This is a genomic window from Sphingobacterium yanglingense (assembly GCF_004363245.1).
Classification (GTDB): domain Bacteria; phylum Bacteroidota; class Bacteroidia; order Sphingobacteriales; family Sphingobacteriaceae; genus Sphingobacterium; species Sphingobacterium yanglingense.
The window spans coordinates 230687-314881 of the sequence record NZ_SNYV01000018.1 but is presented as its reverse complement, the minus strand read 5'-3'; the positions used below and the strand labels follow the sequence as shown (position 1 = coordinate 314881).

At 38.8% G+C, this 84195-nt stretch carries 87 protein-coding genes and 1 tRNA gene (1 of these 88 running past the window's edge); 43 read left to right on the top strand and 45 right to left on the bottom strand.

From position 1 onward, the window contains the following. Positions 1 to 616 precede the first annotated feature (616 nt). Positions 617 to 1300 (bottom strand): hypothetical protein, encoded by a 684-nt coding sequence (locus CLV99_RS21130; RefSeq protein ID WP_133586498.1) that lies wholly within the window; start codon positions 1298 to 1300, stop codon positions 617 to 619. A gap of 371 nt (positions 1301 to 1671) precedes the next feature. On the opposite strand from CLV99_RS21130, the gene CLV99_RS21125 reads away from it, so the two are divergent. The 3 genes from CLV99_RS21125 (at position 1672) to CLV99_RS21115 (ending at position 4405) form a co-directional block, all read left to right on the top strand. Continuing rightward, positions 1672 to 2256: a hypothetical protein gene (locus CLV99_RS21125; protein WP_133586497.1), complete on the top strand. Its 585-nt coding sequence runs from the start codon at positions 1672 to 1674 to the stop codon at positions 2254 to 2256. A 288-nt stretch (positions 2257 to 2544) separates the two neighbouring features. Next, the gene (locus tag CLV99_RS21120; protein WP_133586496.1) at positions 2545 to 3651 is read left to right on the top strand and encodes a serine hydrolase domain-containing protein; all 1107 of its coding nucleotides are present in this window, start codon (positions 2545 to 2547) and stop codon (positions 3649 to 3651) included. Positions 3652 to 3838: 187 nt separating this feature from the next. Then, a complete protein-coding gene (locus tag CLV99_RS21115) occupies positions 3839 to 4405 on the top strand; it encodes a hypothetical protein (RefSeq protein WP_133586495.1) in 567 nt (188 codons plus the stop codon). A 33-nt stretch (positions 4406 to 4438) separates the two neighbouring features. Here CLV99_RS21115 and CLV99_RS21110 read toward each other — a convergent pair whose 3' ends face one another. Next, entirely contained in the window at positions 4439 to 4747 is a 309-nt protein-coding gene (locus CLV99_RS21110; protein ID WP_133586494.1) for a DUF1493 family protein, read from the bottom strand. A gap of 412 nt (positions 4748 to 5159) precedes the next feature. Next, positions 5160 to 5393 carry a hypothetical protein gene (locus tag CLV99_RS21105; RefSeq protein ID WP_133586493.1) on the bottom strand — a complete coding sequence of 78 codons (234 nt, stop codon included), beginning with the start codon at positions 5391 to 5393 and terminating at the stop codon, positions 5160 to 5162. A 318-nt stretch (positions 5394 to 5711) separates the two neighbouring features. Between CLV99_RS21105 and CLV99_RS21100 the strand changes: the two genes are divergently transcribed. The 3 genes from CLV99_RS21100 to CLV99_RS21095 all read left to right on the top strand — a co-directional run bounded on the left by CLV99_RS21100 (position 5712) and on the right by CLV99_RS21095 (position 8105). After that, positions 5712 to 6656: a hypothetical protein gene (locus CLV99_RS21100; RefSeq protein WP_133586492.1), complete on the top strand. Its 945-nt coding sequence runs from the start codon at positions 5712 to 5714 to the stop codon at positions 6654 to 6656. 281 nt (positions 6657 to 6937) lie between these two features. Continuing rightward, the gene (locus CLV99_RS23495; RefSeq protein WP_262708323.1) at positions 6938 to 7072 is read left to right on the top strand and encodes a hypothetical protein; all 135 of its coding nucleotides are present in this window, start codon (positions 6938 to 6940) and stop codon (positions 7070 to 7072) included. A gap of 115 nt (positions 7073 to 7187) precedes the next feature. After that, complete coding sequence (locus tag CLV99_RS21095; protein ID WP_133586491.1) at positions 7188 to 8105, top strand: hypothetical protein; 918 nt, start codon at positions 7188 to 7190, stop codon at positions 8103 to 8105. Between the two features lie 123 nt (positions 8106 to 8228). Here CLV99_RS21095 and CLV99_RS21090 read toward each other — a convergent pair whose 3' ends face one another. Continuing rightward, complete coding sequence (locus CLV99_RS21090; protein WP_133586490.1) at positions 8229 to 8903, bottom strand: MBL fold metallo-hydrolase; 675 nt, start codon at positions 8901 to 8903, stop codon at positions 8229 to 8231. A gap of 51 nt (positions 8904 to 8954) precedes the next feature. Continuing rightward, complete coding sequence (locus tag CLV99_RS21085) at positions 8955 to 9596, bottom strand: Crp/Fnr family transcriptional regulator (protein WP_211348603.1); 642 nt, start codon at positions 9594 to 9596, stop codon at positions 8955 to 8957. Between the two features lie 326 nt (positions 9597 to 9922). Here CLV99_RS21085 and CLV99_RS21080 point away from each other — a divergent pair, with 326 nt between their 5' ends. Beyond that, entirely contained in the window at positions 9923 to 10369 is a 447-nt protein-coding gene (locus CLV99_RS21080) for a DinB family protein (protein WP_133586489.1), read from the top strand. 67 nt (positions 10370 to 10436) lie between these two features. Further along, positions 10437 to 11129 carry a 3-keto-disaccharide hydrolase gene (locus CLV99_RS21075; RefSeq protein ID WP_133586488.1) on the top strand — a complete coding sequence of 231 codons (693 nt, stop codon included), beginning with the start codon at positions 10437 to 10439 and terminating at the stop codon, positions 11127 to 11129. Between the two features lie 230 nt (positions 11130 to 11359). On the opposite strand, the gene CLV99_RS21070 is transcribed toward CLV99_RS21075, so the two are convergent. The 4 genes from CLV99_RS21070 to CLV99_RS21055 form a co-directional block, all read right to left on the bottom strand. Then, positions 11360 to 13849 carry a tetratricopeptide repeat protein gene (locus CLV99_RS21070; protein ID WP_133586487.1) on the bottom strand — a complete coding sequence of 830 codons (2490 nt, stop codon included), beginning with the start codon at positions 13847 to 13849 and terminating at the stop codon, positions 11360 to 11362. 324 nt (positions 13850 to 14173) lie between these two features. Then, entirely contained in the window at positions 14174 to 14632 is a 459-nt protein-coding gene (locus CLV99_RS21065; RefSeq protein ID WP_133586486.1) for a hypothetical protein, read from the bottom strand. A 6-nt stretch (positions 14633 to 14638) separates the two neighbouring features. Further along, positions 14639 to 15091 carry a lipocalin-like domain-containing protein gene (locus tag CLV99_RS21060; protein WP_133586485.1) on the bottom strand — a complete coding sequence of 151 codons (453 nt, stop codon included), beginning with the start codon at positions 15089 to 15091 and terminating at the stop codon, positions 14639 to 14641. Between the two features lie 94 nt (positions 15092 to 15185). Next, positions 15186 to 15581: a protease inhibitor I42 family protein gene (locus CLV99_RS21055; protein ID WP_133586484.1), complete on the bottom strand. Its 396-nt coding sequence runs from the start codon at positions 15579 to 15581 to the stop codon at positions 15186 to 15188. A 327-nt stretch (positions 15582 to 15908) separates the two neighbouring features. Between CLV99_RS21055 and CLV99_RS21050 the strand changes: the two genes are divergently transcribed. Together CLV99_RS21050 and CLV99_RS21045 are read left to right on the top strand one after the other, a co-directional pair. After that, on the top strand, positions 15909 to 16250 hold the full coding sequence (locus tag CLV99_RS21050) for a hypothetical protein (protein WP_133586483.1): 342 nt from the start codon (positions 15909 to 15911) through the stop codon (positions 16248 to 16250). Between the two features lie 125 nt (positions 16251 to 16375). Then, positions 16376 to 17146, top strand: coding sequence for a hypothetical protein (locus tag CLV99_RS21045; RefSeq protein ID WP_133586482.1), 771 nt, complete (start codon positions 16376 to 16378; stop codon positions 17144 to 17146). A 135-nt stretch (positions 17147 to 17281) separates the two neighbouring features. Here the strand turns inward: CLV99_RS21045 and CLV99_RS21040 are convergent, their stop codons facing one another. From CLV99_RS21040 to CLV99_RS21030, 3 genes are read right to left on the bottom strand one after another with little or no spacing between them, the layout of a single operon-like run. Then, positions 17282 to 17836 carry a DinB family protein gene (locus CLV99_RS21040; protein WP_133586481.1) on the bottom strand — a complete coding sequence of 185 codons (555 nt, stop codon included), beginning with the start codon at positions 17834 to 17836 and terminating at the stop codon, positions 17282 to 17284. Between the two features lie 55 nt (positions 17837 to 17891). After that, a complete protein-coding gene (locus CLV99_RS21035) occupies positions 17892 to 18428 on the bottom strand; it encodes a Crp/Fnr family transcriptional regulator (protein ID WP_133586510.1) in 537 nt (178 codons plus the stop codon). A 60-nt stretch (positions 18429 to 18488) separates the two neighbouring features. Beyond that, the gene (locus tag CLV99_RS21030) at positions 18489 to 18959 is read right to left on the bottom strand and encodes a GNAT family N-acetyltransferase (protein ID WP_133586480.1); all 471 of its coding nucleotides are present in this window, start codon (positions 18957 to 18959) and stop codon (positions 18489 to 18491) included. A 239-nt stretch (positions 18960 to 19198) separates the two neighbouring features. Between CLV99_RS21030 and CLV99_RS21025 the strand changes: the two genes are divergently transcribed. After that, positions 19199 to 19627, top strand: coding sequence for a hypothetical protein (locus tag CLV99_RS21025; RefSeq protein ID WP_133586479.1), 429 nt, complete (start codon positions 19199 to 19201; stop codon positions 19625 to 19627). 79 nt (positions 19628 to 19706) lie between these two features. Here the strand turns inward: CLV99_RS21025 and CLV99_RS21020 are convergent, their stop codons facing one another. The 3 genes from CLV99_RS21020 to CLV99_RS21010 all read right to left on the bottom strand — a co-directional run bounded on the left by CLV99_RS21020 (position 19707) and on the right by CLV99_RS21010 (position 22034). Continuing rightward, on the bottom strand, positions 19707 to 20255 hold the full coding sequence (locus CLV99_RS21020) for a YbhB/YbcL family Raf kinase inhibitor-like protein (protein ID WP_133586478.1): 549 nt from the start codon (positions 20253 to 20255) through the stop codon (positions 19707 to 19709). An 86-nt stretch (positions 20256 to 20341) separates the two neighbouring features. Then, entirely contained in the window at positions 20342 to 21178 is an 837-nt protein-coding gene (locus CLV99_RS21015; protein WP_133586477.1) for a helix-turn-helix domain-containing protein, read from the bottom strand. A 58-nt stretch (positions 21179 to 21236) separates the two neighbouring features. Then, complete coding sequence (locus CLV99_RS21010) at positions 21237 to 22034, bottom strand: ankyrin repeat domain-containing protein (protein ID WP_133586476.1); 798 nt, start codon at positions 22032 to 22034, stop codon at positions 21237 to 21239. Between the two features lie 462 nt (positions 22035 to 22496). Here CLV99_RS21010 and CLV99_RS21005 point away from each other — a divergent pair, with 462 nt between their 5' ends. From CLV99_RS21005 to CLV99_RS20960, 10 genes are all read left to right on the top strand, one after another. Next, positions 22497 to 23003 carry a hypothetical protein gene (locus tag CLV99_RS21005; protein ID WP_133586475.1) on the top strand — a complete coding sequence of 169 codons (507 nt, stop codon included), beginning with the start codon at positions 22497 to 22499 and terminating at the stop codon, positions 23001 to 23003. A 26-nt stretch (positions 23004 to 23029) separates the two neighbouring features. Continuing rightward, a complete protein-coding gene (locus tag CLV99_RS21000) occupies positions 23030 to 23461 on the top strand; it encodes a hypothetical protein (RefSeq protein WP_133586474.1) in 432 nt (143 codons plus the stop codon). A gap of 117 nt (positions 23462 to 23578) precedes the next feature. After that, positions 23579 to 23947 carry a nuclear transport factor 2 family protein gene (locus CLV99_RS20995; RefSeq protein ID WP_133586473.1) on the top strand — a complete coding sequence of 123 codons (369 nt, stop codon included), beginning with the start codon at positions 23579 to 23581 and terminating at the stop codon, positions 23945 to 23947. A gap of 291 nt (positions 23948 to 24238) precedes the next feature. Next, a complete protein-coding gene (locus CLV99_RS20990; protein ID WP_133586472.1) occupies positions 24239 to 25201 on the top strand; it encodes a hypothetical protein in 963 nt (320 codons plus the stop codon). Between the two features lie 145 nt (positions 25202 to 25346). Beyond that, the gene (locus CLV99_RS20985) at positions 25347 to 25799 is read left to right on the top strand and encodes a hypothetical protein (RefSeq protein ID WP_133586471.1); all 453 of its coding nucleotides are present in this window, start codon (positions 25347 to 25349) and stop codon (positions 25797 to 25799) included. A 52-nt stretch (positions 25800 to 25851) separates the two neighbouring features. Then, positions 25852 to 26646, top strand: a complete 795-nt coding sequence (locus CLV99_RS20980; protein ID WP_133586470.1) for an AraC family transcriptional regulator — start codon at positions 25852 to 25854, stop codon at positions 26644 to 26646. 94 nt (positions 26647 to 26740) lie between these two features. Then, positions 26741 to 27148, top strand: a complete 408-nt coding sequence (locus CLV99_RS20975) for a RidA family protein (RefSeq protein WP_133586469.1) — start codon at positions 26741 to 26743, stop codon at positions 27146 to 27148. A gap of 217 nt (positions 27149 to 27365) precedes the next feature. Continuing rightward, positions 27366 to 27824 carry a hypothetical protein gene (locus CLV99_RS20970; RefSeq protein WP_246032821.1) on the top strand — a complete coding sequence of 153 codons (459 nt, stop codon included), beginning with the start codon at positions 27366 to 27368 and terminating at the stop codon, positions 27822 to 27824. Between the two features lie 33 nt (positions 27825 to 27857). Beyond that, positions 27858 to 29114, top strand: a complete 1257-nt coding sequence (locus CLV99_RS20965; protein WP_133586467.1) for a hypothetical protein — start codon at positions 27858 to 27860, stop codon at positions 29112 to 29114. Between the two features lie 159 nt (positions 29115 to 29273). After that, positions 29274 to 29954: a hypothetical protein gene (locus CLV99_RS20960; protein WP_133586466.1), complete on the top strand. Its 681-nt coding sequence runs from the start codon at positions 29274 to 29276 to the stop codon at positions 29952 to 29954. Between the two features lie 662 nt (positions 29955 to 30616). Here CLV99_RS20960 and CLV99_RS20955 read toward each other — a convergent pair. Next, a complete protein-coding gene (locus CLV99_RS20955) occupies positions 30617 to 31105 on the bottom strand; it encodes an SMI1/KNR4 family protein (RefSeq protein ID WP_133586465.1) in 489 nt (162 codons plus the stop codon). A gap of 231 nt (positions 31106 to 31336) precedes the next feature. Here CLV99_RS20955 and CLV99_RS20950 point away from each other — a divergent pair, with 231 nt between their 5' ends. The 3 genes from CLV99_RS20950 to CLV99_RS20940 are packed head-to-tail and all read left to right on the top strand — an operon-like array spanning position 31337 to position 33744. Continuing rightward, entirely contained in the window at positions 31337 to 32767 is a 1431-nt protein-coding gene (locus CLV99_RS20950; protein WP_133586464.1) for an SMI1/KNR4 family protein, read from the top strand. Between the two features lie 7 nt (positions 32768 to 32774). Then, a complete protein-coding gene (locus CLV99_RS20945; protein ID WP_211348601.1) occupies positions 32775 to 33494 on the top strand; it encodes an SMI1/KNR4 family protein in 720 nt (239 codons plus the stop codon). Between the two features lies 1 nt (position 33495). After that, positions 33496 to 33744 carry a hypothetical protein gene (locus tag CLV99_RS20940; RefSeq protein WP_133586463.1) on the top strand — a complete coding sequence of 83 codons (249 nt, stop codon included), beginning with the start codon at positions 33496 to 33498 and terminating at the stop codon, positions 33742 to 33744. 44 nt (positions 33745 to 33788) lie between these two features. Here CLV99_RS20940 and CLV99_RS20935 read toward each other — a convergent pair whose 3' ends face one another. Then, positions 33789 to 35522, bottom strand: coding sequence for a RagB/SusD family nutrient uptake outer membrane protein (locus CLV99_RS20935; RefSeq protein WP_133586462.1), 1734 nt, complete (start codon positions 35520 to 35522; stop codon positions 33789 to 33791). A gap of 8 nt (positions 35523 to 35530) precedes the next feature. After that, positions 35531 to 38707, bottom strand: coding sequence for a SusC/RagA family TonB-linked outer membrane protein (locus CLV99_RS20930; protein WP_211348599.1), 3177 nt, complete (start codon positions 38705 to 38707; stop codon positions 35531 to 35533). A gap of 566 nt (positions 38708 to 39273) precedes the next feature. Here CLV99_RS20930 and CLV99_RS20925 point away from each other — a divergent pair. Continuing rightward, on the top strand, positions 39274 to 40131 hold the full coding sequence (locus CLV99_RS20925; RefSeq protein WP_133586461.1) for an AadS family aminoglycoside 6-adenylyltransferase: 858 nt from the start codon (positions 39274 to 39276) through the stop codon (positions 40129 to 40131). Positions 40132 to 40237: 106 nt separating this feature from the next. Next, on the top strand, positions 40238 to 41284 hold the full coding sequence (locus tag CLV99_RS20920) for a DKNYY domain-containing protein (protein ID WP_133586460.1): 1047 nt from the start codon (positions 40238 to 40240) through the stop codon (positions 41282 to 41284). 113 nt (positions 41285 to 41397) lie between these two features. On the opposite strand, the gene CLV99_RS20915 is transcribed toward CLV99_RS20920, so the two are convergent. Together CLV99_RS20915 and CLV99_RS20910 are read right to left on the bottom strand one after the other, a co-directional pair. Further along, positions 41398 to 42693: a DUF3472 domain-containing protein gene (locus CLV99_RS20915; RefSeq protein ID WP_133586459.1), complete on the bottom strand. Its 1296-nt coding sequence runs from the start codon at positions 42691 to 42693 to the stop codon at positions 41398 to 41400. 80 nt (positions 42694 to 42773) lie between these two features. Then, positions 42774 to 43151: a winged helix-turn-helix transcriptional regulator gene (locus tag CLV99_RS20910; RefSeq protein WP_133586458.1), complete on the bottom strand. Its 378-nt coding sequence runs from the start codon at positions 43149 to 43151 to the stop codon at positions 42774 to 42776. A 161-nt stretch (positions 43152 to 43312) separates the two neighbouring features. On the opposite strand from CLV99_RS20910, the gene CLV99_RS20905 reads away from it, so the two are divergent. Both CLV99_RS20905 and CLV99_RS20900 read left to right on the top strand, forming a co-directional pair. Then, positions 43313 to 43990 carry a YceI family protein gene (locus tag CLV99_RS20905; RefSeq protein ID WP_133586457.1) on the top strand — a complete coding sequence of 226 codons (678 nt, stop codon included), beginning with the start codon at positions 43313 to 43315 and terminating at the stop codon, positions 43988 to 43990. A 404-nt stretch (positions 43991 to 44394) separates the two neighbouring features. After that, the gene (locus CLV99_RS20900; protein ID WP_133586456.1) at positions 44395 to 45042 is read left to right on the top strand and encodes a YiiX/YebB-like N1pC/P60 family cysteine hydrolase; all 648 of its coding nucleotides are present in this window, start codon (positions 44395 to 44397) and stop codon (positions 45040 to 45042) included. A gap of 57 nt (positions 45043 to 45099) precedes the next feature. On the opposite strand, the gene CLV99_RS20895 is transcribed toward CLV99_RS20900, so the two are convergent. The 3 genes from CLV99_RS20895 to CLV99_RS20885 form a co-directional block, all read right to left on the bottom strand. Beyond that, on the bottom strand, positions 45100 to 46434 hold the full coding sequence (locus CLV99_RS20895) for an SWIM zinc finger family protein (RefSeq protein ID WP_211348597.1): 1335 nt from the start codon (positions 46432 to 46434) through the stop codon (positions 45100 to 45102). Between the two features lie 4 nt (positions 46435 to 46438). Continuing rightward, positions 46439 to 49552: a DUF6493 family protein gene (locus CLV99_RS20890; protein WP_133586455.1), complete on the bottom strand. Its 3114-nt coding sequence runs from the start codon at positions 49550 to 49552 to the stop codon at positions 46439 to 46441. A 273-nt stretch (positions 49553 to 49825) separates the two neighbouring features. Continuing rightward, the gene (locus CLV99_RS20885) at positions 49826 to 50860 is read right to left on the bottom strand and encodes a tyrosine-protein phosphatase (RefSeq protein WP_133586454.1); all 1035 of its coding nucleotides are present in this window, start codon (positions 50858 to 50860) and stop codon (positions 49826 to 49828) included. Positions 50861 to 51076: 216 nt separating this feature from the next. On the opposite strand from CLV99_RS20885, the gene xpt reads away from it, so the two are divergent. After that, positions 51077 to 51646: a xanthine phosphoribosyltransferase gene (xpt, locus tag CLV99_RS20880; RefSeq protein ID WP_133586453.1), complete on the top strand. Its 570-nt coding sequence runs from the start codon at positions 51077 to 51079 to the stop codon at positions 51644 to 51646. 277 nt (positions 51647 to 51923) lie between these two features. On the opposite strand, the gene CLV99_RS20875 is transcribed toward xpt, so the two are convergent. Beyond that, a complete protein-coding gene (locus tag CLV99_RS20875) occupies positions 51924 to 52571 on the bottom strand; it encodes a carbonic anhydrase (RefSeq protein ID WP_133586452.1) in 648 nt (215 codons plus the stop codon). 398 nt (positions 52572 to 52969) lie between these two features. On the opposite strand from CLV99_RS20875, the gene CLV99_RS20870 reads away from it, so the two are divergent. From CLV99_RS20870 to CLV99_RS20855, 4 genes are all read left to right on the top strand, one after another. Next, on the top strand, positions 52970 to 53218 hold the full coding sequence (locus CLV99_RS20870) for a FeoA family protein (RefSeq protein ID WP_133586451.1): 249 nt from the start codon (positions 52970 to 52972) through the stop codon (positions 53216 to 53218). Beyond that, positions 53205 to 55385, top strand: coding sequence for a ferrous iron transport protein B (gene feoB / locus CLV99_RS20865; protein ID WP_211348596.1), 2181 nt, complete (start codon positions 53205 to 53207; stop codon positions 55383 to 55385). Before CLV99_RS20870 ends, feoB begins: the two co-directional genes overlap by 14 nt. Positions 55386 to 55502: 117 nt before the next feature. Continuing rightward, complete coding sequence (gene gltS / locus CLV99_RS20860) at positions 55503 to 56705, top strand: sodium/glutamate symporter (protein ID WP_133586449.1); 1203 nt, start codon at positions 55503 to 55505, stop codon at positions 56703 to 56705. 62 nt (positions 56706 to 56767) lie between these two features. Continuing rightward, on the top strand, positions 56768 to 57190 hold the full coding sequence (locus CLV99_RS20855; protein ID WP_133586448.1) for a GNAT family N-acetyltransferase: 423 nt from the start codon (positions 56768 to 56770) through the stop codon (positions 57188 to 57190). A 35-nt stretch (positions 57191 to 57225) separates the two neighbouring features. On the opposite strand, the gene CLV99_RS20850 is transcribed toward CLV99_RS20855, so the two are convergent. After that, positions 57226 to 57672 (bottom strand): GNAT family N-acetyltransferase, encoded by a 447-nt coding sequence (locus tag CLV99_RS20850; RefSeq protein WP_133586447.1) that lies wholly within the window; start codon positions 57670 to 57672, stop codon positions 57226 to 57228. 121 nt (positions 57673 to 57793) lie between these two features. Continuing rightward, entirely contained in the window at positions 57794 to 58219 is a 426-nt protein-coding gene (locus CLV99_RS20845) for a GNAT family N-acetyltransferase (protein WP_133586446.1), read from the bottom strand. A 164-nt stretch (positions 58220 to 58383) separates the two neighbouring features. Between CLV99_RS20845 and CLV99_RS20840 the strand changes: the two genes are divergently transcribed. After that, positions 58384 to 59259 carry a helix-turn-helix transcriptional regulator gene (locus tag CLV99_RS20840; protein ID WP_133586445.1) on the top strand — a complete coding sequence of 292 codons (876 nt, stop codon included), beginning with the start codon at positions 58384 to 58386 and terminating at the stop codon, positions 59257 to 59259. 44 nt (positions 59260 to 59303) lie between these two features. Next, the gene (locus tag CLV99_RS20835) at positions 59304 to 59768 is read left to right on the top strand and encodes an OsmC family protein (protein ID WP_211348595.1); all 465 of its coding nucleotides are present in this window, start codon (positions 59304 to 59306) and stop codon (positions 59766 to 59768) included. A gap of 31 nt (positions 59769 to 59799) precedes the next feature. On the opposite strand, the gene CLV99_RS20830 is transcribed toward CLV99_RS20835, so the two are convergent. From CLV99_RS20830 to CLV99_RS20805, 6 genes are all read right to left on the bottom strand, one after another. After that, positions 59800 to 60021, bottom strand: coding sequence for a hypothetical protein (locus CLV99_RS20830; protein WP_133586444.1), 222 nt, complete (start codon positions 60019 to 60021; stop codon positions 59800 to 59802). An 81-nt stretch (positions 60022 to 60102) separates the two neighbouring features. After that, positions 60103 to 60780 (bottom strand): head GIN domain-containing protein, encoded by a 678-nt coding sequence (locus CLV99_RS20825; protein ID WP_133586443.1) that lies wholly within the window; start codon positions 60778 to 60780, stop codon positions 60103 to 60105. A gap of 5 nt (positions 60781 to 60785) precedes the next feature. Beyond that, entirely contained in the window at positions 60786 to 61286 is a 501-nt protein-coding gene (locus CLV99_RS20820; RefSeq protein ID WP_133586442.1) for a hypothetical protein, read from the bottom strand. A gap of 183 nt (positions 61287 to 61469) precedes the next feature. Beyond that, a complete protein-coding gene (locus tag CLV99_RS20815; RefSeq protein WP_133586441.1) occupies positions 61470 to 62600 on the bottom strand; it encodes a serine hydrolase domain-containing protein in 1131 nt (376 codons plus the stop codon). Between the two features lie 32 nt (positions 62601 to 62632). Continuing rightward, a complete protein-coding gene (locus CLV99_RS20810) occupies positions 62633 to 63364 on the bottom strand; it encodes a DUF3307 domain-containing protein (protein ID WP_133586440.1) in 732 nt (243 codons plus the stop codon). Continuing rightward, complete coding sequence (locus tag CLV99_RS20805; RefSeq protein WP_133586439.1) at positions 63358 to 63960, bottom strand: hypothetical protein; 603 nt, start codon at positions 63958 to 63960, stop codon at positions 63358 to 63360. Before CLV99_RS20805 ends, CLV99_RS20810 begins: the two co-directional genes overlap by 7 nt. Before the next feature lie 175 nt (positions 63961 to 64135). Between CLV99_RS20805 and CLV99_RS20800 the strand changes: the two genes are divergently transcribed. The 4 genes from CLV99_RS20800 to CLV99_RS20785 all read left to right on the top strand — a co-directional run bounded on the left by CLV99_RS20800 (position 64136) and on the right by CLV99_RS20785 (position 68488). Next, complete coding sequence (locus CLV99_RS20800; protein WP_133586438.1) at positions 64136 to 65011, top strand: PPK2 family polyphosphate kinase; 876 nt, start codon at positions 64136 to 64138, stop codon at positions 65009 to 65011. A gap of 173 nt (positions 65012 to 65184) precedes the next feature. Continuing rightward, positions 65185 to 66390 carry a pyridoxal phosphate-dependent aminotransferase gene (locus CLV99_RS20795; RefSeq protein ID WP_246032820.1) on the top strand — a complete coding sequence of 402 codons (1206 nt, stop codon included), beginning with the start codon at positions 65185 to 65187 and terminating at the stop codon, positions 66388 to 66390. Positions 66391 to 66632: 242 nt separating this feature from the next. Then, positions 66633 to 67682: a tRNA preQ1(34) S-adenosylmethionine ribosyltransferase-isomerase QueA gene (gene queA / locus CLV99_RS20790; RefSeq protein ID WP_133586437.1), complete on the top strand. Its 1050-nt coding sequence runs from the start codon at positions 66633 to 66635 to the stop codon at positions 67680 to 67682. Positions 67683 to 67798: 116 nt separating this feature from the next. Next, positions 67799 to 68488: an IspD/TarI family cytidylyltransferase gene (locus CLV99_RS20785; protein ID WP_133586436.1), complete on the top strand. Its 690-nt coding sequence runs from the start codon at positions 67799 to 67801 to the stop codon at positions 68486 to 68488. Between the two features lie 15 nt (positions 68489 to 68503). Here CLV99_RS20785 and CLV99_RS20780 read toward each other — a convergent pair whose 3' ends face one another. The 9 genes from CLV99_RS20780 to CLV99_RS20740 form a co-directional block, all read right to left on the bottom strand. Then, entirely contained in the window at positions 68504 to 68656 is a 153-nt protein-coding gene (locus CLV99_RS20780) for a lmo0937 family membrane protein (RefSeq protein ID WP_133586435.1), read from the bottom strand. Positions 68657 to 68746: 90 nt separating this feature from the next. After that, a complete protein-coding gene (locus CLV99_RS20775; RefSeq protein WP_133586434.1) occupies positions 68747 to 69517 on the bottom strand; it encodes an MBL fold metallo-hydrolase in 771 nt (256 codons plus the stop codon). A gap of 3 nt (positions 69518 to 69520) precedes the next feature. Further along, positions 69521 to 69787, bottom strand: coding sequence for a hypothetical protein (locus tag CLV99_RS20770; protein WP_133586433.1), 267 nt, complete (start codon positions 69785 to 69787; stop codon positions 69521 to 69523). A 73-nt stretch (positions 69788 to 69860) separates the two neighbouring features. Further along, positions 69861 to 70868: a glycosyltransferase gene (locus CLV99_RS20765; protein WP_133586432.1), complete on the bottom strand. Its 1008-nt coding sequence runs from the start codon at positions 70866 to 70868 to the stop codon at positions 69861 to 69863. Positions 70869 to 70870: 2 nt separating this feature from the next. After that, positions 70871 to 71821, bottom strand: coding sequence for a glycosyltransferase family 2 protein (locus tag CLV99_RS20760; protein WP_133586431.1), 951 nt, complete (start codon positions 71819 to 71821; stop codon positions 70871 to 70873). Positions 71822 to 71839: 18 nt separating this feature from the next. Continuing rightward, positions 71840 to 72409, bottom strand: coding sequence for a DUF4199 domain-containing protein (locus CLV99_RS20755; protein WP_133586430.1), 570 nt, complete (start codon positions 72407 to 72409; stop codon positions 71840 to 71842). A 9-nt stretch (positions 72410 to 72418) separates the two neighbouring features. Continuing rightward, positions 72419 to 73087 carry a hypothetical protein gene (locus CLV99_RS20750; RefSeq protein WP_133586429.1) on the bottom strand — a complete coding sequence of 223 codons (669 nt, stop codon included), beginning with the start codon at positions 73085 to 73087 and terminating at the stop codon, positions 72419 to 72421. Positions 73088 to 73091: 4 nt separating this feature from the next. Further along, positions 73092 to 74360, bottom strand: coding sequence for a dihydroorotase (locus CLV99_RS20745; RefSeq protein WP_133586428.1), 1269 nt, complete (start codon positions 74358 to 74360; stop codon positions 73092 to 73094). Between the two features lie 182 nt (positions 74361 to 74542). Next, positions 74543 to 75106, bottom strand: a complete 564-nt coding sequence (locus CLV99_RS20740; protein ID WP_133586427.1) for a UbiX family flavin prenyltransferase — start codon at positions 75104 to 75106, stop codon at positions 74543 to 74545. 628 nt (positions 75107 to 75734) lie between these two features. Here CLV99_RS20740 and CLV99_RS20735 point away from each other — a divergent pair. Next, positions 75735 to 76385, top strand: coding sequence for an ankyrin repeat domain-containing protein (locus CLV99_RS20735; RefSeq protein ID WP_133586426.1), 651 nt, complete (start codon positions 75735 to 75737; stop codon positions 76383 to 76385). A 2-nt stretch (positions 76386 to 76387) separates the two neighbouring features. Here CLV99_RS20735 and CLV99_RS20730 read toward each other — a convergent pair whose 3' ends face one another. Both CLV99_RS20730 and ribD read right to left on the bottom strand, forming a co-directional pair. Further along, the gene (locus tag CLV99_RS20730) at positions 76388 to 77671 is read right to left on the bottom strand and encodes a DUF2851 family protein (protein WP_133586425.1); all 1284 of its coding nucleotides are present in this window, start codon (positions 77669 to 77671) and stop codon (positions 76388 to 76390) included. 66 nt (positions 77672 to 77737) lie between these two features. Further along, entirely contained in the window at positions 77738 to 78790 is a 1053-nt protein-coding gene (gene ribD / locus CLV99_RS20725; protein WP_133586424.1) for a bifunctional diaminohydroxyphosphoribosylaminopyrimidine deaminase/5-amino-6-(5-phosphoribosylamino)uracil reductase RibD, read from the bottom strand. Between the two features lie 216 nt (positions 78791 to 79006). Between ribD and prmC the strand changes: the two genes are divergently transcribed. From prmC to CLV99_RS20710, 3 genes are all read left to right on the top strand, one after another. Continuing rightward, entirely contained in the window at positions 79007 to 79873 is an 867-nt protein-coding gene (prmC, locus tag CLV99_RS20720) for a peptide chain release factor N(5)-glutamine methyltransferase (RefSeq protein WP_133586423.1), read from the top strand. Between the two features lie 158 nt (positions 79874 to 80031). Further along, a tRNA-Lys gene (locus tag CLV99_RS20715) sits at positions 80032 to 80104 on the top strand. Between the two features lie 205 nt (positions 80105 to 80309). Beyond that, entirely contained in the window at positions 80310 to 81911 is a 1602-nt protein-coding gene (locus tag CLV99_RS20710; RefSeq protein ID WP_133586422.1) for a site-specific integrase, read from the top strand. Between the two features lie 5 nt (positions 81912 to 81916). On the opposite strand, the gene CLV99_RS20705 is transcribed toward CLV99_RS20710, so the two are convergent. Both CLV99_RS20705 and mobC read right to left on the bottom strand, forming a co-directional pair. Further along, entirely contained in the window at positions 81917 to 82399 is a 483-nt protein-coding gene (locus CLV99_RS20705) for a JAB domain-containing protein (protein ID WP_133586421.1), read from the bottom strand. 178 nt (positions 82400 to 82577) lie between these two features. Further along, positions 82578 to 84195 carry the 3' portion of a conjugal transfer protein MobC gene (gene mobC, locus CLV99_RS20700; RefSeq protein ID WP_133586504.1) on the bottom strand. It continues 368 nt past the right edge of the window, so 1618 of the gene's 1986 nt are visible here — the last part of the coding sequence; its start codon lies off the right edge, out of view; the stop codon is at positions 82578 to 82580.

The window sequence follows — 84195 nt, the reverse complement described above, 5'->3', positions numbered from 1 at the left end:
TGTTCTTGATGATTTTTTCTTGTGTTGTCATAACTCTAATCTATTTTTCAGTTGTTAATTTATTGCAACTGTCAGATTAAGTCTTGACTACTTCACCTAAAGAGTGGTCAAACTATCGAAATAAGTATCTAGATAAGTGATATGACAATAAATAATAACCATGATACTAAAAAGGTCCTTTCCACTGTAGCTAGAGCTGTTTGTTGACGGATATGTTCGGATATTGTGCCTCTATCCTTTTCGGCCTATGATCGACTTTCTGTCAACAACTATTTCTTTGATGATCTTCTGTTCCTTGTCTCTATAAATGCATTTCACTCTATCGATACGATATGGTGAAGCTGCTCGCAATAGCTGTTTGGCTTCTTCATTTTCAATTAGTGCTACCTCTAGATCTTTGTCAATTACAGGGTCGGAAAAACTTTGGATTAAATCGTCTGGAAGTTGGTAGTGATAGATGAACGTGGTGTTCAGCTTTTGTGTATCTCTATGTTTTTGATCACCTATCTCAGGTGTTCTATTTCTTCGACACTGAGACCAGTGGCTTTCGCTATTTTGTTAAAAGGTATATCCATATTCAATAGTGTACCCGTGTTAGTAACAAGGCAGTGCGCAGTTATAATTTCTTTCCTTGAGATCGATGTGTTGGCGATACAGTGCCGTATTGTATACTTTCTAAAAACTCTCGCATATTCGCTTCTTTATTATCTGATGGTGAGCTTCTCTTAAAATAAACAGTACCTCTAAAAACCTCTTTCGAGAAAGTGGGATCACTAATAAGAAACATATATTCAATGTGTGTGCTTGAGCTAAGTGTAGATATAAAGAAAGCGCTCTGCACAGAGTCTGTATTTACATATTTTATCACTGCTGTATAATCTGGGTCGAACATTCCATGGTAATATTCGACTAGCTCTGCGAAATTATTTGCTCTAACTACTTTATTTTCATCTAGCTCGTCCTCTTCAAATCCAGGAGGAACCTTTCTAATTGTGACTAATGCTTTCTCATTATTGAGCGTATAAAACTCGTAAAATGTTCCTACTAACGGAATTGCATTTTTGTTCTCCTCAAAAAGGGTATGAACACCTGCCCCAAAGCTTTTTAGTTTACTCGCGATATCAGTTCTACTGCGACTTGCACTATGTTCGGTAATATGTTTACTGCTGATGTGTCGATAGGGCAAAATAGAAGGATCTACAGCCTTCGAGTCAGAGAAATTGCTTTGAGCAAGCGTATATGACCCGAGGATAGAGAAATTAATTATCAGTAGTTTTACTATATTGCTAATGGCTTTCATAAACTATTGTGAAGACACCTTGATTAATTACATGTCGAATATACTCAAAAGTAGCAATTATTGCTTGCTTTGAAAGGAGGCATTGAATACCTTAGGTATATGCTCGTGGCGTATCTACTGGCCAAGATGCTGGAACGATAAACTTACTAGCTCACTTACAGGAAGCCGGAAGATATAGTATGATCTATTTGGTAGGCTTGTGCCTAAAAACTGAGATTAACAGTATAATCCCTGCTTATATATACGACGAAAGGTTCAATAGGGAAAGATTGATTAAAAAATTAAACGTCTAACATCTGGTGTGAGGTGAAAGAATATTATTAATGTTCTCTCTTTTTATCGTACATTAATATACTAGTAAAGAATACTACATGAGGGAAATCATCGGAACGATAAGGACGAGCGACTTTGCTTTCAAGCTATTTGTCTTTTTGCCAATACTTTTGGTGTGTTATATCGCTGGATCTGTTGATATGGGGCCTTTTTGGATTCCCGTGCTGTTTGGGTTATTTGTGGGGTTGATTTTTATGGACAGGCTAAGGTTCAAGATTCTCTTATTGGTATTACCGGTTGTATTTTTTTTAATCTTCATCACAATAGGTGGGTTAGCATTTTTAGCGCCTTTTATCAGCTTTTCTGAGAATAGTTTCGGACAAGACGGCCTGCTTGTGAGGCTACTACGCTCGACGTCAGGAATGTGGTGTGCATGGGTGATTTTAGGAACGATAAAGTTATTTTTTAAAGTTAAAATGAAATTTGAATACTTTATTATTGCTGCAATATTGGTATCTCCACCTTATCTACTGAACCTGTCTCCAGATAAAGAACCTACGTCAGGTTTGTTCTACCTGCTATGGAACTTTGGGATCTCCTTTGTAATCTGCCTGATGTTTTCTGAAAACAGAAGTGGTAAAAATACCAGGACTTTTATGAACGTTTTGAGAGGTTTAGATTAGCCTGTTTTTGATTACCTATCTCAGGTGTTCTATTTCTTCGACACTGAGACCCGGCAGTCGTCGGACACGGTGTTTGACGGTGACCTTCCAAAACTCTAAGGAGTTGACACAATATGTTTTAACTTTTATCTCATAAGTTTGTGAAAGCCTCTGTTCTGGTTCGAACTTGTGCAAACTTCATTCACCTTACAATAACACCGCATTACCGATTAAAAGCTCATCTTAACCTAAATCATGGATAAGAGATATGGGCAATACATTACCTTCGGAAAGTATAATCTCTAATCCATGGTGCAAATAAAAAATATCATCGTTATAGGCCTATCTATTTTTCTACTATCGACCTCCTTATACAACAAATCGGTTGCGCAGGGTAAACGAATTGGAGAAATAGAGTTGAATGATTTTGTAGAAAAATATGCAGAGGAACATCGTTTTAATGGAACGATACTGATACAAAAAGGTGGAAAAGAAATGTATCACCAGAGTTTTGGGCTCGCGGAAAGAGCTTATAACACTCCAATGACGAATGAGAGTGTGTATCCGATCTGTTCTATTACGAAGACATTTACTGCAGTACTGATTCTTCAGTTGGTAGAGCAGGGAAAAATAGTTTTGAGCGAAAAACTGCATACCTATCTGCCCCAATACGCGGAAGACGCTGCGCATAAGGTTTCTGTGCACGAGTTATTGAACCATACATCTGGTATCGCAAACCCGGACACGATCAGAGCGGAAAATTTCATGAAATATGGTCTGGGATTCTATCAACATCCGTATTCGTTAAAGGACATGGTGTATAGATTCTCATCGAGGCCTTTGATCCATGAACCGGGAGATGTGTTTAGCTATAGTAATGGAGATTATCTAATATTGGGTCTGATCTTAGAGAATATATATCAGAAGCCTTATGAAAACATCGTGTACGAAAGGATCTTGCAACCGTTGGGAATGACTAATTCGGGGATGCTATCGCATTACAAACTGATCAAGGGCCTTACCTCTTCGTATTTCAAACAAAAGGATGGGGATAGTCTGATTCCGAACATTCCGATCTATATGGGAAACTTCTATTCGGCCGGAGGCATGTATTCTACAACCTCGGATTTATTGAAATTTGACAATGCGCTTTTTGGTCTGAAATTGATAGAAGAGGAAACTTTAGATAAATTATTGTCTCCCGGACTGGACGATTATGGATATAGTGTATGGATAAAGGATACGAAAGGTGAGAACAGAAAGTATAAAAGAATGGAGAGGTATGGACAGATTGCAGGGGCAAATGCTGTTTGGTTCCATTTTTTAGAAGAAGATGTGACCATTATTATATTGTCCAACACGAACTGTACTGATCTAGGTGACTTTGCATTAAAAATAGCAAAATCAGTCTTTTAAACGTTCTGTCTATGGAATGCCTTTCGCTTAAACTGCGTAAGCTGTAATCTGCTTCTCCCCTTGCCGACGGAAAATAACCAAAATTCGCTGTTGTGATACAACGAAAGATTAAATATATTCGACATGTAGAAATCATAGACCGGTGTTACAAACCGCTAATAGATTGCTCCTTAAACAGGTATTACATATGATAGATGCTTTCTTTTTTTACCTTATAATATTTGCGCCTATTATTGCTTTATTGGGCTTGATAATATTTGGTATCTATTGGCTTCTAAACAAAAAAGGATATAGAATAGCTGCTCTGATTGCTTCTTCGGTTTTGATGCTAGTTGCTTTATCAGGGGCTATATTCTTCGTTTTTGAGGATTCTTTTTTCTCCAAATCTGATGCAGTCGAACTATTAAGCAGGCATAACATCGTGTTGAAGGATGACTTTGAGATTCTTTCCAATACGACTGGCGGATTTAACGATTATGGTCATTCCTTGAAGCTTTCTATCTCAAATAATGATAAACGATCATTCATAAATCAGAAGACATGGACTAGATATACTGGAACCATACCGATGAATTTGCCTGAATTGGCAGAGGACAGGTATGAAGGTGATACGCTGAAGGTAAATTATATGATGGAGGATCGTTATATCTATACAGTCTATCAACCGAATGGAAAGGGAGTTACACCGACGCTAGTAACGATTAGTGTGTCAAAGCATGACAATGTATTGATATATGAAGAAGTACTGGATTGAGAGGTTTTGACGAGTTGAGTTATTGTACGGCTTTCACTTCAAGTAACCGCAATCGATAGCTAACTGTAGATCGGATATTGTAAGTGGTCTATATCCTGGTTGTGGCTTACCTACCAAAAACCTCAAAATACCAGGTAGTATCCAATCTCCTTCGCTTGGGAAATAGTCTGCAAAGTGAAAATCGTAGATATCGACAGAGAATCTAGCCTTGAACCTATCTAAAAATTCTGCAGCATCATCACCATAGAGATTAAGATCGTGATACAATCGTGTACTCTCTGTCATGTGTGTATCTGCACCACAATAACCTTCCAGTAGTTTAATCAATTCGACATTCATCATTATAATTTATATCAACTCCACGGCCTGTAACTCTGCTGCCAGACGGTGAAGGCCCTCTTCTATCTTCTTAAGCTGAGGCTGACGGGGCTTTTTGAGTCCGGATGAGTAATATCAAAGCTTATGGGCTGCAAGTAGATCATTGGGATTCCGCACATGAGTAACTACAGTTGATTCTTTATCTTAAGCAGCTCGTAAATCACTGCTTATCTCCTAGAAAATCGAATAGAATATCGGTTGCATTAATTATATCAGATGCAATTGCAAGTTGCCTCTCCTTTCGTAGAAACAAAACTCTTCCCCCATTGGCCTTTGCATGATCTACCACATCTCCATCAAGACGAAGAACTACCCTTATTACTCTATCAGGTATAACCGAATAAGATTCACCCGGTTTAGCACGAATTTTTATATTTTAATCGTCAACTTTTTCAACAAAAACAATAGCGTTGGCGTATTTTTCTTTTGGCAATTCTTTTGAATTCAATTCACCTTTATAGGTACCAACAACCTCTTTTATAGCTCGACTTAGCTCTTTGTCAGGATTATCGTCTTTACTGCATCCTGAGAGGATAAATAACAGTAATAAGATATAATTTACTTTAAAAGTATTTGACAAATGTCGTTCAGTTTGATTGGATTTATTCATAGATTAAATATATGTATTCCAAAAGGAATTTTAATATCATTATCGAATAGGGAGTATTATTTTTTGTTTACACCAGGTCTTTGTTAAGCTTCTAATGTGCTTATCAATAAGGGTTATACTGTAATAATCCCGATCGGTCAGTCCCAAATAGCAAGTACATCATGGTTATCAAAAAAATGAATGGAGACTTTACTCATAATGAGTGGCCCAATGACCTCCGTTATAGACGGTAATCAGGATAAAATCACTGTTAATCGGGAGTGATTTTAAAGCTTGAAATGCTTTAATTTGAAAAGAAAAATCAATAAAATGTAAGTCATGCAGAAGATAATAGATCAATTGGTACAAATTAACAGGTTTGAAAAGGAAAAAGGACTTGATTTAGATGAAATTAAAGCATTAAATGAGAATTTGGAAAAGAATATACCTGGCTTTTTCACATCCTATCTCAACATTTTTGGCTTCAATGATAATTTATTTGGCGGAATTTTTAATGAGGAAGATGATTTTGTGGAGCAAAATGAAATGATCTGGGAATTAGGGTTTGCTGATTATATTGCAATAGGTGATGCCTACAATGAAAATCTAATTGTTGCACATATTGAAAATCAGAAGTTGTTTTTAATAGAAGATGATCATTTGATTGATCTGAAAATGACTTTTTCTGAAATGTTACTTCAAGCTGTTGAGGCTTTAGACTCTAAGAAGTTTGAAATAATTCAACAAGTTAATTCCGTTTATGAAAGCATTCAAGATTATAAAAACACCCTAAAAAACTCTTTTATAGAGAGTTTTAGTCAATTAAAAGCAACAGTCTCGAACAATAAGGATAGCATATATGGTGTAGTTATCGCAAAAGATAGAGCGCTTAATTTATATAACTTGTATGCAGGAAGTCTTCATACATTTAAATTAAAAACAGAAAAAGAAACGATAGCTTATGATGAATTGTGGACTCCTGAGAAAATGGATTATAAACAAGCTATCCCTCTTAATGAAATTTTGATGAATATTAAATCTGAAACTGATTTTAGGGCGCTTGATCTATTGTTTTTGGATGTCTTGCGTGATTTAAAAGAAGATGGATATTTCAGTGATCAAATGAACCGCTTTTCAATTTCAATTCAATCGAATAGTGTAAATTTATTTCCTGAGGATTCTTATGATGAATCTTTAACAAAGGATACTCATTTGGAGACAAAAATCAGAAGGTTTTGGGAATCACCATATGATCGTACCCGATTATTAATGGAAATAGTGTAGCCCTGGTGCTGATTCCAATATGCTTGGCCATAGATTTTTTAGATATCCTTGGATATTTTGAAGGAGTTTTTGAAACGTTAGGCATTCTAACTATACTTTTTATACTACCACACTAGGAGTTATGAATTGCGAAGTCCGCTATACCCTGATGTATAGCTGACTTTGCGTTTATGGATAGGACTCTGCAAGACGGCATGGGGCAAACTTGTAAAGGATATATTGAAAAAATATTGCAATACATTTATTAATTAAATACATTGGAAACATATTGGTAAGTTAAAATGAAAAACATTGACAAGATAGATCCATTTGATACAACGGTCGAAAAGACAAACATCGGGGTAATAACAGGGTTGCTTACGGAGGTCGAAGTATCGGCTAAAGACAGTATTTCCTTGGTGCAGAAAGCCTTTTGACTAATTATGTCTACAAAGAGGAGAACTAATCATCTTAAATCGCGAGGTGAAATAGGAAACTAAAAAATGTTAGGCTCAGTTCGTGAGTAATAAGTAGCAAAAAACGTATAGGATTATGCATAAAGAATCAGTAGCCGAAGAGTTGACAACAGTCGATATCTTCAATCAGATGACACAAATATTGTTTTCCCGATTAGAACCTTTAGGTTGGAAATTGTTGAAAAATGGCGATATTAAAAAGAAGAGTGGCAAACTAACCTATAAAATATTCTTCTTCCGAAGCTATAAAAATTACATCAACTATAATGCTAAGTCTGGTTCGGTGACAACGGAAATCTACTGTTACATTGACACTGCACAACGTGAAGGTGTGTACGCACTGAAGTTTGAAAAACCAAGTTCATTTAATATACTTTCGGAAAATCTGACACTAAATACAGTACTGGTTGAGCAAATTTGGAAAATCATTGAACAGGAATTTCTGGAAGTGATCCAAGGTCTGGAGAAAAATCCGAGGCAACAGCTTCTGAAAACGGGCCTTTTTCCAATACGTTATGCTATCGATTATAGCTACGAGCTATCGCTACGCAGGGAACTACTGGAGGCGGTGGGTGCTACAGATTTATTGCATATCTATACCGAAAACAGCAATTTCTATAAGTCACCGGAGAATAGTGCTGTAATATCTATGGAAAACTATTATTACACGATAAGGGATCGTGTAAATGTAGATTACTGCAAAAAGGTGAGCTTAGAGGAACTCTCAACCTTGGCTGATGAAGCCTATTCTTTCTTACGACAGACCGATCGATATGATGAGTTTACGGAAGCTAAATATCAGTATGTAAAAAGCTTCCCGAAAACAGATAGATTTAAATCGGTCATTGCGGTCTTCTGGTTTGTTTACCCAGGCATTGCGCCTTGGTTTGAAAAAGACCCGAATGCACAACACATACTGAAAAAAGTATTGGATTTTGAAGAGAAACTAATAGTACGGAAATTGAGAAAGGCAGAATCTGAGATGAATATATGAGAAAATACTTACTTCACTGTTCGACACTGAAAAATCGATAAAATTAGGTTAATCACTAATATAATGGAATACAAAGTAATACTATTTGTAGCAACGATAGACCCTAGGAGTGGTTTGACTAATTTACACATACTTAGCAACAAATTTCTCAAACTCTTGATTTGTATTTCTCATAATCGGACCATGCCCAAAACATATAATGGTTGGATGTAGCTCAGTTAACTTTTGAAGGGATTGAATATTTTGATGATGATCTGACGTAAATATATTAGGTGGAAGCCTCAAGCCGCTAACGGTAGTAAGTAAATTCATATTAGTAGCTGCATCTCCAATTATCAATAGGCCGTCTTGCTCCCGAAATAAAGAAATATGACCTTCTGAATGCCCAGGTGTTTCGATTACTTTAAAGTTGCCTATCATATCACCTTCTACTATTGTCTTCTCAACGATATGCCCCTGCCCTGCCCAATACTTCTGTTGAAGTTTTGCCACCCAATTTTTCGGATTAGGATAATCGTTAGTGACCATCCCTGTTTCCGTCCTAAAGACTTCATTAGGATGACAAAGTAATGGAATAGAAAATTCTGTACATATTTGATCACTACAACCCTGATGATCTGCATGAGCATGCGTAAGTAAGTGTTGATTGACAGCAATTTGCTGGAGAGCGTGCTTTATCGTAGGATAGGAACTTCGTATACCTGAGTCTACTAATGTACCCTCTATGATATAGCAGTTAATACTATTTCGTGGCATTAACGGTACTTGAAATACTTCTGGAGCTATTTGATGTAACATATTTTTATTCAAAACTACATCACTTATTTAAGCTTCATGTAGACATTTGTCCTATAATGTATTCCTATGTATTTGCCCTTTAGCTCGTGTAAGTGATCGTTGGGCAATTCCTAAATATGATGCTAAATCTTGAGTTGTGACACGCTTGATAAGCATGGGTTGATTTAAAAGCATAAAATTATACTTATCTAAGGCAGATTTATTATTGTAATTAAGCAGATAGCGTTCCTTTTGATTCAATTCCTGCTCTAGTACAGATTTTATAATTTCATTCCAAACCGTCAATTTATCAAGCAAATACAAATAATCCGGATGATCTATTCTATAGATTACACAATCTTCTATTGCGCTGATATTTATTTTGGAATTTTGCTGAGATACAAAATCCGTAAATGAAGTAACAAATTCATTTTCAAACTTAAAACAAGTTATATTTTCTTTTCCGTCTTTATCAATACTAAACGCTTTTACAGCACCACTCGCAAGAAATCCGATATAGCGACAGGTGGTATTGTCACGAATAAAAAAATCGCCTTTTTTCAAGAATACAGATTCGAAGAGTTGTGAGCTTATATTAACCTCCTCATTCTGTAACAAACCTATTGAGTATAGATAGTTTTCAAATATATCAATCCTTTCAATATTCCCCATTACCCCTATTTTCATTGTTAATCTTTTATCAACTATATTCAAATCTAAAAAATATTGTTAATAACTATATATCCTCATTATTTATAATGTAGAAGTAATTGATACTTGCTAAATAATCGATTCATAAGGGTTCGTTTGTAGAAAATAGTTCCGCCGTTTTAATAAAGATACAACTTTGGACGAGACATTCGGCTTGACTAACGGATTGATTTTTAATTTCGTAGTCTTTGGACAAAGTGGTGGTGGAAAATCTAAAGCTGGCAACCCTCATAAAGTAGATTACCGATCGGAGGAAGTGTTTAAATAGGTTTGTATATTTACATGATAAGAGGGCCTCTGGAAAGCCTAATCTTTAAAGTAGATATAACATGGAAGCAATTAAACTATTGTCCTTTTTTGAAAGAGACCTGAACAAGTTAATAACAGAAATCGAACGCTATACGGACGAAAAAAATCTATGGCTGGTGGATGGGTATATACTGAACTCGGCAGGAAACCTCGCGCTTCATTTGATCGGTAACTTGAATACATTTATAGGTGTGGAGCTCGGTAATACGGGGTATATCCGTGACAGGGATTTGGAATTTTCGGCAAGGGATGTCCCTAGGCAACAAATCGTGGACGGTATTAAGGATACGATCACTATGCTAAAGACTGTCCTTGGTGCATTGACGGCAGAGGATTTGGCAAAGGACTATCCGGTACTGAAGTTTCCAGAGCCGTCCTCTACGGAGTATCTTTTGGTTCATCTGGCGGCCCACTTGTCTTATCACTTGGGCCAGGTTAACTATCATCGGAGGTTATTGGATAAATAGTTCCGTAATATAGATGAAAATTATTATGTATATTTATACTAATAAAAAATCAAACCTTATTCATTCTATGAACTTCTATTTTTCAGCTCTTTTTTTAGTAAGTACCTTAACGTTTTCTGCTTCTGCATTTGCTCAATCAAAAAACCTTTTCAATGGCAAGGACTTAACAGGTTGGCATATTGATGTTCCAGAACTAGACGAAAACGCGAAATTGAAAAGTCCTTTTCTTGTCAGAAACGAAATGCTGGTAAGTATGGGGACGCCAAATGGTCATATCATAACAGATGAATCTTATAAAAACTATAGTCTGACGGTTGAATACCGCTTTGCGGGAAAACCTGGCAACTGTGGTGTGCTGGTACACGCCTCTACTCCACGCGCGCTGTATGGAATGTTTCCAAAATCGATTGAGGTGCAAATGATGCACGAAAATGCGGGAGACTTCTGGTGTATTGTGGAGGACATCAAAGTACCAAATATGCTGGAGCGTCGTGGTGAGGAAGCTGAATGGGGTGTTACAGAGGGTAAGAAACGTAGAATTTTGAACCTTACGGATGATTCGGAAAAACCACTAGGGGAATGGAACAGTATGAGGATAGAATGCCTGGACCGTGTAATAAAGGTGTGGGTGAATGGCGACCTCGTAAATGAGGGGTACGATTGTACTGCAAACAATGGACAAATAGCACTGCAAGCTGAAGGTGCTGAAGTTGAATTCCGCAAGATTTTACTAACTCCAATAACGCGTATTTCAGAGTAATAGATATAGACATCGTACCAATCGCAATAAAAGACATTTATTACGTGATTTCATAATTTCATCGACTCTCGCTGTATGTGTTCCTGACAAAGTAAGTGCTTCAATTTCATTTTACCGTCTTGAGAGTCCTAAATTTCAAAGTCCGCTATAACCTGATGTATAGCGGACTTTGAAGTATAAAAATGGTACGCAGTTAGTCGAAATGCGATCAGTAAAATCTTCTAACCTTCTTATTTTTTCTTCAACTGCTGCAAACGCTGTTTGGCCAGAGGGATGATGTCATCATCTCCTTCATAGTTCTGGATTACGCTTTCCAAGGTACTCTTGGCCTGAAGGGTATCTCCTTTGCGTGCGTAGGTATCGGCAAGCAAAATGAAGCTCTTGGCTACCCAATAATCATGTGAATCCATATTCTGAATTACATCAAAGGCTGACTTTGAAGCTTTGTCGTACTCTTTATTCTCGTACTGCAATAGCCCTACACGGTATCTTGCTTCGGCACTGACTGCAGCCTGGCTTTTTAACGCTGCCAAGTTCAATTCCTTCAGTGCAGATTCTTTATTTCCTTGCTGCAACATGGCCTTAGCGGTATACAGGTGCACTGTGGCTATTTCTTCGTCAGATGCGCGATCATAGTTTTTGATCAGTTTTACATATTTGTCCATCTGCTTAAGGTCTCCGATCTCGAAATAACAAATCATCAGATTGGTGACGGCATATCCGTAATTGTCTTTGTAATCGTTGTTGAGTTCGAGTTTTTTGAGATGTACAATGGCCTCGTTATATTCCTTCAGACTGAGGTATAGAGCAGATGCGGTAAGCAGGGTCTTCTCGGTATAAGGGCTTGTCCAATCGTTGAGGATGATGTTCAGATCCTTCAAGGCTTCTCTTGGGTGACCAGTATGGTATAAACTAACGCCTCGAATGTAGCGGGCGTGTTTTTCTTGTCTGGGCTTGGGAAATTTATCAAAATAGGCATTGATTGCCTCTACTGAAGGGCCATATTGGGCTCTCGAAAATAGGGTAAGGGCAGCTTGGAATGCCAGATTATCCAATTCGTTGGGGCTGAGCTCGGTGATATTGTTGCTCATGGCATAGTGAATATAACTGGTCGCATCGCCTTGATCGAGGTAGATATTTTCGATGGATCGCATCGCCTGTGCCGCTTCTCTGGTGGTGCTGTATTCATTAACTACCTTCTGGAAAGTAGCCATCGCAGCTTCAGACTCGTCCTGATTGTACTGAACCAGTCCGATAGTCAATAATGCTCTCGGTACGTAGCTGCTACGTGGGTATTTTTCAATCATCTTTTTTAGCCCTTTGATCGCGGTGTCGTAATCTCCCTTTAGGAAAGATACGTATGGTATCTCAAAGGCTACATCATCGGCATAGTTTGATGTAGGAAATTTTTCGACGACAGCGCGTAGGGTTTTGAGCTTCGCTTCATTATCTCCCTGCAGCCCCTGAATGATGCCGTGCTGGAACAGGGCATAATCCTGATTGGGTGCCTTACTGTTGATGAGCTGATCGTAATACTGATTGGCCCGCTGGTAATTTCGCACGGCTAAATAGGAATCGCCTAAACGCGCGATGACATCGTAATATATATTTTTATCCTGAGCGCTTTCAGCTGTAGCCAAAAAGCGTTCAAAATACTGCGCTGCTAAGCTGTATCTGTCGATACGGAAGGCAGCGTAAGCCAAGGCGTAGTTTGCATAATTGTATACATTGGTATTTCGTGCAGCAGGCAGGCTGAGAAATCGGGAGAAGTTGTCCACAGCCTCTTTGTACTTACGTACTTCATACATCGCCTCTGCCTTCCAATAGGTTGCCAATGCGGCCATTTCCATGTCTATAGGCAGCTTCTCTGCCCGCATAAACATGGATATGCTGTTTTCAAATGCACGTTCGTTATAAAACTCTAGTCCCCGGTAATACGTTATCTTCTGATAGACGGCATCGGCTTTCTGTTTTCTATTGTTGAATGATTCAAACAGGTATACGGCTGTCTCAAAATTGCTGCCACCGGATAGGATCTCGGCTGTTCGGGTTTCGGTATTTTCATTTTTATCTTTATCCGGCTGTACACCAGCATACTTCATCGCTAGATACTCCTGTAAGGGGGCTACGGTAGCAGGAACAGAGTCCAATTCGCCAAGGATCTTGGCATAGTTGTAAAGGGCATCTGCTTTCAGTTCCTGGTCAAAGCTCATCTTTGAAGCTTTTTGAAATGCTGCTCTTGCGCTTTGCCTGTCTCCCGTCTCCTGCGCAATTTTGCCTAAAGCAATAATCGAACTCTGATAAAAAGCATCCCCCGGCTGTACTTTTTTCAGAATCGAGCTTGCTCTTTCGTATTCGCCAGCGTGATAGGCTAAGATACCGATCCTGTTATTGTCGATATTGTTGCGGGGGGCACTGGGGTATCTTTCCTGCAAGGGACTATGAAAGGGTCTTCTAAAATCGTTCATATCAAGATACATGCTGGCAACGGTCTGGCGCAGTTCGGACTCCAGGTCTTTGCGATCGATCTTCATATCCGGAGTGCGGCGTACCTTGACGGCATCGGCAAGCATGGGACGATAGTCCCGTACGATCTCAATGGAGTCCATGGTTGTCGGTTTTGTATGAACCTTTTGCTGTGCGTATCCAGTAAGTAGCAGAACTGAAAACATCCCGCTAAGTATATATTTCTTATAGTCTATGCTTTGTCTCTGTATCATTGTTCTTTGTTTTTCTGACCTCTTGCATTCTTTTACGTAGCTGGAATAATGATAGGGTAATCGCTTTAACGTATATGCTATCCAAAGCTAAAGAAATCTAATCACAATCAGGTGATTTAGCGTATCTCCTAGAATTAATCAGCCAATTCGCACATATAATGCTGTATCAAAACCATGCCATAATCTAGCGACATCGATATTATGGGAGAAGGAAACTGTTAAGTTTAGAAAAGATGGTAGCTATAGGCCTGAAAATGAAAAACAGCAGAAACCTATTGGTAACTGCTGTCTAAATCGTCTATTATCCAGATGGATGAATTGTTACTATATCGCTTCTAGATTATAGTCTATCGTAAAGAAATTTGGTTTTGCGGCAGGCTTTTCTTCGTACTGCAGATTAAGCTTACCATTATTTATTTTGACGGTGTATTCTATTCCTTCGGGTTCTTTCATATAAACATCCCAGTAGATGGTAATGATATTATTTTTTAACACATAATCATATACTTCTAATTCACCATTTCTACTGATTTTCAGTTTTTTTGGTGTGGTAAAATCGTATATCACTGGTTTTTTGTACGTTTCTCTATTATGTCTACGCTCACCGTGTAATAGCGATTTTTCACTTTTCTCTAAAAGCTTCCACTTTCCATCAATTTTGAGGGTCTGTGTATTGGCGGTCTGCGTTATCGCTTCATCTGAATTCATTCCCTGTGTATCGATCGCAATGGCACTTGTAAGAAAAAACACGCCTAGGATTGGAAATAATAAATTGTATTTCATTTTTCTTTAGATTTTCTTAAAACTGTATTTTTCGGTAATAGTGGCATCGTCCATTTTACGCGTACTGCTTATAGTCAACTTATCCCCTTCGATAGTATATGTATAGCTCTCATAGATCGCTTCCTTATACTCTGGGGAGTTGTAATAAATAGAAATCTTATTCCCATTTACTTTCCAGGTGATATCATCTGCAGACATTACCTCCTCTTCGTCTTCTGGATCCACTCTAGTAAGCAAGTAGCCTTTTCCATTGGCGCTAAACTCATATTGCTTGGACAGAAAGGAGTAACTTAAAAGATTCTCTGTAATGACCGCAGCGTCTTCAGATTTTTCATACTCGGACAGAAACTTCCACTCGCCAACAATGGGATTAGTGGTCTTTTTTACTTGTGCTATTGACTGTTCTGCTCCAAAAAAACTAAGCAGAATGATCACCATAGCTAACATCAATCTATTCATATTAAATTATTTAAATTAAATTCTTCTTTTTCTAAAATTTGTAGTCCCTTCTCACGGGATCCTGGTATGTGTCATTGTATTTAAAATACAGTCACTATTCTACAGTAAGAATAATCCGCTTGTGTATACCTCCTGAAGGTTCCCACCCTCTGCTATAGGTAAAAGCCAGTTCGCATTTTCCAGGATTTAGGGCCTTGAATACATACACCTTCGTACTCCCTACCCCTACCATACCTTTGGGAATCTTTTGGCTCTTATGCTCTTCTTTTAATAGTTGAACTGAAGCATTGGGACCTTCCAGATTCCACATAAAGCCCGTCGACAGATTCTCGTATACGGATACGATAATCTCATTTCCGTGAGGCACATTCAGTGCTGTGTCCCGAGTCACATTATCAAGGTTGATCTGGACCTTTTGAGTTGCACAACTTGAAAAAGCGACAAGTCCCAAGAAGGTGGAGTATAGTAAGGGTTTAAGAATAAGTTTCATACTTTAATGTAGAAGTTAACAATTAATTATCAGTTCAATATGATTTTAAAAATCACGTCATAAAATCTTTTACAGCGGTAAATATATCGCGATAAATAAGGGAAAAACAACTTTATTTTCAAAATACCTACTAGTAGGTATTTATTTATTTTTGATTAAATGATCCAGTTTTGTTGATTAATTTGGCTCCTGAATTATGCATCTAGAAACTACACAAACACGGATTAAGACAGTCTAGATCTGGCAGCTGGCGGATCATGAAATAAATGCGAAGCATTCATGAGTTCGATTGAGAAAATAATTAAATACACGAACAATTAATTACATATGAAACATTACATTTTTAAAATCCTGCTAGGTTGTGCTTCGATCACAGCTGCCTCGGCAAATAATCCAATAGAGATTATTCAGACGAACCAGAATTTGGTTGTTTTGGGTAAATACCAACATATCAAAGAAAAGCGTGAAATAATCCGAAATGGCAAAGTAATTGAATCCTCAACTTCGAATCTGAAGGATGGAAATATCTATCATTTCAAGTCGAAAGATTTAGTGACTGTATTTTTTATGGATGGTCCTTCTGGCAAAGGGATTAATTTCAATATAAACCGAAAAAACAAAACTTACGATCTAATAATAGGAAAGGTGAAGCGGAAGATGACTGTATAATACTACAGAAAAATAGTCCTGATGAAGTAATCTTCGTGCGTAATACAGAGGATGGTGATGAAGAGGGGGTAATACTCGTGAGAAGCACTCTGTATCTAAAACCAGTAAAATAATCTATTTCAGATATGAAAACTAATTTATTCTTGGCATCGCTTGCGCTTATTTTTGGGGTTAGCTGCCAGCAACCGACCAGCGAAAACAATAATCCGGCTCAAGAGATCAGCAATGTTGACTTGTCTCAGCAAGACTCTGTGCTCGCGGTATCTATAAACGAAAACTCGGCACCAGAGCTCGGCGCTTCTCCGGGGTTTAGCACGTCCTTTCTATCATTTCTAGAAAAGACTCCGAATAGCATTAATTTTGACTTTCCGAAACTAGTAGATGCCGGGATGGAGATTGCAACGAGTAGTGATGGTGTGGTCAGGGTATATTCCTGGGATAATAATCAAGGAGGATCTATGCGATTTTTTAACAGCATTTTCCAAGTAAGTCTACCTACCGGGAACCAATCGATAAGTTATAATTCTACGGAGGAAGACCGTGTTTTTTACCCATTCTATACGCGCATTGATCCGATTCAATTAGATGGTCAGGTATATTATATTGCATTTGCGAGAAGTGTACTATCAAACAAGGAAGTCAATCATGCTGTAGAAATCTATAAAATCGAGGATAATCAACTGAAACCGGTTGACTTATTTAGGATTGATAACCGTTTAGATTATAAATTAGGCAAAACGTTCAATTATGAAGAGCTGGACGAATTTGATGAAGAGTTAATTCGATTTGACGCAAGAGATTTAACATTTACCCTGCCTGAAGTGATGCAAGACGGCACATTCGGTAAGGATACGATCGCTTTTCAATTTAAGAACAGCTATTTTCAAAAGAAATAAGTAATCTCCCATGCACTTAGCAGTACGTGTAGCAAGAATTAGGGAGATACTAATCATATGGATGCACAAAGAGGGGTCCCCTTAAAAGGATACCCCTCTTTGTTATTGGATACTTGACATGTTAGTGTAAGTCTATTAAGTCTGGATCTCCAAATGCTTCAGTAGATGCTGGCACTGGACGAGATGTCGAAGATTGTGGTAGACAACAACCCGTAAGGTGTCTCCAAGCCTTAACCTTATCCACTTTGAAATGGAGATAGCGGTCTTTACTTTTGTCAAATCGGTATCTCTGGATTTTTCTAGAAGCACTAGTAGCTGACGTTGATAGTCGATAAATCTATCGAGAACATCAATCCCGACATGGCTATTTAGGGGATTCATAGATGGAAAGGTCTTGATCTTTTTGGCTTCCTCTCTCGGAAGCATACTGTTGGCAAAATAGTTGCCCAAAATACCGGGACTGAATACCGCAGATTTTGGATATCTTGACCTATCGATCTGTTTACTAAGTTCGGGAATATAGAAATCTGCATAACGATTTAGATGTTCGATACATTCTAGAATACTCCAACTGTCTAGGTTACGCTTGTACTGTAACTGAGATACATCAAGCTGCTTGAAGGCCTGTACACTAGTTAGATCTCTTTCGCTATATTCGATTAATTCGTTTATCAATTCTGATGCGTTCATAATACTTATTTGCTTCAAATATCGATAATGTGCTCCACCTAAACATTGATCAGGATCATGACTTTTTTAATCTTGAAAGTGTCTCTGGGGCCATTCTAAGATAGGAAGCTATGTGCCTATCGGGAATCTCTTGGAATAACTGGGGACTGCGCTGAAAAACCCTCTTGTATCGTTCTACCGGTGAGGTAATCAATATGTCTTTTTCGCGCTCCAGTTGCTGCACAATGAGCTGTTCCTGAATGAGGCCCCATAGTCGTCTCAGATGGTCACTTGAATTCATCAAGCTGACATAATTTTGCTTTGATATAGCCTTTAACTCTGTTCTCTTGAGTGCCTGTATAGCGAAATCTGTAGGCTGCCCGGTGATAAAGCTATCTAACGCTGTAATGAAATTGTGTTTGTATCCAAAGCGTATGATACGCTCTTCGCTCCCATCGACCATACTGATCTTAAGACTGCCTGAAACTATATAATATAGATTATCTTCTATCTCTCCTGAGGTACACAAATATTCATTCCTTCTTACACTGATCGTTTTGTGCCAAAGGGAAGCTTTTTCGATCTCTTGGTAAATTTCCTGAACGATATCCATGCGTCTATTTTCTTGATCCGGCACTAGGATTTTAGGTTTCTATCTCGGTCTGATTTGGCTTTAATTCTCTAACTGCAGAATATAACTAACAGCAAGCTTTTTAAAACCTTGTCCTTCAAAGAAAAAATGTGCTTTTTCATTAGATATACCACTTTCTAAGAACAACGATTTTATATTTCGCTGTTTCGCTGTTTCTAGGATATAGTTCATCATTTTTTTACCTAATGAAAATCCTCTTAGCTTTTCGTCTATTATCAAATCTTCAATGATTAAGTTTTTATTGACTATTCGGAGTATCGCCAAGCCTATGATTGTAGCTTCTTTCTCAATTGTTATTATCTCTGTGCCATCGTCGTCTAACTCGTCAGATAAAATCTGAGCTATATTGTTACTCCATTTTTGAGGTGTATCAGCTCTTCCTGACAAAATTTCGGAATGTGATATGTAGCTTTCGGTTTTATTTGCTACAAAAAAACTGATAATATCTTCTTTTCTCTTTTCCTTATCAGGATGGCTTATAATAAATTCCATTTCTTAAAAACTGAGTTACACAATAGCTAAATTAAGAAAAAAAGGCTACATCTTTCTAGCTTACACCTGTATTACTACAAGCGTCAACCGGATCTCGTACTACCTATTCTTTGACACCTATCAATTATCAGTCGCTGGCATTGGGGAATGAGGCAAAAAAGGTAAATTTGTACGACTTGAGCACAAGTACTGGTCAAATAATTGACAAAAAGGTAACCATTAACTCGACACTATATAATATGAGCAGATATACGTCCTTGATTATTTTTATGTCCTTTTTCAATATTGGATGTCATCAGGGAGATAATAAAAATCAAAATGAGACTTACATTCATAACAATGGAAGGGATACAATCACTGTGGTACTGAATCTTGTCAATGAGGTATTTCAGGGCTCCTATAAAAAAAATAGCCCTGGAGGTGTTGTGGTCACCGGAGATATTAGTGGAAATGTGAAGGGGGACACTTTACTCGGCAGCCTATATTACACTCCTTATAGAGGGAGAAATAAACAACGGAAAGCGTTTGCTTTACTAAAGCAGAATAATGATTATATAATCGGAAATGGAAGTGGGTATATCTATATGGGGATTCCTTACTTTGCCCCAGAGACATTAACCTTCAACGGACAAATTCTGAAAGGGGTTGAATCAGACCAGACCAAATAATGCATCTTAGTGAGCATGCAAAAAGTTAGTATCGACTTACGGTCGCAATCTGCAACCGTAAGTTGAGGTCGGTAATAAGCTATCGCTTGTAATATGCAATGATACTCGCCTTGGCAATGGTATGGTTCCACAGATTAAAGCCAACAATGGCCGGGTTTGTATTTTCATCTAGCTCTAGCTTGTCGGTTTTTAAAGCGTGAACTGTTATAATATACTGGTGAAATCCGTGCCCTTCGGGGGGACATGGCCCCCCAAAGCCTTTGATCCCATAATCTGTTGTACTTTGGATCGCTCCTTTGGGTGCTAATCTGAGGTTTACATTTCCTGCATTCGCGACAAGCTCATTTACATCTGAAGAGATGTTAAAGACGACCCAATGCCAAAAGCCACTGCCTGTCGGTGCATCTGGGTCGTACATTGTTACAGCAAAGCTCTTGGTCCCTTCGGGTGGATTCTCCCAAAATAACTGGGGTGAAATATTATCTCCTGAACAACCAAATCCATTAAACTCTAGTTTTTTCGTTCCTTCTCCACCTAAATCCTTACTGGATAGCGTGAATGTCTTTTGTCCAAATAGTGTCGTCGAAAAAATCAAGGACAACACCAAAATTAAATGTGCTTTCTTCATTCTGTTATATTAAAAAGTTTAAGCAAATTTAGCTTGGATTATCTCCAGAGGGTTTACAGAAAGGTTCAAAAACTGTTGCTAAAAGCTCAATTCTTGTGATGTCGCTTCGGAGTCACTCCATATTTAGCTTTGTACGCCTGAATGAAGCTCGACAAATTCTCATAACCGAGCTCAAGATAAATCTCGGTTGATGTCTTCTTTTCGATGCTGATAAGATAGTGGGCGCGTTCTAGTCTTTTATTCTGAAACCACCGAATTGGAGAATCGGAATAATGGTTATTAAATTCTCTTTTAAATGTAGAAACACTCATATTGCACAAAAATGCCAGTTCTTTAAGGCTGAGTTTAACGAGTTGATTGCTTTCTATGGTCCGTCTAAACCGTTGGGTACTGTCATCATTATTCTCGATGAAGGAGTGTAGAAAGTCTGTACCGAAAACTGCTACGAGGTATAACATAATCTCATCAAACTTGACTTCCAGCAATCTAGTCTGGGCTTGTGCGGAAAGTTTGGAAATATCAAGTAAGCTATTCACAAACCGGTGGGTAAAATCATCGGATACAAATGAAAAGACAGATTTGTAAGGTGTAGGCTTTATAATACCCAACTCGGTCTTTAGTAAAAACTTCTGAATCATCTCATTTGTAAAAAACAATAAAATGCTTCTGTAGTTTTTAACTTCTGATAGTCTTTCTGTCATAAGACAATGTCCCGACTTCATGATTAGAAAGCTACCATTATCGATAGATAATGTTGAGTTGTCAAAAACGACTTCTTTGGTCCCTTCTACGAGGAAGCTAAAAGTATTCTGGTTGAGAACTATTTGTTGCCTGGAAATCTCCCGAGAACTGCAATAATCGAATACTTGAATGGATCTGACGCTATTAAGATCCAGTGCATCAGGAAGTGTAATTACTTTCATTCGCTTAAATTATATTGCCCTAGACTTAGTGCTTATATTTTTCATAGAAATGGTTTTATTACTGAGATTCTTCAAGTAACCTGGCTATTGCATCCTGTTTGTTTTTTGTCGCAAAAGTCCAAGCTGTATAACCTCCCTTTTCTTCTGCTCGTACATCTGCCCCTGCCAAAATCAACAATTGAACACTTTCGATATCACCTTTGATTGTTGCTGACATCAAAGGTGTAATTCCTTTTTTACTCTTGACATTTACGTCTGCCTGACCTTGAATTAGGGTTTTAACACTTTGCGTCTGTCCATTCTGTGCGGCCCAGGTGAGCGCAGTGAATCCGCTCTTATCTTTGACATCAGGATGGATACCAGCCTCTAATAAAAGATCAATAAATTCGGTTCTCCCATTATAGGCCGGGAGAATCAGTGCCGTTTGCCTGTCGTTGTCTTGTGCCTTTAGATCTGCACCGGCTTTGATAATCATTTTTAAGAGCTGATAATCGGCCTGAGAACAGGCATAGTGCAGTGCTGTCTTGCCATACATGTCCTTTATATCAGGATCTGCCTGGGCGCTTAGTAGCAGCTCGACAATGCTGCCATGTTGTCTTTTGAGAGCTCCATGAAGTGCCGTCCCCCCATGGCTGTTAAAAAGATTGACATCTGCACCGTACGCTATGAGTATGGAGACCAAATCCGTATAGCCAAAGGTGGCTGCTAATATCAATGCGGTCGTTTCAGGGTAAAAAGGTTCGTACCCCTTACTCTCACTCTTCGGCAACCTAGCGTCCAAGTCTACTGATAGGAGTTTCTTTATTTCAGGAATACCTATTTCTGTATCGGAATATTTAAGTAGTTCTTTCTTCATTTTACATTAAAGCTCCTCCCCCATAGTAGTTAGCTAGGCTAACCATTATTGTAGCGAAGTCTGTCTTGGCTAATTTAGGTAAAAATATTCCTAGTCGACAACAGATCTCTTATTGTTGATCATAAGATTTCTTCCCTTTTACGGGAACCCGTATTATACTCTTCGGCTGTTTACTTACCTTGCAGCCAATATTAGACAATATTAAAATCGGTTAGTGCGTGCATAAGAAGGTCGTCTCCCTCAGAGACGGCTTTCTTACTAATAAATATAAGCCGCAAGATCTTCTGTGTTATCATGGTATAATAGTATTGTATCTCCTCGTGAATTTCTGTAGGTTTGTTTGATATCAACATAATAGTCGAACGTCGATTACGTTATGTTCTTATTATCGCTGCTTAATTATGGGCTCTCTCTTATATGTAGAGTCTACTTGGGATTTCATTAATTTACGAAACGCTTAAAATGGAACTTAATTTACCTAAGAAACTGGCAAAGGCTCTTGAAAAGGAAGCTACCGATGCCCGTATTGGCTTACATGCCCATATTGTCAAAAAACTTGAAAACATTACTCCTAGTACGGAATATATAGATATTAATAAACTAAAAAAAGGCTTACCAATACTGGTTGCATTTCTAAACAAAATCCCGAGTGTGCGTGTAATTGCCAGCGATCTATCTGCTGATGCATATTGGTCGATTAGGCTGGATATTGACATTGAGAATAAACTGGCGTGGAATGTGGTACAAGAATTAGGCTTTGTGCTGAATTCTATTTCTATACAAGAACCGATGCCTACAGTCTTTAAACCGGTATCACCTCCCCCATATCTGAATGGAGGTCCATCAGATTTTTTATCCTGGAGCATAGAATCTACTTACAACTATATAGACCCGGAATGGGTTAAAGAAATGATCGAAAGCCGGTTGCCAAACCCGGTAGAGGATAAAAAAAAATGGAATAACAATTAACTACCCGATAGTTACATAGTGAAGTGATGAAGATGGAAATAGAAAAACTGATCGATCAGCTGAACGCAATAAACCCAAATGACGACTCGCTCTATGACGTGGATTCTATTATAGAGCTGATATACAAACTGGATACCAGTGAAGCGAAAAAAGCTATTGACCCTTTGCTTAGAATATTCGAGAGATTGGATGAAGATCATTACGATGGGGTTTTATGGTCCATAATCCATGGCATAGAAGGCCTAAAAGAATACGAAGAAGATCTCATAAAATCGGTCAACAGGTGCCCGAATGAATATAATCTATTGATGATAAATAGAATCCTGAATTCGGGACAGGGATCCTATAAATCGACGGACTACCTTTCGCTATTGAAAGAGCTGAATACAAACAACAAACTATCGCCTTTTCTAAAAGAAGAAATCAAAGGATATATAGATAGGCATTCAAAGCCGTAAATGGGTCGAGTCAGTACATATGTGATGGAATAAGGCAGTTATAAAATGTTGTTGTGCACTGTACAACATAAGTAGTCGATTTTCGTTATTTTTAACGTAACATTTATAAAAAGCATAATGACGAAAGAAGCAATTTTAGAGTTAGAGAATAGGCTTTATAGTGCTATTAAGGAATGTGACCTACAGGCTCTTGATGAACTGCTGCACCAAGATTTGCTTTTTGTCTCTCCCACTGGTGAGGTAATAACCAAAGAAATCGATCTAAAAACATATCGAGATGGCCTACTAAAAGTTGTCGAACTACTGCCCATGATTGATGATTTACATATTATCGATGATACGGCTATCGTTACACTAACCATGGCGTTGAAAGGATATTATAATGGACAGCTATTTGAAGCTAAATACCGCTATATCCGATTTTGGAAGCATACTACTGAAGGAATTAAAGTAATTGGTGGAAGTGGAACCCAAATCGCAATTTAAGTCGGTTTGTTACAAACAGAAGGAAATCAGGCTGCAATATCTTCCTGCCATCTCACTGTACGGAATAGCGTAGGAAGCTACTTTGTATTATAAGCATGCTCTCCCCCTCATACCCCTGATCTACAAAGGAATACTCACTATCGTGCTGTAAGATGAGGAGTCTATTAAGCGAGCTCCCTTTAGTTGGAAAAGACTGGCTATGGAGTTGTTTAATCAAAAAATGCGTATTCAAAAAAGATAGAAGCTTGTCATTTTCTGTTAGATTAGCAAATAAATCAATAACACACAAACATGATCGAGACCGATAAAATTTTAATAAGCGAAAATCCCCAAAGTGTGTATACGCTGGAACTCAAAGACGGAAAACCTTTTAATGGTTATGAAGTAACATCAGAAAAATTAGTAGGTGAATTCCCCTTTGTAAACTACTACGAAAACGGTGAACTAAAGCTAAAATATGCGGTAGATTTTATCGCAAAAGATCAATACGAAACTCCAATAGAATATACGCTAAAAACCACCTATACAAACGGTGCTGTTGTAACAGGAAATGCATACCGCTACTCGAAGATCGGATTTTTACTTACAGACCATTACCTACACGGACAAAAAATCGGATTGACGGTGGATATGTTTGCAATGCACTATTTCAACCGTGTCACTTTTAAGTTGGAACAGGATCAACTCGTAATCAGAAGCTTTGATAGTAAGGATGAGGTAAAAATCTATGTAAAAGATGGATGGGCGGTAGCTGATTACTACATAAATGGAGAATTGATACAACAAGCTCCTCCTATGTTACTCAGGGTCGAAGAAGGTAAACCAGAGTCAACCTCTGTATTCTATTACGATTCAAACAAACAGCTCTGCCAATATAATATGCTACCGAATCTGGAACGTAGTCCTTGTTCGGACCATGAACTACTATCGCAATTCTATGCACAGTTCTCTTTTGAATATTTGGGAGGCGTCGAAAATCTGCTGCAACTGATCGATCTCTATTTCAGTAACGCCACGGAAGATACGGAAGAACCTATAGAATCTATATTCGAACACCTGACCATACCGTATACGCAGGATACCATGCTGGGATATATACGTTTTGATCAGGCAGGAAAGCCTCATAACGCAGTGCTAGTACGTAATACAGACCATGAAAAATACAGAGAGTTTACAGCTGTAAACCAAGAGATAACAGACTCGGCCATCGTCAGGCAGCTGCTAGAGGTTCTAAAAGAAGACTGTGGCCATTAGTTTAAAAGATTGCATTTGAGAGACTGTGGAGTCCTCCCAAATGCAGTTTATCATTTCATTGGATCTGGGTAAGACAACTTGGTACCAAGTTTGTTGCATGACCCTACGAATCTGGTTCATCTAAGATCATCACTATAATAGGAATATGAAAATTGCTTTAACTACTGCATGTTTATTATTAAGCTTGGCATTCGCGCCAAGACTACAGGCACAAAATCGCCTTTTCGGTCCTTCGATCAGTTACCAATACCAAAAGGGAAATATCCTAAAAACTGGTATTTATTATGCTTCGGATATCAGTTCGAAAAATATCCTGAAAATAGATGCAACGGCTAACTTTACCTGGATACAGCACAAATCGACAGTAATTCCTGAAGTAGCGGCGACTTATTATTCGGATATGTATATATTGGGCCTACTTGGCAGAGCGGAATTTACGCCCTATACGATAACTCCAAAGGTTGGTTTTACTATATTAACGCTGGTTGAATTGGATTTTGGTTACGGATTTCCAATTTCAGACAAGACAAACTACCGCCCGATAAAAGGGTTTGCCACCTCTTTACGTTTTAATATACCGATCAACAAACCACTATAGTCTCTCTAAAGAACGGATGCTGTGAATATGAATTAAAAAAAGAGGTAAGGAAATGGCGTATCAAGAGTTTCTTCCTATGAAGGCGTTACAAGATTATATCCAATATTTTTGGGTATTGGAAGATCATACAGCTAACGCTGAGAAGACATTTTTTAGGGTAATCCCGGATGGAGTACCTGCATTGATATACCAGGAAGGACCATCTCTTTTTTATGACAACAAAGGTTTGGCTCTCCCACAACTATATATCTATGGCCAATCGTCTCAATATATAGAAAATAGCGTATCAGGATATTTTAGGATTATCGGAGTCTATCTGCAGCCTACCGCGTTGAAAGCTATTTTTAATATGGATGCTTTTGAACTGAGCAATCAAAATATCCCTTTAGAATATCTTGTTTCAGAAAAGATCCTTGAACAGTTACTGAATGTGGAATCTATAGGTGAAAAGATAGGGCTTATATCCGATTTCTTGCTAAACCGAATACAAGGGTCCGAAATCAATCGAAAAAAAGCAGAATTTGCATGTGTTCTTCTTCAAAAAGGCACGCCATTGAAAGACATACAAAGCGAAATGGCCCTCTCCGAGCGGTCATTGGAAAGATTGATAAAGCAATATGTGGGTATGTCTCCCAAAATGTTTTCGAGAATTATGCGCTTTCAATCTGGTCTAGATATTTTACGGAAATCAAAATTGGATAGCCTGACCACTATCACTTATGAGAATGGCTATTTTGACCAATCGCATTATATCAGAGAGTTTAAGGAGTTTACCGGGACAACGCCAAAGGCCTTTTTGCATCATACGGATGAAACGTTGATAAATTTCCCTAAATGGAATTTATAGATTTTCTGCTGGCCTAAATATTTGTCGGTTTTATCCAATTCTATTAAAATCGCTGTTTCTAATTTTGTGCTAATATTCATAAATCAGTAAAAAAATGAGAACAGAAGAAAATCAAAAAGTAATAAGACTTAACCCAGAGCATGTCCCTGCGCCTGTCGGTCGCTATTCGCACGTCACGATAATCCCTAAAAATGCTGATCTATATACTTTTTCAGGTCAGATCGGCATTGATTGTAATGGCACTATCCCTAATTCAATAAATGAACAAGTAACCTATACCTTTGCTAATATCGAAGAGATTTTGAAAAGTCAAGGCTTGTCTACAGATGATGTGATCAAAGTGAATATCTGGGCTACGGAGGAAATAGATTGGGAATTTATGGATACAAAATGGGATGCGTTCTTTGGAAAGATATATCCTTCAATGACTATTGCTTATGTAACAGCTTTAGGACTTCCAGAGCTTAAGATAGAAATCGAAATCTGGGCTGCAAAGCGTTAAGCCGCGTATACTCCTGCAAAGTGGTCTCTGCCCAGAGTCCGAGTGTACACCGACTTGCTTGAAGCAGGGCTTATCTCGTCGACAAAAAAACACTATTATCGGGGATAGCTACGGTATACTACTTTGAGTATCTTTACCCCTGCTATACATTCACTGAATAACAATTCTCATGTATGTAGGGGTATAACGAAAGATGGAAAGACAAGGTTACGCTATTATGAAGAAGATTTTTGTGTTCTCTCTCGTGGGGGCTATGTTACTGGCAGGTACCAACTGCGCCCGTAAAGAAAGAAAAAGCTCCGGTTTCCCTGACTATCTAAAAAACAGCAATTGGCTTATTAATAGCGGGGAACTGATAACTCTGAATGGAGAAACGACTTATTCTCTATTGCCAAAATCAGATACTGCAACGATCTACAACTTTCATGCGGTTAGCTTTATGGCTGACGGGCAATTCAAAAGCTATGATTCCTGGGAATGTGGAAATGATTGTTTCACTGAAACATACGGTAGGTATTATTTTACTGATACGAACGAGGTAAAAATGGAACTGGATAGTATCACGAGGTCAGGAACCTGCGCCATGGCTACCGAAATATTCAGTCCATCGGCAATGATGTCTTTCAACATCGTAAAACAGGGCGAACAGCTGGAACTGATTAGAAAAAAACGATAACCTTGTACATTCTTTAATGCTAACTTTACACTTATGTTCAACCTATTCAAGAAGAATAACGCTTTTCCTAAAGAAACTGAAGCAGGAAATATCTATATCAAGGATGACCATCTTTTTTATGAGGACCATGCGCATGAGGAAAGTGTTGATTTAACACTATTAAAATATGCCTATGTTGAAGTCCTGGCTGGAAAGCCCTACCTCTTCTTATTCGACTACAGGCAACATTATATTCCGGTCGGCCAGCAGGGCTTTTCCAAAATCTATCCCGTACTGACAGAACGCTTTGGATTTGACGATGCTTTATTCTACAAAACCATAGCAAGCAAAAAGGAACAGAAATATCGTATCTGGATTGCTAAAAGAACGGAAAACTATACAATATCAACAGAAACTCGTACGGACTATGTAAAAGGGTTTGAAGTGCTGTCGACTCCCCCTGTATTTATATCTTGGGACACCACCTATGAAGAGCTTCTGAAGCTCAATATCGGCCATCTGTATCAATCGGAGTTTGAAACGAGCTACTTCAGGTTCGACTATCCTATTCGGATAGGTTCATTGATGATTGATATTCTAGAGTTTTATTATGATACGAACGAGCGTCAAAACATTGGTGTTCAATCCTATTTCACAACCTTATATGCAGAGTCCAATACGGACAAAAGCTATTACGATTTGCGGAAACTCTGGCTGGACCAAATTCCTACGGCTATCGATGATGCGGGGTATGAACGTGACGATCAGAAATATTTGACCTTTGACTTAGGAGGCATAAGCTTGTCCATATGCTATACCTACGATGTGGAAAGTCAATACGATGATGGGGGAACATCGCTGATGATCAATAACCATAGGGACTATGCAAATGCTATTTTGTCCGACAAACTAGCGTTGGATCCACAAACTACCCAGATATTGCAGTTGAAGACGTTACTCGGTTTTCAGCCTGATTATAGAAACAATGCCCATGTCATTGGACTCCCGCTTCTGTTGGAAAAAAAGGCTAAACATCAGCAAGCTGCTTGGCTGGCAGATGACAATACTTTCGGCTTTACGGGAGATCAATATGCAATTCTATTCGACCGCGAAGATGTACATAAAATTATTATACAAAATGTGCTGCCAGCAAAAGGTGGTGGATATGTGGAATTGTCTGTATGGTTAAAATCAGAGAATTTGATTACTATTTACTATGGAGAACAAGGTGCATTGGACGAGTATGTACAACCGCTACAAGAGCTTCTGGGAGTTGAAGTAGAAACACCTGAACCTTATTATAACTGCTAGGTCGCTCACCCCAATACAAAAAGATAATCATTGGTTTAACGTAGAAGCCTCTTTCACTGGCACCTGGAATGGAATTTTAAGAATATCAGGACTTCATCTATTATTACTCCTATATTAGAGGGTGTTGAAACAGGTATATCAATGATAACAAAAACGAATATGAAATTATATCCTACTATCGAAGAGGTGTTTGAAGAACCATCGGATTTTTTGAAAACTGTCTTTTTCCCACTGTTGACCATAGACCTCGCTGCAATGAACAAAGGGGAAGGTAAAGTTCATTTTCTAACGGTGTGGGGAAATGGTAATCCGGAATTGGACTTTAAAGACGACCTATTCAACTATGATTACATCAAATTTGACTGGACAGGCGAAAAATACAAATTTTGGGGAGACTTAAGTGCGATAGAAACCTATGCTTCGCTAAACGAATGGTATCAGGAAGCAGAGCAGGAATATCTTGAAAACAAAACGGATTATCTCACCTATAAACCATGGGAAGAAGTCAAAAGCAGCCATCTGGCTCTACAAAATAAACGTCGAAAAAAAGTCTCTTTTGACTATTACCATTATGTAAATGGGCTCATAAACTACTGGATAACGAGAGATAAATATGTAGAGACAGGTAAATTTGTACAAGGAGGGGCTTATACTGATGACGACTCTGATCACGAAAGAAAAATCTATGAAAAACTGAGCAATACGGGGATTACGACACGTAGCAATGAACTAATCGGTAAAGTAACCGGATACAATTACAGTGGATTTGGAGAGGATGAGATCAGCCTCTATATTGACCGAAAACAAAATCAGGTTTTCCAAAAATTTAGCTGGTCGTAACGAAGAGCAATAATTTCTGTAAACACGTTCTGATTTCTGCACTCTACATCAATTGTAGTGTCCATCCCGTTGGATAACGGCCAAGAGCAGGTATACGAAGTGCTATTATGAACACACCTTCGTTGTATACCTCATTGGTCGTTACCAGAAATACGCTCTATTTCAGCTCAACAGAAGTATCAAAAGAAATATTACGTTCAACCAAAATAGGATGCTCGTTTTAAGAGACAGCGGATTAATGTGGTTATTAGTAGGCATAAACAAGTAAAATATAAAAGTGTTTTTCATAGTCTCCCCTCTCTGCTTACCTATCAAACAGTCAAAACTTGCTCCTAATTTTAATCTCGTTTCTGGATCCCTCGGATATGGCTTTCCTATCGCAGCGTCCCTACACGATGATGAGTTATGGAAACAACTCTCTCAATCTCATAAATAACAGAAAGGGTGAGTCCGCTTTAACCAATAATACCAGAAAACAAGTCGTTTGTCCAGTATATCGTAGGTAGATATTAAGGCGATACTCGGACTAATAACAATCTAAGGTTTGATTTGTTTTAATTATTTATAAAAAAAGGAAGATTGTATTTTCAATCTTCCTTTTTTTATAAATATCGAGGCTAAAATCGAGGGATTGTGCCACTCCTACTTAATCAAAATAATGGCTAAATATCATTATTATCAAAATATGGAGTCAAGAACTCGTGATAATAATCGGAAAAGCTATCTGCTATTTTCTCTATTTCTCCCGTACTCTGATAATAATAAAGGACTACGGGATTCTCTCCATTGATTACGACTGAGCTATCTAAACACATGGGCTCGTTATCGTCAAAATCCCTTTGTATAACGATTAGATGATCAGGAAGCTTATGCGGACACCAGTCTTCTTTGTAATAAATCGTATCATCATAGCAGCCGCTTAGAGGCTCATCCTTGGAAATGGATGATATATATAGATCTGCTAAACCTCCACCTCCTGTTTGAAGAATAAAATCCCGAAATGATCCCGAGATATTAACGCCTAAAGCAGTTTCGAGCGTTTGAATAGCTGCATTATCAGAAGCTCCAATCCAACTGATATCTAAGCTATCGTCTACTTCGGCCAATTGATTGACGCGTTCTACTATTTTGGATATCCTTAAATTACTCATATCGAATTAGTATTATTTTTCAATATTTAATATCTATTTTAGATGTTGTTCGTTAAGCTCAAAATTGGTTATTTTTTATTTTTTGTCAAAGCTGTTTGTGTCTACCTGCCATCTATTTCTATTTTACCCCCTCTACAAAACGACTACAGGAACTATATTCACTGATTGTAGGGATATAACTTATGGCACAAACATTCTAATTTTACCGTTCTTAAAAGCTCATGAAGAATAATGAAAGATTATCAACTACAAATAGAACGTATCAAAGATAAGCTGGTCAGCGCCAAAGCTTCCGACAACGATTTCAAGGTCTTTGGGGCCGATGCTCATCAATATCAATTGAATCCTCCGATTCCGCTTGAGGTGGTACAAGAGTTTGAACGTACACATAATGTCATTATACCTTTAGCTTACAAACTATTTGTCACTCAAGTAGGCAATGGAGGTTCTTCATACAACGGCTCAGGAGCTGGCCCTTTTTATGGACTCTATAGCTTTGGAGAATATTTTTCAATCTCCTATAATGATTATGCGGACACACAGATTCAAGCCTCCACAAAGATTTATCCCGGAATGCCTATTGAGGAATGGCAAAAGGAAGTGGATTATATGGACCAAGCGGGAGATAATGACAGTGAGTTTGAGCAACGTGAAGCTGCGCTCTGGGGAGGTATTTTTATTTTGGGTACCCAAGGCTGTACATTCCATCACGCACTGATCCTAAATGGTCCGCACATGGGAAGGGTCGTTAATATTGATGATGGTGACCGACAAATGCCTCAGTTTTCATTTGAAGAGGACTTTCTGGACTGGTACGAGCGCTGGTTGGATGATGTTATCGAGGGTAACCTTTCTGATCGAAACTCGGGTTCTTTTGGTTATCAGATGGGGGGCAAGGAGGAAAATCTACTCCTATTATTCCAAAGCGCTAGTGATATTATAACCAAACAAGATGCGCTACATGGCTTACTATTCAAAAAGAAGTTAACTGACTATAGCCTGTCCCAACTTCAATTGGGCTTTACAAACCAACCTGAAGTAGTCCAAGACCTATTAGTGGAGCTGTTCTTGACGAATGACTACAAAATGGCTTTCAGCTATCTGGAAACATTGTTCCAAACCAATATCAATCGTGCCGTCAAGCTAATCCATTGGTATGCCAAAGAGCATAAAATGGACTGGCTATCTCACGTGAAGAGCAGCCTGCATGAAACTATGGATGAAGAAACTTTTCGGTTTGCCTCCTATATCTTACGGGATGATCCTAAACAGGACTTTGAAGTACTAAAACCTTTCGTAAATCATGAAAACGGGAACATTAGATCACAGGCATTCTATACTTTCAGTGTTTTGGAAGATAAGACCCATTACGAAGAGGAATTTCTGATCGGCCTAAATGAAGCTAACAAAAGTGAAATCATTACCGTGTTACAGTCTCTTGGGGATTTCAAAACTAAAGCTATCCTTAAAAAACTACAGGAACTTGTCTATAAATTTCCTTACATGGTACAGGAACCGGATGAAGATGGCACGGTATATTTTTCAGCGGATACAGACGACTTAGTTTATATCACTTCCAATCTCGAACGTGTGCTAGATAAATATGGTCTAGACCACGAAACCGTTAAAGCGATCGATCTGGAAAATTTTGAAATAAAGTAACCATAATATGAATATAGCAATAACTGCACTGAACGAGCTCGAAGAAGAGCTTCATATAGATTATCCTGAGACCTATAAAAAACTGTACGTAAATGGTATGTTGGACTCAGGTGAAACGGGCATTGACTGGCTAGAACGGACATTTCCAAAGTTAAAACTGAACCCTCCACTACTACTTTTTGCTGAGGATATTGAGATCTGGGATCCCGTAACTTATAAGGCAGGTATCGCAGAAATTATGAACCGTGAAGTATATGATATCGCCTCTAAATATCGATTTGTCCCTATCGGAAAAAATGGAGGTGGAGATCTCTATGTATTGCAGTATGACCTACAGAATGGGGAGAATATTCCAGTCACTTTCTTTCCTCATGATGACTGTATGGCAGAGGTTTTAGCGAACAACATCCAAGACTTTATATTTCGTCAACTGTTGGAAGCTATTCGTGAAATAGATGATTACGCTCTATTTTATGAGGAGGAAGAAAAGAATATAAAAACGAATCTTAGTAATCAATTGCGCACACATCGTCCTTATCTCACTGTTGGACAAATAGCGATTTTAGAGGAAATTTATACCCGCAATATATTCGCTTACACATACAAGCTCCCCAACGGAAGTGAGGAGGAAGTAAAGGGACTAGCTACATTTGGAGAAGTTGAAGAAATCTTAAAGCGTGAAATAGGATTTGCACATCTGAATAAACAATTCGACTACACCGCTTAATATGGCGCAGCTCCGTGAGATGATGAAATATCACGGTATTTTTTCCAACAAAACGGGATCGCACGCCGTTGAAGTCTATCATAACTTTGACAACTTCTACATGCAGATCGGCCGGTTTAAATTTAGTGGATTTGATTTAGATAGTTTTGAACTGGATAAACATGAATCGGCACAACAGGAAATATTCTGCTGTGCCGACTATGAGATCCGTGATAAAACGGTTGGGTATAGAGGAACGGTATTACCTTAAAACTGTCCCTTCACCCCCAATTGTATTGGCAAATAATCCAAGTCTTATTCGGGACTCCAGCCTGGGTTCTGTTTTAAGTTTTTATTTAAACGTAATTGATTTTCTGGAATTGGATTCAAATAATCTCTTCCTGAAACAAAACCGTAACCTTGTGGCAATGCGTTTTTGAACGGATCCAAAAAGCCAGCATTATCAACGGGGAATGGGTTTTGAGTAATCTGACTAGCAAGGAATCCTTTTGGTCTTTTACCCATAATCAATTCATCAGCTGCAGCCCAACGCGCGATATCATCCCATCGGAAACCTTCTCCGACCAATTCTACTCTACGCTCTCTTCTAATCTCATTGATTGCCGGAGATAACAACGGATAATCCCATTTGCTATCCATCGCTATATTGCCTATATCCAAGTGAGGCATACCTACGCGGTCACGAAGCAGATTAATCGTGCGGTTGATATCTGTCTGAGAGAGCACACCCAGCTCGGCCTTAGCCTCAGCATAATTCAATAATACCTCAGCATAACGAAACAGGATTGACGGTGTTTCCTCATATTGCTGTACATGATAGATAAGCTGTGGATCATAGCCTTTTTGTATCACATAGCCTGTTGGCGCATTGAGGTCTGCATTTTTGTTTAACGTATTATAAATCTCAGACCATTTTTGTGTCGTGCCATTCGCTGCTATTTTCCATATTTGATCCCTAGTGGCCACCGTTTGATTAAGGCGCGGATCTCGGTCGGTAAATTCATGAGCAATATCCGTATACCCTTGAAAAAGCGGATTACCAGTTATAGACTTACCATCAGTACACAGATAACTATCCACCATCTGTTTAGTCAAAGATTTGCCTAATGGTTGTGACATTCTAAAATTCCGGTCATTAGTAAAGGAACCGTCTCCACGAGAAAGCTGATTATCATACTTGCGCCAGTACAACACCTCGTTATTAGTCGTGTAATCCCTTCTGTTGAATAAATTCTTGTAATCTTCGGCTGGGTTTCCTGTTTTATATACACTATATATTCCCGCGCCCATTACCAGTTCGCTCGCTGCTACCGCTTGTTGAAGATACTTATCCGGATCAGCATTAAGAGCCGCAAATTTGTCATCTTTGTGGTACTTTTGCCAAGTACCTTCATATAAGGCAACACGGCTTTTCATCAATAAAGCGATCCACTTATTGACACGACTATATCCATTGGTACGCTCTGCGGTTAGATACATCGCAGCGGTGTCCAAACAACCAATAATACGATCTGCAACAAGAGCTCTAGGAGTACGTGGATTGTAAAGTTCCGGCGAACTAGTCCCCAAATCTTTATCCAACCACTGAATATCTCCATAAGCTTTCAGTAAATTGAAATAGCTTACTGCTTTAAAATAATAAGCTTCGCCAACATACTGCTGGTAAGTTTTGAAATCATATTTACCCTCTATTCGCTTGTGATTGACTAAAAAATAGTTTAAGGCTCTAATCTGACTGAAATCAATATTTCCAACGGCTGGAACCACTCGTGTTCCCTGCAAACGAAGATCTACAGTAGCTCCTACCATATTATCACTGTCATAGTCATTACCATGGTTCTGATATTTTGGAAAATTATTTGCCGTATAAAATTGGTTCATATATATTTCTAGATCCAACGGCTTCTCGAAATACATTTCTGAAGGGACTTCGTCCAAAGGCTTTCGGTCCAAAAAGCTGTCGTTGCAGGAAACCTGTATTAAAGAACAGGCCAATAGCAAACTGGATATTTTGATAATATTCTTCATAATTTTGCTTATTTCAATGTTACGTTAAGACCAAAAGACACAATCTTGTTCATTGGATAAATCACACCATTGGTAAGGTATCCACCTTCTCTTGAATCTGAGGCTATTGCAGTCTCAGGATCGAATACTTTTGGTAATTTAGAGAATGTCAATAGGTTCTCCCCTGAAAAATAGACCCGTGCTCTACTGAACAACTTACCCCCAATCTCATTGGGTAAAGTATAGCCCACCTGAACATTTTTCAAGCGGATATAAGAAGCATTCAAGAGATATCGAGTCTGTGTCAGCCTATTCTTTTCTGTTTCGGCCGTAAAATAAGGCTTCGGCAAATAGGCATCGGTATTAGGTCCAAGTATGTTGGTTTCATCTGCTGGACGCCAGTAGTCCAACGCAGGAGAATTCTTATATAATCCAGAGTTAGCCCAAGCATTCGTCATCCCCCAAAATAATGGTGTAGAAGATTGCGGTGCAAAATCCCGCTTAGCCACTCCTTGCCAGAACATACTAAAATCTATCCCTTTCCAGCTTGCTCCTGCGCTGATACCGATATTATATCTTGGTGTGGTATTCCCTATCACCTTGAAATCACCAGGATCGCCTACCGTTCCTTTACCATCATTAATCACACCGTCTCCATTTTGATCCACATATCTAATATCGCCAGGTCCCCAATTTGCATGGTATCTCTTTTGATCAGGAATCTTTTCATCCACACTCTGGATGATACCTCCTGTCTCCAACCCCCAAATCTCACCATGGCTTTTTCCGGAGTACCATTTCGTAAATATTTTATCTTCATTTAAATATTCTAATATCTTAGTCCTACTATCTCCTAATGCTAGTTTGAAATTATAGGATAGCCCATTAGACAACTTATCATTCCAGCCAATCACCATCTCGAATCCTTTCGTAGATAGCTTGGCATTGTTGGTAAATGGTGTTGCAGCCCCTAGTACATAAGGCAATTCTATTGCATCTCCAAGCATCTTATCAGTAATGCGGTTATACCAATCAAACTTGAAATCCAGTTTAGAATTCAACATCTGTAAATCAACTCCTGCATTCAACGTGGTAATAGTCTCCCATGTAATATTATCGCTTATCAATTCTGGAGCTCCACCATATTGTGGTCGTGATGAGTTAATAATCCAATTCAGATCTGTACGGATAGGAATCCTTGAAACATACTTATTGATTGGCACGTTTTGATTACCCAATGAACCGTAAGAAACCCTCACCTTAAAATCATTGATATAAGGTTTGATAGTAGACCAATAATCCTCTTTGGACAGTACATAACCTACTGAGGCGGAAGGAAAGAAGTCAAATCGGTTATCTTTTGGAAAACGAGATGATCCGTTATAGCGGGCAGCCACCTCGACAAGATACTTTTCCTGGAAATTATAGTTCAAACGACCGAATGCACCTCGCGTAGCCCAATGATTCATCTTGTCCGAAGACGTGATACCTCCGAGAGAAGTTACAATGGAAGGATTATCATCTACAACAGGAGAGACACCTGTAGTAGTCAATCCTGTATATAAATTCTCTTCCTGCTCAAAGCCCATTAATATTTTAAAATAATGATCACTCAACTGCTTTTCATAGGAACTGACCACATTGAATACCTTATAAACTTCTTCAGAATACCCTGAAGTGTACGATGCGTTAGGTTTGCCAATATTACCAAATGCTCCTGTACCCAGTTCGACCATAACAGGCTTAGGGTTTGAAGTTGATTTGACGTTTCGAATATTATAACTGTAAGTGGCAATTGTTTTCCATCCCTTTATCGGTTCAAGTTCTAAATTTAAATTGGCTAAGAAATCTGCCTTTTTACTTTTATCTCTTCCCGAATCCTGTAACAAGCGCACCAAAGGGCTCTGCACTGTACCATTGATATTATAATGAGGCATCATGGGAGCAAACATCAACATCTCCCGAAAGGTATGTTCACGACCTACTGTGGTCTCGCCCATTGGAAAGTCGGTAGACGAAGTCGCCCACTTCAAATTGGATCCAATTTTCAACCAGTCCGTCACTTCAGTAGATACGTTGGACATTAGGTTATAACGTTTAAAATCATCGTGTCCAAAGGCATACGTGCCATTCTGTTTACTATATCCAGAGGAAAGAAAGTACTGTGTACGCTGACTACCTCCTGTAACATTGAGATTATGTTTTTGACTGAAAGCATTTTTTCCCATCAATAGGTGCGGCCAATCGTTGTTTGCATTTCCATTACGTCTTCCGGCCCAGATATTATCGATCGGATGCTCTGGGTCATACTCATATGGAAAAGTACCATCTAAGTATCCTTTAATACGCTGCATTTGTTCATCACTATATACCGGTGTCAAACCTGCATTAGCGTTGGCCTGGTTAAAGGCTGTAGCCCATGTATAGGAGTCTATAAAACTGGGTAAGCGCAAAGGAGAAGATAAGGATAGGTTATTGCTATAATCTAACTTGACACCCTCTTGTCTGGATCCCCTTTTGGTTGTAATCAAAATCACACCAAATGGAGCTCTTGATCCATATACTGCTGCTGCAGATGCGTCTTTTAATACAGAAATGTTTTCTACGGTCTCAGGGTCAATCGCTCCTAGATCCATTTCGACTCCATCGACCAGTACCAACGGGCTGGCATTGCCGTTAATGGATCCAACTCCCCGGATATTCATAGCGCTGGAGGCTCCTGGTTCGCCTCCTCTCATGCCCATATTTACATTCACATTGGGTGAGGCACCTTTGATCAGATCAGCAACATTGTTAGCTGGTCTATCTTTTAATTGAGCGCTTGAAATTACGTCTACCGATGCGGTAAGGTTCGATTTTTTTTGTGTACCATATCCTACTACGACAACCTCATCGAGGCTTTCGGCGGTTTCATCCAAGCTGACATTTACCTGGTTTCTACCGGAAAGACTAACTTCTTTCGAAGCATAGCCCACAAAAGTAAATTGGAGCGTCTCATTTAAAGAGGCTACTTCAATCTTAAAGCTTCCTTGTTTGTCCGTCTGTGCATTAGATTTGCTACCAACGACGCTGACGGTTACTCCAGAGAGTGCAGCTCCCTGACTGCTCTTGACCGTTCCGGTTACGGATTTTTTGTCCTGTGCATTTGCCACTGCTCCATAAAATAGAAGAACAGTAAAAAGCATAATGGTTCGAATTTTCATCATAATGTATGCTGTGTTTAAGTGGTGGTTATTCGTTTCATAATTTATTTTACCTGAATGTAACATCCCAACAAGATTCAATCATATGACCTGAACATCGTTGTTCGATCAAACTCGTGAACGTTACCGAAAAATTAGCATTTTAGATTAAAATAACTAGCTCAAATCTTGAAGGCTCTATTACAAGCTCATGTTAACGTTACCGTAAAAAGGGCAAAAAAAACGCGATGCATTATCTTATAACCAATCAGACGTACTAACTACGCTTGTTATTTTTAACTATTAAATATTTGATAAAAGGTTTACAATAATACTAATGTAGAAAAAGCATTAGTAATGGACAAATTTATTTTTCAATTTTATAAAAATACAGCACCTCCCTTATCAGGCTATAAATAAATTGGGATATGCAGCATTTACCTCTTTTCTGTGTGTAACAGCAATTGTTTATGTGTTGCATGTCCTAAAAGGCACCTATCGCTATTTGCCTACCAATTGTAGACCAGATAAAGATTGAATATATTAGCAGTAGATAAATAATATCTCATGTAACATAGAAACAGTAGATAATGAAACTGAGAGATGATAAATTAAAAGATATAGTCGATTGGTCAGAGAAAAATAGAGCTATAAGGGCTGTTCTCTTGACTAGCTCCCTCGTCAATCCCCTGGCCCCTGTCGATGAGTTAAGTGACTTAGACATAGAACTGGTTTTTGAGAATAACAGTGATTATATCGCAGACAAAAGTTGGATATGCAATTTTGGATCTCCTATCGCTATAATAGGAGAAGATGAAAGTAGTTTTGAGAACAAACATGCTATAACTATGGTGTTGTACGAAGATGGTATCAAAGTCGATTTCAAACTGTACAGCAAATCAAATTTCATAGCAGAGACCCAACTAAGTAAGTTGCCAAAAGACTGGGACATAGGTTATGAAGTACTGATTGACAAGGACAAGCTAACAGAATCTATGCATAAACCTTCTTTTGAAGCTTCTATCATTAAGAAACCATCGAAGCAAGAATTCGAACAACTTATTTATGACTTTTGGTGGGACATCACCTATGTCGCTAAATCATTGGTCAGAGACGAAATATTTTACGCGAAGTTCACATCCGAAACTATTATCCGTACGGAATACCTCACTCCTCTTATCGAATGGTACATTGCGAGTGCGCATAACTGGTCGATAACAACCAACAAACAGGGGCGGTTATTTAAAAAGTATCTCGATTCGGACATCTGGCTAAAAATAGAACAAACCTTTTCTGGAAGTAATCTGACAGACAACTGGAATGCACTATCAGCAATGACGAACTTAGTCGCCGAAATAGGATGTGAGTTATCTACTAGGCTGGGATACTCCTACCCCCAGAAATTGGAAGAGAATATACTACTGTATATAAAAAAATTAAAGCCGTGAAAACTCCACCTCGACGGGAACTAGACCGAAGCAAAAACATTGAAGGATTTTATATATTTGCTTCAAGAAGCAGAAAAAAGTTAAAGACATTTAGAAAAAAAATCCAATGAAGGTTATAGGTAACATTATCCCGACCCTGTTTATTTTTTTAAGCTTTATGTCCTGCAAGAAAGTCAAGCCATTGGGAAGCCAGTATTTTCTCGATGGCAACGAGATTGTTTATCGTTATGAGTCTTCCGGTCCAGGCTTCCCTAAGTTGCCTTGGGATAACAAGTACAAGCCGGTAAATGCGGACAAGGATACATTTACCCCATTACAATGGACAGGGTATGCAAAAGATAAGCGCCACTTTTTTTATCGGGGAGATGTAATCTCCAATATAGATTATGCTACCTTTGAAATCACGGATGATGTAAAGACTGATTACGAATCAATCGGTATCGTTAAAGATCAATACCGTGTTTATAAGTTTAGAGAACCTTGGAGTTCTATTGAAGGTGCTGATCCAAAAACTTACCGAATCGCAGATAACCTCAAAGGAAATGGTAACTGGTTCTGGTACAAAGATGCGCAGAATTATTTTGTGAATGATACGCTCATGTCCGTAGATTATGATTCTTTCAGATCAATCGATGAGGATAGTAGATTCTATATAGACAAGGACAACATCTATTGGCTTAAATCGGGTTACAAAAATACTTCTTTAGAAAAAATTCCTGCACCAGGATTAATCAATAGCCAAATTGTGTATTCTAACCGAGTACTTCAAACTCCTAGCGCCCTGTACTACGTCACTAAAAAAGAAGAATTTACCAAGGTACAGGTAGAAAACCCTTCTAGTGTAAAGTTCTTCCCTCCCGATAACATCTATATGATAGTGGATCGCCAAATATACTGCGAAGGCGAGCTATTAACGGGGGCAGATTTCACTACATTTTCGGTGTACCAATATCCAGGAAATAGCGGGTATACTGCCTATGCCAAGGACAAGAATAAAGTATATTACCGAAATGAAATACTCGAAGGAGCTGATCCTAAATCTGTTCGACTGACTGATAGGTATATGGAAGATGATACCTATAAATGGACACCGGACCTCGGCAGCGCTAGTGTTATCATCAGAAAGACCGCTAAAGAAACCACGACGAGATAGTATCCTGATCACTATATGAGGTCGTGTATAAGCCTTCCAAAAAAGTAGTTTAATGGGGACTATTAATGCAGACAGCCTCTATTAAACCGATTGGCTGTCTGCATCACAAAATATTAAGGCAACCTATCAAAGTCAATATTAGGTACTTTACTCCTGTTATTCAGCTCGAATTTAGTGCCTGGAACAACGGATGCATTAAAGAACCCTCCGTTTTGTAGGAAATAGCTATCTGCAATCACCCCACCGATAGCGTCGACCCGTTGATGGGCACGATAGGTATTGTCGACACTGAATGATGCCGATTGGACTGCCTTCCACTGCCCATCATAGACCCACTGATTTTTAAACTGTACCTGTCTACCTAGATATCCTTGTTCTGGAATAAAGTTTTCCAAAAAACTATGAAATCTTTTTAAATAGGTATCTGTTTGGGGGCGTTTGAAACTAGCGATTAAGCTCCACTCATTTTGCTCCGGCTCAAAGAACCAGGCGGTGTAATCTGTATTACCCTGACCATCGGGTACTCCTTTTAATAGAAATTTATAGGTTTGGCCGGATTTCCACTGATACTTGCGATAGCTCTGTCCTCCAGATCCCTCGTTACCAAATTCTCCTGTCCGCACTTCCTTTCCTTTTTTCAGTAACTTGATTTTCTGCTCATCCGGAATACTGTGCGGATCGTCAGTATGGAACGGACTCCATACAGAAAATAAGATCCTTCTTTCTGATTCGGAGTTGACCTGTATTCCGAAATAACCTTCACCAAAACCATTAGCCATAAAATAAGAACCTACTTTATCCTCCCCGTTTGGCACGGTTATCTCATTGTAGTAATAACTGATATTTCCATCACTAGGAATATTATAATTAATATGACAGGATGGCCCTCTACGTGCCCAATAATAATACTCTGGATCATTGGCAAACAACAGTTCTTTTTTACCTTTTTCCTGTGATACCAGTAAATGCGATATATTTCCAAACGTATTGCCTCTCTTGTGCAGACCTTGCAAATCTACGCGTACGTATCCAGGTTCCTTTATTTCAATTTGTAGTTCTTGATTTTGCCTTTCACTTCCTAAATCGACCGTTTTCTCCTGTCCCATTGCCATCATTTTTACGCTTGAGCTATTACCGTCCCTGCTTGCAGTCTGTAACCTAATTCCTATTTTTCCAGGCTCCTGCACTCTAAAGTAAATCGAAGCAATTGAATGTTGATCAGTCCAATCTATTAAACCATTTGTACGTGAAATCTGAGCACCACTCCCTTTTGTTATAAACGCGTTTCCAGCCAAAGGTACCTGTTGATCATAGGTAACTGTTCCCTGGTTATTCTGTCCGTATACTAATCCAGTCAAGCATACTGATGCGGACGTTAACAATACATATAAAAATCCTTTTCTATCCATTCAAACTAGCCTTTTCCGTAAAGATAGAAAGTTAAGGGGAACTATCCCTATACCAGAAAAAGTCAATCGATTGTCTAATATCAAGCGGTTTCTCTATCCCGTGGACTATGTAATGAGCTACGGTAAGAGATTCCCCATTTTGCGATTTCATCTATAATCGGCCCCAAGGTCTTACCATACTCAGTAACCTCATATACTACTGTGATGGGTTTGGTCTGTTGTACTGTTCGAGTTACCAAGTGATTTATCTCCATGTCCTGTAATTCCTTTGATAGCATTTTAGAACCAATCCCCTCTACCTCTCGCAACAAATCCATAAAGCGCATTCTATCCGTTTCTAACAAAGTGCCTAGAATATGAAACTTCCATTTGCCTGAAAGAATCTCCATCGTGTCTTTGATGGCGGTTATCCTTGTTTTACAGATCTCACTATGATTGACAGATAATTTCTTTTTCATATATCATGGTGTATTATTATTCATTTTATGACCTTACAAAAGTATGGAACATCACAGTACTTCCCAAAAGGAAAGTAGTTTCCAAAAGGAAACCAATGCAGATTGTACAGTGACTTTGACTTAGATTTGCGGACATAAAATCAAACAAAACGACATACAAAATGAAAAAAACGTTTATTTTAGCATTCGCAGCCGCAACACTATTTGTTTCTTGTCAAGGTTCGGCTGGTGATAAAACAGCAACAAACAGCCAACAAGAAGTAGCAGAACAAAAAGGAACAACATATGTATTGGACCAAGATCAAAGTTCGCTAAAATGGACAGGGTACCATAAAGGTGGTTTCGACCCAAGATTTGGGACATTAAAGACTGAAGGTACGGTAGCTGTAGAGAATAATGCAATCACAGGTGGTTCTATTACCATTGACATTACTTCGGTAGCAACTGACGAAAAATCGATAGACCTAGCCAAAACAGGAGGCAAAACAGCAGCTAACCTAGATGAGCATCTAAAAAATGAAGATTTCTTCCAATCTGACAAGTTCCCAACGGCTAAGTTTGAGATTACAAGTGTTGCAGCTTTTGACAAAGCCAATGATAAAAGTGTGATCGAAGGAGCTACCAATGTTATCAGTGGTAACCTAACTATTAAGGACAAAACTGTAAACGTCACATTTCCAGCAAAGGTAGATATCACAACCGACACTGTGCATGTAGTATCAAAATTCACGATCAATAGACAGGATTGGGGATTGACATACGGAACAGATGGAGATCCTAAAGATTGGGTTATTTCCCAAGAGATTGATATCGAATTGAATATACACGCAAAAAAATAGCACCAGAATACTATTCTCTACCTAAAAACAAGGTAGAGAATAGTATATAACTGATTAAAAAGCACCACTCTCCCTAAGAAATTATAAGACCACTCAATGGCTATTTAAGGGCTGACAAGTTATCAAGATGCTATTGCCATTAGTTCCAGTAAACGATCCTGTACAATCGTCTCTCATCGAAGGATAAGCTCGTTACTTCATAAAACTCATCGATATCCGTCCACTCTATCCTACGTAAGCGATATCGGTAATAACAGCGCAATCTTACAAAAACATATCTATCTCCTCTCAACTGATAGCTTCAGGGTTGTCTGTTTCATGTATTGTAAATAAATGAATAATCAGTGTTTCTAAGGGCAACTTTGAAAATATTCTACACTTAATTCTATATCTTCGCAACTATCATGAAAAAAGCAACAATTCTACTCATACTATTAGGCAATATGCTACTGCTCCACGCACAAAGTAATGTGGAGTATAAGGGAGTATCGATTGCGAATGGAGATTTTTTATTCTTCGGAGCACAAGCTCAGAATCTATCGGGAGCAATAAACCGAGTAACTCAACTCAAGGATAGTATTTCTTTTTCCCATATCGGACTCATAGAAGTTATAGAAGGTGTTCCCTATCTTCTACATTCTATTGGAAACAAAGGGTCTGTAAAGGAGTCTTTAGATAATCTAACAAAATATGGTAAAGGCCAACAATATGTGGTATATCGAATCGATAGCATCCATAGCCACGCAATTCCTAGAGCTATGGAAATAGCACATGAGATGCTTGGAAAGCCTTATAACTGGAGTTATAAATTAAATGACAGTTCTTACTATTGCTCTGATTTTGTAGAACGGGCTTTTCGACCAATAGGATTGTTTAAATTGGAGCCCATGACCTTTAAGAATCCTGTGACAGGTGAGTTAGATGAATTTTGGGTAAAGTTTTATGCTAAGCAAGGACTAGAAGTACCTGAAGGTGAATTAGGATGTAATCCAAATGGCCTAGCTGCCAACCCGAACATACATCGTGTCGGCACGCTGCAGACTACAAAATAACGCCTTATATATTTTTCGCTGACGGTCGTAAAATGCGACCGTCAATGAAAAATAGTTCTAACCATTCAGCATCTTGACAGCCAATATATGCTTGCATAAGCCTCTTTTGCCCTGGTGATTTGTAAACCAATTGCAGGTACATTGATGTCTATCCTGTTGAATAATAACCGTATGCTGCACCCCTGATCCATCTACGCGTGCTTCAATATATTCGGCTGCATTTTTAATGAATTGAACACCTTCAGTAGCCACCAGTTTCTTTGCATTTTTTAATCTCGGGTTTAACGCCAAAATACGTTCCATCTTAAAGGGAAGTCGCCTATAGTAATGTTGATGGCTATGTAAATCGTAGCCCAGTAAACCTATTGATGATAGTGAAGCAGACAACGTATCCATTGTATCGAAGTCTACGTCATGTTCAATAGACAACATGGTCGGGTCGAATAACTCATTAGATTTGAGCAATCCATTGACCGCATGTATCCACTCGTCAGGTACAGCTTTAATCATATTTTCTAGCACATTCCCCTCTCCCGAAAACCCACGATAATTATCAGGAGACAAAGCCAATGTAAGTCTCATTTTACCAAAATCGGCTACAAATGCAGCACTTTCACCCTCCTTTTCCTGATAAACAAATAGTTTGTCAGCGTATGTTAGAAGCCCTTCTAATAGGCGTAATCGCTGTATACCGCCAACACGAACGGCATCACTTGTACTAATCGGTGAAAAGATAAACCTATTGGCACGTTTAGTAAGGTAAAATTCTCCTTTGGCATTACCTTTGGGTATTCCTTGGAACAATTGGATTAACTGTATCTTATTCAGTTCGAACTGCATCTCCATACCAGCCAAATACAATTGGACTGAAGTTAGTCCTTTGATCCAACGCGGAGGTAGGGTTACTTTCTTTTCAGTAACCTTGGCCTTGTCGGTACTGATTGCTACTTCTTGACTTCCCACTCCTAGCACCATCTTTTCCGTTTTCTTTACGGCATTTAAAGCGTTGAGCATAGGTTCATTGAAATCCACATTGGTCGTACCACTCGCAATAAACTCACCATCGATTGCATCTTCCAACAAATCTAATCGGGCATACACTCCATTACAGGATGAGAATCCCTCAAATCGAATCTGGTTAGTACCAGCTGATACTATTGGATCCCTTAGACTAGGTGGAATCGGTCCAAAACTTGAACGGACCACTTTTGATAAGGTCAACAGACATTTGGATGTCAATAAGGGATCAGTCAGACTGCCCCAAAAGAAACAAGGTACGCTAGCTACCTCAACTAGCTCAGACTGGTGCGCCAATACGAGTTGTTGTATACCCGACTGTTGGGTCAACTGGGAATTTCGTGCGTAACTGATTGCTAAATCCTGTTCGGCCATAATGTTATTTTTTTATCTTCTTTAAAATAGGCTGTAAACTCTTATACGCTTCAAGTTGTTCTAGCACGTTATTTAACTCAGCAGGGGTATTATACTGTTCTTTGGTCATCAAATCATAGTAATACTCAATGATTTTCTTAAAATTTGTCGGCATCTTTTCCGCTAGGGTATAGTTCATCAAAGTTGCATCCAAAAGTTTTAAGAGCGCAGAATTATGCTTGGAAGAGATATCCCGACACTGCTCAAGTCCCTCTACGAAACGACCTATCGGCCCATAACCGTGACTTAATAAAGCTCCTAACTGTTTACCTACTATTGCTGTATCCAATCTATTCTCGTTGATAGTAGCCAATAGTACTTCTACAGCCATAACACGTACTTCTTTCTCCTTATTGAACATAGAGCTTGCTAAATACAGATTTGACTGCTCATCTAACTTAAAAAAGGCATATAACATCTGCTTTAAGTAGACAGCAGGAGCTTTCCCTCCGATATCACTTTTACTATTAAAGCCCAAGGTGAGGAACATGGAAAGACTTTCTGTATTCTGGGGCATCAAACTATGCAAATATGGAATATCCATTTTATTGAGGTAGTAAGCGGCAAATGAGTTTTTACCTCGGCTATAGATATCTTTATGATATAAGAATGTATCTACGCCCTGTTTGAAGGTCGGAAGCATATAACTCAGCTCATCACCATTGTACACCTGTTCGGATTTTTTAGTCACATAATTGTATCCATTATAATAAGTCGGCTCTATGGTCAACACCGGGCGAAAAGGCTTGGCTGCAAATGGAATATCTTTTAAAGGCTCCTGCTCAAACTCCTCAAAATACTGATCAGGATAATGCGTACGTGCTACCGTAGCCCAAACACCAAGCCAAAGAAGTTCGGCCGAATCCTTCGACGAGATCAAATTCTTTAACCATGATCGTTGTTGGATTTTGATTTCTTTCTCAAAGCCTAAGGCATAGTTCAAGACTTCCTGTACCTGGGGTTCTTTTACCTGTTGTATCAAATCTTTGACCTCCGCCATCTCTTCGCGCACGGTACGGCTCAGCGCTATAGACAAATCCAATAAATCAATATCTACCCCAGCTTGCTGATAGGCCAAAATACGCTGGACCAATACCACTGGAGCAATCCAAAAAGGTTTATGGGTAGGCAAGCTCAACAAAGGTAACTCCACACCTGCTATAAGATGCCGCTGCAACTGTTCCATCTGACTTCCCATAAGGCCAATCCATTTCGAATAATTGGCATTGCGATCTTTGTTATGATAAACAGTTTTAGGTTTATAATACATGTTCAGGAATACACTCGAGAAGTGGTCGAAACAGGCCGACTCTCTATAGATACTGCTCAACTGTTTGATATAGGGCTCGAGCTGTCTTTTGTAATCTGCTGGAAAAGTAGGTGTGTATTGTACCCAGGCGTTCATCAAAACTTCTATTTCTATGGGATCTGTACCTCCAATCACCTCTCCTATCTTAAAGAAAATATCATTCCAGGTCTGTGGATAGGCAAAGATTTCGGTCAAACAGTTGACCGGCGCTGGTTCAAATTCGTACTTTTCATTCTCCTGTCCGGTCAGTACAGCTAATATCTCTTCTTCAGAGAAGGTTTCTCCCTGCAGTAAAGGCTGTAGATCGGTAGCTGTTGCTCCCATCATCTGAGGTCTATAGGCTTGCAACTTGGCAGCAAGATCATCCGTAGGTTCTTTTTGATTTTTTAAGATAAACTTAGCGGTTCTCTCCTGTAAGGCCAAATCCGGTATCATAAATAAATCCGCAGCAAGTAGAACAAACCGTTCCTGCAACTCTGGATATTGCTTGAGCAGTCTATCAAATTGAATCAAAAGTGTTTTAAGACTAGCTTTGACATCATTCCGCATAAAAATACCTTCGGCCCAATCCAAAAAATCAGTCATCTGGAAATCGACATGGGTAAAAAAAGGTTTGAGGTAGTCGACTGTAAAATTAATAACTGCACTGTGTTCGGCATGTAGTAAAGGGAAGAACTTCTGCTGATAAGTCATCACCTCTCCTTCGGCTAATTGAAGTCGATCGATAAGCTTTCTAAAATAACTCTTTAGATTGTTGTTCCAATTTTTGGTCTGTGCTTCTAAAGCGCCTGTAATTACTAAATCACGGTCAATCTTACCGGTATCCAATAACGTCATGAAGACTTTGTCCCAGGTCAATTCATTGACCGTATTTTGATAGTTATAGTCCCAGTATATACCATGAATGCCTGACTCAAACTCAAAAACCAAGGGAATATCCCGTCTGATAGTCAGCTCATCCTCTGTCAATATCTTAAAAAGTTTATGAGACTCATGATAGTTAAAACCGGTGATAGCACTTGCATAGAGTTCTGGTTCGAATACGACATACCCTAGGCTCTCCAAATGACGAAGACTCTGATAACTAATCCGCTGCCACTCGTTACGTTTTACCGCTTGCAACAAATACGCGCCTAACCAGTCAGGTCTAGCATAATCAAGTATCTGACTCACATCAGAACTCTTGGCCTGCTCTAGAAGCTCATGAAAAAAGTCCCAACTACCTACATCCGAACCAGAAAAAGTCGCTAATGCCAATAATTTTACAATACGTTGTTGTTCTTTGTTACCTCTAGTCCCCCAGTTATACTGTGCTTTCTTACTGTAAACAGGATCTTTTGAAAGGTCACTATAATCTACCCAATAACGTTTTGCTGAACGAATTTCCTTTTTAAGCACCTCCAAGTTCCCTGTGGCGTATTCTTTTAGAAAAGGAATGATATCTCCAACCTTACCGTCACTAATCAGCGCTTTCATCGCTGCCACAGCCTCCTCTTTGCGCTGTGCACTCGCTGTTGGTTTACGAGTTGTAGCAGTCTTCTCTTTAGGTTCTACAACAACACTACCATCTTCTGAATATCCCTTCTTTGTCTTTTCAGCAATTAATTTTTCAGCATCTTTTAAACAGGCTTCTTCAGAGTCGAAAGTTTTACTTTTACTTTGCCCCGAAGTACCGTTACGTCCATAGGTAACCGTATGTGTAGCCCCCTCTGTCTGTATTTCCCAAAATTTATCAGATGTACCGTCTATGTATTTTAGATGCTTAAACATAATATCTTAACGTATAATCGAATTTCTATTTTATTATTGAATTAAGGAGTAACCGTAAGACTTTGGACAAACAATTGTCATGCCATTGGCCTTCACACCCGACAAAGTCTATATCTGACTATACCGTAAGAAATGAGCAAATCGAGTAGCACAATTATCAAACACCTGCCTACCAAACCTTTGATATGGAAAGATAGGAAATTAAAAATAGCACAGAAGATAAAAAAACAGAAACCTTCATTTTAAGAGCGAAGAATTTCCGCTCTGCCTGAGTTAGTAAAGATACATTTCTCTCATCCGAACAAGATCCACCCCTAAAACATCTTCTAAATAACTTTCGACTGTACCATACTCCTTCTTCATGTAGCTAATTCCCGACTGTAAATACTCGGGTTTGACGGTCAATAGTGGTTCTAAATTAGGGTATTGATCGACATATTTCTTATACTTATCCGCTAAAAAAACTCGCGACTGCATATAATCGTTTAAGACCGATTCTTCATCAACTCCAAGAGCAAACAAAAAAAGCGCTGCAGCCATTCCGGTTCTGTCTTTTCCAGCCGAGCAATGGAAGGCCAAAGGCAAAGACGCTTGATTTTGCAATAACGCGAAGAACTCCTGATACTGTTTAATGCTCATTTGGTCTGAAAGCAGCTCTCTATTCAAGTCCATCATGATAGTGTCGAGTTGTTCCTTTTGCAGGCTAATCAACTCCGACAAAGAGGATATGGACAAATTGCCTGGCGCTATAGTAAAATTATATACTTTAGCGCTATCGATGACTTTACTTGGTTCTTGGATTCGCTCTTCCTCTGTCCGAAAGTCAACTATACTGACCAACCCCAAACTGTGTAAATACCGGAGATCGTCAGCTGTCAAATGTGCCCAATCTCCCGTACGAAATACTTCGCCCCATTTTATATACTTCCCATCCGAAGTTTTTATACCTCCTAGATCTCTAAAGTTATATCCTCCCTTCATGGGCAATAAACGTTCGGCAAGAATAGTAGAACCATTAGAAGTCACTAGTTGAAAATAAGACCGATATAAGGAACTCTCCGGAAGGACAAGCTCTCCCTTGCCTTCTCCTTGGAGTATCGGTTTGGAAATATCAATGCTACCAACGGATTTCCCTTCATATAATTTCCACTTGCCTACCACATCGAGCATCAATTTAGGCTCATTCAAGTCTTTATTTCTCATTATAGTTACTTTTTCTGTTAAGTCCTCTCCCGAATAGCCAACCTGCTGCTGATTACATGCTAACAGGCCTGCAAGAATTGATAATATACAAATTAGTTTTTTCATGGCATTTTTTATCGTGCACTACACTGAGGCTGCAGTCTACAATAACTTGAAGATAAGCATTTCTGTTCATATAGTTAACCATCGGTATTCTCTAAATTACAACCTATCGAAAATCATCCTCTCCAAAACCAACATACCCCTCCAGATAAAAAGCAGAATAAGGGCACTAGTTATCATCATGTTATTTTATCTTTGTCCTCAACTATTTTTTTTTGCATGAAATTATTGAAAGACCGTATCCTGAGGGATGGCAAGAGCTTTGAAGGAGGCATACTAAAGGTGGATAGCTTTATTAATCACCAAATGGATCCGATATTAATGAAATCGATAGGCGTAGAGTTTGTGCGTCGATTCGGTCATTTACCTATTAATAAAATTGTGACCATCGAGGCTAGTGGCATTGCACCGGCTATCATGTTGGGATATCTTTTGGAGCTTCCAGTAGTCTTTGTTAAAAAAGCTGTACCAAAAACGATGGAGAATATGTTGACTGCCTCTGTCTATTCTTTTACCAAAGATAAAACCTATGATATCTGTGTAAGTCGTGACTTCCTAACTGCAGATGACCGAGTGGTATTCATCGATGATTTTCTGGCTAATGGCAACGCGGCTATCGGTGTCCACGAACTAGTCGAGAAAGCTGGAGCACAAGTGTTAGGTATGGGATTTATTATTGAGAAATCATTTCAACAAGGTCATCTACGTTTGCGCGAATTAAACATTCCTATCGAGTCCCTGGCACGTGTCAAGACTTTAGGTAACAATAAGGTCGAATTTGAAGATTAACAAAAAATCAAATACTATTTCTTTCCAAAAGATCTTGATGTATTATACCGTCTATGCAAAGTATATATCATGTATGGTATGCGGGAAGAATTCATGACCTATGCTCCCATTTATGTCCAGGAATTCCAAGAACAAGATTTTATGTGGAACGACGAATTTATGGCTATCAAGGAGCGCTATCTCCCCGAGTTATAACAAAATGATCCGGAAGAAGTCGCTTATTGATTAAATGGTTTTATAGACAGTGAACAGGAAGAAGAATGGATTTTCAGTATTACTATTCAGGTTTTACGCGATATATCCGAACCGTATCCAAGCCATTGTCATTGAGTGCCTTGACAAAGTCCTGAGTCAAGTCAATTAACTTACCAGTGCGCACGTCAAACACCCAACCATGCAATGTGACTTGATGACTTAGTATCGCGTTCTGTACCTCAGGAATCTTCACTAGATTCAAACATTGCTCAGCAACATTGAGTTCTACAAGCCGGTCATACCGCTCTCCTAAATCCTCGATCGCATTCAATTGCTGATGATGTATACGGTACACATCTCTAATGTTACCTAACCAAGGATTAAGAATCCCTAAATGCTCATGCTCCATCGCGGACTTAACTCCACCACAATTGTAATGCCCGCAGACAACAATATGCTTTACTTTAAGATGACTAACTGCATATTCAATTACACATTTGGAATTCAAATCTGTATTAGGAATAATATTAGCAATATTTCGATGGACAAAAACCTCTCCCGGCTCGACTCCCATCAATTCCTCGGCCGAAACCCTACTATCGGAACATCCGATGTACAGAATCTCTGGGGATTGCCCAGCTGCAAGTTTTTCAAAGTATCCCGGATCTATAGCTAGTTGCTTTTTAATCCATTCTTCGTTGCTCTTAAAAATGTTATTGATATCTGTCATAAATGATTGTTTTGGGTGATACTATTAAAATACTTATATTCTTTTTTTGACAATAGAGGAGATTATTTCCAAGATCGTAGGAAAAGGTAACAGGAACTAAATAGGTAGAGACATTTTTGAATTCATTCATATGACTTCGTTTATGCAACTTGAATATACAATTTTTATCCTATAACCACATAATAGCCTTGCAGGATATTTTTTTTAAAAAAGTGAGTTCAGTAAACACCAACCTCGAAAGTTTTCTTAATAAAAGAAACGGAAAAACTTTTGGGCACGCTACAAATCAACCTAAATAAAAAAACAAACACAAAAAACTTAATTGTTAGATTTATCTAATTTATTTAATAACTTTGTCCATAGAAATAGTTTTACAAGATTGTATATTAATGTGTGTTATGGACTTGACAGCATTACATAAAGGGCAAATAGCAGAAATTAAATGCATAAAGGAGGGCTGCCCCTATGAAGTGAAACAGCGTTTACTAGATTTAGGCTTTGTTGCTGAAGCTAACATCCGCATTCAGAACATAAGTCCTTTGGGAGATCCCATAGCCTATGAAATCCATCGTACGCTGATCTGTCTAAGACACGATGATGCACGCTATGTACAGATTGAAATAAAAGAAGGGAATGATAATGAGTAGTGCATGTGATAATTGTGAACTAAACCCAAACGCCAGTCTGAAAAGGTTGGGCGAAAGTACAGGGAATGTACACTATACCATAGCTTTGGCTGGGAATCCCAATACAGGGAAAAGCACCGTTTTTAACGCGTTGACAGGCCTCAAACAACATACTGGCAATTGGCCCGGAAAGACGGTGACCCGAGCAGAAGGAAAATTTGCATATCAAGACGAAACCTATAGAATAATCGACCTCCCAGGCACCTATTCACTACTATCTACATCAGAAGATGAAGAAGTAGCCCGGAATTTCATCTTATTTGGCAAACCCGATGTCACGGTAGTCGTCGTCGATGCCAGCCGGCTAGAGCGTAATTTAAGCCTTGCCCTACAAATTCTAGAAATAACGGACAAGACAGTTCTCTGCCTCAATCTTATGGATGAAGCCTCTCGTCATGGTATACATATCGACATTCGAACTCTTTCTAAAGATCTGGGAATCCCAGTAGTGGCCACTAGTGCTCGAAAAAAAGAGGGAATCACTGAACTACTTGCAGCTATTCGTCAGGTTGCAGAAGGAACTTTCCGTACAAAAAAACAACAGTATGTACGATTGACTGGAGACACCGGCAAAGCAGTAGAAGATATCAGCAGTCGATTGTTAGAACTCGATCCAGACCTTCCTAATGTGCAATGGCTAGCCATGCGACTTATAGAACATGACAAGCATGTCGTGGCTGCACTGACAGGTGGAGACATTTCTCCTCTGATCGATGGTCCCCATAGCGCAGAAATTGTGCAGGCAGCAAAAAAATACCGCAGTAAAATCGGAGACGATTATCGAAATAAGGTCGTCGAGGCCATCTATGCAAAATCTAACAAATTGGTTAGTGACACCGTATCCTCCGATTCCTCTACTCGATCATTTCGTATTGACCGGGCAATCGATAATGTTGTAACCCATCGTTTCTGGGGATTCCCCATTATGTTCCTATTATTAGGTCTTGTACTTTGGATTACTATCATCGGTGCAAATTATCCCTCAGAGCTACTTTCTGGTTTATTATTAGAAAAGGTATACCCGATATTGAAAACGGCCGCTTCAATGCTACATTTCCCCTGGTGGCTAGAAGGCTTTTTGATCGATGGTGTATATCTTGCTACAGCTTGGGTCATTGCTGTCATGCTCCCCCCCATGGCCATCTTCTTCCCCCTTTTTACGCTGCTCGAAGATTTCGGTTATCTACCCCGGGTGGCTTTCAACCTAGATAACCTATTCCGAAAAGCTGGTGCACATGGCAAACAAGCATTGACCATGAGTATGGGCTTTGGTTGTAATGCTGCGGGAGTTGTCGCTACCCGCATCATCAATAGTCCAAGGGAGAAATTGATCGCAATCATTACCAACAACTTTTCCCTTTGTAATGGGAGATGGCCTACACAGATCTTAATCGCATCAATTTTTCTTGGCGCTTTAGTGCCTAAAGAATGGGCCGGAACGGTCTCCATGCTTGCCGTTGTATTCATAGCTGTGCTGGGAATAGCTTTTACCTTTTTTACGTCGTGGTTACTATCCAAAACACTCCTGAAGGGAGAGTCTTCCTTCTTTACACTGGAGCTTCCCCCCTACCGTCCACCCCGTTTTTTCCAAACGGTATATACCTCATTATTGGACCGCACCCTTATCGTTCTCTGGCGAGCTATTGTATTTGCAGCACCTGCTGGCGCTGTCATATGGTTGATCTCTAATATTGATGTTAATGGACAATCAATTGCACTATGGATGATTGAAGGCTTAGATCCTATCGGTATCTTCATCGGTCTGAATGGTGTGATCCTGTTAGCTTATGTTGTTGCTATTCCGGCAAATGAAATCGTCATACCAACCATAATGATGCTCACAACAATGGTTCTAGGCAACACCGCTATGGGACATGGTGCTGGGATCATGTTTGAAGCTGGAGATGCAGAAATCGCAACACTATTGCATACCGCAGGGTGGACTACATTAACAGGCATCAATCTAATGTTGTTCAGCCTATTACACAACCCCTGTAGTACGACTATATATACCATATACAAGGAAACAGGAAGTCGCAAATGGACGACTGTAGCAACCCTACTGCCAATCTTATACGGTGTGATTGTATGCTTTCTTGTTGCGCAAATTTGGCACCTCTTTTCATAGAAAATGAAACTTTAAAGACTTTGAAATTAAGTGGTATAGAAATTCAATGCTTGGTAAATGTCAAATATTTAGTACATTTACGTTCCATTCGTCTTTCACGAAACTTAATTTCTACTTATGGTTTTTGGAATATTTGAAACACTCACATTCGCCTGTTTAGTACTTCTTTTAGGATTTTACATCGTTAAGAAAGTAAAGTTTTTTAGAGATTATAATATCCCAGAGCCTGTTGTAGGAGGCTTTTTGATAGCTTCCCTACTCTATCTAGCCCATCATTTCTATGGCTTAAGCTTTCAATTTGAAAGCTCACTTCAAACCTCTATGATGTTAATCTTTTTTTCTTCTATTGGCTTGAGTGCGGATTTTGCCAAACTAAAAAAAGGAGGTAAACCTTTATTGATTTTTATTGGCGTGACAGGAACATTCATTTTTTTACAAAACTTATTCGGAGTTTCTGTTGCCAAATTAGTGGGATTAGACCCGAGTTATGGTTTAATTGCGGGTTCCATCACACTGACTGGCGGTCATGGTACCGGCGCCGCTTGGGCCGAAAATCTGACGAAGACGTTTCATATTGAAGGAGCTATGGAATTGGCCATGGCCTGTGCAACTTATGGATTGGTTATGGGCGGCATCATCGGTGGACCTGTTGCTAATTTCCTATTAAAGAAAAACAAAATCAATCCTTCTCCTCAACCGAAGGGTGATGAAGTGCCAATAGAAGCTTTTGAAAACCCTGAGTCTAAACGTCGTATGAATGTCCATAATGTAATAGAGACGCTCACTATGCTTGCCATATGTGTGACGGTAGGTCAGCTGCTTTATGAAACGATGAAGGGATCAGCTTTGGAACTCCCAAACTTTGTATGGAGTTTATTGATTGGCGTTATAATACGAAATATTCTAGCGCACACAAGTTCCTACATCGTCAATGACCATGCTGTTGATGTCCTGGGAAATACAGGGTTATATCTATTTTTGACTGTGGCATTGATGTCACTACAACTATGGCAGCTTTCCGGGTTAGCAACCCAAGTCGTCATTGTATTACTGTTGCAGACATTGATGATGATTCTCTTCGCCATCTTTGTAACCTATCGTGTAATGGGTAAAGATTATGATGCTATTGTACTCAGTGCAGGACATTGTGGATTTGGATTAGGGGCTACACCTACTGCCATTGCGAACATGCAAGCCATAACGCACCGCTACGGTGCTTCTCATAAAGCGTTTTTAATTGTCCCGATGGTAGGTGCATTCTTTGTTGACATCATTAACAATGTCTTTATTAAGTTGTTTGTAGGCCTTCTTTCCATGTAAAACTACGGCAAACTAGAGCAAAGAGAGTTTTCCTATCAGTCTTAAACTTTTTCCCCTATCAAATGAGATACAAATCAATATACGAATCGCCTTCTGTAGACAGGTATTGTTATTTACGGGTGGCCTCTGGGCTATCTCCCAAGACAGAAGAAGCCGCGACTATAGGTCTAAAAAACTCACTCTGTTGTGTTATTGTCATAGACCAAGAGAATAACAATGAAGTTATTGGTATGGGAAGACTTGTAGGCGACGGCGGCTGTCACTGTCAGGTCGTAGATATCTGTGTACTACCCGAACACCAGAAAAAAGGTCTCGGAAAACTTATAATGCAAATGTTGGCGGATTTCATGGAGAAAGAACTACCCGCATCATGTTACATCAACCTTATTGCAGACGGCGATGCCTTTCTACTTTATAAACAATATGGTTTTGAGCCAGTATGGCCACAATCAAGGGGGATGGGCAAAGTAAAAGGAAAGGATTAAGAGACCTTATGCAGGGCTCTTAATCCCTTAATCAGCTATTTCCACCAGTAATAGTAATTGTGCGCACCGTCATATTGAAATCCACAACGCGGATACAAGCTATTGCCAATATCATTTGTCTTCTCTGTCTCTAGCATCAAACCACAGGCTCCCGTTTCTTCACACCATTGCTTACTCCGATCGATCAGAGCTACAGATAATCCCTGACCTCTATAATCGGGGTGCACAAACAAATCACTCAATAACCATTGTCTCTCTAGCCTCGTGTAGTGAAATAATTTATACAATTGAGCAAAGCCAACTGCCTTCCCGTCAACAATCGCTAAAAAAATATCTGATTCGCTATTTAAAAATCGCTCTCTCAAAAATGTCTTTCCTCTCTCTACATCGGACTCTTGTCGATAGAAAATTCGGTAAAGGTTGAATAATTCGGCAGTTTCATCTAGTTCTTCCAAACTCGCTTTCTTGATGTTGTAACTCATTACTTTTTATAATTTAAATGTTGGTCGCAAAAGTATTTTTTATCCAAATCACCTAGATGGTCCAGTTCTTAAAAAACACCTAATCCAGCATTTATTTTATAAAGAAGCATCAGTCAGTAGACTATAGGACCCTATCAAAAACTTTTTGTTCTTTGCACAGGGTAAAATCATTTTTTAGATAGAATAAGTGGCTTCCTGTCCGGACGACATTACAACGCACCCTAAGAAAACCAGCTTCTTTCTTACGTGCCCAAGCGACTGCTTCTCTAATCAGAGCCGCCCCAACACCATGTCCTCTGATTTTATCATCAACAACTAGCCCAATAATCTCAACTCCATAATCCGTTTCTAGACTTATAGAATAATTGGCCTGTATCCAACCAACCACTCGTTCATCAACAGTAGCCACAAGCACTATTATATCTCGATTACTGAGCAATATCGAAAGTCGATTCTCTACAGTGTTGAGCTCAGCAGGATATCCCAATTGGTCGACTAAATTCATTATTGCCGGGCCATCCGACAATTTTGCACTTCGTACTTCCATACATTTAAATATTTTAGCTTACTTATTTTTCACTTCATCTTTCTTCGCTAACGATTTATTCCAATCGTAATCTTCCAGGATTTATAAATATACATTTTTAAAGATACCAGTCGTTTTTGTCGATGCAAATTGTGATAAATCTGCACATTTTTGGATATTTGTGTATGCCGTTATTCTTTACCTTAGACAATATTTATAATCTCTATAAAATCGATCCTTCAAAAACGATCGATGGGATGGTTATTCTTGACCAGAGTAACCAGCCAAACCGAGAATATGAGGATCATCGGCACCAATTCGATGGTCTGTTATTGAGTTTTCTGATAAGAGGGACAATGAAAACTAGAATCCACTTTTTAGAATATGACATTAATCCAACTGATATTGTTGTTATACTTCCTCAACTCATGATTGATGTTCAATCGGCCAGCGAGGATGCAGAAATGATCACGATTGGCCTTTCTCTAGACTTCATAGCATCGTTTCCCAACTTACGGGAGTTTATAATGAATGATGAAATTAGATGGCATCCAGTCATACAGCTAAAGGATGAAGATCGAATTTTACAGCAAGAGTTGCTTTCCCTTTTGCAAAAAAGTTACCATAAGAAACCGAGTTCAAAAAAGAAAGAGTTGCTACAACATCTTCTTTTCGCTCTCATCAGTCTGATTTCTGAGGCCTACTCCACACATATTGAACGTAAAGAACGCTCAAAAAACAGGACCCATGAGATTATCGATGACTTTTACGTCCTTATTTCAAAATACGCAATCGAACAGAGAAGCGTCAAATTTTACGCAGACAAACTGCATCTGACTCCACAGTACCTATCCACCTTGTTAAAAAAAGCAACAGGAAAATCAGTCTTGCAGTGGATTGACCACATTCTTCTTATGCACGCTAAAACATTGCTCAAATCAACCAATATTTCGATCAAAGAATTGAGTAATCAATTACACTTCGCTGACTCAAGTTTGTTCTGTAGATATTTCAAGCGACATACGGGAATTTCTCCAAAGTCGTTTAGAAATGCATCCTAAGCTGGAATTGGCCACGATTAAATAGTTACCTAAATATTTAAAAAATGATTTTCAAACATATTTTTAAAGTCACGTTAAGTTGGCTCAACAATGCCCAACCGCTAACAAAAAAGATATACAATAAAACTCATCGGATTAGTATAACGGACAAACCAGACTTGATGGTGTCTGCAGCCAAGGCTTTCAAAGGTGACCCTACACTATACAATCCCGAAGATCTCTTATTGAGCAGCTTAGTTTCGTGCCATATGATGTCCTACCTATACATATGCGGACAACATAATATCGAGGTACACTCCTATACAGATCAGGCTGAGGCTACACTAGAAACCGAACCTGATGGAAGTGGTCGATTCACTAAAGTGATGTTAAACCCGATAGTCGTCATATCAGACCCCTCCAAAATAGAATTGGCACTATCATTACACAGCAAAGCCAACAAATTATGTTTTATAGCCAATTCCTGTAATTTTCCGGTCACACACCATGCAACCTGCAGTCTATCCTAATTTTTGTTTCAAGGCGATCCAAAATCCGATGCTAGCTGTCCATAGCCTGAATCTGATCGTCACTAAATCCCTGTAATTTGTCCAATTCTTCGTCCGGCCATTGCAACAGGTCCGCCAAGAGAAAAACTTGTGGTTCTTTCTCGTTGAGGGAATCTACATTATCCAATAGCGTTCCCTCTATTCCTTGAGGTTCGCCATCTTTTAGAATTTGATAGCCTTGTTCCACCCATTTTTGTATCTGTTCTCTTTTCATAGTCATTTTCTTTTAAAATAAAACCATAAGAAAAACTATGTCTGATCAATCGCCCTACTTAATGCCTTCTTCGCAACTAAACTATTGGATAAAATTAATCTTTCCTCCAGCCAACCGCTTTTGTTTTCGCTCCGATGGGTTACCATATATATCGATTATCCCACCTGCACGCGTCTGGGCATCCACTGTTTTCCCTACATTAACTTGACATTTGCCGCCTGCATTCGTTCGTATGTAAGCATAGTCAGATAACAGGTCTTTGGCTTCATACTGTCCTCCAAAAGTACAGTTTACCGTTTGTTCTTGCACCTCTCCTTCTAAAGTGATACTGCCTCCGGCTGTACTCCAGGCTTCAAGTGATCCCGCATGCACCCGAATAGCTATACGTGCCCCTTCATTGGCCGACAGGTAAATAGAATCCGCCTCCAACTCATGATCATCGGTATTTACCTGAGCCCCTTTTCGGGCAATAATACTAGAGAGATTTGTAGTATACAGACTAACATCCACCTTGTTCCCCTGCATAATAGCACTCGTCGTCATCTTTAACCGCAGTACATCATCTGTCTGTATGAGCTCCAGTTGCCCAGCATACTCTCCTTCTATAACAATCTTATCCTGCTCACCTGACAGTAGCCGCACACGGATTTTGTCCGTGACATCAAGCTCCCTAAAAGCAGTCAACGTTCTCGATAACTGCGCCTGTCCCTGAAAAACAGCACAGGTTCCTAATAGAAATATTAAAAATAATTGTTTCATAAGTCTTATCTACCCAATTGAATCAGTTCCTGTTCCGTATACATCTTTGCTCCCTTTAAATAACTAAACAACAACCCTTTGGTCTCACTGTCATTCAATTTGTAAAGGTTACTAACCAGAAAGTCTTTATCTTGCTCTATGTTGTCACGGTACCCCAAATATGTAGGAATGTAATACTGTATACACAAACGTATAAAACGTAACTCAACATTGTTGGGTTCTATCTTTATCTGCTTTTCAAGCATTCTCTTTCCGCCATTAAAATAGCTCATTTTCTTCAGGGGATTGCCTGTATGCTTCGCCATAAACATATGAAAAGCAGCCTCATAACCTTTTTCCAATGGGCTTTTGGCGTGCTTTTCGAGCGCCTCCAGATGACGCTCACAGAGTTCTTGATTTTTAACCCCCTTGTTAAAGTCTTTACGCACCTCATCCAAATTTAGATGTTGTCCTTTGGCTAGCAGCACAAAATTGAAGATTCCGATACAAAGCAAAATTCTTTTCATATTCAAGCAATTACTAAGTGAGCCAGAGGCTCGGTTTCTCATTTAATCCTCCCTCTAGCGGGGAGAACCAAAGTATGACTTATAATGATTACTCCCGTTAAATTACAAAAAATGAGCCAAGTATTCCCTAAGAAAGAAAGTAACTTTTACAAAAAATATGACATTAAGATTTGCTTCTTGATTTTACCTGGGTGATATAAGGTTTCCATACAAGTAATTGGCTACCTCTTCTAAAAGTACTGGTTCATCATCTTCAAAGACTTGCTTACAGCCATTTGTGATGACAACTACGCCAAATCGCTCTTGGGGTTCAAAAAACATAGCACTATATAAGCCATAGGCCGAACCTGTATGGCCAACCATCGTCTTTCCCTTTACAAACGTTTTGTTTTCACGCAAAGCCAAGCCATAGCCTGCGTCCTTATTTACAGGAGTCTGCATGATTTTCGCCGACGACTTTGAAATTAAACTGACGCCATTTGACTCGCCATAGTTCATATGCATTATCATATAACGGGCTAGATCCTCTGCCGAAATCTTAAGTCCTCCTGTTGGCGAAAAAACAGGGGTGGTATAGCCAAGTGTATAGTTACGTATCTCCTCACTCCTTGGTGCATAGGCAGCTGGCTGCACCTCGAATTTTTGATTTTTTGAATCATACTCATAGATTTTGGCAAAAGCGGTATTATCCAATGAATCTATACAATACCCTCCTTTCAGCTTCAAAGGAGTTAGGATCTGCTTCTTTATATGATTATCAAATCTAACCCCGACAGCTTGCTCCAACGCAGCCCCAGCCATATTAAAGTTTAGATTGCAGTATTCATACTGGCTTCCTGGTTCATAGGCATTATACCCCTTCTTCCATTCAGGATTTTTAATCGGATTGATAGCATCAAGATTAAAATAACCATTTTTATCACTAATACTAGACGTATGTGAGAGCAACATTCTCAGCGTAATCACCTTATTCGGAAAAAGAGGATTTCTGACTGGAAACCCTATCAGACTCCCGAAATCATCATCCAAAGAGACCTTCCCTTCATCTACCAACTGCATCCATGCTGTAGCCGTGAAGGACTTGGATATGGATGCTATTCTAAATAGATTGTCGACCGCACTCAAGGGAGTCTTCACTTCCAAATCGTTATACCCCACGGCGTCGCTATGAATAATCTTTCCATCTTTGACCACCACATAAGCGACTCCGACAGCATTATAACGTTTTGCAATGCGATCAACTTCCAGTTTTATACCCTGCGAGAATGCAGTTGTAAACACACTGATAAAAATTAGTAAGGCTGTATATCTCATATTTAAATTGATTTTGATTAGATAAGCCTAATTTATAAAACATATCCTAGCCCGAGCCGTAAAAGATACCCAACGACTATCGCAATGGTAAAACTGGCCAATGTCCCCACTAAAACATACTCTGTAAACTTTGTATCTTTAGCATTTTTCAGATCTCCAAACCGAAATATGGATTTGGCGGCTAACAGAAAGCCTATCCCTGACAGAAACCCCACCTGAATAAACAGTACAATAATAAGACGTTCCATGATTCCGATAAGCATCCCCGCATCTATTAATGTATCTTTTCGTTTATTGCTCAGCTCATTCTCTTGATTCCATTTGCTAAAAAAAACACGCAGAAAGATAGGAGTTACCACAGCTACCAATAAAAATGCGATAACACACAAAATAATTTGATTCGAAATCAAATGTTCGAAGAACCCAGTCGGTATGCCAAAACAGTAAAAAGTAGCAGCCAACAATACCACCAAGTGCAGAAACTGATCAAGGGCAAACAGAAATACTGGCCTATAAGGCCATAATTTCTCCCACCATATCTTGAGACTATCCACAGCAAGATGTGCACAACCGATAGCAAGTATAAGTACCCAATATTCGGACCACGAAGGGTATAATACTACAGTCAGTATTAATAGATGAACCAAAATATGGAGTAAAAGATAAGAAACATTATTCCTTCTCTTGATCACCCAACTTTGAGGTTGTAAAACAAAATCTCCAAGCAAGTGCGCTAAAAATAATTTTAAAAAAAGTGTTAGCATCTTCTCAATAATTCTTCTGTGCAATAGGCGATTGCTTTATTTAACTTGCTCCAACCCGCCCTGGTAAGTTCAGTACTCACTTGGCTCTGATGCTTACGGTGGAGTCTCTTTGCTAATTCCTGTTGATTCACATCCGGGTTTCTCAATGCTTCGGCAACAGTTTCCGCCATATTGACGGTCCATCGATTTGCTATTTCAACGCACAAATTAAGCATAATATTACTTAATTCATCCCAATCTTTCCATGGAGAACTTACCATTAGTAAATCTTTATGAAGGGACTCAAAGGCTTCACCTGACCGCACAAAAGCATCACCAAATGAATTCTTTATATGCGCATCCATATAATCTACCGTGCCGATTCCTAGCCCCATTCGAACCTCCAAATTACCGAGAGACCTGATACGGGATTTGATATAAAACATCGACTCAATAGCTTTGTCCAATCCCAACATTACCTGAAAACTATCGCCCCTATAAACATCGTACTTATCCGAACAATCTCCTAAAGTTGACTCTAAAAACGGAAGCCATTCCCGAATATCCTTAGAACGCGAATCTACAATATCACCCGTAATAATTGCATACAATTCCATTACCTACTATTTATATCATTTCACTCATTGAAATGATAATCAAAATTATCACTATTTTTAATGATAATCAAAATTATCATGATTTTCAATGATAAAAAAAGCTATCAATTAGTCTGTTTTAATATTTAAATTAGCTAGAGGAAAACAAATCATGTCTAAATAGAGTTTTGTATATATGAGTAAATTCCAAAAACAACTTAAAGCAGGTTCAAAATTCCAACTAAAGGATTTTCCAACACATATCGACAAGATTAGCCCCGAAGAAGCTAAAAAAGAGCTAAAACAGGTACGAAAAGATATTGCAAATATACAGGAAGTCATGTACGCTCACAACAAATACAGCGTATTGATTTGTCTTCAAGGTATGGATACTGCAGGAAAAGACTCTCTCATCCGAGAAGTATTCAAAGATTTTAACGCTCGTGGTGTCGTAGTACAAAGTTATAAAACACCTAGTTTCAAAGAACTACAGCATGACTACCTTTGGCGCCACTATATTGCACTGCCTGAACGAGGTAAATTTACCGTGTTCAACCGTACACATTATGAGAATGTCCTCGTCACCCGTGTACATCCAGAATATATATTGCTAGAAAATATTCCAGGTCTCTCCAACGTGAAGGATATTCCCAAAGATTTCTGGAAGAATAGATACCAACAAATCAATAATTTCGAACATCATATCTGTCAAAATGGGACGATTCTTCTCAAGTTTTACCTTCACCTCTCCAAATCCGAACAAAAAAGCCGATTGCTGAGACGCTTAGACAAAGAAGATCACAATTGGAAATTTTCTCCAGGCGATCTAAAAGAGCGAAAACGCTGGGATGAATATATGGCCTATTATCAAGAGACCATCCAACACACCAGTAAGCAGCAAGCTCCTTGGTATATTATACCTGCGGACAACAAAGAAATATGCCGTTATCTTGTCGCACAAGTCATCCTAGAAGAACTAAAGAAATATAAGGATATCACTTATCCAGATCTTCCTCCAGATATCGAAAAACATATCGAACTATACCGCAAAGAGTTAGAGAATGAAAAATAAATAACTTCATCAAATATTATTACTATACTTCATACCATCAAGCCCTCTGAACCTTCCTTCATAGGAGAGGCTTACTCCCTATTAATAAGTTCACAAATCTATGACGGTTTTTATTGGAAATTATCAAAAAAATAGGTTTGAAAATGAAGTATATATAATATATTTGTATCACCATGAGCACAACATCATATTTATCAGATAGAATCAATAGCCTTTCCGAATCGGCTACATTAAAAATGACCAAATTAGGTCGTGAACTAGCGGCACAAGGCATAAATGTAATCAGTTTAAGCGTTGGCGAGCCTGACTTTAACACTCCAGATCATGTTAAAGAAGCTGCCAAAACCGCTTTGGATGAAAACTATACGAGATATACCCCCGTACCAGGATACCCAGAGTTAAGGAAGGCCATCGTAGACAAATTGAAAAAAGAAAACGGACTAGATTATGACATTTCTCAGATTGTTGTATCTACAGGTGCAAAACAATCTTTGTCCAATGTTATTTTGACCTTGATCAATCCTGGAGATGAGGTAATCATCCCAACCCCGTACTGGGTCTCTTACTCCGAAATGGTGGTCCTTGCAGAAGGAAAATCTGTTTTTATCGACACGGATATCGAGAGTAATTTCAAGATTACACCTACACAATTGGAAGCGGCTATAACGCCTAAGACCAAAATCTTTATGTTCTCCTCCCCTTGCAATCCTACCGGTTCGGTATACAGTAAGGCTGAATTGGAAGCATTAGCCAAAGTTTTTGAAAAACACCCCAATATATTCATCATTTCGGATGAGATATACGAGCATATCAACTTTATAGACAAACACGAATCTATCGCTCAGTTCTCAAGCATCAAAGACCGTGTGATCATTGTAAATGGTTTTTCAAAAGCCTTTGCTATGACAGGTTGGCGTTTGGGATACATTGCTGCAAGTAAAGAAATTGCTGCGGCCAATGACAAGATGCAAGGACAGACTACCTCTGGTACTTGCTCTATAGCGCAACGTGCAGGTATTGCAGCTTATGAAGGTGGTCTTGAGAGTGTAAACAAAATGAAAGAAGCCTTCGCACGCAGACGTCAATTGGTTTACGACTTATTAAATGATATACCCGGTGTTAAAACCAATCTCCCTGAAGGAGCTTTCTATTTCTTCCCAGAGATCAGTTCGTTCTTTGGAAAAAAAGACCAAGATGGTAATATCATTAAAAACTCAGGAGACCTCGCATTGTACTTACTTAATCAGGGGCATGTTGCTACTGTAGACGGGAACTCGTTTGGTAATGATAACTATATCCGACTATCCTATGCGGCTTCAGACGAAAACCTTAAAGAAGCTCTCCGTAGAATAAAAGAAGCATTAGCAAAACTCGCTTAAATAATATAGAAGCTCCCTCCTAGAAGGGAGCTTCTATTATCTACAACTCCCTACATACCTAGCCTAATCAAAATGGGATTGTCCACACCGCCTTTTTTTTCGATCAAATCCCCATTCCTCCTTATAACAGAAAAAAGGGAACTGGCAAAAGAATTTACCACTAATCCCAATAAAAATGCATACCTTTGTGTGCTTTTTTAGCCCTACTGAGGACTGTTAAAACACATAAATACTGTTTGCACATGAAATTATCACAATTTAAATTCAACTTACCTGAATCTCTGTTGGCATCCGAGCCATCTGAACAACGTGACGAATCACGTTTAATGGTCTTACATAAAGATACAGGTAAGATTGAGCATAAAATCTTTAAAGACGTCTTAGATTATTTTGATGATAAAGACGTGATGATATTGAACGACACCAAAGTTTTCCCGGCCCGCATGTACGGGAATAAAGAGAAAACAGGTGCTACCATTGAAGTATTCCTTCTACGTGAACTCAACAGAGAGTTAAGACTGTGGGATGTATTGGTAGATCCGGCCCGCAAAATCCGTGTAGGGAACAAACTTTATTTTGGTGACGACGATTTATTAGTTGCTGAGGTTGTTGACAACACAACATCTAGAGGTCGTACTATCCGCTTCCTTTTTGAAGGTACAGACGAAGAATTCCGTCGTAACATCGAAATATTGGGAGAGACACCGCTACCAAAATACATTAAACGTAAGGCAACTCCAGAAGATAAATTCCGTTACCAAACCATCTACGCAAAAAACGAAGGTGCGGTAGCTGCTCCTACAGCAGGTCTTCACTTCTCTCGGGAATTGATGAAACGTCTAGAACTTAAGGGAGTTGACTTTGCAGAGATCACCCTACACATAGGCTTGGGAACATTCCGAACCGTAGAGGTAGAAGATTTAACAAAACACAAAATGGACTCCGAGCAATTTATCATTACTGATGAAGCTGCAAATAGAGTAAACCGTGCTATCGATGACAAGCGTCGCATATGTGCTGTAGGTACAACCTCCATGCGTGCGATCGAATCATCTGTATCAGCAGACAGACACCTTAAACCAGGGACAGATTGGACGAGTAAGTTTATCTATCCGCCATATGAGTTCAGTATAGCAAACTCAATGATCACGAACTTCCATACGCCAGAGTCGACATTATTGGTAATGATTGCAGCATTTGGTGGTTATGAAAATGTAATGAATGCTTATGAGGTAGCTGTCAAAGAGAAATACCGTTTTTACAGCTACGGCGACGCAATGCTTATTATTTAAATAATAAGCCTAAAGCTTGTGAATATTTCTATATAAAAGCGCATTTCTATTGCGCGTAAATACAAATTTATGTAGGTTTGAAGCGTGGATAATTAAAATCCACGCTTTTTTTTATTATGCCCAACAAGATTGCAATCATAGCCGCAGGAGGAAGTGGCACACGTCTCCAATCCAATCTCCCGAAACAATACCTTTTATTGCAAGACAAACCTGTGCTCATGCATACGATACTTGCTTTTTCCGGCATAGCCGACCGTATCATTATCGTATTGAACGAAGAGATGATAGAGACATGGAGATCGTTATGTCAAGACTATCAATTTGACATCCCTCATGAGTTAGTCTCTGGTGGTAACAGCCGCTTTCAAAGTGTCAAAAATGCCCTATGTTACATAGCAACCAACACGTCTCTATTTGATTACCCTACTGCTATTGCAGTGCACGATGCTGCACGTCCCTTAGTAGACAGATCATTGATTGTAAAATCATTTGAGCTCGCACTCCAAGGCCAAAGCAATGTTCTAGCTACCCCTAGCATCAACTCTATCCGAATAGGTGATAAGTCGGCATCCAAAGCAATAGATCGGAACAATGTATGGCAAATACAAACCCCGCAATCCTTTCCTGCTTCTTTATTGATTGAAGCCTTTGAACAAGACGAAACCCCTATGTTTACAGATGATGCTTCCGTTGTCGAACAAAAAGGTCATTCCATACAGCTAATCGAAAGTACAGAAAGAAACCTAAAACTAACCTTTGCCGCAGATTTCAAAATAGCGGAGCTCTATCTGAAGGGTGAGCTGTAAAAATTAGATCAAAGACTACGCATTACCTCGTATGATACGTAGTAATACAACGATAATAGCAATGACCAATAATACATGGATGATTCCTCCTGTAGCATATCCTCCTAAAAAACTAATGGCCCAAATAATAACCAAAATTACTGCGATTAAATAAAGTAAATTTCCCATAGCTTTAAAATTTAATGAATTTATTGTGTTGTTCTAATTATTTTACAATAACGAACAGGCAGTAACTCAAAAAGTTTGTTGTGAGACAAATTATTTAACCTCGATAGTCAATCTATCATAGGCTGCATGAACGTGTGCAGGAAGGAGATCCTCAATGTATTCATGTTTTCCAAATCTATGGCTTATATGGGTAAGATAAGCGCGTTGGGGTTTTATATCATCAATGAAGGCTAGCGCTTCCTCTAGTGTAAAATGTGATATATGCGGAGACTCTTGTAAAGCATTTACCACCAATACGTCAAGCCCCTTCAATTGAGCTCTACTCTCTTGGGAAATGGTCTTTGCATCCGTGATATAAGCAAATCTACCGATTCGAAACCCCATAACCGGCATTTTATAATGCAATACCTCAAACGGCATTATCTTTTGCTCAAATATATCAAAAGGAATTCCAGATTTTATTTCTTCGAGGTCAAGTTGAGGGACACCTGGATATTTAACAGCAGAAAATGCATAGTAAAACTCGCGTTGCAACGCCTCTAAGGTAGGTGCATCCGCATAGATCGAAATCGATTGTTGTTGATGATAATTAAATGCACGAACATCATCAAGACCAGCAATATGATCCTTATGAGAATGTGTCATCAAGACAGCATCCAGATGATCTACCCTCTCACGTAACATCTGATACCGAAAATCAGGGCCAGTATCAATAACCACATTATATCCGTTGTCTAATTCGATCAGAACAGAAGTGCGCAACCGCTTATCCCGAGCATCAGAAGACTGACATACCGGACAGCTACACGCAATGACGGGTACACCCTGAGAAGTTCCTGTTCCTAAAAATCGAATTTTCAATATTTAATCGTTTGTTTTCAATAATGACTTATAAAATGCCCATTGTTTTTCATCCAGATCTTCTTTAAGAAACTCAAACTCCTTAATCAATTGAATTAGGGAATTTATTTTAATCTCCAAATTAGAAAATTTGTTGACCACAATAACTTTAGAGTTTTGAATAACACAAGCCCCAGTCTTAAAGTTACCCTTTTCGTACCGGACTTTATAGCCCAACTCTTCCAACAAATTCTCTATTTTATCTAGATTATACTGTGTAATCGATACCACTATTCAAATTTAAACTATCAATTTCTTAACTACTAATTATCGTATAGATTTCTTTACAGAATTCTCCCTTCATTTATGCGGATGTATCTTTACGCAACAACACACGATCTATATAGTTTCCCATAAAGCCAAAACCGTAAGCCATCAACTGTATAAAAGCGGTGACAACTGAAAAAAGTCCAACTCTAAAACTCTTAGTGACCATTGTGCTATGCCATAGCAGCAATACCACAAAAGAAAACAAAAGAATATCTCCCAACCAAACCAAGTAATGCAATATCACTGCATCATTAAACAGTAAAAGGTCAATAATATTCAACGTAAACAGCCCTAACACTCCCAACGTAAAGACAGCTGGCAATGCATGCACAGCTTTGAGTTCGCTAGGATAGATTTGCGCAATATCAATCCTTCCCTTTCCAAAATTATAGATTTGCTTAAAGAACTGATTCAAACTCGTACGTCTCTTATGATAGACAAAAGCATCAGAAATAAGTCCTACCTTAAAACCGGCATTTATCATTCTAATACTAAACTCGATATCTTCTGATCTCCTCGACAACTTATACCCGCCAGTAGCCTCCCACACTTTTCGCGATATCCCCATATTAAAACTTCGGGGATGAAATTGTCCAACATGGTTCTTATTACCTCGTATTCCACCTGTTGTAAATGGACTAGTCATCGAATAACTAATAGCCTTCTGTATCGTTGTAAAAGATTCATGCGCTGCATCAGGTCCACCAAAAGCATCCCATCCCTCCTTATCAATGGATTCCTTTACAATTGTCAAATAGTCCTCGGGAACGAGGATATCTGAGTCGAACACAATAAAGTATGTGCCACGAGCTCGTTCAAAACCATAATTCCGTGCAAAACCCTGTCCTTCATTTCTCTTTTCAAAATAATGGATATCCAAAGCTCCTTCAAATCCCTCTACAATAGTTTTTGCTGGGACAGCTGATCCATCCTCAACAACAATAACCTCAAAATCTTTATAGGACTGCCTTAACAGAGATTGTAAAAGCTCCTTAATCTCTTCAGGTCTGTTATATAAGGGGATAATAATCGAAAAAAACATAGCTACACAACTCGTTCGATTTGATATTTATTACGCTCCGAACTATTTCTTGATAACAGTTCAGCAATAAAACCAGTCAAAAACAACTGTGTACCAATCATAATTGCCAACAACGATAGGTAAAATAAAGGTTGATCAGTGACATTACGATACACGGTACCATTGGCTATACTCATTAACTTTTCTGATATCAAGTACACAGTAATAAAGAAGCCAATTAAAAAACTGATTACACCTATCGGTCCAAAAAAGTGCATCGGTCTTTTGCCAAACTTGCCTACAAAGAAAATAGACATCAAATCCAAAAAACCCTTTACAAACCTTCCCGCACCAAACTTAGTCGTACCATATTTTCTAGGGTAATGCTGTACAACCTGCTCTTGTATATTAGAAAATCCCGCCCATTTAGCAATTACAGGAATATATCTATGCATTTCACCATACACTTCAATACTCTTGACGACATCTTTCTTATAAGCCTTCAATCCACAGTTGAAATCGTGGAGATTATTTATACCAGACATAGCCCTAGTCACAGCGTTAAATAACTTTGTAGGGATAGTCTTTGTGATAGGGTCATATCGTTTCTGCTTCCAACCAGACACTAAATCTGCCCCTTGATTCATAACACGGTCGTATAATTCAGGGATCTCATCGGGGCTATCTTGTAAATCTGCATCCATCGTAATTACGACTTCGCCCTGAGCTGCCGCGAATCCCACATTCAGGGCGGCAGACTTACCATAGTTACGTCTGAATTTTATCCCCGAAATCTGCTCGTGCTGCTGCTTCAAATCCAATATAACAGACCAAGATGTATCTTTACTTCCATCATCAACCAAAATGATTTCATAACTAAAGTTATTGGCGACCATCACTCGTCGAATCCAATCGGTTAGTTCCGGCAGCGACTCAGCCTCATTATACAACGGTACTACAACTGAAATATCCATATGCTATCTAAGAATCATTTACTTTTTGACAACCTTAGTCCGAAACAACAATGCCAATACCATAGCAAAGACAAAATTGACCAAAAGACTTATAAAAATCGGAGGAATTGTATTTCTAAAAGATAGATCAGAAAACGCAAATGCCCTATCCTGTTCTATAATTTCCATCTGTTGATCTATCTCATCATCAGTAGCTCCCCTACTTTCCATCTCTACGATCTTAAGATTCATAAGATTCTGATAACTTTCCTCTAATACCGTTCGATCCAATATCAACTTCTGATAAACTGTAATACCAATAGCACTGACAACAATACTTGCAGCAAGAAAGATATAGATACTTTTCAACGCCCTACTAAACGTCCAATCCGTGCCATTTCTTTTCTTCAAAAGATAAACCAACCCTATCGGGATCAAGACAGTACCTATTACCTTAAGCGCAGTACTGACCATATATAACGAAGAATAATTATCTACGGTACGACTATGGTAAATAGCTATAATTGAAAAGATGATAGACAATATCCCGGCCACTGCACCATATATTAGCGCATCTTTTTTTTCTCCTTTGGACAACTCGTTACTCATATCTAGGCCTTACTTGCTAAAGTGAATAATAACCTGGTATATAGAGGTTTCATAAGCTTTATTAGAAGCACTTTTTTCAAAATCAGTTACTTGCGCATCTGAAGGGGTCTGCTCGAAAAAGAAAGAGACTAATGGATAGAACAACTCGAAAAGCTCATCCCTATCTGTCAATGTAGTAGACACTTTGGCTATTTCAGAATAGTCACTCTCCACCAAAATCTGGTTTGCAATCACTTTCTCATAGATACTATACTCATCCTGAAACTCATCCTCTTCAACCAATAAGAATTCCTTTAAATAATCTTCTAAAGAAGGTTTGATCTCATCGTCTGCACATTCTTTCAGATACAGGAACACATTTAATAATTCTGTTCCTCTATCTATAGTATCTTCTTCAATTTTCTCCCATTCTTCAGAATCTAGATAATCTTCTTCTAGCTTCTGCACATCCTCTGCAAAGAAGTTTATCATTAGCAAATCAAAACTCACTTCGCGCAGTTCTTCAAAACGCTGATGGTCATCAAATACTTGATCCAGCTGTGCTACTTTTTCCATAAAAGGCAATTCTAGATCATAGACAGCCGACAAAGCTGCCATAAACTCTTTACTATCTATATTATCAATGCGCGCATATGTGCTAACTGCGGCATTTATCGCATTTTTAACTTTAACATCCATGTTATTACTTATTAACAATCAACTTATTATTATTTATAACAAGATTTACTTTTCCTTGTAATTCTTGTCCCATTAATGGGTTATTTGAACCTTTTGATTTATTGCTTTGAGCATCAAATGTCCAAGTGGCATTTAGATCGAAAACAACCAAATTTGCGTTTTCTCCCTTTTCAAACTTAGGCACCTCAACGCCTAAAATCCTTCTAGGCCCTATAGCCATCCTCTCCACGATCGTCTCAGCAGTCAATCCTGCACGAACCGCGAGAGGTAAGGCAGTTTGTAACCCCGTAATTCCATTCTTTGCTATATAAAACTCAACGTTCTTAAATTCAATTTCATGTGGCGTATGTTGCGAAACTATAGCATCAATCACTCCATCCTTAAGTCCTTTTAATAAAGCCTTTACATCTTTTAGAGTTCTTAGAGGAGGACATACTTTATAGTTAGAATCAAAAGTAACTACATTCTCATCTGTAAATACTAGCTGATGCGCTGCTACGTCACAAGTTACCTTAATCCCCTTGGCTTTCGCTTTCTTAATAAGCTCTACTGATTCTGTCGTAGATATTGTGGTAAAGTGAATTGGAGCATCATTGTACTCCGCTAGAAATAAATCTCTCGATACCATTAATGCTTCAGCCAGATTAGGACTACCTTTCATTCCTAAAAAAGTACTCATAGTGCCTTCATTCATCTGATCATCGCCCGACATCGATTCATCTTTGGCAAAAGAAATGATTAATCCACCAAAACCTTTAGCATATAATAACGCTCGTCCCATCAATCCAGCTTCCTGTAAACTATGATTTCCATCCGAAAAGGCAATAGCACCATTCAGCTTCATATCATACAACTCTGCCATTTCCTTACCTTCCCTCTTCTTAGATATCGCACCTATAGGGTATACATCTACCAGATTGCCTTTTGCCGCATTTACCAAGAGTGCTACCTCAGCCCTACTATGTACCGCTGGATTCGTATTAGGTTGCACTGTGATTGCTGTAAAACCACCTGCTGCCGCCGCTGCTGTACCTGTAGCTATATCTTCTTTGGTCTCATAGCCCGGCTCACCAATATTTGCGTTCAGATCAAAAAAACCTGGACTTACAATACATCCTTCTGCAGAAATAATATCCCAATCCGATTTTACTGGTTTTATTTCTTTATCTATATCTGCAATTTTCCCGTCCCTGATTAAGATATCAATCACCTCTCCGTTCAATGGATGATTGGGTAAGACTAACCTTGCTGAAGAAATTAAGACTGTATTCATGGGTATTTTGCTAATATTTAATTTGTTGTAGAATTCCTAAAGAAAGTGAAACGACGAAAAACAAAGAAAAGAGCATGGAGATAAGTCTTGCCCTACATAAAATCATAAAGTATAATGATACTATAAGTCGCTTCATTAAAGGACAAATGTACAAAATCCCCTATAAACATAACAGTGTTTTTTTACTCTCCCCATCGATAAGAATCGATTTGCAGGTCTGCGAGGGAGAATATCCTATCCACGACTGTAGCCGCTAGCTCTTCCATGGTCTGGGGCAAACTGTAAAATGATGGGCTGGCTGGACATATTATCCCTCCCGCCTGCGTCACACTCGCCATATTATTAATATGAATCAGACTCAAAGGAGTCTCCCTGGTAATAAGTATCAACTTCCTTCTCTCTTTTAAAATAACATCGGCAGCCCTAGTTGTGAGATCAGAAGAAGTGCCATTAGCTATTCGAGCCAGCGTACCCATTGAGCATGGACAGACGACCATGGTATCATAATTAGCAGATCCAGAAGCAAAAGGAGACATAAAATCATTCTTCGAATAGAATGTAAAATCCGTGTAATTGTTATAATCTTCGTTTTGTAACTCAAAACGCCATACATCTTTAGCATTATCAGACATCACTACCCCTACATGGGACACCTGATCTCTCATCTGCCCTAATTTATCCAACAAAACCTTGGCATATATGGAGCCTGAAGCTCCGGTTACAGCAACTACTACTTTACGTTTCATATGTATATAATTATTTCATGAGCTCGCAAGCTCGGTTTGTCTTTTAATGGTCAAATGGAATATCCAAACTATATTATGCACGAATTGTTGTAATTGGTGTGCATGCTGCTTCGCGGTCATTCGTGTTTGTGTAGTTTCTGCTACATGGATATTTCATGTGTGTAAGATTTGAATTCCAATTATTCAAACGAAATATTTCATATACTTTTCCTATTTAAGCCCCATGAACATTCCGTTTGGCAAAGCTAGTCAAAATCTTCAGTAACTATTTTGCACATACGTCAATGAAATGGCATAAAAAACTATAAACAAAAAAAGGGTCGAATAAGAAATATTCGACCCTACATCTACCTATGAAAAACATGCCCTTGGGGAGGGCAATACAAATGTACTAAGAGAAAGTATATTTACAACGAATCATACCATCTTTTATCTGTAGTTTTAGGATATTTGTAGTTGTTCGACTACAAGCACTTCGCTACAGCTACATTCTGCGGAGAAAGAATCTATATCATACACTAACATATAGCCTTAGGAAATTAATTAACATTTCGAATATTACTAACATTTTATCCGAATATCCCTTTTTTTTATTTATTTCGGAATTAGATAAAAGTGTTATAATATCATGAGTGCAACAATAATAGAAGAGTATATTGAAACGGGAAATCATCAAGACCTTGAACTACTATTGGGCCAAGACGTCAGTTTAGTTCATCAAAAGACCAGCCATGATATCTCCCCACTCCTTCTGTCCTGCTATTATCACAAACCGCTAGTTACTCAGGTTATTTTAAAGTTTATATCCACGATAACCATACACGAAGCCTGTGCTACCGGTCTATTGCAGCATATCCAGATGATGATAGAGCACAAAAAAGATGTAGTAAATGAAATTTCAGACCACGGTTTCACTCCTTTAGGCATAGCGGCTCACTTTGGAAAAGAAGATGTCGTACGTCTCCTTTTGTTACACCATGCAAATCCCAATATAGGTTCACAGAACGGCTACAATACCTACCCGCTTCATGCCGCTTTAGGAATTAACCATGATGGTATTACGAAAATGCTTATCGAAAGTGGTGCAGAAGTAAATGTCTTACAATATGGCAGTATAGCTCCAATACATTTAGCTGCACAGCACGGCAATATCGATTTAATTGTTCTACTACTTGAGCAAGGAGCAGACATCAGCCTTGTAACAAATACAGGTCAGACCGCATCGGATTTAGCTGCCGACAAAGGGTTTACAGAGATTGCAGGCATTTTAAAAGTGTAAACTCAGGCTTTCAATATTGCCAGTCCAATTGCACATTCTAGGCATCTCTTTTTACTACAGTACTCTCTTTTCAACTGTATTAATGCCTGAGAATCCGCAGCATTTTGACAGGAAAGCCCTAAATCTCTATAAAAGGTAACAATTGAATTTTGCTCGCAAGGCAACTGTTCCAACCACGTCACTGCTCGTTCCTTTAGCTCCTCATTTCCGATAAACTGACCATAGGAAAATAACATCGGGACAAAACAATTTATCACCAAATGATTAAAAAAAGCATTACTCCAACCTTTGCTATGATACTTCGTATCTCTACCAAACCGAAAATGATGGGACCAATAATCATCGACATCAATAGCACGAACAGCTATTAATAACTCATTCAGTTCTTTGACCGTACAAATCTTCTCAAACCAATAAGCTGATGCAGTAATCATTCCTGACAACTGTCCCAATCGATAGGTAGGAAAGTTATATGGTCTAGCTCGCATAAACTTCCATAATGTTGCAGCAACCTCTTCCAATCCATACATCCTTTGGAGAATCTGGTATTCCTTTTTTAAGCGTACAAAGTAGTCATCGTCACACTCTCCTTCCAAAAAACCACTCAGTCCGAACAACATAGCAGCTATCTTCTCTGGCGCATCCTGATATTTATACACCAACCTAGGCTCTACGCGAAACATAAGTTCTTCAAATGCATCAGCATTAATATTGGTACCAAAAGCCCGCCCCAAAACAATTAAAAATGTACGCTCCCAGTCCTTCTTTGTCCGATCTAATAATTCTGAACAGTGTTTGTACTTTTCTTGCAATCGCTCCAGAGTCAATCGCTGCAACCAGCCAGGCCGGACAGATGTCACCCCATACCCAAACTGTCCCTCACAGGCGATCTTTCTTTCTTGTTTTCGCAGTGCATCATAACGATCCAACAGCGCTATATCCACAAAAGCGCTTAACACCAAAGTAGGAATACAGGTACCATCTTCCCTTAAATTGGGTTGCACTCCTGATTGCCAAACCACATGCAAAATTGTAGCAGTATAAGCGGTATCCAAGTGATGCCCATGTCTAGTCCAGTCATCCTCTTTGACATGCATCTCAATATGTCCCCTCCATATTACACCTCCCAATTGAATCGTAGCCAGTTCAAAATCTGGACCAGCGTGGTAATTACGCTGCCCCACATCAATAACCTTGAGCACCTCCCCTTGCGTTGTTTTTAAGTCACCTTGGTTATACAGCCTATAGCGCCAGATAAAATATAGTAATTCTTCTGGATAGTCCATCCTTAAAATTACAACAATTAACTGACAAACAAACCGTTAAAAAACTATTTTTTAAGCAATCTCTTCTTATCGATAATACAGACGTAAAGTATCTGATGCAACCTGTATCTCCTCTTTGTATGGAACAGGCAGACGAGGGGATACAATTCCCCTATCCCACATCGTATCCCCTACAAATACCCTAGCCTCATCCCATAAACCCGCATGGATAAAAGCATCTAGCGTCCTATGACCTCCTTCTATTATTATAGACTGTACATCCATCAAATACAATTGATAGAGAATATTCTGAGGCAGGTACATATCAAAATTCTCCAATGCTATATATTTCAAGTTACCCGACCACTCCGTTTTTTGCTCGTTAAATACAATCAGATCAGTTTTTTGATCTACAAACAACTTATGAGATCTCGGTACATCCAAGCTTTTATCAATTAAGACTCGTTTCGGTGATTTTCCCGTCCAAAGTCTATTATCTAACATCGGATTATCTATTAGTGCGGTTGCTGTACCGACTAAAATAGCATCCTCCTCTGAGCGCCATTTATGGGTCAATTGCTTACTCGCCTTATTACTGATCCATACCTGAGCTGGTACTTCAGGAGCAAAATAGCCATCCTTGGTCTCCGCCCATTTCAATATTACATAAGGCCTGTTCTCTTTTATCTTTGTAAAGAATCGTCTATTAATAAATCGACACTCCTCCTCCAAGACGCCTATCTCCACTTCAATTCCCGCTTCTTGTAACTTAACGATTCCCAACCCGTTGACCTTCCCAAATGGATCCTCACAACCTATCACAACCCTATTTACGCCCAAGGCAACCAACATATCTGCACAAGGAGGTGTCTTACCATAATGGGCACAGGGCTCCAGTGAAACATATACCGTGCTTTGTTTCAATATGCTATAAGCCTGTTCTTCGCCATATTGGATCTTTACCGCCTCAACAGCATTCACCTCTGCGTGTGGCCCACCGTAAGGCGACGTATAGCCTTCTCCCACTATCTTTCCTTCGTGTACAATTACGGCTCCTACCATCGGGTTAGGACTTGTAGTACCTGCTCCCAATTGGGCCAACGCTATACAGCGACTCATGAACCTTTGATCTTCCGTCATAGTACAAACTTACCATTTTATCTAAAAAGAGCGGACAAGCTAAACTTAAAAAATCACTAAATTTCCTCTATAAAAGAATCTAAATGGATGAGGAGAGTTACATAAACCACGGAGTGCTCATGAATACCTTTGAAAGCATACGATGATGAATAATTCGCTTTTATATTACGACACTATTATATCCCGTGTAAAAGCGAATTTATGTATGTTTGCCGTATGAACAATACATGGCAAGAGATAGCTGAACTATTCCAGAAGGAGCTAAAGGAACTCTACCCTTCCGCTGAAATCAACGAACTGTTTTCCCTAACTGTAGAGCACCTCTGTGGCAAGAGAAGTAATCAACTCCATCTTATTAAACATGAACAACCTACACCTAAAGCATCAGCTGAAACTGAGCACATTTTAGCTCAACTCAAAACGGGAAGACCCATTCAGCATGTATTAGGTTATGCACATTTCTATGGCCATATATTTGAGGTTTCCGAACACACCTTAATTCCCAGACCCGAGACCGAAGAACTTGTACACCTTATCCGGCAAGACTCGAAGTCCAAACAGGCTCTCAATTGTATCGATATAGGCACGGGAACAGGTTGTATACCAATCTCTCTTGCTAAATGCATGCCGCAGCATCAGTATTGGGCGATAGACATATCCAAAGAGGCACTAGAAGTAGCCAAACGCAATGCGCAAAAGAATGAGGTTGACATTCAGTTTATACAGATGGATATCTTAGAATGGGATTTAGCATTCGCATCAGACCTTAAGTTTGACATTATAGTCAGCAATCCCCCTTACATAACGACCCTAGAAAAAGCGGATATGCACCAAAATGTGCTCGCTTTTGAACCCCATAGCGCTTTATTCGTCGAAGACAGTGCACCATTATTATTTTATGATTACATCGGCGATTTTGCCAAAGAACACCTAACTCCCGAGGGCCACCTCTATTTTGAAATTAATCAATACCTAGCCGATGAGACGGCAGAACTACTTTCAAAAAAAGGGTTTAACAATGTTCAAATATTCAACGATATCAACGGCGCTAAGCGCATGATCAGAGCCAATGCGCCTTCATAAACCCAAAAAGCACTCTTAAATACACTTTTTTTTTACTGATAGACAACAGGTTAAAACCAAATAAACAAAATAAACCACCAAACGCTTGGCATGTATTGTAGTTTTTTCTACCTTTGCATCACTTCAAACAACGAAGGATAATTCAAATAAAGAATTAGGATTCCGTAGCTCAGCTGGTAGAGCAATACACTTTTAATGTATGGGTCCTGGGTTCGAATCCCAGCGGGATCACTGAAAAGGCGCTAATTTAGCGCCTTTTTTCGTTAATAATCTTTTAATCAGTCGATTAAAAAGATTTCTGTGTCAATCTGTATTTATTCAAATCTTCCTATTCGGTGGGTTGCTAGGTGTCCAAACCTATTGCCTATTTTTATTCTGATAATGTAAAGTGATGTTGGCTTAAAGGTCAGTTTTTGAACCTTTAAAATGTTGTGGTATGAAATTACATTCAGGTATGCGTGTGCTTCCTTTTTTGCACAAAAGTAAATCCCGTGATGTTGATGGTAAATCGCCAGTTGTTATACGGATAACAATTTGTGGTCTTCGAAGAGAAGTACATATAGGCGAGTTTATAAGTGTCGAAAATTGGGATGTTAAGGAAAAAACAGTTTCAAAAGTTGAACCGAATTACCGACAAATCAATTCCAAAATATTTGCAACAGTAGGAATTTTAGAAGGCATTTATCAACAATTATTAACAGAAAAAAAAGAGGCTACCTCTCTTTTAGTAAAACAATACTATGAAAACCTATATAGCGCAAAAGAAAATTTTGACGTAAAACAGAGCAATAAAGATGGTGGATCACAATTACTCTTAAATCAAAAGTTAACTGATTACACGTTCTATTCTGGGAGTGTACTTGCCTCTCCCATATCAGAAAATGCTAATACTTCTGAGCATTTAAAGCAAGAAAACGAAAACCTAATTAGTAGAGTTTCGCACTTAGAGAACAAAATCGAAAACCTTGTAGATACTGTAAAGGAATTACTTAAAAGTGATAATAAAGCTAAGATAATAGATGAAGATGATACCGAGGGTCTTGATCCAGAAATTGTAAAAACCATAGCGAAAAACAAAAATCTGATTAGCTGTTATAATGCCTTCATAGAAAAATTTAAGCTGCTTGTAGATAACGGTAATAGATCTGATGGAACTTACCGGCAGCACAAAACTACTCGTAATAAGATTTCTGAATTTTTAAAGACAAAATATGAACTGGATGATATAAAGTTTAAAAACATAATGCCTACTCTCGCTGAAGAGTTTTATGATTTTCTAACCTTAGAGGCAGATAGTATACTAAGTGACGTAACTGCAAAAAAGCATGTTAAGAAATTAAAGCAGGTTGTCCAAATAGCTGTTAAAAAGCAAGTAATTCCAACTTCTCCGATCAGTCATTTTGTATGCGGTGGTGAAAGTAAAATTGTTATTCCGTTAGAGTTGTCTCAAATAGATAAAATATGCAATACAGACTTTAAGAGCAATCGCTTAAACGAGGTCAGGGATGCTTATATTGCCCAAATTTTCACGGGCTTTGCTTACCAGGATCTATACAATTTAACAGAAGAAAATATTGTAAAGGTCGGGCAGAAAGGAGAAAGATGGTTACAAAAACATAGAGGAAAAACAAATGTCCTTGAAGTTGTACCGATACTCCCAATAGTCGAAAATCTGATAGAAAAGTATAAAGCACATAATTGCAGAAAAGTTTTAGGGCAACTCGTGCCAGTAAACAGTAATGCTAAATACAATGAATATCTGAAGGAAATTGGAACACTCTGTGGCATAGAAAACGAAATGAACACTCACCTTGCCCGTCATACATTTGCAGATTTAATGCTTAATATGGGTATGCCATTGGAAGATGTAAGCAAAATGCTTGGGCATAAAAGCATACGCACAACACAGCGGTATTGTCGAGTGAACAAAGGAAGGATAGCGAAGAATATTGCTCCTATTAAGAATACACTATTCAATATAAATGGTCAATTAAATCTTGATGCAGTTGATAATTATGCGGTCACTGAGACCGCATAATTCAATCAAATCAAAGGAAATTTCATTTGTCCATTATCCGCAAAGGAATAGTAACTTTCATTCGTTATAATGATATGGTCATCAACATTTATTGTTAAAATATTACCACCATCGACTATTTTTTTTGTCAAATCAATATCGGCTAAGCTCGCCGCAAGTGTTCCGCTGGGATGGTTGTGCGCCAGAATTAGCGAAGCGGCATTCATTTTTAGTGCCATCATAAAAATTACTTTTACATCAACCTGAACATGAGAAACACCGCCCGTACAAACATCAAATACACCTAATACCTTTCTCCCCCGATTAAGAAGTAATATTTTGAACTGTTCTACAAACTCAATCTTGTCTAAATCCCAATACTCCTTCAAAATTTTAGCAGCATCTATTGATGATTTAACAGTTGGTCTATCTATAGCTTTAACTTTGGTCTTATAGACTAAATCCACCTCTGCTACTTTTAATAGATTATCATTTTTTTTAGCACTCATAACGAATTATTTTAATAAAAATTAATTATGGTGCATCCACATGATATCGGCATTTGATGCAAAAAAAATCCGTGTAAATGTTTGAGGTGTGCGGTTGGGTTGTGTTTAAGGCGGATTTTTATTGAAGCAAAGATTGCAGATATCATATCTTAGTGCCTTAATTAATTCGCTTATTAAATCATTCCTTTGTAATCATCATGTGTTCTAATTCGGGGTTATTCATTATTCGGTGCAGTTCAAAATTAATCAGCTCTTCAATATCTTTTTTGATCTCTACATAGTTTCTCTGTACCATATCGGTAGTAACTTGCCGGATAAGCGGTAGTGGTTTATAATTCTTTTCTTCCTCTGCAATAGCATTGTAATCGTTTATTATTTCAGCATGAAAAGCTTTAAGAGCAATCTTTTGATCCGGTGTATCGGCTACCATTCCCACGAATTCACCACTAGATAATGCTGCAATTTTAGAAGCTGGAACAGCCGCTTCCAATTGCTTGGATTTACTGATCGACGTATCATTTCGGTTGATCGATAAGCTTTGTCTGTCCTGCATAATACGACCGATGCGATCAGAAATCAGTTTCGCTGTATCTCCTGTAACTTGTCCTGAAATTATATTACCGACGATTCCAACGATAACATCAGCTTGTTCTTTTCCATAGTCCTTACGTAGCTGTGAAAGATCCTGAATACCTAAAGTTGTACAGACTTTATTACTTCGTGCTGTTGCTATTAAATTATCTACACCACTCAAATAGATTGTCGGAAATTCATCAAAGATTAGTGAAGATTTTAGGTTTCCTTTCTGATTAACAAGCTTAATCAAACGATTAGCATATAGAGACAATACCGCTCCATACGTTTGAACTTTTAACGGATTATTACCAATGCACAGCAACTTTGGTTCTTGCTTATTATTAATATCCAAAGTAAAATCGTTGCCACTCAAAACATAATATAGCTGTGGTGAAGACAACCTAGAAAGAACAATTTTGGCTGATGCAATCTGACCTTCGAGTTGCTCAACTGCACCATTTAAGAACGCATTTACAAAAGGATTTATAAAAACTTCTATTTCAGGTTCGGTACGTAATACACTAAAGAGTTTTTCATATTCGACCTGCATTAGTTCCAGCACGTGTGGTAAGGTACAGTACTGTCCATCCTGATACTTACGCAAAAACCAGATTAATGCCGTGAGAAAATTGATTGGGCTTTCTACAAAAAAATCCCCTTGCTTGGTTATAAATTGTTTATTCAACCCCAGTAAAATAGTTCTTGCGCTCTCTGCTGCATCAGTTATATCCAGCATGTTTGTAGGGTCTAACGGATTACATCGATTACTGTGCGAAAGGTTGTCAAAATCGATAAAATAGCACTTTGTGTTTTTAGGGTATTTGTCTTTATTCTTCAGGAAGTGGTTGTATACAATAATCGATAAATCCGGATATTTAAAATCATAGCAGAAGACCGTAAACCCCTTTGCAATATGCTGCGCTATAATATGTCGTATCACAAAAAAACTCTTCCCTGCACCTGGCGTTCCTACCACCAACACGCCTCTTTGAGGTGAAGTTACGTTGATGAAACTTTTTCTTTTCTTATTCTTCAACTGGTATTGTGCTGATAGATTGAAAGAAAATTCATTCACTAAAAGTCGTTCTTCCTGTGGGAAAGTCTCATTTTCTTCGTTAAATATATCATCGGCAAGGTGATCATTAATCACTCTTGAAAGGTATGTAACCCCTGTTAAGTACAATATAAAACCGATTGATGTAATAGTAACATATAGTAAG

Excerpts from the sequence above, each read along its gene's own strand:
- CLV99_RS21130 (WP_133586498.1), bottom strand. The coding sequence starts at position 1,300 with ATGAAAGCCATTAGCAATATAGTAAAACTACTGATAATTAATTTCTCT.
- CLV99_RS21125 (WP_133586497.1), top strand. The coding sequence starts at position 1,672 with ATGAGGGAAATCATCGGAACGATAAGGACGAGCGACTTTGCTTTCAAG.
- CLV99_RS21120 (WP_133586496.1), top strand. The coding sequence starts at position 2,545 with ATGGTGCAAATAAAAAATATCATCGTTATAGGCCTATCTATTTTTCTA.
- CLV99_RS21115 (WP_133586495.1), top strand. The coding sequence starts at position 3,839 with ATGATAGATGCTTTCTTTTTTTACCTTATAATATTTGCGCCTATTATT.
- CLV99_RS21110 (WP_133586494.1), bottom strand. The coding sequence starts at position 4,747 with ATGATGAATGTCGAATTGATTAAACTACTGGAAGGTTATTGTGGTGCA.
- CLV99_RS21105 (WP_133586493.1), bottom strand. The coding sequence starts at position 5,393 with ATGAATAAATCCAATCAAACTGAACGACATTTGTCAAATACTTTTAAA.
- CLV99_RS21100 (WP_133586492.1), top strand. The coding sequence starts at position 5,712 with ATGCAGAAGATAATAGATCAATTGGTACAAATTAACAGGTTTGAAAAG.
- CLV99_RS23495 (WP_262708323.1), top strand. The coding sequence starts at position 6,938 with ATGAAAAACATTGACAAGATAGATCCATTTGATACAACGGTCGAAAAG.
- CLV99_RS21095 (WP_133586491.1), top strand. The coding sequence starts at position 7,188 with ATGCATAAAGAATCAGTAGCCGAAGAGTTGACAACAGTCGATATCTTC.
- CLV99_RS21090 (WP_133586490.1), bottom strand. The coding sequence starts at position 8,903 with ATGTTACATCAAATAGCTCCAGAAGTATTTCAAGTACCGTTAATGCCA.
- CLV99_RS21080 (WP_133586489.1), top strand. The coding sequence starts at position 9,923 with ATGGAAGCAATTAAACTATTGTCCTTTTTTGAAAGAGACCTGAACAAG.
- CLV99_RS21075 (WP_133586488.1), top strand. The coding sequence starts at position 10,437 with ATGAACTTCTATTTTTCAGCTCTTTTTTTAGTAAGTACCTTAACGTTT.
- CLV99_RS21070 (WP_133586487.1), bottom strand. The coding sequence starts at position 13,849 with ATGATACAGAGACAAAGCATAGACTATAAGAAATATATACTTAGCGGG.
- CLV99_RS21065 (WP_133586486.1), bottom strand. The coding sequence starts at position 14,632 with ATGAAATACAATTTATTATTTCCAATCCTAGGCGTGTTTTTTCTTACA.
- CLV99_RS21060 (WP_133586485.1), bottom strand. The coding sequence starts at position 15,091 with ATGAATAGATTGATGTTAGCTATGGTGATCATTCTGCTTAGTTTTTTT.
- CLV99_RS21055 (WP_133586484.1), bottom strand. The coding sequence starts at position 15,581 with ATGAAACTTATTCTTAAACCCTTACTATACTCCACCTTCTTGGGACTT.
- CLV99_RS21050 (WP_133586483.1), top strand. The coding sequence starts at position 15,909 with ATGAAACATTACATTTTTAAAATCCTGCTAGGTTGTGCTTCGATCACA.
- CLV99_RS21045 (WP_133586482.1), top strand. The coding sequence starts at position 16,376 with ATGAAAACTAATTTATTCTTGGCATCGCTTGCGCTTATTTTTGGGGTT.
- CLV99_RS21040 (WP_133586481.1), bottom strand. The coding sequence starts at position 17,836 with ATGAACGCATCAGAATTGATAAACGAATTAATCGAATATAGCGAAAGA.
- CLV99_RS21035 (WP_133586510.1), bottom strand. The coding sequence starts at position 18,428 with ATGGATATCGTTCAGGAAATTTACCAAGAGATCGAAAAAGCTTCCCTT.
- CLV99_RS21030 (WP_133586480.1), bottom strand. The coding sequence starts at position 18,959 with ATGGAATTTATTATAAGCCATCCTGATAAGGAAAAGAGAAAAGAAGAT.
- CLV99_RS21025 (WP_133586479.1), top strand. The coding sequence starts at position 19,199 with ATGAGCAGATATACGTCCTTGATTATTTTTATGTCCTTTTTCAATATT.
- CLV99_RS21020 (WP_133586478.1), bottom strand. The coding sequence starts at position 20,255 with ATGAAGAAAGCACATTTAATTTTGGTGTTGTCCTTGATTTTTTCGACG.
- CLV99_RS21015 (WP_133586477.1), bottom strand. The coding sequence starts at position 21,178 with ATGAAAGTAATTACACTTCCTGATGCACTGGATCTTAATAGCGTCAGA.
- CLV99_RS21010 (WP_133586476.1), bottom strand. The coding sequence starts at position 22,034 with ATGAAGAAAGAACTACTTAAATATTCCGATACAGAAATAGGTATTCCT.
- CLV99_RS21005 (WP_133586475.1), top strand. The coding sequence starts at position 22,497 with ATGGAACTTAATTTACCTAAGAAACTGGCAAAGGCTCTTGAAAAGGAA.
- CLV99_RS21000 (WP_133586474.1), top strand. The coding sequence starts at position 23,030 with ATGAAGATGGAAATAGAAAAACTGATCGATCAGCTGAACGCAATAAAC.
- CLV99_RS20995 (WP_133586473.1), top strand. The coding sequence starts at position 23,579 with ATGACGAAAGAAGCAATTTTAGAGTTAGAGAATAGGCTTTATAGTGCT.
- CLV99_RS20990 (WP_133586472.1), top strand. The coding sequence starts at position 24,239 with ATGATCGAGACCGATAAAATTTTAATAAGCGAAAATCCCCAAAGTGTG.
- CLV99_RS20985 (WP_133586471.1), top strand. The coding sequence starts at position 25,347 with ATGAAAATTGCTTTAACTACTGCATGTTTATTATTAAGCTTGGCATTC.
- CLV99_RS20980 (WP_133586470.1), top strand. The coding sequence starts at position 25,852 with ATGGCGTATCAAGAGTTTCTTCCTATGAAGGCGTTACAAGATTATATC.
- CLV99_RS20975 (WP_133586469.1), top strand. The coding sequence starts at position 26,741 with ATGAGAACAGAAGAAAATCAAAAAGTAATAAGACTTAACCCAGAGCAT.
- CLV99_RS20970 (WP_246032821.1), top strand. The coding sequence starts at position 27,366 with ATGAAGAAGATTTTTGTGTTCTCTCTCGTGGGGGCTATGTTACTGGCA.
- CLV99_RS20965 (WP_133586467.1), top strand. The coding sequence starts at position 27,858 with ATGTTCAACCTATTCAAGAAGAATAACGCTTTTCCTAAAGAAACTGAA.
- CLV99_RS20960 (WP_133586466.1), top strand. The coding sequence starts at position 29,274 with ATGAAATTATATCCTACTATCGAAGAGGTGTTTGAAGAACCATCGGAT.
- CLV99_RS20955 (WP_133586465.1), bottom strand. The coding sequence starts at position 31,105 with ATGAGTAATTTAAGGATATCCAAAATAGTAGAACGCGTCAATCAATTG.
- CLV99_RS20950 (WP_133586464.1), top strand. The coding sequence starts at position 31,337 with ATGAAAGATTATCAACTACAAATAGAACGTATCAAAGATAAGCTGGTC.
- CLV99_RS20945 (WP_211348601.1), top strand. The coding sequence starts at position 32,775 with ATGAATATAGCAATAACTGCACTGAACGAGCTCGAAGAAGAGCTTCAT.
- CLV99_RS20940 (WP_133586463.1), top strand. The coding sequence starts at position 33,496 with ATGGCGCAGCTCCGTGAGATGATGAAATATCACGGTATTTTTTCCAAC.
- CLV99_RS20935 (WP_133586462.1), bottom strand. The coding sequence starts at position 35,522 with ATGAAGAATATTATCAAAATATCCAGTTTGCTATTGGCCTGTTCTTTA.
- CLV99_RS20930 (WP_211348599.1), bottom strand. The coding sequence starts at position 38,707 with ATGATGAAAATTCGAACCATTATGCTTTTTACTGTTCTTCTATTTTAT.
- CLV99_RS20925 (WP_133586461.1), top strand. The coding sequence starts at position 39,274 with ATGAAACTGAGAGATGATAAATTAAAAGATATAGTCGATTGGTCAGAG.
- CLV99_RS20920 (WP_133586460.1), top strand. The coding sequence starts at position 40,238 with ATGAAGGTTATAGGTAACATTATCCCGACCCTGTTTATTTTTTTAAGC.
- CLV99_RS20915 (WP_133586459.1), bottom strand. The coding sequence starts at position 42,693 with ATGGATAGAAAAGGATTTTTATATGTATTGTTAACGTCCGCATCAGTA.
- CLV99_RS20910 (WP_133586458.1), bottom strand. The coding sequence starts at position 43,151 with ATGAAAAAGAAATTATCTGTCAATCATAGTGAGATCTGTAAAACAAGG.
- CLV99_RS20905 (WP_133586457.1), top strand. The coding sequence starts at position 43,313 with ATGAAAAAAACGTTTATTTTAGCATTCGCAGCCGCAACACTATTTGTT.
- CLV99_RS20900 (WP_133586456.1), top strand. The coding sequence starts at position 44,395 with ATGAAAAAAGCAACAATTCTACTCATACTATTAGGCAATATGCTACTG.
- CLV99_RS20895 (WP_211348597.1), bottom strand. The coding sequence starts at position 46,434 with ATGGCCGAACAGGATTTAGCAATCAGTTACGCACGAAATTCCCAGTTG.
- CLV99_RS20890 (WP_133586455.1), bottom strand. The coding sequence starts at position 49,552 with ATGTTTAAGCATCTAAAATACATAGACGGTACATCTGATAAATTTTGG.
- CLV99_RS20885 (WP_133586454.1), bottom strand. The coding sequence starts at position 50,860 with ATGAAAAAACTAATTTGTATATTATCAATTCTTGCAGGCCTGTTAGCA.
- xpt (WP_133586453.1), top strand. The coding sequence starts at position 51,077 with ATGAAATTATTGAAAGACCGTATCCTGAGGGATGGCAAGAGCTTTGAA.
- CLV99_RS20875 (WP_133586452.1), bottom strand. The coding sequence starts at position 52,571 with ATGACAGATATCAATAACATTTTTAAGAGCAACGAAGAATGGATTAAA.
- CLV99_RS20870 (WP_133586451.1), top strand. The coding sequence starts at position 52,970 with ATGGACTTGACAGCATTACATAAAGGGCAAATAGCAGAAATTAAATGC.
- feoB (WP_211348596.1), top strand. The coding sequence starts at position 53,205 with ATGATAATGAGTAGTGCATGTGATAATTGTGAACTAAACCCAAACGCC.
- gltS (WP_133586449.1), top strand. The coding sequence starts at position 55,503 with ATGGTTTTTGGAATATTTGAAACACTCACATTCGCCTGTTTAGTACTT.
- CLV99_RS20855 (WP_133586448.1), top strand. The coding sequence starts at position 56,768 with ATGAGATACAAATCAATATACGAATCGCCTTCTGTAGACAGGTATTGT.
- CLV99_RS20850 (WP_133586447.1), bottom strand. The coding sequence starts at position 57,672 with ATGAGTTACAACATCAAGAAAGCGAGTTTGGAAGAACTAGATGAAACT.
- CLV99_RS20845 (WP_133586446.1), bottom strand. The coding sequence starts at position 58,219 with ATGGAAGTACGAAGTGCAAAATTGTCGGATGGCCCGGCAATAATGAAT.
- CLV99_RS20840 (WP_133586445.1), top strand. The coding sequence starts at position 58,384 with ATGCCGTTATTCTTTACCTTAGACAATATTTATAATCTCTATAAAATC.
- CLV99_RS20835 (WP_211348595.1), top strand. The coding sequence starts at position 59,304 with ATGATTTTCAAACATATTTTTAAAGTCACGTTAAGTTGGCTCAACAAT.
- CLV99_RS20830 (WP_133586444.1), bottom strand. The coding sequence starts at position 60,021 with ATGAAAAGAGAACAGATACAAAAATGGGTGGAACAAGGCTATCAAATT.
- CLV99_RS20825 (WP_133586443.1), bottom strand. The coding sequence starts at position 60,780 with ATGAAACAATTATTTTTAATATTTCTATTAGGAACCTGTGCTGTTTTT.
- CLV99_RS20820 (WP_133586442.1), bottom strand. The coding sequence starts at position 61,286 with ATGAAAAGAATTTTGCTTTGTATCGGAATCTTCAATTTTGTGCTGCTA.
- CLV99_RS20815 (WP_133586441.1), bottom strand. The coding sequence starts at position 62,600 with ATGAGATATACAGCCTTACTAATTTTTATCAGTGTGTTTACAACTGCA.
- CLV99_RS20810 (WP_133586440.1), bottom strand. The coding sequence starts at position 63,364 with ATGCTAACACTTTTTTTAAAATTATTTTTAGCGCACTTGCTTGGAGAT.
- CLV99_RS20805 (WP_133586439.1), bottom strand. The coding sequence starts at position 63,960 with ATGGAATTGTATGCAATTATTACGGGTGATATTGTAGATTCGCGTTCT.
- CLV99_RS20800 (WP_133586438.1), top strand. The coding sequence starts at position 64,136 with ATGAGTAAATTCCAAAAACAACTTAAAGCAGGTTCAAAATTCCAACTA.
- CLV99_RS20795 (WP_246032820.1), top strand. The coding sequence starts at position 65,185 with ATGAGCACAACATCATATTTATCAGATAGAATCAATAGCCTTTCCGAA.
- queA (WP_133586437.1), top strand. The coding sequence starts at position 66,633 with ATGAAATTATCACAATTTAAATTCAACTTACCTGAATCTCTGTTGGCA.
- CLV99_RS20785 (WP_133586436.1), top strand. The coding sequence starts at position 67,799 with ATGCCCAACAAGATTGCAATCATAGCCGCAGGAGGAAGTGGCACACGT.
- CLV99_RS20780 (WP_133586435.1), bottom strand. The coding sequence starts at position 68,656 with ATGGGAAATTTACTTTATTTAATCGCAGTAATTTTGGTTATTATTTGG.
- CLV99_RS20765 (WP_133586432.1), bottom strand. The coding sequence starts at position 70,868 with ATGTTTTTTTCGATTATTATCCCCTTATATAACAGACCTGAAGAGATT.
- CLV99_RS20760 (WP_133586431.1), bottom strand. The coding sequence starts at position 71,821 with ATGGATATTTCAGTTGTAGTACCGTTGTATAATGAGGCTGAGTCGCTG.
- CLV99_RS20755 (WP_133586430.1), bottom strand. The coding sequence starts at position 72,409 with ATGAGTAACGAGTTGTCCAAAGGAGAAAAAAAAGATGCGCTAATATAT.
- CLV99_RS20750 (WP_133586429.1), bottom strand. The coding sequence starts at position 73,087 with ATGGATGTTAAAGTTAAAAATGCGATAAATGCCGCAGTTAGCACATAT.
- CLV99_RS20745 (WP_133586428.1), bottom strand. The coding sequence starts at position 74,360 with ATGAATACAGTCTTAATTTCTTCAGCAAGGTTAGTCTTACCCAATCAT.
- CLV99_RS20740 (WP_133586427.1), bottom strand. The coding sequence starts at position 75,106 with ATGAAACGTAAAGTAGTAGTTGCTGTAACCGGAGCTTCAGGCTCCATA.
- CLV99_RS20735 (WP_133586426.1), top strand. The coding sequence starts at position 75,735 with ATGAGTGCAACAATAATAGAAGAGTATATTGAAACGGGAAATCATCAA.
- CLV99_RS20730 (WP_133586425.1), bottom strand. The coding sequence starts at position 77,671 with ATGGACTATCCAGAAGAATTACTATATTTTATCTGGCGCTATAGGCTG.
- ribD (WP_133586424.1), bottom strand. The coding sequence starts at position 78,790 with ATGACGGAAGATCAAAGGTTCATGAGTCGCTGTATAGCGTTGGCCCAA.
- prmC (WP_133586423.1), top strand. The coding sequence starts at position 79,007 with ATGAACAATACATGGCAAGAGATAGCTGAACTATTCCAGAAGGAGCTA.
- CLV99_RS20710 (WP_133586422.1), top strand. The coding sequence starts at position 80,310 with ATGAAATTACATTCAGGTATGCGTGTGCTTCCTTTTTTGCACAAAAGT.
- CLV99_RS20705 (WP_133586421.1), bottom strand. The coding sequence starts at position 82,399 with ATGAGTGCTAAAAAAAATGATAATCTATTAAAAGTAGCAGAGGTGGAT.